Genomic DNA, 97291 nt, shown 5'->3' on the forward strand with positions numbered 1-97291 from the left:
TGGTCGCCCTGGTCACCGGCCCCGCGGAGTTCCGGGCTCAGGCCCCGCCGGTCCAGCCCCCGCGGTTGGAGTAGGACTCGTAGGAGTACCGGGTCTCGCGCTGCCACTCCTCGCCGGTGAAATCCTTGTAGGCGCGGTCCGGGACGTAGAGCAGCGGTTCGGCCCAGATCAGCTCCTCGGCGTAGGGGGCGAAGAGCACCGGGTCGGCCAGCACCTCCTCGTAGGCCGCGCGGCCGTCGGCGACGACCGCCGCGCGGGTGTACAGGAACACGTCGGAGGACAGGTCCTCCCCGTACTCGCGCCGGTCCAGCCGGTACAGGGCCTCGGAGAGCCGCTCGGCGAAGCCGGTGATCATGAACACCGGGCCGCGCGACAGCAGCCCGACGAGGTGGTCGGCCAGGTGGTCGGGGTCCGGGCCGGGGGCGGCGGCGCGGCCCTCGTCGACCAGCAGCCAGAAGGTGTCCTCGGTCATGGCCCCGATCCTGCCGGAGGGCTCCGACAGGGCGCGGGGACCGGTGGGTCGGCGGAGGGCGTCGGCGGGCCGGAGGGCGCCCGCGGGCTCACCCCTCCGCGCCGCCCTTGCGCGCGTACGCCTCGCCGTCGCCGTCGCGGTCCAGGGTGTACCCGATCCACTCGCCCACGCGGCGCCGCCAGTCCTCGCGGTCGGCGTCCTCGTGGCGGGCGTGGAACCACCGGGGCTCGGCCCGGCCCGCCGCGTACTCCGCCAGCATCCCGTCGGCCGCGAACGCCACCGCCACGCCCTCCTCGGCGGTGGACAGCAGCAGGTCCAGGTCTACGGTGCCGTCGGTGTAGCGCAGCGCCCGGTGGAAGCGCGCCCTCCCGGGGTCGCCGGGCAGGCCGCCCCGGGCCGCGTGCCCGCCGCGCCGCTCGAACCCGGCGCGCTCCATCCCCTCCAGCAGGCGCTCGTGCAGCGGCAGCGGGTGGACGTAAACCGGGTCCAGGTCGCCCTCGTCGAGGGCGTCGTCTATGACGACGTCGGTGCGCAGGCCCAGCTCGACCCCGGCCAGGTCGGTCCCGTCCAGGCGGGTCGGCGGCGCGGCCCAGGGGACCCGGTAGGCGAACGGCACGACCAGCCGCCGCTCCGCGTCCAGGGTCATCGCGCCCATGAGGGGCACCCGGGCGAACTCCGACTCCTCGCCGTCGCCGAAGCGGGCGACGAGGACGTGCGCCACCTCGGCGACCTCCCAGTCCAGCTCGCCCCCGGTCAGCTCCAGGCGCCCCTGGAGCAGCTCGCCGGGCCGCCGGTGCGGGTCGTCCAGCACGGTGTCCACCTTGGGACATCCGGTCCCGAGTACCGAGAGGAGGTACCTGAAGACCATGACGCGTCCTTCCCGGAGAGCGGCGGAGGCCGCCTCGCGGCCCGGGACCCGGCTCCCTCGCAAGGGTCAACGAGGCCGTACCCGCGGCGGGTTCCCGAACGGCCCGGACCGACCGCGGCCCGCGCGGACCGTGGGGTCGGGGCGGCCCGTGCGGCCGGTGCGGTCCGTAGGGTCGGGGCGGCCCGTGCGGCCGGTGCGGCTCGTGAGGCCGGTGCGGACCACGCGGTCGGTGCGGCCCGTGGGGCCGGTGCGGACCACGCGGCCCGTGCGGCCGGTGTGGACCGCGCGGCCCGTGGGGCCGGTCCGGGGCCGGTCACGCGGCGGCCGCGGACTCCCGGAGCCGGTCCCGCCGCGCCCCGAGGACGACGAGCAGGCCCGCCGCGGCGCCCAGGAAGTAGGGCGACGGCACGAGCAGGACGCCGCCGGCGACGCACCACGCCGCGGTCCCCCAGCCCACCCACGAGGGGACGGGCACCCCGCGTCCGACCAGGTGCCGGATCAAGGCCCCCAACAGGACCAGGGGGACGGAGAAGCTCCCCGGACCGGCCCAGAAGGTGAGCGAGTTCTGCAGCTGCGCCGCCGCCGGCTCCGCGCCGCCCCCGAGGTCGAGCGGGACGGCCGCCCACAGGCCCCGCTCCGCCCAGGCCGCGATGACGGCGCCGTCGACGAACGCCAGCAGGGCCAGGTGCCCGACGCCCAGCACGATCATGATGCCGCTCCCCCAGAGCAGCGGCCCCCTGCCGGTCCGCGCGTTCCGTTTCGCCTTCGGTGCCGTGTCCATGCCCTGCTCCGTTCGCTCCGCCGTGTCCTGTTCCGCCCGCCCGGTCATGCCGGCCCTCCGTTCCGCTCGGCCCAGGCCCGCTCCCAGCCGCGGGTCAGCGCCGGGTAGACGATGAGGTGCCGAAAGGGCGCGATGGCCGCCATGTAGAGCCGCCCGAACCGGCCGTTGGGTTTGACGAGGACGGCCATCAGCAGCTCGTGGTCGCCGTCGGTCCCGCGCGCCCAGCCCAGGTGCATCAGGGTGTGCACGGTCCGGTTCGCCAGCTCGCGGACGGCCTCGGTGTCGGTCTCGTAGACCGCCTTCAGGGGCATGTCGTCCCGGTCCTCCCCCCGAGGCGCGGCGAGCAGGTCGTCGGGGAGGCGGTCGCGCAGCGAGGGGACCCGCCCGCCCACGCCCGACCCCGGGTCGTCCCAGCCCAGGAGCCCGCCGAGCCGCCACCGGACGGCGAACAGGAACCGCACCGCCGGGGGCATCCGGCCGATCCCGCCGGACGAGCGGATCGCCTCCACCACGGCGCGGAAGTCGCCGGGGCCCGCTCCGGGGGTGCGGAACGCCCACACGTCCTCGACCTCGAAGTCCGGGGCCAGGTCGTGGATGCGCCAGGGGTGTGCGGTGTGGTCGGAGATCGTACGCCGGGCCATGGCGGCCCCCCGTTCTATACGCAGCCGTATATCTCTTTTGTACGGTAGCGTACACATCATGAGCACGACATCCCGGGGGTGGTGAGAAGGTGCCGCCCACCGCCCGCACCCCGCGCGGCCGCTGGATCGAAGCAGGACTCGACGCCCTCGCCCGGGGCGGCCCGGACGCGGTCCGGGTCGAGACCCTGGCCGCCGGGCTCGGCGTGACCAAGGGCGGGTTCTACGGGTACTTCGATGGCCGGCCCGCCCTGCTCGCCGAACTCCTCGACGAGTGGGAGCGCCGCTGCACCGACGACGTCCTGGCCCGCGTCGAGGCCGAGGGCGGGAGCCCCGCCGAGAAGATCCGCCGCGCCGGGCTGCTGACCTTCACCGACGAGCTGCACCGGATCGACCTCGCCGTCCGGGAGTGGGCCCGCCAGGACCCGGCGGTCGCCGAGCGGCTGCGCCGGGTCGACAACGTGCGGATGGACTTCCTGCGCACCATGTTCGCGGGGTTCATCGACGACCCGGACGAGGTCGAGGCGCGCTGCACCCTGGCGTTCGCGCTGGCGATCGGCCGCCACTTCATCGCCGTGGACCACCCGGGCCGCACCCACCGCGAGGCGATCGTGCTCGCGGGGGACCACCTCCTGCGCCCCTGAGCCGTTTCGTCGCCGCCCCGGAGTAGCCTCCCCCCATGGTGGAGACCCCTGTCCTGGACTGGCTGCTCGACTCCGACCCGAGCCTGCGCTGGCGCGTGGAGCGCGACCTCGCGCGCGCCCCGGAGGAGGTGTGGCGGGCCACCCGCGCCCGGGTCCCGCACGAGGGCTTCGGCGCGGCGCTGCTCGCCCGCCAGGATCCCGACGGCCTGTGGGCGGGCGGCGCCTACTTCCCCGCGGACGCCTCCCGGGACGAACCCGGCCAGCCCTGGACGGCCACCACCTGGTCGCTCAACGCCCTGCGCGAATGGGGCGTGGAGCCCGGCGCGCTGCGGCCGGACACCGCGGGCCTGCTGGCGCGCAACGCCCGCTGGGAGTACGAGGAGCTTCCGTACTGGAGCGGCGAGGTCGACGCCTGCATCAACGCCTACACCCTGGCCAACGGCGCCTGGCTGGGCGCCGACGTGTCGGCGATCGCCGACTGGTTCCCCCGGCACCGGCTCGCCGACGGCGGCTGGAACTGCATGTGGGTGGAGGGGGCGACCCGCTCCTCGTTCCACTCCACGCTGAACTCCGTGCGGGGCATCCTCGACCACGAGGTCCGCACGGGCGGTACCGCCGCCCTGCGCGAGGCCCGGCACGCGGCGCAGGAGTACCTGCTCGAACGCGCCCTGTTCCGGCGGCTGTCCACAGGCGAGCCGCACCCGTGGGCGACGCACCTCGCCTACCCGTTCCGCTGGCACTACAGCGTGCTCAGGGCCGCCGACCACTTCCGCGCGGCGTCCCTGCACGAGGGCACCGCGCCCGACCCGCGGCTGGCCGAGGCGGTCGGGCTGATCCGCGCCGCCCGCGACGCCGACGGCACCTGGCACCAGCGGCAGCGGCACGAGGGCCGGGTGTGGTTCGAGGTGGACGCCCCGCCGGGCGAGCCGTCCAGGGGACTCACCTTCCACGCCCTGCGCGTCCTCGACTGGTGGGACACCGCACGGGAGTAGAGGACCGGACCTGACCTCTTCGCCTGCGAGGGTGGTCCCAGGCCGTGGGGGACGCGGCGTCCCGGCGCGGGCCGGGAGGGACGCACGGAGGTACACGCCATGACCGTTCTGGACGACCGGGCGCTCAACCGCGCCTCGCTCGCCCGGCAGGGCCTGCTCGAACCCTCCGACCGGTCGGCCCTGGACATGGTGTCCCACCTGTGCGGGCTCCAGGCCCAGGAGCCGCAGGAGCCGTTCGTCGGCCTGTGGTCCCGGCTGCGGGGGTTCGAGGCGCCGGCGCTGTCGGACCTGCTGGCCGGACGCCGCGTGGTGCGGCTCCCCCTCATGCGCCGCACCATCCACCTGATGGTCGCGGAGGACGTGCTGGCCTGGCGCTCCCGGTTCGACACCATGCTGCGCCAGAAGGTCACCGGGGTCTACCGCCGGGAACTCGACGGCGTGGACCTGGACGAGCTGGAGGCCGCCGGCCGGGCGGTGCTGGCCGACGGCGAGCCCCGCACCACGGCCGAACTCGTCGACGCGGTCATCGACCGCTGGCCCGGCGGGCACCGGCGGGCGCTGGGCGAGATGCTGGTCTCCGCGCTGATCCCGGTCGTACAGACCCCGCCGCGCGGACTGTGGCGCACCAAGGGGGGAGTGCGGGTCGCGCTCCTGTCGGACTGGACCGGCCGCGAGCCCGCCCCCCACGACCCCGGCGGCACCGACCCGGTCGGCCGGGAGCTCGTGCGGCGCTACCTCGCCGCCTACGGGCCCGCCACCTCCAGCGACCTGCGCGCGTGGTGCGGTGTGGCCGGGCTGCCCGCCGCGGTGGCCGCGGTCCGCGACGAGCTGGTGTCCTTCCGCGACGCGAACGGCCGCGAGCTGCTGGACCTGCCCGGCGCCCCGCTGCCCGACCCCGGCACCCCCGCGCCGGTGCGGTTCCTCCCCGCGTTCGACAACGCCGTCCTGGGCTACCAGTACCGCGGCCGGATCATCGACGACGAGCACCGCGGCCTGTCGGTGGCCGGCGAGCGCGTGGTGCTGGTGGACGGCCGGGTCACCGCGACCTGGACGAGCAGGGACGACACCGTGTCCGTCGCCCCGCTGCGCCCGCTCACCGCGGCGGAACGGGACGCCGTCGCCGAACAGGCCGAGGAGCTGTCGGCGTTCCTGTCCGACGGCGGGTCCCGCCGCGTGCGTATCGACGGCTGAGCCCCGGGGCGGGGCGGGAGGGTCCCGGGTGGGATCGGGGCCTCAGGACCGGGGAGGGCTCGGTGCGGGGGTCACCGCGCCCCGTATTCGAGCGGGGCCTCGGGACGGGGTCCTCGGGTCCGGGTGGGACCGGAGCCTCAGGACCGGGGGAAGTACGCGTCCGTGAAGGCGTTGCGGAACTTCCCCTCCGGGTCGAACCGCTCCAGCAGCCCGGCGAAGTCCGCGGCCCGTTCGTAGGAGGCGGCGACGTCCGCCGGGGGCAGGGTGCTGAGCTTGCCCCAGTGCGGCCGCGCCCCCAGGGGCGCCAGGCGCTCCTCCACCGCCGCCAGCACCGGGGCCACCGCCTCCGGCATCCGCCGCCAGGTGAAGTGGAACGCCACCGAGTCGCGGCCGTACGCCGGGCTGAGCCACAGGTCGTCGGCGCGCACCGTGCGCACCTCGGAGACGTGCAGAACCGGGGCGATCAGCTCCCCCAGGCCGCGCAGGGCGGCGAAGCCCTCGGCGGCCGCCGCCCGCGGCAGGTAGAACTCGGACTGCAGCTCCTCCCCCGCGCTCGGCGCGAACCCGGACCGGAAGTGCGGCAGCCGCTCGGACCAGGGGCCGACCGCGCCCAGCTGCTCGGTGGCCGGCCCGGCGGGCATCCCCGGGACCGGGTGCTGCGGGGTGTCCGCGGGCCGCCCTCCCGCCCAGGCGCCCTCCGGCTCGCCCACGCGGTGCTTGAGCCAGACCCGGCCGGTGTCCCCGCTCCAGTCGGTGAACAGGCTGACGCTGTACGCGGCGCCGAACACCGCGTCGAAGTCGGCGGCGGCCTCCGCGAGCGGCACGTCGAGGCGGACCCTCTGGGACACCTCGAAGGCCGGTTCGACCTCCAGGGTGAGCCGGGTGACGACGCCCAGCGCCCCCAGGGCCACCACCGCGCCCGGGAACACCTCCGGGTCGGTCTCCCGGCCCAGCCGCACGGTCTCCCCGCCGGGCCCCAGGAGTTCGAGCCCGCGCACCGCGGCGGCCAGGCAGCGCAGCCGGTCCCCGGACCCGTGGGTGCCGGTGGCGCAGGACCCCGCCACCGAGATGTGCGGCAGCGAGGCCAGGTTGGCCAGGGCGAACCCCTGCCGGTGCAGCTCCGCGGCGAGTTCGGCGTAGCGGGTCCCGGCGGAGACGGTGACGGTGGCGGTCCCCGGGTCCACGTCGATCTCCCGGGGCAGGCCGTCCAGGCGCACCAGGTCGTGGTCGGAGTCGGCGACCCGGTTGAAGGAGTGGCCGCTGCCCAGCGCCCGGATCCGGGGGGTGTCGCGGACCAGGGCGCGCAGGGCTTCGGGGTCGGCGGGCCGGTGGATGCGGGGGCTGGCGTAGGTGAGGTTCCCGGCCCAGTTGCGGACCGGCGCGGGCGGGGTGGACATGGGTCCTCCTGGGGGTGCGGCGGGAGCCCACGCTACCGAACCGGACCCGGTTCCGGGGATCCCGCCGCCGTCCATCCGCTTTTTCGATCGCTGGAATGAAAAAAGGATATTGGACGCGCCCGGAGGTTCCCCGGGATGCTGGTCCCGGAAATTCAACAAAAGGAGAAAGGGAATCGGCGTGCAGGAGAAGAGGACCGTTCTGGTTACGGGCGCGACCGGCGGCCAGGGCGGCGCCGTCGCCCGCGCCCTGCTCGACCGCGGATGGGGCGTGCGCGCCCTGGTCCGCTCCCCGGAGGCCCCCGCGGCCCGGGCCCTGGCCGCGCTGGGTGCGGAACCGGTCGCCGGCGACCTGGACGATCCGGGGTCGCTGCGCGCGGCGGCCCGGGGCGTGCACGGGGTCTTCAGCGTCCAGCCCTGCGACCTGGCCGCCCCCGACCCGGCCACGGAGGTGCGGAGGGGCCGGAACGTCGCCGACGCGGCGGCCGCGGCGGGAGCCGCCCACCTGGTCTACACCTCGGCCGCGGCCGCCGGGCAGGGGTCGGGGGTGGCGCACTTCGAGAGCAAGGCGGAGATCGAGGCGTACGTGGAATCCGCGGGGGTCCCGGCCACGGTGCTGCGCCCGGTGTACTTCATGGAGAACTGGCGGTACGCGCTGCCGCGGCCGGACCACGGGGGCGGAGAGTCGGCGGGGGCCGGGGAGCGGGTCGTGCCGGTCGCCCTGGACGCGGACACCCCACTCCAGCTGATCGCGCTCGCCGACATCGGGCGGATCGCCGCGGCGGTGTTCGGGGCGCCCGCCGAGTTCACCGGCCGCCGGATCGACATCGCCGGGGACGAGCTCCCGGTGCGGCGGATCGCCGAGCTGTTCGCCGCGGCCGACGGCGTTCCGACGCGCTTCGAGCGGCTGTCCGACGCCGGGTTGCGGGAGCGGAGCCCGGAGGTCGCCAAGATGTACGCGTGGATCAACGGCAAGGGGTTCCGGGCCGACCTCGCCGCGCTGCGGGCCCGGCACCCGGGGCTGCTGACCCTGGAGGCGTGGCTGCGCACCCGCTGACACCGGTGCGGGCCGCGGACGCGGGCTGTGGATGCGGGCCGTGGGCCCGGGTGCGGGTGCGGGTGCGCTGACGGAACCGGAAGGTGGGACCGGCCGGAGGACCCGTCTGACGAGCCCGAGCGGCGCGACCGGACGGCAGGACCGGGCGGCGGACCCGCCTGACGGGTCCGGGCGGCGGGCCCGGACGGCGAAACCGGAAGGCGGGCCCGGACGGCGGATTCAGTCCGCGGCCGCGCCGGCGGTGTCGATGATGTCGAGGAAGGCGCGGGCCGCGGGCGTGGTCCCGGTCCGCGCCCAGACGACGTACTCCACGCGCCCCGTCGCGTCGGTGACCTCCAGGGTGGTCACCCCCGTCAGCTGCGGCACATAGGCGGCGGGCAGCAGCGCCACCCCCAGCCCCTCCCCGACCAGCCTGGCCATGTACTCGGCCGAGCTCACCTCGAACGCGACGTCGCGGTCCAGGCCCGCGGCCTCGAAGGCCTGGTCGGACTGGACGCGCCCGGCCGTCCCCGCGGGCATGTCGACGAACACCTCGTCGACCAGCCGTTCCAGGCTCACCTCCGTCCCCTCGGCCAGCGGGTGGTCGGGGGCGACCACGGCGACGTGCCGGTCCCGGCCCAGCTCGCGGACGTTGACGCCCTGGGGCCGGGCGGTGGTGGGCAGCCCCAGGAAGGCCACCTCGATCTCGCCCGCCTTGACCTGTTCGACGAGGTCGTCGCTGGCGCCCACCCGCAGGCCGATGCGCACCTGCGGGTACCTGCGGCGGAAGTCGCGCAGGGCGCGGGGGACGTCGACCGCGGCGACGGTGGGGATAAGGCCCACCTCCAGTGGTCCCCGCACCTCGCCGACGGCGGCGGCGACCTCCGCCGCCGCGCGTTCGGCGGCCTCCAGGCAGCGGCGGGCCTCGGGGAGGAAGGCCGCCCCGGCCGCGGTCAGCCGCACCCGGCGGCTGGTGCGCTCGAAGAGCCTGGCCCCCAGCTCCCGCTCCAGCCGCGCGACCTGGTGACTGAGCGCGGACTGGGCGACCAGGCAGCGTTCGGCGGCCCGGGTGAAGCTGTTGGTCTCGGCGATGGCGACCACGTAGCGCATCTGCTGGAGTTCCATGGCGGTAGCGTACGGCCGCCGCGGGGCCGGGCCACGCGGCGGCCGTGGGGCCCGGGACGGCGGGGGTTCAGCCCCGGCGCCGTGGGGCGAGGGCGACGAGCAGGCCCAGGGCGACCAGGCCGGCCCCCAGCAGGCAGGCCCCGGTCCAGTGGGCGTTCACCCAGACCACGGGGACGAGCGCCCCGCCGACGGCTCCCCCGGCGAAGAACAGGGTCATGAAGACGGCGTTGATCCGGCTGCGCGCCTGCGGCCGCAGCTCGTAGGCGGTGGTCTGGGAGGCGTTGAGCACCGCCGTCTGGCCCGCGTTGAGCAGGACCAGGCCCACGAGCAGCCAGGCGATGCCGCCGTTCTGGGCGGGGAGCATCACGGCCCACCCCGTGGCCGCCAGCACCAGCCCGGTGACCAGCACGGCGCGCGGGTGGCCGCGGTCGACCAGGCGTCCGGCCAGCGGCATGGCCAGGGGGCCGATCACGCCGATGAGGCCGACCAGCCCGATGGCCGCGGGCGTCCAGCCGTAGGGGGCGTCGACCAGGAGCAGGGTCACGACGGTCAGGTGGACGGTGAAGGAGGCCATGGCCAGCGCGGCGGTCGCGATGGGCCGGCGCAGCGCGGGCAGGTCGACCAGCAGGGCCGCGGTGGAACGCCACAGGCGCAGCGGGCGCGTGGCCTCGCCGCGGTCGCCCCCGCCGCCGGGCAGGACCCGCCACACGACGGCGGCGACGGCCAGGAGCAGGACGGCGGTGACCCAGTAGACCGTCCGCCACCCGGCGAGTTCGGCCACCAGGCCGGAGGCGGCCCGTCCGATCAGGCCGCCGGCGAGGACACCGGCCATGACGACGCCGATGTCGCGGGCCCGGCGGTGCGGCGGGGCCAGTTCGGCGGCGAAGGGGACGAGGACCTGGGCTCCGACGGAGGTGACGGCGGCCAGGGCGGTGGCGGCGAGGAGCAGCCACCCGGTGGGCGCCGCGCCCGCCAGGACCAGGAGGAGCCCGGTGGCCGCGAGCAGGGTCGCGGCCAGGCCGCGCCGCGCGTAGCGGTCGCCGAGGGGGACCAGCAGGCCCAGGCCGACCGCGTAGCCGACCTGGGCCGCGGCGACGGTGAGGCCCGCGGTGGTCGTCGACATGCCCAGCTCCGAGCCGAGCAGGCCCAGGAGGGGCTGGGCGAAGTAGTTGCCCGCCACGGACAGGCCCGCGGCCACGGCCATGACCGGGAGGGCGGAGGAGGTGGCGCGGCGGCGTTCGCGGCCGGCCGCATTCTGTCCGGAGACGGAAAGGGGATTCGTCATGTATTCATGGTCGGCACGCGAATCCCGGGCGTCCAATGCATTCTTTTCATGGGATCCATCGTGATCCGCGATGCTTGTCTCCGGCACGCTTTTCCGTTGGAATACATCGACCCGTGAAGGGCTTCGGAAAAAGCGTTCCCCCTCAGGGGCCGTCGAATTCGACCAGGGAGCCGTCCGGACCCGTGCGGTAGAAGCGCGGCCGTCCCAGGGGGTGCACGGCTCGGTGGACCTCGGCCTGCCGCTCCGCGGTGTCGGGGTCGGCGGGGAACCGCACCCGGTAACGGTGCAGGCGGATGGCGAAGGCGTCGGCGTCGTCCGGCTCGGGCATGCCCTCCTTGACGAACCCGCACAGGGCCCGCAGCGCGTCCTCCCCCAACTCCAGCGGGTGGAAGGGCAGCGGGTACGGCTCCTCCTCCCCCGGCCAGGGGACGACGTCGGCCGGGCGGTCGCCGGACCGGTAGGGGGCCTCGAACGGCAGCGGCTCGCCGATGTCCTCCATGACCCCGCCGTCCGGCGACACGCTGAAGGAGCGCAACAGTCGGCCGTCCTCCCAGACGGCGAAGGCCAGCCAGTCGACCACGCTGTGCATGGCGTGCAGGACGAGCCGCCGCCCGGCGCTCGCCGCTACCAGGTGCGCGGGCAGCTCCGAGGGCCGGTCGCACATGAACGCCCTGCCGCAGATGACGTCCAGCCCGGGCCAGACCCCCGCGTTCACCGTGCCCTCGGGCGGATAGGAGCCCTCGGCCAGGTTGTACCCGCCGTCCGCGGCGACCTCGGCACCCGGGTGCAGGCGCCGCACCAGGGCGTCCGTGCGTTCGCGGTCGGCGGCGTCCGGCCGCACCCGCCGCAGCAGTTCCGCGGTGTCGCCGTCCGCGTACACCAGCAGGCCCGTCTTGGCCCCCATCACACCCTCCTCCGGCCCGTTCTCCGTCCGCACCGCAGGCTAGGGCCCGGCACCGACATCGGGGCGGATGTGACAGGGTGCACTCAGTGCGTCGTTGCACTCAGTGCATTGCGGTGTTTAGCGTGGAACAGTGAACGATCGGCCCATTCCACCCGCTACCGACCGGCGCGAGGCACTGAAGTCCCGCCACCGCCGGGCCATCATCGACGCCGCGGCCGCGCTGGCGGCCGAGCGGGGGGACACCGGCTTCACCGTCGACCAGCTCGCCGAGCGCGCCGACGTCTCCCGGCGGACGGTGTTCAACCACTTCCGCTCGCTGGACGACATCCTGCTGGAGGTGTTCGGCCGGATGCTGGAGGAGATCGTCGACGGCATCGGCGCCAACCTCGACGCGGCACCCGACGGCGGTGACGCGAACATCTTCGACTCCCTGGCCGACGCCATCCGCGGCACCGACCTGCTCACCCCCATCACCCGCCTCAAGCACTTCGTCGAACAGGGCGACGGCACGCCCTCGGCCGGCCGGGCCGCCCTGTTCGAGCGGGCGATGACCGACGTGGGCACGCGGTTGTCGGCGATCGTGATGCGCCGCCACCCGCAGGCCGACCCGCTCACGGTCGACCTCATGTGCGGCGCGATCATCGGCGGCGGCTCCGTCGTCGTGGAGCACTGGCAGCGGATCACCGGAGGGGTCGTCGACGACGGCTCCCGCCGGGTCTGGTCCGAGCTGCTGGAGCGCATCCTCACCGTCACCCGCGACGGCTACGGCACGGCCTGAGCGCGTCCGCGCTCCCCATCGGCCCCTTTTCTGTGAAGGCACACTCAATGGCTGAACTCCTCTACAGACTCGGACGGGCGTGCGCACACCGCGCACGCACCGTCATCGCCGTCTGGCTGGCACTGCTCATGGCGTCCGGCGCCGCGTTCTTCCTCTTCTCCGGTGAGCTGGAGGGCGGCTTCTCCATCCCCGGGACGCCCACCGACGAGGTGAACCGGCTCCGCTCCGCGGAGTTCTCGGACCTGGCCGGCGGCTCGGGGGCCGTCATCTACCGGACCGAGGACGGATCGGAGTTCACCGAGGAGCAGCGCGAGGCGATCGCCGACCGCGCCGAACAGGCCGCGGAGGTCCCCGGGGTCGCGGACGCGGTCGACCCGTTCGCCACCGAGGCCGAGCGCGCCGAAGGGGTCCGGGAGCTCGAGGAGGGCCGCGAGGAGATCGAGGCCGGCCAGGCCGAGCTCGACGCGGGCCGCGAGGCGGCCGAGGCCGCCGGGATGCTGGAGCAGTCGGAGGAGTTCTTCGACGGCCAGCAGGCCGAGATCGACGCCGGCATGGAGAGGATCGAGGGCGGCGAGGCCCTCATGGAGATGTCCTCCGGCGTCGGCCTGGTCTCCGAGGACGGCGACACCGCCCAGGTCATGGTCTCGTTCACCGCGGAGCAGATGGACGTCTCCCAGGAGACCCGCGACGCCGTGATGGCGGTCTTCGAGGACCACCCGGTCCCCGGCACCACGGTGGACTTCAACAGCGACCTGGCCCAGAGCCTGCCCGCCCTGTTCGGCCCGGCCGAGGTGGTCGGCCTGGTCGTGGCCGCCGTGGTCCTGGTGGTCATGCTGGGCACCCTGGTGGGCGCGGGCCTGCCGCTGCTGACCGCCCTGGTCGGCGTCGGCATCGCCACCCTGATCGCGATGTCGCTGTCGGGGGTGCTGGAGATGGCGTCGGTGACCCCGATCCTGGGCCTGATGCTGGGCCTGGCCGTGGGCATCGACTACGCGCTGTTCATCATCAACCGCCACCGCCGCCAGCTCAAGCAGGGCGTGGAGGTCGGGGAGTCCATCGGCCTGGCCAACGGGACCGCGGGCAACGCCGTGGTCTTCGCCGGGACGACCGTGCTCATCGCCCTGCTGGGCCTGAACCTGACCGGCATCGGGTTCCTGGGGCTCATGGGCACCATGGGCGCCCTGGCCATCGCCGTCGCGGTGGTCGTCGCGGTCACCCTGGTCCCGGCGCTGCTGTCGCTGCGCGGCGAGCGCATCCTGTCCCGCCGTGAGCGCGCCCGCCTCGCCGAGCGGGCGTCCGGCGGGGCGACCGCGGCGGAGACGGTGCGGCCGATGTCGACCGGCCGGGCGCTGCTGCGGGCCGCCGTCGCCGTGGCCGCCCTCGTGGTGGTCGCCCTGCCCGCCCTCGACCTGCGGCTGGGCATGCCCGACGGCTCCTCCGAGTCCACCGACTCCACCCAGTACCGGGCCTACACGATCGTGGAGGAGGAGTTCGGCGAGGGCGCCAACGGCACCCTGCTGGTGATCGCCCGGCTGACCGGCGGCCCGGACCGGGAGACCGCCGAGCTGAACGCCGAACTGGACCAGGTCACGGTCGCCGAGAAGATCTACGCCTTCGACGACGTGGCGGCCCTGGCGCCCATCGCGTTCTCCGACGACTTCACGTACGCCGCCTTCCAGGTGGTCCCGGTCGAGGGCCCCACCAGCGAGTCCACCGAGCAGCTCGTCCACGACCTGCGCGAGCTGGAGCCGATCAAGGGCACCGGGACGCTCGGCGTCGCGGGCGTGGCCAGCGGCAACATCGACATCTCCGAGACCCTCAACGACGCGCTGCCGACCTACCTGGCGGTGGTCGTGGGCATGTCCCTGGTGATCCTGCTGCTGGTGTTCCGGTCGGTGTTCGTGCCGGTCGTGGCCACGCTCGGGTTCATCCTGTCGTTCTTCGCCTCGCTCGGCGGCGTGGTGGCCGTCTACCAGTGGGGGTGGCTGGGCGGCCTCATCGGGCTGGAGAACAGCGGGCCGGTGCTGAACTTCCTGCCGACGATCCTGGCCGGGATCCTGTTCGGCCTGGCGATGGACTACATGCTGTTCATCGGGACGGGCATGCGCGAGGCGTACGTGCACGGCGCGCCCTCCCGCACCGCCGTGGTGCAGGGCTTCCGGGCCGGGCGCTCGGTGGTGACGGCCGCGGCGATCATCATGATCTCGGTGTTCGGCGGGTTCGTGTTCTCGCACTCGGTGATGATCAGCTCGATCGGGTTCGCCCTGGCCTTCGGCGTGCTCATCGACGCGTTCGTGGTGCGGATGCTGCTGGTGCCCGCGCTCATGCACCTGGCCGGCGACGCCGCCTGGTGGCTGCCCAGGTGGCTCGACCGGCTGCTGCCCGACATCGACGTGGAGGGCGCCGCCCTGGAGACCCGCCACCTGCACGCCGGTGAGGGCGGTGAGGAGCCGGGCTCCGAGCGGGAGCCGGCGGACAGCGCCGCGGTCCGCGGCTGACCTGCGAAGCCGAACGGCCCGGACACGCCCCGCGGGGCGTGTCCGGGCCGTTCCTTGTAGGGCGGTCAGGCGGGGACGCGCCTGCGGCCCACGAGGAACCACAGCGCGGATCCGATGAAGGGGGCGACGACCACGAGGACCAGCCATACGACCTTCATGCCGCCGTCGGTCCGGGAGGCGATGATGCTGATCACCGCGGCGACGACGAACACGACCGCGGCCGCCGCCACCAGCAGTGCGGCGGTGAGTCCGAACGCGGCAAGAGCCGTCTCGCCGGGGAGCGCCTGTGCCAGGGTGAGCATGTCCATGTCCCTTCCCTTCCGCCCGGCACGACCGCGCCGGAACACCTCCGATGCTAGGTTTCCGGCCCGCGCCGGCACATCCGCCGGCGGAACGCTTCCGGATGTCGCCTTCGGCGGCGCCAAGGGCCCGGGCCGGTGATCTTCGTCGGGGGTCCGGCCGACTTTCGTCGGTGTCGGGGAAACGGCCACGCGGGGGTCGACGGGCATTCGCCCGCCGCCGGGCCGCCGTCATCCGGCGTTCACCGGGGTCGCCGACGCTGAGGTGTGCAACGAGACGCCGGGAACGGCCGGTCTCACGGAACGAGCATCCACGGCGGTGGCCCCATGCCCTCTCCCGTCCACACCATCATCCAGCTCAGCGACGTCCACATCGTCGGCGCGGGCGAGCCCCTGCACGGCACCCAGGACACGGTCGGCCACCTGGCGGCGGCGCTGCGGTCCGTCGAGGAGGCGGGGATCCCCCTCGCCGCCCTGCTGCTGTCCGGCGACCTCGCCGACGAGGGCGACCCGCGCTCCTACGGGATCCTGCGCGAGGCGGTCGAGCCCGTGGCGGAGCGCCTGGGCGTTCCGGCCCTGTACATGATGGGCAACCACGACGAGCGCGGTGCGCTGCGCGCGGGCCTGCTGGACGAACCCGGCTCCGACGCGCCCCTGTACTACGTCCACCGGATCGGCGGCCTGCGGATCATCGTCCTGGACAGCACGGTGCCCGGCCACCACCACGGTGAGCTCGGGGAGGAGCAGCTGGAGTGGCTGCGCGAGGAGCTGGCCTCCCCGGCGCCCGAGGGCACGATCCTGGGCCTGCACCACTCCCCGATCCCCTCGCCGCTGCCCCTGATGGACCCGCTGGGGCTGCGCTCCCCCGAGAAGCTCGCCGACGTCCTGCGCGGCGGCGACGTGCGCATGGTGCTGTCCGGGCACGCGCACCACCCGGCAGCCGGGGCCTTCGCCGGGATCCCGGCGTGGATCTCGGGGGCGCTCGCCTACACGGGCGACGCGCTCGGCCCGGAGAACGTCACCCGCGGGCTGGCCGGGTCGGCCTTCACCCGGGTCGACGTGTACCCGGACACGGTGGTGGCCTCCTCCGTCCCGCTGGTGCCCGCGGGCACCGAGCCCCTCTACGAGGTCGGCGCCGAACGGTCGGACGGCTGACCCCGACCGCCCAGGGACCTTCGGGAACGCTGTCCGGTGCAGCCGGGGGGTTCGTGAGGCGCCCGGCGGGGCTCCGGAGGTCCCGGAGGAGCGGCCCTCGAGGAAGGCCGGTGGCCGTAGGCCGTCCGTTGAGGACCTTCCGCCACTCGACGGGCGGGCCGAAGCGCGGCGGAGGTCCGAAGAGCACGGCCTAGTAGCGGGCCGCGGGGGAGCGGACCATCAGCCGGCCCTCCACCACGGACGTCTCCAGGACCTCCGGTGCGGCGGTGGCGGGCCCGTGGACGACGCTCCCGTCCTCCACCCGGAACTCACTCCCGTGCCACGGGCAGCGGATGCACCCGTCGACCAGGTCCCCCTCCGCCAGGGGCGCCCCCATGTGGGGGCAGGTGCCCAGCAGGGCGGACACCGACTCCCCCTCCCGTACCACCACGACGGGGACGCCGTCGGCGTCCGCCCGGCCCGGGCTCCCCTCCGGGAAGCCGTCCAGCGGCCCCAGGTCGCTCCAGCCGTCGGGCACCAGGTCGATCAGGGCGTCGGCGCTGTTGGCGCCGCTCGCCCGGTAGTAGGAGAGGTGTCCGCCGAGCAGGCCGCCCAGGCCCACCGCGCCCGCCCCGGCCAGGCCCAGGGCCACGCCCCAGCCCTCGCGTCCGCGCAGCCGGGACAGCAGGGACATCCCGAAGAGCAGGGTGGCTGCTCCGTTGGCGGCCGCGTGCACCGCGCCCACGCGCCGCTGCCGCTCGTGCAGCTGCGACCAGTCGGCCAGCCCCGCCACCGCGGCGGGCAGGGCGGCGAGGATGCCCGTCCCGATCAGCACGCGGGACGCGCGCCGGTTCCCGCCCGGCAGCACGTCGAGCAGGACCGCCGCGGTCCAGGTGCCGATCGGCAGGTGCACCGCGATGGGGTGGACGGGGTGCCCGAGCGGTACCCCGTGCAGGAGGTCGCGCGCCTTCCCGGCGGGGAGGCGTTCGGCGATCCCCGCCAGGCGGGAGACCGCCGGGTCCAGGCGGTCCTCGCGTTCGATCCTGCGGATGCGTTCACCGAGTCTCATGGGCGGGCGACTACCCGTTAGGCCGCGCCCCACGCGTCCGGCCGGTCCTTTGACCGGTCTTTTCCGACGGGGAGGGCACCGCAGAAGGGTGTGCTCACCGTCAGCGCACGGGGATGAGGGACGGGGTCACCGCGGCCTCGGCCCCGGGGGACCACAGCGCCGAGACCAGGGGGGTTCCGGGGAGGAGTCCGACCCCGGCCCTCGCCGTCAGGTCCCCCTCGTACGAGAGCGTTCGGGCGCGGTGGAGGGTCCAGGGCTCGTGGAAGACCCTCACCCAGTGGGTGAGGCCCGCGCGGCGCGTGTGCAGCCCCCAGCGCGCGGTGACGAAGCGCTCCAACGGTGTGGGGCGGACCGGCCGTTCTTCCACCCGCAGGCTCCACCGCGCCCACGCGCCCCGCTGGGGCGCACGGCGCCGCACCGCCCCCGCGCACCGGCCGGGGCCGTCCTGCCGCAGACCGATGTCGGACCACATGTAGGGGACCCCCGGCAGGGCCCTGGCCGCGACGACGCTGTGCAGGGAGTCGGCGTCCATGGACAGGAACACCACGCCCCGCCGCCCGTGCCCGTCGATGGAGTAGAGGCGTACGTTCACCTCGGAGAACGCCCCGACCGGCACCACTCCGAGGACCCTGGTGAACTCGGCGCGGAAGGCGACCAGGCCGACGTACGTGGCACCGTCGAGCACGTCCGGCCGGGTCCCCGGCGGGAACAGGTGCGCCACGCGCCCGGCCTCGACGGGCCAGTGCAGGAACACCGTCCCCCGCCATCCCTGTCTCAACAGCGCGGGCCCGGGCAGGGGCGGTGCCGTCGCCGGGGGCGGCGCTCCCGGGCGGCACAGGTCACCGGACGCCATTCCGCCCCTCCCCCGTGCTCCTCCCCGGGCCCGTCGGCCTCCTCGTCCCGGTGCCCGCCGGGAGGTTCACTCCAGGGCCTTCTTGATCTTGTCCGTCAGTCCCTCGCGCCCGGTCGCGCCGGACGCGCCCTTCTCGGAGCCCTCTCCCCCCGGCTCGGCGAAGGTCGCGTACAGCTTCGGATCGGGCGGGGGCGCGGAGGCCGGACCGCCGAGGGGATCGGGCCGGTCCAGGTAGCGCAGCTCGTGGTCGCCGTCGGGGGCGGGCCGTGAGGACCAGCGGCCCTCGGCCGCGGCCGTGCCGTCGGACAGTCCCCAGATGGTGTTGGCGTGCTCCTGGTCCTCCACGTCGAGGAGGGCGTCGGGCGCGATGTCGCCTTCGAGGCCGTCCTCCTTGAGCTCCTCGATGGCCGCCAGCCACATGTTCTGGTGGACGGTGTCCCGGGCCAGGTTGAACTGGAGCATCGCCTTGACCCCGGGGTCGTCGGTCATGTTGTACAGGCGGGCGGTCTGGAGCCTGCCCTGGGACTCGGCCGCGACGTTGGCGCGGAAGTCGGCGAGCAGGTTGCCGCTGGCGACGATGTACTTGCCGTTCCAGGGTGTACCGGCGGAGTCAGCGGGAACGGCGCCGCCGCCGGAGACGATGGCCTGCTGGGGGTTCATCCCGCCGACGATGGCGGCGACGGCCGGGTCCTGGACCGCCTTGGCGACGGTGTCGGCCGGGGCGCCCTCCAGCAGGCGGGCGACCATGGTGGCGAGCATCTCGACGTGGCCGATCTCCTCGGTCGCCACATCCATGATCAGGTCCTTGTACTTGCCCTCCACGCGGCAGTTCCACCCCTGGAACAGGTACTGCACGGCGACGGTCATCTCTCCGTAGGCGCCGCCGATCAGCTCCTGGAGCTTCATGGCGTACAGGGCGTCCGGGGCTTCGGGCTTGGCCTCGAACTGCAGGTCCTTGGTGTGACGGAACATGGTGGGCCCCGCTCTTCCTCTGAGAAGTCCTCGTGCATGTCCGTGGCCGCTACCCGCGAACGGCGATCGTATTCGGTCCCTTCCCGGGGCACCGACAGGGCCGCGACCGGCACGCCGTTTGCCGGATCCGCCGCGGGGTAGTCGCGGGGCTTGGAAGACGAAGCGGACCGACGAACGGGACGGGAGAGTTACGCGATGACGAGCCGCGAGCGGCTGATCGACTGGCTCAACGACGCCTACGCGATGGAGCGGTCTCTGGAGGAGACCCTGGAGCGGCACCTCAAGGACGCCGAGGGCGAGCCCGAGGTGCACGCGCGGATCCAGCGCCACCTGGAGGAGACCCGCCGCCAGGCGGAGACGGTCGAGTCCTGTGTGCAGTCCCTGGGCGGGAAGGTCTCCAAGGTCAAGTCCGTCTTCGCCGAGATGATGGGCGCCGTCCAGGGGATGGCGAACAAGCCGGCGAAGGACACCCTGGTCAAGAACTCGCTGGCCGACTACGCGGCCGAGCACTTCGAGATCGCCTGCTACAAGGCGCTCATCGTCGCCGCCCGGGAGCTCGGCGAGGTGGGGATCGCCGAGAGGCTGACCGGCATCCTCCGGGAGGAGGAGGCCATGGCGCGCTTCCTGGAGGAGAAGCTCCCGCACGCCGTCCGCGGCGCGCTCGCCGACGCCGACGCGTAGCCGGGGGGTGAGAGGGGCCGCCGTCCGCGGGACGGCGGCCCCTCACCCGTCCCCGTGCTCGCGCAGCATGCGCAGCACGGCCTCCTCCACTCCCCCCTGGGTGGCGAGCTCCCCGGTGCGGACCCCCTCCCCCAGTTCGGGCAGCGCGTCCGCGACCGTCACGCCGCGCTCGCCCAGGCGGAAGACCCTGGGGTCGATGTAGGAGTCGCGGGCCACCGCCTCGGTGTTGCCGAGGCGGTGGGCCACCTCGCGCACCACGTGGGCCCGCAGCCCGTCGGACACCCCTCCGTCGCCGGCGGGGCGCGCCACCGCGACGCCGACGGCGGCCAGGACCGTGGCGTGCCAGGTGCGGAACTCCTTGACGGTGTGGTCCTCCCCGGTGATCTCGCGCAGGTAGGCGTTGAGGTCGCCGTCGGCCACGTCGTGCCAGCCGCCCTCCACGTGGTAGGCGAAGAGGTCCTGGCCCGGGGAGCGGGCGCGCTGGAGCGAGGCGACCACGCGGACCACCCCGGGTTCGGAGCACTCGAACCTCCGGCACCGGCCCGCCTTGGCGGGGAACTCGAACACGGCCGTGCCGCGGGTGCGGTGCACGTGCTCGCGCAGCAGGGTGGCCACCCCGTAGGAGTCGTTGCGGGCGGCGTACTCGTCCCCTCCGGCCCGCAGGAGTCCGAGGTCGACCAGCCGGACCGCCGCGGCCAGGACGCGTTCGCGCACCAGGCCGCGCAGGTCCAGGTGGCGGTCCGCCGTCCGCCTGATCCGGGGCAGCGCTTCGGCGAGGCCCAGCATGTCGTCGTACTTGGCCTCCTCGCGCCTGCGCCGCCATTCCGGGTGGTAGATGTACTGGCGCCGCCCGGCGTCGTCGGTGCCGCACGCCTGGATATGGCCGTCCGGGGAGGGGCAGATCCACACGTCGTTCCAGCCGGGCGGCACGACGAGCCCCTTGATCCGCCGCACCAGCGCCTCGTCGGTCACCGGCTCGCCCCCGGGGCCGTAGTAGCGGAAGCCGCGCCCGCGCCGGACACGCGTGATGCCCGCGGTGCCCGGGTCGCTGCGCTCGATCCCCATGGCGCCCCCTTCGTGCTCCCGGGACCCGCCCCGTGCGGACGGGCCCCGTCGAACCCTGATACCCGCGCCGGGCGCCCCGGACCGCCCGGGAGGCGTGTCCGCCGCGGCGGTCAGTCCCCGCGGGGGGCGCGGAGCCCTGCCAGGAGGACCCCGACCATGCGCTCGGCGTCGTAGTCGGGGTCGGTCTCCGCGCCGGCGCAGAGGTTGCCGATGGCGCGCATCAGCTCGTAGGCGCCGATCCCGGCGGTGAGCTGCCCGGCGTCGGCCGCCGCGCGGAGGATCTCCTCGCAGACGGGCACGAGCCGGTCCAGGAAGGAGGCGTGCAGGGCCTGGAACCCGGCGCTGTCGCCCTGCATGGCGGCGGCGAGGCCGTGTTTGGTGACCAGGAACCCCACGAAGAGCCCCGCCCACTCCACCAGCGCGTCGTGGGGGGTGTCGGCGGTGGCCAGCAGCCGGGGGCCGGCCTCGGCGCAGGCCTCGATCTGGTGGCGGTAGACGGCGGTGACCAGGTCGGCGCGGGTCGGGAAGTGGCGGTAGACGGTGCCCATGCCGACGCCCGCGCGGGCGGCGATCGCGCGCACGGGGGCGTCGACGCCGGACTCGACGAAGACGGCGGCCGCGGCGTCCAGCAGGACCTGCTCGTTGCGCCGGGCGTCGGCCCGCCTGCGCGGCGCTCCGCCGCCGCCCTGTTCCCGGTCCGCCACTGTTCTCCACCCCTTCTCCGCACGGCCTTGTTAAACGGAGCACTGTTCCGTATATTCAACCGGAGCAACGTTCCGCTTGTTCATTGTGGCACGGACGGGGGCCTCTCCGCCGTGCCCGCCGAAGGGAATCACCATGAGCGGCCCCACCCCGGTCATCTCCGTCGGACCCGTCGTCCTCCCCGCCCCCGGGCGCGGCACGGACCTGCACGTCCGCGTCTCCGCCCCCGCCACGGGCGGCGGCCCCCTGCCGGTCGTCGTCTTCTCGCACGGGTTCGGGGAGTCCATGGACGGCTACGCGCCGCTGGCCGACCACTGGGCCGCGAACGGGTTCGTCGTGGTCCGGCCCACCCACCTCGACTCCCGGAGGCTGGGACTCGTCCCCGACGACCCCCGCACCCCCGAGATCTGGCGCATCCGCGTGGACGACCTCGTCCGGGTCCTGGACGGTCTCGACGCCCTGGAGGCCGCCGTCCCCGGCCTGGCCGGGCGGTCGGACCGCGGCCGCGTCGCCGTCGCGGGCCACTCCTGGGGAGCCCAGACGGCCGGGACCATGCTGGGCGCGCGGGTGCTGGACGCCGACGGCGTGCCCGGCGGGGACCTGGCCGACCCGCGGGTCGGGGCGGGCGTACTGCTCGCGGCGGCCGGGCGCGGCGGGGACGACCTCACACCGTTCGCCGCCGAGCACTTCCCGTTCATGAACCCGGACTTCGCCGGGATGGCGGCCCCCGCCCTGGTCGTGGCCGGGGACGACGACCACTCACAACTCTCCGTGCGGGGGCCGGACTGGTGGACCGACGCCTACCACCTGAGCCCGGGGCGCAAGAGCCTGCTGACACTGTCGGGCGCGCACCACTCCCTGGGCGGGGTGTCGGGGTACGGCGCGGCGGAGACGACCGACGAGTCCCCGGAGCGGGTGGCGCTGCTACAGCGCCTGACCACGGCCTACCTGCGCGACGCGCTCGGCGTCGAGCACGAGTCCTGGAAGCGGGAGTGCGCGGCCCTGGAGGGGTCCCCGCTGGGCCGCCTCGAATCCCGGGGGTGACCGGCGGCCTCACCCCGGCCCCGCGGACCCCACCGGCTCCGCCGGGGCCGCGGGCGTGCGCCCACGGGCGAGGGTCCGCAGCAGCCGCTCGGCGGGGCCGTGCCGCCCCGCCCGTTCCAGGGCGGCCGCCAGGGCCACCGACACCAGCCAGGTCGCGACCGCCAGCAGGGCGGCCTGCCACTGCGTGAGGACGCCGCCGAGCCCCAGCCCCCAGGCGCACAGCACGGGCGCGAAGACCGCGGACTGGAACAGGTAGCAGGACAGGGACCTGCGGCCCGTGGCCGTCAGCGCGGACACGAGCGGTCCGGGCTCGCGGGAGGCCGTGACCCGCGCCGCGACGAGGGCGATCAGCGCCGCGTAGCCGAGTCCGGCGAACAGCCCGGTGAACCCGTTGAGCATGACCGGCGCCCACTCGGGGAGGTCCCACACGCCGTGGTGGACCAGGGCGGACGGGACGGCCCCGGCCCACCCCACCGCGATGCCGATGACCGCCGTGCGCACCAGCAGCGGCCGGTGCGCCCCCGGCTCCTCCAGCACCCGGTGCCGGGCGCAGACGATCGCGACCAGGACCGCGATCGGCACCACGAGTCCGAGCAGCCCCTGCCCCACGGTCACGACGGCCCACATCCCCAGCCGCGGCAGGACCGACGCGGCGTACGGCGTGATCCCGGCGAGCTGCGGCACCGCCCCCGGCGACGGGTCCGGTCCGTGGGCCGTGACGGCGGCCGCCACCAAGGCTGCCGCCGCCGCGAGGCCCAGCAGGCAGGCGAGCCCCGCGGCCCACGCCACGAGGGTCCCGCTCGCGCGGCGCAGGAACAGCCCGGTCACGACCAGGCCGACGAGGCCGTAGGCGCCCAGGACGTCCCCGGACCAGAGCAGCGCGGCGTGGACCGCGCCGAAGGCGATCATCCAGAGGTGGCGCGACCGGAGCAGGCGGAGCGCCGGGGCGCCGTCCGGCGCCCTCCCCCGCCGCCGGGCGTAGAGCTGCCACAGGCCGTAGCCGAAGAGGAAGGCGAAGAGCGGATAGCTCCGCCCGTCGACCGCGACGATCGCGACGGTCTGCCACAGGGCGTCGGCCCCGGTGGCGACCGTGCGGTGGGCGCCGACGCCGGAGGTCGCCGCCCCGTAGAGGAACCACGGCACGTTGGCCAGGGCGATGGGCAGGAGCATGACCCCGCGGGCGAGGTCGGGGGCGGGAGCGCGTCCGCCGGAACGGGGCGCGGGTGCGTGGTCGGCCATGGTGTCGTCTCCGTGTGCGCCGGCGCCGGGCCTACGGGGCCCCGTGCCCGGCCGGGGAGCCGCCGTCGGCCGCGTGCGCCAGGGCGCTGGGGGTCAGCCGCCCCACGATGGCCGGGGCCTCGCCGACCAGCGTGTCGTCGGTGAGCGCCGCCACCATGAACAGGGCGAAGTCCACCCGCCGGGTCAGGTTGCTCGCGAGCACCGGGTCGCCCACGTGGCGGCTCCACACCGGCAGCCCCTGGCTCTCGCCCTCCTCCAGGTCGCTCCCCCGGACCAGGGTCCACCGCCGGTCGCTGGCGAAGATCCGGCGGGCGGCCTCCACCTGGTCGTCGACCTCGACGGCGCGCAGCAGGCGGGCCAGCACGGTGACCACGCGGACGGTCGCCCGGAACCGCCGCGTGTAGCGGTCCCGCCCGTCCCGGGCGACGTGCCAGCCGCAGGAGAAGACCAGCCGCGCGCCGGGTTCGGCGAAGTCGAGCACCGCCTGCGCCGTGCCCGACGAGTACTGCCGGACACCCCAGGGCACCAGCACGGTCAGCACCCCGTCGCATCCGGCGACCGCCCGCCGGACCACCTCCCGGTCGTTCGTGTCCCCGGGGACGACGGTGATCCGGTCGGCGAAGTCCGCGAGCTTGGGGACGCTGCGCTCGCGGCAGACGCCCACGACCTCGTACCCCCGGTCCAGGGCGTGCCCGACCATGTACCGCCCGAGCTTGCCCGAGGCCCCGATGACGCACACCTTCCGCATGGCCCTGCTCCCCTCGCACCACTGCACTGACTTACGGTGTAAGTAACGTTAGACTTACCCCGTAAGTTTTGGCAAGGCCCGAGGAGGCACATTGGCCGAACGCGGACGCCCCAGGCACCCCCGGCTGAGCCGGGAGCGCGTCATCGCCGCCGCGACCGCCCTGGCCGACGAGAAGGGCGGGGCCGGGGTCACCATGCGGGCCGTCGCCGGCCGGCTGGGCGTCGAGGCGATGTCGCTCTACAACCACGTGGCCAACCGCGAGGCCCTCCTCGACGGGATGGTCGACGCGGTGTTCGCCGAGATCGACCTCCCCGACCCGGCCTCGGACTGGCGGTCCGCCGTGCGCGACCGCGCCGCCTCCGCCCGCGCCGCGCTGCGCCGCCACCCCTGGGCGGTGGGCCTGCTGGACTCCCGCACCGACCCCGGCCCCGCGACGCTGCGCCACCACGACACCGTCCTGGGCGTCCTGCGCTCCCAGGGCTTCTCCGTGGGCCTGGCCGTGCGCGCGGTGTCCCTGATCGACAGCTACGTGTACGGGTTCGTCATGCAGGAGCTGAGCCTGCCCTTCACCGACCGCGAGAGCCTGGCCGAGGTCGCGGGCGGCATCCTGGACGGCCCCCTGGCCGAGTCCCACCCGCACCTGGCCGAGGTCATCGCGGCCCAGGCCCTGGCCGAGGACTACGACCCCGACGAGGACTTCGCGTTCGGGCTCTCGCTCATCCTCGGCGCCCTCCGCCCCGACGAGGCGCCGGCGGCGGATGGGCGCGGGGACGGCGACGACCGGAGGTAGCGCCGCCCCCGCGGTCAGGGGTCGCTGCGCGCGAACCGGACCGCGGCGGCGCAGCCGGCCAGCGCGATCCACCCCAGCAGCACGAGCGCGCCCGTGGCCCCGGTGAGCACGGTGTCGGCCGGGTCGAACAGCAGCGCCCCCGCGCGGTCCGGCAGCCAGCGGGCGTGCTCGGTGAGCCCGCCCAGCAGCGGGGAGGCGATCAGGACCAGGGACAGCATCCCGACCAGCGCCGGGACCAGGTGCCGCAGCAGCAGCGCGACGGTGTGGGAGAGCAGGCCCAGCAGTGCCAGGTGGGCCGCCGCGCCCAGGGCGGTGCGCGGGTCGGCGCTCTCCCAGACGGGCCCCGCGCCGAGCAGGCGGCCGGTCACCGCGGCCGCCGCCGTGCTCGCGCCGACGGTCGCCGCGGCGGTGAGCGTCACCGCGGCCAGCGCCGCCGCGGTCTTGCCCGCCAGCAGCAGCCCGCGGCCCGGGACCGCCACCAGGGACGTCCGGATCTGCGCCCCCGCGTACTCGTGGGCGGCGGCCCAGACCCCGACCAGGACCAGGCCCGCCTGCACGTACGGGACCGCCTGGACCACCGCGGCCACCGGGGAGCCCGCGCTCCCCTGGTCGGCGGCGTACGCCGCCAGGGCCGCGGTGATCACCGCCCCCACCAGGACCGTGGCGACGGCCGACGCCACGGCGGCGGGCAGGGTGGCCAGTTTGGCGAGCTCGGCGGCGGTGACCCCGTACAGGCGCGCCACCGGTGACGCCGGAGCGTGTACCCGCGGGTGCGCCGCCCCGCGCACGGCCGCGCTCACGCGTCCCGCCGGGAGAACACCGCGGCGGCCACCGCCAGCAGCCCCAGCGTCCAGGCCGCCATCACGAGCGCCCCGGGCACCGCGTCCAGCCCGCCCTCGACCGTGCCCAGCCCGCCGAAGAGGCGGCGCCCCGCCATGTCGGGCAGCCAGTGCGCGAGCGGTGTCAGGCGCGTGAGCAGCAGCGAGAACGAGACCAGGGAGCTGTTCACGATGAGGACGATGAGCGGGACGACCCCGCTGCGGGTCAGCACCGTGATCGCGAAGGCGATCAGCCCCGTGAGCACCCAGTAGAGCGTCGCCCCGAGGAAGCGGTGCAGCATCTCCTCCGGGGTGACGGTCTCGGCTGCGGCGCCGCCGATGACGAGGCGGGCGACGCCGACGCTCGCGGGGATGGTGACCGCGGCGGTCGCGGCGACCGCCAGGACCACGGTCAGGGCCTTGGCCAGGAGCAGGCGCAGCCGGGAGGGGACCGCGGCCAGCGTCGCGGTGATCTGGCGGCCGCCGCCCGCGTCGGGGCTGTTCGAGGTGTACTCGCTGCTGACGACGACCACACCGAGCACGACCGCGCCGACGGTGCCCAGCGGAACGGCCGCGTAGCCGACCTCGAACGGCGACGTCAGGCCCTCCGCGCCGGACCGGGCGGAGAGGGCGTTGAGCAGCGTGATCAGGGCCGAGCCCAGCAGCGCCACCAGCACGGCCACCCCTGTCGCGGGCAGGGAGGCGGCCTTGCGCAGCTCGGCGCCGAGGATGCCCGCGGACCTCATCTCCCGGCCTCCCCCGCACCCGTGGCCCCCGTGAGGGCGAAGAAGGCGTCCTCCAGGCTCGGGTGGCCGGCGGTGACCTCGTCCAGCGTCCCCCGCGCGGCGATCCGGCCCCCGGCGATGACCACGAGGTCGTCGGCGATCCCGGCGACCTCCCCCATCAGGTGGCTGGACAGCAGCACCGTGCCCCCGGCCCCGGCATGGCCGCGCAGCAGGCCGCGCATCCACCGGATGCCCTCCGGGTCCAGGCCGTTGACCGGCTCGTCCAGCACCAGCGCCTCCGGCTCGCCCAACAGCGCGGTGGCCAGGCCCAGGCGCTGGCCCATGCCCAGGGAGTACCGGCCCACCCGCACCCGTCCGGAGTCCGCCAGCCCGACCTGTTCCAGCACCTCGCCGACCCGGCGCCGGGGGATGCCGTTGCTGCGCGCGACCCACGCCAGGTGGGCCCGGGCCGTGCGGGAGCGGTGCGCGCCCGAGCCGTCGAGCATCGAGCCGACCGTGCGCAGCGGATCACGCAGGCTCCGGTAGGGGCGGCCCCCGACCAGGGCCGTGCCCCCGTCGGCGCGGTCCAGGCCGAGCAGGATGCGGAGGGTGGAGGACTTGCCCGCGCCGTTGGGCCCGAGGAACGCCGTCACCCGGCCGGGGCGGGCCTCGAACCCGACCCCGTCCAGGACGGGGCGTCGGCCCCGGCGCTTGGTGAGCTGTTCGATCGTGATCATGCCCGCCATTCCAGCGGCCGCGCCGGACCCCGCCATCGGACCGGGGGCGGGTCTTGTGCGCCCCGGCTCCTCCCCGGGTCGCTCCGACCGTGGTCGGATGTGCGGCGGCGGCCGCGGAACCTAGACTCGGCCGGATGGAACGGACACAGGAGGCGGTGGCGGACCGCCCCGTGCTGCGCTCCCGCGCCGGCGTCGTCGCGTCCGCCGCCCTGGCCCTGCTCGCCCTCGCGCTGGCCTCCACCGGCGCGGAGCCCCGCGTCCTGGCGCTGGCCGGGGTGTGCGCCATCGCCGCCTCCGCCGTGTCGGTCGTCGTCTGGGCCGTGCTGCACTCCCGTCGGCGGCGGCGCGCCCACGAGGACGCGCTGACCCTGTGGGCGGCCGAGCGCGCCGCCCAGGCCGAGCGCCTGCGCATCGCCCGCGACCTGCACGACCTGGCCTCCCACGGGCTCGGGCTGATCACCGTCCGCGCCGCGGCGGCGCGCACCGCGGCCGGCCCGGAGGGCGAGGCGGAGCGCGTACGGGCGCTGGCCGACATCGAGCGGGCGGGCCGGGAGGCCACGACCGAGCTGCGCCGCATGCTCACCGTGCTGCGGACCCCGGGCGAGGAGGCCGAGCCGGCCCGGCTGCGCCCGGCCGAGACCCTGCGCGACCTGCCCGCCATCGTCGAGTCGGCGCGCCGCGGCGGGGTCGCCGCCGTCCTGGACCTGGGCGGGACCGGGGAGGTGTCGGCGGGCGCGCAGCTCACCGTGTGCGCGGTGGTCCGCGAGGGGCTGGCCAACACCGCCCGCCACGCGGGGCCCGTGCCCGCCCGTGTCACCGTGCTCCGCCGGGGCGGCGCGGTCGTGGTCGCGGTCGAGGACGACGGCCCCGCCCCCGACTGGCGGCCCCACCCGGGGACCGGCCGGGGCATCACCGGCCTGCGCGAACGCGTCGCCCTGCTCGGCGGCACGGTGCGCGCCGAGCGCACCGGGGGCGGGTTCCGGCTCACCGCGACCGTTCCGGACGGGGAGGCCCGATGACCGGCGGACCACTGGCCGACGGCCCGGGGAACGGCGGCCCGGGGAACGGCGGCCCGGGGAACGGCGGCCCGGGGAACGGCGGGCGGGCGGACGGCGGCCCGGTCCGCGTGCTGGTCGCCGACGATCAGCCGCTCATCCGCCACAGCCTCCGGCTGATCATCGACGGTGCCCCCGGGCTCGGCGTCGTCGGCGAGGCCGACACGGGGGAGGGCGCGTTCGAGCGGGCGGTGGAGCTGCGCCCGGACATCGTGCTGATGGACATCCGCATGCCGGGCGGCGACGGCATCGAGGCGACCCGGCGCATCACCGGCCACCCGGACCTGGCCGCCACCCGTGTCCTCGTGCTCAGCATGTTCGAGCTGGACGAGTACGTCCGCGCCGCGCTGGGCGCGGGGGCCAGCGGGTTCCTGCTCAAGGACGCCGAACCGGCCCGGCTGGTCGAGGCGGTCGCGCGCACCCACGCGGGCGAGTCGCTGTTCGCCCCGGACATCCTCACCCGGCTCGTCGCCCACTACGTGGACCGGCCCGCACCCCCGGCCGGGCAGGGGCCGCGGGTGCTCACCGCGCGCGAGACGGAGGTGCTGACCCTGGTGGGGCGCGGCCTGTCCAACCAGGACATCGCCGCGGCCCTGACCATCTCCATCGGCACCGTCAAGACCCACATCGGGCACCTGCTCGCCAAGCTGCACGCACGCGACCGGGCCCAGCTCGTCATCGCGGCCTACGAGCACGGCCTCGTCCGGGCCGGCACCCCGGGACCGGACCCGGCGGCCCGGTCCTCCCGCCCCGGGCGGCGTTCCGATCCGCCCGCCCACCGGACACCGTGAAACGGACAGTGCCCGTGCTCACCACGCCCCGTGTCCGATAACCCTTCCGGAGCACACTATTCTTGCCTCTGACCAGGGATCCGGGTTCTCGCCCGCCGAACCCGGTCCGCCGCGGACGCGAACGGCCCCGATCCCCCGGAACCGCTCCCGCTTCCGTTCCTTCCCCGGGGACACGTCCCGGTGTGCCCGGGCCGCCCCCTGGTTTCCCACCCGGCGACGCCACCGCGACAACCCGGAGCAGACCCTGCCGTGTCCATTCTCGAAGCCATCGTCCTAGGCCTGGTCCAAGGCCTGACCGAGTTCCTCCCGATCTCCTCCAGCGGGCACCTGCGCGTGGTGTCCGCCTTCTTCGGCTGGCCCGACCCCGGAGCCGCCTTCACCGCCGTCAGCCAGATCGGGACCGAACTGGCCGTCGTCATCTACTTCCGCCAGCGGATCTGGGCGATCCTGTCCACCTGGACCAGGTCGCTGTTCGACCGCCGCCTGCGCGGCGACGTCAACGCCCGCATGGGCTGGTACGTCATCCTCGGCTCGATCCCGATCGTGGTGCTGGGGCTGCTGCTGGAGGACCAGATCGACAGCGTCTTCCGGGACCTGCGCCTGGTCGCGCTCAACCTCATCATCTTCGGCGTCTTCCTGGGCCTGGCGGACCACTACTCCCGCAAGCACCGCACGCTGGAGGACCTCAACATCCCGCGCGGCCTGGGCTTCGGCCTCTTCCAGGCCCTGGCCCTGATCCCCGGCGTCTCCCGCTCCGGCGGCACCATCACCGGTGGGATGCTGATGGGCTTCAACCGCAAGGACGCGGCCGAGTACGCCTTCCTGCTGGCCCTGCCCGCCGTGTTCGGCGCGGGCCTGTACAAGCTGACCGACATCGGCGACAGCGAGTACGCCGGATGGGGCGCCACGATCGTGGGCACGGTCATCGCGGGCGTGGTCGGGTTCGTGGTGATCGCCTGGCTGATGAAGTTCATCTCCACGCACAGCTACATGCCGTTCGTCTACTACCGCGTGGGCCTGGGCATCGTCATCCTGGCCCTGGTGAGCTGGGGTGTGCTCGACCCGCAGGGCGGCGCGGAGTCCCAGGCGGGGCGCAGCGAGGTCGTCGCCGAGGAGCAGGCCCCCCGGCAGGAGGAGCAGCAGGAGGAGACCGGGACCCCGCCGTCGGAGGAGTCCCCCGCTGCGCCCTCCCCGGAGCCCTCCGCCGACCCGTCCGAGGGCGTCGCCGGGCAGGAGGGGACCCCGCAGACCGACCCGGTGACCGGCTGGGAGATCGACCCCGCCTCCGGGCTGCCGCGCAACCCCGAGACCGGGCTGCTGCACGACCCGGACCTGGGCATGGACGTCGACTACGACCCGGCCACGGGGCTGGCCACCAACCCGATGACCGGCGAGCAGTACGACCCCACCCCCTGAGCAGGATCCGGCCCGGGGCCGCCGCGGTGACGGCGCCCCGGGCCCGTTCCGGGGTGCGCTGCGAGGAGACCCGCGCACGCCTGGTCGAAGACCGCCCGTAGGCCGGCCCCGGCCGGTTCCGGCGGCGACCCGCCCGCCTCGGGGGTCGGCCACCGCCCCCTGCCTACCCCTTCTCTATGACCGTCTCCTCCTGGACGTCCCGGGGCACCCGCCTCGCGGCCGCCTGCCAGGCGCGGGCATGGACGCGGTCGTCTCCTACGGACCGGTCTCCCCCCTGACCCGCCCATGGCCTGAGAAGACCTCACCCGCGGGGTAGGCCGCGAAGCCGGGCTCGCCCGTGTGAGCCACGGGGGAGACCTCCGTGCGGGACCGGGCGGAGCGGAACAGGGCGGACCGGCCCGTCGGCGCCGCCCACGCACGGGCCGACTCCCTGGAACGGGCACCCGCACCTCCCCCCGATCGTTGCCCCCGCAGGGGGTCGGCCGCCCCCGGACCGCGCGTCGAGCAGCCCTCCGCACCGGCCGCCTCGTTCCGGCCCGCACGTCACGTACGCACATCCCGGGAACCCCTACCTACTCTTACGTAAGAGTAGTATTCTGGTGCCCTGTCGCCCTTCCTCCTCCCCCGGGTGGGACACGCCCGTTCCGGCCGGAGGGGTCGGCCGCCACCGTCGCCGGAGCCCTCCCGACACGATGGGACGTGACCCCCCGTTGGTCCATCGCCACAGTGCCGACCTCGTACTGCTGCAGAGGACGTTCCTCGCCGTGGGCGACGAACTCGCCGGACGCTACGTCGCCCTGCACGACGGGGCCCGTGACGAGCACGAGAAACAGTGCTGGCTGGACCGGGTGATCGACGTGCGCGAGCAGAAGAGGGCGGTGGGGGCGACCGACCGCGAGGCGCTGAGCCGCTGCATCGGGGAATGGTCCGAGACCCTGGAGGCCCTGCGCTCGCTCACGCCGTGACCCCGCCGCTCCCGCGCCGCCGGCAGGCGGCCCCGCCCCGGCGGGCACCGGCGCACCACCGCCCCGAGGACACGGAACGGCGGGGGCCGCCGGAACCCCGACGACCCCCGCCCGGCCCGCGCGGCGTGTCAGTGCCCGCCGGTCAGGGTGCCCGACAGCTCCCGGTGCAGCCTGCTGCTGGACTCGTTGAGGCCGGTGACCTCGACCTCGACCCCGTGCCCGCGGAAGTGCTCGCGGACGCGGTCCAGGGCCGCGACGGCGGAGGAGTCCCACACGTGGGCGGCGGACATGTCCACCACCACCCTGTCCAGGCCCTGCTCGGTGTAGTCGAACCGGTTGACCAGCTCGCCGCTGGAGGCGAAGAACACCTCGCCGCTGACGGAGTACACCCGGGTGCCGCCGTCGGGGTCCAGGACGCTGGTGACGTCGGCCTGCATCGCGGCCTTGCCGGCGAAGAGCACCATCGACACCACGACCCCGGCGATCACACCCAGCGCGAGGTTGTGGGTGGCCACGACGACGGCCACCGTGATGACCATGACCAGGGTCTCGCTCCAGGGCATGCGCTTGAGCGTGGCCGGGGCGATGCTGTGCCAGTCGAAGGTCACCGCGGACACGAAGACCATCACCGCGACCAGTGCGGCCATGGGGATCAGTCCGACGATGTCGCCCAGCCCCACGCACAGGACCATCAGGAACACGCCCGCCAGGAAGGTGGAGACGCGGGTGCGCGCGCCGGAGGAGACGTTGATCATGGTCTGCCCGATCATCGCGCAGCCGGCCATGCCGCCGAACAGGCCGACGAGGATGTTGGCCATGCCCTGGCCGCGGGCCTCCCGGCCGTGGTCCGAGGAGGTCTCGGTGCGGTCGTCGACGACCTTGGCGGTCATCAGCGACTCCATCAGCCCGACCAGGGCCAGGGTGAGGGAGTAGGGCGCGATGAGGACCAGGGTGTCCAGGGAGAGGGGCACGTCCGGGATCAGCGGGACGGGGAAGGAGTCGGGCAGCTCGCCCTCGTCGCCCACGGTCCGGGTGGAGATCCCCATGGTGATCGTGGCGACGGTGAGCACGACGATCGCGACCAGCGGCGCGGGCACGGCCTTGGTCAGGTAGGGCAGGCCGAAGATGATGCCCAGGCCGACGGCGACCATCACGTAGACGGGGATGTCGAAGTCGGCCAGGTAGGGCATCTGGGACAGGAAGATGAGGATGGCCAGGGCGTTGATGAACCCGGTCATCACACTGGGCGGCACGAACCGCATCAGCTTGGCGACCCCGGCCAGGCCCAGGCCGATCTGGATCAGCCCGGCCAGCAGGGTGGCGGCGATCAGGTGGTCGACGCCGTACTCGATGGACAGGGGCGCGGCGACCAGGGCCATGGCGCCGGTGGCGGCGGAGATCATCGCCGGGCGGCCGCCCAGGAAGGCGATCGAGACCGCCATCACGAAGGACGCGTACAGGCCCACGCGGGGGTCGACCCCCGCGATGAGGGAGAACGCGATGGCCTCGGGGATCAGCGCCAGGGCGACGACGAGCCCGGCGAGCACGTCCGCGCGCAGCTGCGCGGCGGCCGGGATGCGGGACTTCAGCGACCGGGGTTTCTTCACGGGCGGATTCATGGAACCCATCAGGTTTCGGGCAGCCCACAGCGAGGACCGCGGTGTTCGGGTCAGGTGTTCGGCGACGGCGCGGGCCGGTGCGTCCGCGGCTCGCACGGCCGCGGAAGGCTCGGGTTCCCGGCCCGGTCCGGCGCTCGTGGCGCCCCGGGCAGGGCTCGTCGCCGCAGACCCGACCGTGCCCCTGAGGCAGGTCGGGAAGCGGTCGGCCGTCCCGCGTTCAGGCGCGGCGAACGGCCTGGACCAAACTTACCCTTACGTTAGGGTTCGAGTCACGTAGAGCGACTGAGGCGACCGTCACAGCGGGAACCCCCGCCGGGCACACCGGGCCGTCGGCACGGCGCGGGCGAGCGCCGCGCCCCCGGCACCCGTCCCGGACGGCAGCGGGCACCGTTGCCCCGCGGCCGCGTCCTCACCTGGCCGCGCCGCTCCGCTCCCGCTGCTCGCGCAGCCTCCCGGCGAACTCCTCGGCCATGGCCAACTGGCCGCGCAGCGCCTCGCAGCGGGCGGTGATGGCGGCCTCGAAGGCGTCGAGCCGCTCGCTCAGGGCCTCGCGCTCGCCCTGCTCCGTCTCGGCCGCGTTCAGCCGGTCCAGGGTCTCCAGCAGGTCGCGGGTCTCGTCGAGGCTGAACTCCAGCGGCTTCATCCGCTTGATGAGGTTCAGCCGGTCGACGTCCTCCTGGGTGTAGAGGCGGAAGCCGCCGCGGGAGCGGGCCGAGGGCTCGACCAGGCCGACCTCCCCGTAGTAGCGGATGGTCCGCAGGGACAGGCCCGTCCGCTCGGCGACCTCGCCGATCTGCATGTGACCCGCTTCGGGCATCGCTGTGCTCCTCGTCCTTATTTCTACTCTAACGTCAGAGTCGCCTTTTCGGCGTCGGCCCCGTAGCGGGCAACGCTAGCGCGCCCGCGGACGCGGAGGACGCCGTGCCGCGGCGGGCGGTGCGCCCCCTCCACCCCGGCGGAGGGCGGCGGCGCCGGGGGCGAGGCCCCCGGTCCGCCCCGGAACGCCGGCTCCTCCCCCGGCCTACCATCCCCCGGCCCGCCCCTGGATCTGTCTCGGGACAGGCCCTGGTCGGCGCCCGTCCCGCCGTGCCCCGCCCGGAGCGGACGGCCGCTCCCCCGGCCCGTCACGCGTGGAGGTCGACCGTGACCAGGTAGGCGTCACCCGGCAGGGCGTCCAAGAGCGTGTTCATGTGGCGCAGATGCTCACGCAGGGCCCGCCGCGCCTCGTCGTCGCCGGCGTCGGACAGGTGCTCCATGCCGTGCCAGGCCCCGCCCGTGTCGATGAGGGCCCACCCCGGTACCGCGCTCCAACGCGCCTCCTCCACGAACTCCTCCCGGGGAGCGGAGTAGTGGTCGACCGCACAGCCGAGGAAGTGCGTGAGCCCGGCCTCCCTGAGCTCCCGGACGGCGTCCTGGGCGTGGTAGGCCTTCAGGGCGGCCGACCGCTCGGCCTCGGCGATCCTCCACTCCGGTGTCCGGACGTGCGCGGCCGTCGACCCGGGGCACGCCCGTTCGGCCCGTTCCCTGCCCCGCAGGACGAACGCGGAGAGCGTCTCGGTCTCGGGGCGGCGCCGGAGGATGCCGTTGGCGCGGTCCCACCGGTCGGCCGCCTCCCGGGCCCGCACGTCCCGCTGCGCGTCGAGGTCGAGCAGGGACACGGGGGCCGCCGTCACCATGCGGGGATCGCCGTCCTCGGCGGGCAGGACCAGGGGGTGGTCGGGGTCGGTGCACAGGAACCCGTTCTCGAACCGGCCCCCGACCATCCACCAGTCCCACCAGCGGCCGGCCGGGTCCGCGTCTCCCCCGGCGTAGTCGGGTTCCCCCAGCAGGGGCGGCAGCTCCCGTAGGAGCGCGTCGCCCAGGGTGGTACCCGCCGAGATGTCGGGCGGCTCCGGCAGGGCCACGATGAGCCGGTAGTGGGACACGTTCTCCTCCAGGCGGTTCCGGTGGGCGGACCGGGATCACACGGACCCCCGACACCGCGGCGCCCCCGGAGTCCCCGGATCCCCATCGCACGATCGGACGGGTGCGGTACGCGCGGAGCAGGATACTCCGGCCCGGCCGCCGTTCCGGGAGTACAGGGTCTCCTGGTGCCCCCTCACGGAGTCCCTTCCCCGGCTAGGGTCCGGGCATGGACATACGCGTGACGGGCCTCCTGGTAGAGGATGGGAAGGTGCTCGTCCTGGACCAGGACACCGACGGCCCGCGCCGCTGGAGCCTGCCCGGAGGGCGGGTCGAGGAGGGCGAGCCGCTACGGGACGCCCTGGTCCGCGAGATGCGCGAGGAGACCGGTCTGGAGGTCGAGGTGGACCGGCTCCTGTACGTGTGCGACCACATCGTCCCCGACAGGGACCTGCACGTCGTCCACATGACCTTCGAGGTACAGCGCGTCGGGGGCACGCTCGGGGAGGTCGCCGAGGGTCTGGACACCCGGCCCATTCGGGGCGTGGCATTCGTGGGAACCGGCGACCTGGCCGGGCTGGGCTTCAGTGAGCGGTTCGCCCGGCTGGTCGAGGACGGGTTCCCCGGGGCGGGCTCCTACATGGGCCCCAAGTCGGCCATCGGCCTGTGACCGGGCCCTTCGGCCGCGGACCGGCTCCGCGGGTCTCCGGGTACGGCCGCCGACCGCCCTGTACCCGCCGGCGCGGCCGGTCCAGAATGCCGTCATGGCCGAAGACGACGAGACCGGCGCGGAACCGCGCTCATTCCTGACCTGCGCGGCGGAAGTGGCCCGGCTGCTGGGCGTCGAAGACGAGGACGTCCCCGGCGAGCCCGACCACCGGCACGCCCGCCGCCTCGCCCACAGGGTGCGCAAGCCCCTGCTCGAACGGGCGGGCCTGCCCGAGGAGCTGTTCGCCCCGCTGATGGCGGCGGCCGTGTACGACCCGGACCCCAGCTTCTGCCGCTGGTTCGTGGAACCGGCCGTCTACGCCTTCGGACGCCGCCGTGTGATGGCGGCGCTGGTCGACCACCTGCGGTTCGGCACGGACACCGAGCGGGCGGGCGCCGTGCGGGCCTGGTACAGCGCCCACGTTCCCCTGCGCGCGGACCGTTCCCCCGCGTACGGGCCCGACGGCGTACGAGATCCCGCCCTGGACGAGACGCGGGATATCAAGCACTCCTGGCTGGAGGTCTCGATGCGGCTGTTCGCCGAGACCGCCGACCTGCGGATGCGCCACCGCGTCCTGCTGGACCTGCCCGCCTCCCGCACGGCGTACCCGCCCCGCCTGCACGGACTCCTGGAGAGCACACGCGCGACCGCCCGGGCCCACCCCGACCCCCACATCCGCGACTGGGCCGCCGCGGCGGACCGCGACGAGGCCTGAGTCCCCCGGCGGCCGCCGGGGAGGGCCGGCCCGCGCCGGCGAGCGGGAGCCGCCACGACCGGCCCCCGCCGGAGGGCACGGCGCGGCCGCCCCGCCCGGTGAGGGTCAGGCCAGGGCCGCGTGGACGAGCTCCGCGCAGGCGGGGGCATCGGTCGCCAGACCCTGGTGGTCGCCGGGGAAGCCGAGCGGCTCGACGCCGAGCCGTTCGGCCAGCACCCGCGAGGAGAGGACGGGGACGCCCTCGCCCGAGGCCTTCCCGATGCCGACGGTGACGGGGACCGGGCCGGAGCGCAGCGCAGCGACGTCGGGGGTGAAGCGCAGCACCGGCAGCAGGACGTGGGACAGGAAGTGGTCGAGGTTCCCCTGGATGCGGCCCATCATCTCCAGCGCCTCGGGCGGCATCTGCGAGGGGTCGGGCATCGCGGGAGGTGCGCTGTCGGGGCCGTCCACGGTGGTGATGAACTCGCCCATCGCCGCACCCGCGCCGTGGGCGAGGTAGGTCTCGTGCACGTGCCGGAACACCGTCCGCCAGTGGTCGCGGTCGGGCAGCAGCTCGGGGAGCGGCGGCTCGTGCACCACCAGGGCGCGGACCTGTTCGGGGTGGCGGGCGGCCAACTCCAGGGCGGTGAGCGCGCCGCCGCTGTTGCCCAGCACGTAGGCCGGACCGTCGCCCAGATCGGTGATCAGGCGGTGGGCGTCCTCGCCGAAGACCGTGACGTCCGTGTCGGCGGGCGGTCCGGTGAGGGTGCTGCGCGACAGGCCGCGCTGGTCATAGGTGACGACGGTGTAGCGGTCGGCCAGGCAGGCCGCCAGCCCGGCCAGCGCTCCGGCGTCGGCGGGCGCGCCGGGGATCATCAGCAGCAGCGGCCCGGTCCCTTGGACCTCGTAGTGCAGGCTCGCGCCGGGGACCTGGAGGGTGCCGGTCCGGCCCTGGGTCTGGACGTCGTTCATCGGTGTCTTCCTTCTGGGTTCTCGGCTGGGGGGGCGGGTCAGGCGGGACGGTAGGTCAGGTCGAGCACGCCGTTGGGCAGGACGGCCGACCGGATGAGGTCCAAGGACACGGGGTCGGTGCCCTCGGGGAAGAGGCGCCGTCCGGTGCCGACCACCAGGGGGTGGACCAGCAGGCGCAGCTCGTCCAGGAGACCGGCCCCGAGCAGGGCGCGCACCAGGCTGATGCTCCCCGCCACCGTGACCGTGCCGCCGGGCCGCTCCGCGAGCTCCTTCACCGCGGCGAGCACGTCGCCCCCGATGAGTTCCGCGCCCGCCCAGTCGACCTCGGTGAGGGTGGTGGAGGCCACCAGCTTGCGGATGCCGTTGATCGCCTCGGCCATCTCCCCGCTCTGGTGCGGCCACACGGCGGCGAAGGCCTCGTAGGTGGCCCTCCCCAGCAGCAGGGTGTCGGCCTCGGCGTACATCCCGCCCACCGCCGCCTGCATCTCCGCGCTCAGGTAGGGGAAGTGCCACGTCTCGGGCGCCTCCACCACGCCGTCCAACGAGACGAACAGCCCTGCCGCGATCTTGCGCGCCGCCATGCGCCCAACTCCTCACAACTCCCTGTGGACCGACCGTCCGGTCGAGCACGAAAGCAAGCTTGTCTTTTGCAAGCACGCTTTGTCAAGCGAAGTTCGATGTAGAGTGTGAGGCATGGCGATTCGTAGCTACGGACAGTTCTGCGGCCTGGCCCGCGCGCTGGAGACGGTCGGCGAACGCTGGACGCTGCTGATCGTCCGCAACCTGCTGTCGGGGCCCCAGCGCTACACCGACCTGCGCAAAGGCCTGCCGTCCATCCCGACCAACATCCTGTCGGCGCGCCTCAAACAGCTCGAGGAGGCGGACGTGGTCACCCGCCGCGCACTGCCCCACCCCGAGCGCGCCGTCGTCTACGAGCTCACCGACTACGGGCGCGAGCTCGAACCGGCGCTGATCGCGCTCGGCCGCTGGGGCGCCTCCACGATGACCGGGCCCCGCGCCGGCGAGGTCGTCACCGCCGAGTCGGTGGCCATGGCCTTCCGCACCACCTACCGGCCGGAAGCCGCGGGGAAGGGCACCGTCGGCTACGAGGTCCGCATGGGCGACTTCACCATCCGCCTACAGATCACCGAAGGGGTCCTGACCGCCGCCATCGGGCCGCACCCGTCCCCGGACCTCGTCATCGAGAGGGTCTCCGAACAGGGGATCCACGCCATGATGACCGGCGCCAGGACCCCGGAGCAGGCACTGGCCGACGGCAGCGTGCGCGTGGAGGGCGACGCCGCCCTTCTCCCGGGCTTCGTGGAGACCTTCCGCTTCTGACCCCGGCCACGCCGCCGTCCCGGCCATCCCGGATCGGTCCCGCACTCCAGGACTCCCTACGGGCTCCCCCCTGGAAACGACGAAAGGCGCCCCTCACAGAAGAGGAACGCCCAGGTGGAAAGGGGTACGCCCCCAGGGACTCGACCCCTCACCCACGGATCAAAAGTCCGCCCCCGCCACACCGGTGCGCCCCACTATGCCCCGATATCTCCCCCGTCGCCCCGCAGCGCCGACACCCCACAAGACCACCCAGTACCACCGGGGATCACTCCGCCCTCAGCACCGGAGCAACCACCGAGCAACCGCCCCGCCTTCCAAGCCAGAGACCGAATCCGTTGGGTTTCCAGCCTGCGCCAGCGCCTCCATCGCACCTGACACGGAACAGTGTGCTCATGAAGTGAAACCGCCCAAGGGGCATGACCACCGGAAGCGGATCAGGCCGTAGCGGCGAGTTCGACGAGGTGCCGGGCCGTGCCGACAGGATCGCTGATCTGGTGGAGGTGCGTTCCGGGCAGGTGCGCCGAACGCCAACCGCGTTCGCGTGCCTCAGCGGCAAGACCGTCATACGGAGGGCTGAACAGGAGGTACGAACAAGGGTGGTCGTCCCAGCCCTCGGGAACAGGGATGTGCTGCTCGTAGTAGGACAGCGGAAGGGTGGGCTGCTCCTCGACGACCGTTCGCCGCACCTTCGGGTTCGGGAACAAGGAGGCGACCTCTGCCTCGTCCCACCAATCGGTCCAGCGCGGAAGCCTGCCGTTCACGACCATCGGGCGGAGGAACTCCAACAGCCGTGGTGGGGCGACGGGGGTCGGCCCGGATCGGGCCGGCAGCGCGGCATCAACGAAGACAGAACCGACCACCGGCCGGTCGAGGCCCGAACGTATCAGCGGGAGGAACAAGCCCGCGTTGCTGTGCGCGACCAACACGAGAGGGCTGTCGGCCGGAACCTGCCGGAGATCGTCGCGGACGGCGCTGACGATACGGGGCCAGAACGGGGGAGCGCCGGCGCCTATGTCCAGCAGGGACGGCAACCGCACCCGGTATCCCGTCGCCGTCAGGCATTCGGCCACGGGGCGCCAGGTCGAAGGACCTACGGACGGGCTGTGCACGAGAACGAAGGTCGGCTGCATACAACGATCTTGGCGCCCATGCCACGGTAGGCGCGAGGGTCTCGGCTGATGGCAGAACGCTGCCGGCCGAGCGCCTCACGTCGGCGGGTGGGCAAGACGTGCACATGACCCGTGGCAGATGAGGAACTTCGTAACGCCGGGTGTGATGGAGTACCGGTGTGCCGGGTTTCGGGCCACTCTCAACTCTCCCCGGTCAGGAGATGAGGAGCCCTTCAGCCAAACGTCGAACATGAGGTTTGAGGCGGCCGTGAAGAGGGTCTCGGTCGGCGGCTTGGATGATCTCGGCGCAGATCACCCACTGGGTGAGACGCCCGGTCGGGCTGTCGAGCACGTCGGCGAACACCTCGCGCACCCGTACCGCGGTCGCGGGCTCGGTGAGGGAGTAGGCATGCAAGACCGCGGCGTCGTACCCGGCCGGGGCGCTCCCCCAGCCTTCCCAGTCGATGATCTGGAGCGGATCGGCGGTGAGGTTGGCCCAGTGCAGGTCTCCGTGGGAGGTCTCCCACCGCTCCACCGTCAGGTCCCGGCCCTGGAGAGCGGGGATGAAGCGGGGAATGCGGTCGATGTAGTCCTGCGTCATCACCTGGCGCCCTGTCGGGACCGGTAGCCGGTGCAGGCGATCCAAGGCGGTACGCAGGTCGTTCCACCACTGGTCGGTGACCGAGATCGGGATGTCCAGGTCCGGGGTCTGGGAGAGGGCCTCTCCTTCGAGTCGCTCCCACAGGTGGGCCTGGAACACCAGGCCGTTCTCGTCGTTCCAAGTGAGGTCGCCGAGTAGGGCGGGCCGGGGGATCTCCTTCGGTAGGAGGGCATCAGCCAGGTTGGCTCCCTCCCAGATCTTGCCGCCCGCTCGGGGCGCGGCCATGACCCGCAACCACCCCTGGACGTCTTTGATGGTGACCGGGCCGCCGAGGGTTCTGCCGCCCATCCCCGCACGCAACCGCTCTCCGAGTTCGGGGATGGCGGCGAGTTCGCGGGCGGCCCGGTGCCAGGGCCCGGTCAGGTCAGGGAACGGGTTGGAGGAGGTCACAGAGGTCCTTGAGTCGAAGCGACGACAGACGTTGGCCGGTAACCGTCTCGGCGGCTTGACGCCCCATCCTGCATCGCGCGCCGCAATAATGGAGCCGGTTCCAGCGAGGGCCTGGCGGATCGGGTCGATCTCGACAACCCCCGGTTCATCCGGGTGCGGAAGGCACCGGACGGGGGTGTTGCTCCGGGTTGCTCAGTGAGGCGGGGGACACTGCGAAGACAGCGGAGCGTGTCCGGAGCGATCGGCGGGTGCCGGGGACGGGAAAACCCCGGATCGGGGACCGAAACCGGGGCTCTGAACTGGGGTTTTGTGGGTAGGCCCCCAGGGGCTCGAACCCTGAACCCACGGATTAAAAGTCTGCTCCGGCCACTCCGATATGCCCCGCTATGACCAGATAGCTTCCCCACCACCCCGCAGCGCCAACATCACACAAGACCACCCGCCACCACCGGAGACCGCTCCGCCCCCCAGCACCGGAGCAACCACCGAGCAACCGACCAACCCGCTGAGCCACAGGTTGAATCCGCGGGTACCCGGCTCGACGCACCCGCAGGTCCCACCACCCGCCCACCACCCTCTGCCGCGAAGCAGTAAAAACTAAGATGACACTTTTTTGTGTTATCACAGCCATGAGTGCTACTGTGTTGCCATGCCTACTGATGAGCAGCTGACGTTCGCCGACCACCTGGGCCGCCGCTACGTGCAGGAACAGAACATTCCGCCGGTGGCCGGCCGCCTGTTGGGATACCTGGGTGTGTGCGATCCCGCCGCGCAGACCATCAACGACCTTGCGGACGCGCTGCTGGCGAGCCGCAGCGCGATCACGCAGGCGGTCGTACTCCTGGAGGGCCGGGGCCTGGTCGAGCGCTCCCGTGCTCGCGGCGAACGCGTGGACCGGATCTCGATCCGCCTGGACCGCCTGATCTCCGAACAGGACTACGATCCGGCCAGCTACCTCGACATGGCGGCACTGCTCAGGCGGGGGGTCGCGCTGGTCGACGACGACTCCGGCCGACGCGAGACGCTGGAGGAACTCGCCGCACTGTACGACTTCCTCGCCGAGCGGATGCCGCAACTACAGAAGGAATGGCTGGCCCACCGGGCTTCCCTCCGCGGCACCGACCCGGAGGTCACACCGGGCACCTGACGGCGCCGACCGTCAGCCACCCCATCCTGATTCCCGCACGCTCCCACCCGACGTCAGCGCACAGCGCGAGACGCGGCGATCGGGCGTGCCCGGAACGCCCCCGACGGGGCGTCGCGTCTGGACCGGGCACCCATCCCCGGCGGTTCGCACCCTCGCACCGAGAGAGAAGGCCATGCCCAACACCCACCCCCCGGCGATCCGGATCAGCGGACTCCACAAGTCGTTCAAGGACAACCGCGTCCTGCGCGGCATTGATCTGGACATCCCCTCCGGCACCGTGTTCGCCCTGCTGGGGCCGAACGGCGCCGGGAAGACGACCGTCATCAACATCCTCACCACCCTGCTCGCCCCCGACGCCGGAACCGTCCGTGTCGCGGGCCACGATGTCGTGGCCGACCCGGATGCCGTCCGCGCCTCGATCGGTGTCACCGGCCAGTTCGCCGCCGTGGACGCACTGCTCACCGGCGAGGAGAACCTGCGCATGATGGCCAGGCTCGCCCACCTCGACAAGAAACGCGCCAAGACCCGGATCGCCGAGCTGCTCGACCGGTTCGATCTCGCCGACGCCCGGTATCCGTCAGGCGGCTACTCCGGGGGGATGAGACGTCGACTGGACCTGGCCATGTCGCTGATGCTCGATCCCGACATCGTCTTCCTGGACGAACCCACCACCGGCGTCGACCCGCGCGGCCGCGTCATCATGTGGGACATCGTGCGCGACCTCGCCGAACAGGGCACGACGATCTTCCTCACCACGCAGTACCTCGAAGAGGCCGATCAACTCGCCTCGCGCGTTGCAGTGCTCGCCGAGGGCCGCATCGTCGCCGACGGCACCCCGGCCGAGCTGAAGCGCCGTGTCGGCAGCGGCCACCTCGTGCTGGAGCTGCCCACTCCGGAAGCGCTCGACACCGCCGCCCGACTGCTGCCCGCCGCGATGACGAACGCCGGAACGCTGAGCCTGCGGGTGAACGAGGGCACCGACCCCAGCACGGTCCGGGACCTCCTCGTCCGGCTCGACGACGCGCGCGTGCCCGTCGCGAACCTGGAGATCGTCACCCCCGACCTCGACGACGTCTTCTTCTCCCTCACCGGCGCCCCCCGCAACCGGACCGACACGATCCCGGAGAACCGCGCATGAGCATCGCACACGCCCGGCCCGTCAGCGACACGATGACCATGCTGCGGCGCAACGTCCTGCGCAACCTGCGCTACCCCAGCGGCCCCATCACCGTCATCGGCGTCCCCGCGGTCTTTCTTCTGCTGTTCGTCTACGTCTTCGGTCAGACTCTCGGCGCGGGCATGTCCACAGGCGGCACCCGCGAAGAGTACCTCGCCTACATCACCCCCGCGATCCTGCTGATGGCCGCCGTATCGGCACCGCAGATGATCGCCGTGTGGATCTCGATGGACATGACCGAGGGCATCGTCGCCCGCTTCCGCACCATGGCCATCTTCCGCGGATCGGTACTCGCCGGACACGCCCTGAGCGGGACCATCCTCATCGTCGCGGCCATCACCGTCCTACTCGGCATCACGCTCCTCCTCGGCCACCGGCCCGCGGCCGATCCTCTGGACTGGCTCGCGTTCGCAGGGTTCGCCGTGCTGGTCGGCCTTGCCTTCTCCTGGCTGGCCGTTGCCCTCGGCCTCGCCGCGAAGAGACCGGACTCCGCGGGCAACCTGCCCTTGCTGCTGATGGTCCTGCCGATGCTCAGCGGCGGATTCGTGCCCGTCGAATCGCTCCCCGGCTGGATGCAGGGATTCGCCCGATACCAGCCCTTCACACCCATCATCGACACCTTCCGGGGGCTCCTCGCCGGCGCCCCCGACGGGAGCGTCGCGGTGTGGGCGCTGAGCTGGACGGTAGCGATCACCGTCATCGGCTACGCCTGGTCGTTGTGGCTCTACCGGCGCCACGCCGCACCGTCGACCGGGCGAGCGACGGGCACCTGACCCGCCCACTCACGGAGGCCGTCACCGCGATGCCGGTGACGGCCTCTGTCGTGCGGTTTGTGGTGGAGGCTGGAATAGCGTCCCTTAACGGGTTCCGTCGAGGCGGACACTCGGCCATCGGGGTGAGCGGCGGGCGAGGACGGCGTCGGTGTACTGCTCGGTGGTGAAAGCGTCCTCGCCGATACCCAGGTCCGCGAGGACGCCGCGTACGGCGCTCAGGCCTTCGGAAAGATTCGTCTCTTCGACGAGGGTCTCGACCTCGATGAAGGTCCCCTCCAGCTCGGGGACCGTCACCACGGTGGCCAGGCACTCCCGCCCGGTCGCGGTGGTCAGGGGGAAGTTGGTGCAGTGCTTGGTGAGTGCCACCAGGTGCTCATATCCGAGGCCGGTCAGAATGGCATCCAGGGCCTGCGCGGACTGGGCACGGGTCTCGTGCTCGGGTTTGGAGCCGGTCTCCTCGTCCACTGCCGGGGCCTTGTAGGTGAACACCACCCGCTCCGAACCGTCACGTTCGATCACCCGCACCCGCAACTCCCGCCCCTGAGCGGTCAGCGACCGGTCCGGGAGGTCGTAGTACATATCCCGGTACACGGCCTCCTCCCCCGGAGCCCGCTCACGTAGCGCGGCCAGCACCCGCTCCGGGTCGTCCACCCGTACCTTCACCTCGGCCTCGATCACCGGCGATATCCCTTCAATAGCATCGCAGGAGGCGTCGCGCTCCGCACTGGAGGCCTTCACCATGCATGGAGTTACGGACCTCGAAAGGTCATCTGGTCGGGGTCAGGTGGTGGCCGTCGTGGCTGCGAACATGGGGAGTGTCCGGGTCCAGGGCGTCCAAGAGGCGGATCGCGTAGACCTCGCCCATGCGCTCGGACACCTCCTCGGGGGTGAGCCAGGCGACCTCGGTGGACTCCGGGGAGGGGCGTTCGGTGCCGCCGGAGGGCTTGCAGCGGAAGACCAAGGCCACGACGCCGCGGGTGGTGTTCTTGTAGACGCCGGTGAGGCGGTCCACCTCGACGTGGATGCCGGTCTCCTCCCAGACCTCACGGCACACACCGTCCTCCGGAGTCTCGGCGAGCTCCAGGACCCCGCCGGGGAGTTCCCAGCGGCCGTTGTCGGCTCGGCGGATCACCAGGAACCGACCGTCCTCGTCAATGACGGCTCCGGCGACGGACACCGAGTGCAGCGGCGTTGACGGCCCGTCTCCGGTGCTGTTACTCATGTACAGGAGCATAGGAGGCGCGGAAGGACCATGGCGAGCACTGTAGGGGCGCGGTCCGGTAAGCCCCGGTATCTCCAGATCGCGGACGACATCGAAGAGCAGATCACGACGGGAAGGTTGGCCCCGGCAGCGGAGATCCCGAGTGAGACGGTGCTGGTGGAGCGCTACGGCGTCTCGGCGGGCACGGTCCGTAAAGCCATCGCCCAGTTGCGGACCGTCGGGTTGGTGGAGACCTTCCAAGGCAAGGGCTCGTTCGTGAAGTCGCGCCCGCCGGTGACCCGCAAGTCCTCCGACCGGTTCCGGCGCTCGCACCGCCGCGCGGGCAAGGCCGCTTACATCGCCGAGACCGAGCAGGCCGGGGTCAAGCCCACCGTGCAGGTGCTATCCATCGGTCCGGTGCCCGTTCCCTCCGAGGTCGCCGAGCGCCTGAGCGTGGATGAAGGCGACAAGGTCCTGGCCCGCCGGCGCCTGTACTTCAGCGACGGCACACCCACGGAGGAGGCCACGTCGTATCTGCCGTGGGACGTGGCCCGGGACATCCCCGAGCTGTTCGAGGAGAACCCCGGAGGAGGCGGGATCTACGCACGACTCGAAGAGCACGGCCATGAGTTCGCCGAGTACACCGAGACCGTGCGGGCGCGACTGGCCACCAAACAGGAGGCGAGCGCGCTGGGCCTGAGCCCGGGTTCCCCGGTCTTCCACCTGACGCGCAACGCCGTGACCACCACCGGGCGTGTGGTGGAGGTGTGCGACACGATCATGGCGGCGGATCAGTTCGTGCTCGACTACCGCATCCCCGCTGTGGACTGAGGGTTTTCCGGCTTCTTCGCCAGCGGGGTTGACTCATATACATGAGTGGGGCAATCTGATCTCACCACTCATATATATGAGTGTATGAGTCAGGCATATCTATATGTGATGGCTCTTCGCCCACCCCAGCCCTCTTGGAGCGTGCTCCGTGAACGCTGCCGCCGTCCCGATGCCGAAACCAATTGCCACGAACGAAGACGTCCCCCAACCGACACCGAGGGCAGACGGCAGGGGCGGGCCGGTCGTGTATGCCCCGCGCGGGTCAAGTGAGTTCGGTCCGTTGCTGCCGCCGCCCCAGGCCGATGACCCGGTGGGGCACGGGTACACGGCTTTCCAGGTGGTGCGGTTGGCGGTGTGGGCGGCCAGGGAGTGCCGGTGGGTGGACGCCATGGACCCGGTGCACCGCGCAGAGACCGCGTGGGAGGCCATCACCGAACACCTCCAGCTCGCCTCCGAGCGGCCGGAGGAGACGGAGCTGATCGCCATCGGGTGGAAGGCGATGAAAGCCCAGCACTACCAGGACCTCAAAGCCCGTGGCCTGGGTGGCAAGGACAAGGCCCTGCTGACGCGAGCGTTCGTGCGCTACTGGACCAGCGCCTCGGCACCCGCTCATTCCCATGAGGACCACATCGTCGACCGCCTCGCCCTGGCCCAGATCTGGACAGCGCTCAAACCCGCCCACCGCCAGGTGCTCACCGCCCTGGCCGAACACGAGGACCGACGCAGCGCCGAACGCTCCCTGAACATGGACCCCGCCGCCTTCACTCGCGCGTTGGGGCGGGCCCGGCGGGCGTTCCTGGCGCTGTGGCACGAGGGCGAGACCCCGTCCCTGCTGTGGGGCTACGACCGCACCGGGGCGCGGCACCAGAACGTGATGTACCTGGTCCGGCTGCGCAAACGCCGAGCATTGCAGCGCAAAGCCGAAGGACATGTGCGCCGCTACGGGCACCGCCCGCCCCGGGACCTGGGGGTGCCCGACGCCGAGCTGTTGGCACGGCACGAAGCGGGGGAGAGCTACGCGGCGCTGGCCGCGTGCTTCGGGGTTAGTCGCGCGTTGATCGCCTCCCGGGTGGCCAAGACCCGAACCCGGGGGGAGGAACAGACCGCTCATACGAAGCCGCTGACGGCATCCCGAAAGTAACGGAAGCGAAGAAAAAGAAGATGCCCCGACCGGTGCTGGAACACCGAGACGGGGCGTGACCCCCACCTGACACCAGCAGGAGGAAATCATGCGTCACCTTACTACCGGCCGCCACCGTCGACCCTGCAACAGCATGGCCGGGCGCGTGTGGGCCCTGACCGCAGCACTGTTGGCGACAGCTCTGGCCGCGCTTTTCATCCCCGGCCGAACTGTCCCGGAACCGCGCGCGTTGCACGCAGCGCCGACTTCTGATGGTGACCACGGGCGCCGCAGGCGAGGCGGTGACCTGCTCGCCAACTCACCCGGCTTCCCTGAGCAGAGCATCTGGGCAACCGGAGCATCCGCCACCTCAAGCCGCTGGGAGCAGGCCTACCAAGACCGCTCGGCGCCATTCGAACCGGAGGATGCGGTGGACGCCGAACCCGACCGGATCGCCGGAGCACTGGTGCGCCCCTACCTCGACCTCCCTGCGGTTCCCCGACCGCGCCCGGCCGAACCGGTGGAGAACGAGTTCGCCGAGCTGGCCGACCGCATTCGTACTTACCTGGCCATAAGGAACTGAAACGTCATTTATCGGGGGTGGGCCTGTGACTCCGCCGGAGACTCCGCCTGTGACTGGACCCTTCAGAGGGCCTGTGACTCCGCCCGATACTGGACCCATTAGAACGGCCCGCCCTTTTCGGCGCGGCAGTGCAGGTCAAAGCCGGTGCGGGTGGGCCCTTCGCAATCCAGAGACATACCCAAGTGGGCAGTTCCTCTTCACGTAGGGCGGGGCGGGCCCCGGCGGGAAAGCCCTCGCCCCGCCCTCGGAGACGTCAGCGACGGTGCTTCGGGGCGCGGCGATAAACGGCATTCAGCGGGCCTGCACGTCCACATCACTCACCAGGACCACCAACGGGTGTCCAGTGGCACAGCGGGGCGATGGTGGGCGCGGACGGCCCCCTTCCCGGGGCGGGCGGGGTGGCAGACGTCTCGGCGAGCGGAACGAGGATGCTCGGGAGGTGGGAGGCACGGGGGAGACAAAAGAGCGAGCTTCGAGCAAGCAGCGGGCACTTGGAACGAGGAAAACCCAGGACCGAGACCTTGGAAAGGGGCTCTGAACTGGGGTTTTGTGGGTAGGCCCCCAGGGGCTCGAACCCTGAACCCACGGATTAAAAGTCCGTTGCTCTGCCAATTGAGCTAGAGGCCCGTGGCATGACCCGCCTGACCAGGGGGTTCACCACCGAGGGCTGAGTCTACCGGATACCACCGGGGGCACACAGCCGAGTATTCCCCCGCGCGCCCGGCGGGAAGGGGGCTCCCGTCCCCCTTGACCCTGACACCGTGTCAGCCCCGAACGTGGAGGTGTCATGTTCACCATCGGAGAGTTCGCCTCGATCGGGCGGGTGAGCGTGCGGATGCTCCGGCACTACGACCGGATCGGTCTGCTCGCCCCGGCCCGGGTCGACCCCGTGACCGGGTACCGGTTCTACGAGGTCGGGCAGCTGACGCGGCTGAGCCGCATCGTGCAGCTGCGCGGCTTCGGCCTGGGGTTGGAGGACATCGCGCGGATCGTGTGCGGTGACCCCGATCCCCGGCTGGAGCGGGAGATCCTGGAGGCGGCCGGGGAGGGCATCCGGCGGGAGATCGCCGAACGCCGCGCCCGGCTGGCGAGGGTCGAGGCCTACCTCCGGCGCAGGGAAGAGGTCCCCGCCATGTCCACGTCCGACACCATCACCGCCGAGCTGCGCCGGGTGGAGCCGCAGCGGATCGCCACGCTGACCCGCACGGCCCCCGGCCACGGGCCGGAGAACGTCGGCCCCGTGGTCGGCCCGATGTTCCCCGAGGCCGCTGACGCCCTGGCGGCCGCCGGGGTCGGCGACCACGGCCCCGGGGTCGCGTTCTACGGCTACGACGAGTCCGCCGGGGACGGCATCACGGTCACCGCGGGCTTCGTGCTCCCCTCCCGGGTGGAGGGGGTGTCCGGGCTGGAGGTGTCCGAGCTGCCCGGCGGCGAGGCCGCCGTCACCACCCACCGGGGCGAGGTCGCCGGCATCGGGGAGACCTGGGCGGCGCTGGTCGACTGGGTGCGCGAGCAGGGCCTGGAGCTGGCCGGGGTCTGCCGGGAGGTGTACTGGACCCCCGGTGACCGCCCGCAGGAGGAGTGGGTGACCGACCTGGTGCAGCCGGTGCGCCGGGCACCGTAGGGCGTATCCGAAAGGCGTGGCCGGTGGCGGCCCAGCGCGCCCTACGGCCGTCCGGCGCGGCGGCGCCGCGCCGGGCCGCCAGGCCGCCGCCGGGAAAACCGATGGTCGGCGCAGGTCCGGTGTGCGAGGCTGCCGGGCATGAACGACGCCCGTACCGACCTGTTGCAGCGCCAGTTCGACCTCACCTGGGGTCTGCTGGAGTACCACCTGGACCGTCTGGTCCCCGAGGAAGTCCTGTGGGAGCCCGCGCCCCTCTGCTGGACGATGCACCGCTCCGGGGACGGCTGGGTCCCCGACTGGGCCGACTCCGAGCCCGACCCGATCCCCGTCCCCACCATCGGCTGGGTGACCTGGCACATCGGCTGGTGGTGGGGCGTCACTCTGGACCACCTGTCCGGACGGGTCCCCCGGGACCGGGAGGCGGTGGCCTGGCCCGGCCCCGACGGTGTGGTGGAGTGGCTGTCCGCGCTGCGCGGCGAGTGGGCCACCGTACTGCCGACCGTGTCCCTCGACGCACCCGCCCCCTTCCCGTGGCCCGAGGGCTCGGGAATGACGGTGGCGGACACGGCGGCGTGGGTCAACGCCGAGCTGATGAAGAACGCCGCAGAACTGGGCCAGCTGCGGCTGCTGCGGGCGGCCTCCTCCGAGAAGCCATCCGCGAAGCCGTAGGACCGGCCGGGGCCTCCTCAGCCCGTCCGCGGATTCGACCCCGGGGCCTCGGCCGCTTACGGCCCGCGGGAGAACACGCACGGCCGGCGGACCGGCACACCTTCCGCCCTGCCCCGCCCCCCGCCCGGTCGCCCCGGTCGTCGCTCCGCCGCCCCGCGCGCCGGCGACCGGGGCGGCCGGGCGCTCGCCGTGCACGGAACCCGCCCTGGGGCGGCACTCCCCGGGGCTCCCGTCGCCGTGCCCGGACGCCGGCCGAGGGCGCCGGGCTCCACCAGGGCGGACACCCGGATCGGACCGCAGTCCCGGCCCCCGCCCGGCGATGGCATTCGATTGCCTTATATGTCCATTTGCTACCCATATACACGAAAAGCCCAGATCCACCCCCGAAGACCCGAGCCCACCACGACAACCGGCCCCGCGATTATGGTTCACCTTTCAACTTCTTCATTCCCGAAAGGAATGAGGCACCCCCATCCCCCACGGCCCCGCACACCCCTCCCCCACCAACCCCTCCACCAGTACGGGGATCCGCGAGAACCCGCCCATTTCCCAAATATGTGAAACACATCACAATTTGCCCCCGAGAAAACCCCAGGTGGCCACACCGGACCCACCCCTGAACACAGCGGACAAAGGACTAATGGCGGAGACCGATGGGACCCTTGTGCACTAAAGTCTTCTTCCCATGAGGGAAACAGCGGTACGCGACCCCGCGGACACCCTCGCCCGGCGACCCGACAACACCGAACTGGCCCGGGCCCTGTCCGCCCAACTCGGCCTTGACCTGGCACCTCGCGAGTTCACGCTCGCCGACGGCGTCCGGGTCGGCGTCGACTGCGCCGACGGAGACCCGCCGAGCCTGCTGGTGCAGTGCTCGCCCTTCGCCGGCCAGGTGAAGTCGTCCCAGCGGAACAAGGTCATCGCCGACGCCTTCAAACTGTCCTGGATCCGGGACGCGCACTTCCCCAAGGCGCGGGTACTGCTGGTGCTGGGCGAACCCATGGCCCGGCTGTTCGGCCGGGGCGCCTGGCTGCCCAGCGCCTTCGCCACCCACCGGATCACCGTCGCCCTACTGGACGCGGACCTACGAGTACGCGTCCTCGATATCGGTACGTGACGGAGCCTTCATACAGAGTTAATGCCGGCTCCCTAACGTCAACGTCTCAACCCGTCACACGACCCCCGCGGGCCGTCGATCCCCGATCTTCCACCCGCTCTCCAACCGCCAGCCCCCGGTTCGCCGTACCCGGGGAGCGACAGGAGGGTGCCCCCGTGGACTTCTCGACCGTGACAGCCGGGCCGCCGTCCGGCCCCCCACTCCCCGACGCGGACTGAGCCGCCGTGCGCGTCTCCGACACGCCCCGGGCCCGGGCCGCCGCCCCGTGCCCGCACGTGCGCACCCAGGACGGGGAGCCGTCATGACACCTCTCTCGGACGGTCTCGGCATCCGCATCCGCGGCCTCACCAAGACCTACGACGGCGGCGACCCCGCCCACCCGGCCCTGCAGTCGGTGGACCTGGACATCGGGGTCCGCCGCTTCGTCAGCCTCATCGGCCCCAGCGGCTGCGGCAAGTCCACCCTGCTGCGGGTGATCGCCGGGCTGGAGGACCACGACTCCGGGGAGGTCTCGCTCTTCGGCTCCACCCCCAGCGCCCTGTGCGCCGCCAAGGGGGTGGGCCTGGTCCCGCAGACCCCGGCCCTGCTGCCCTGGCAGACCGTGCGCCGCAACATCGTCCTGCCCCGCCGGGTCAACCGCCGCGCCGGGGCCGACGGCGAGGACCCCGACGACCTGCTGCGGGCGGTGGGCCTGTCCGACGTGGCCCACCGGTACCCGCACGAGCTCTCCGGCGGCCAGCGCCAGCGGGTGGCCATCGCCCGCGCCTTCGGCCTGCGCCCCCGGCTGCTGCTCATGGACGAGCCCTTCTCGGCCCTGGACGAGTTCACCCGCGAGGCCCTGCGGTTGCAGCTCCTGGGCCTGTGGCAGCGCCGCGCGACGACGGTCGTCTTCGTCACCCACTCGGTGCGCGAGGCGGTCACCCTCTCCGACGAGGTCGTCGTCATGTCCGCCCGGCCCGGCCGCGTGCACGAGGTGCTGCCGATCGACCTGCCCCGCCCCCGGGACGCGGAGGTCGTGACCGGGCCGCGCATGCACGCCCTGGAGGACCGCGTCCGCGCCTCCCTTCAGTCCGCCTGGGAGAGCGGAGCCGCCCCCGACGACCTCGTCCGGCTATGAGCGAGAGCACCGAGATGACCGCGACCGCCCCCCTGCGCCACGCCCCCGACCGCCCCGGGCCGACGCCCGGCCCGGGTCCCGCTCCCACCCGGCGCCGGCCCCGGCCGCGCGGCCCCCTGCACCCGGCCACCTGGGCGCCCACGGCCTTCGTCGTGGTGCTGCTGGGCATAGGCTGGTCGGCGGTGGCCGCCGAGCACCCCTACATCCTGCCCCGGCTCGCCGATGTGGGGGCCACCCTGGCGGACCGGCCCGAGATCTTCCTCGCCAACGCCTGGAGCACCCTGTCCATCGCCCTGATCGGGGTGGCCTGCGGGGCGGGCACCGCGTTCGTCCTGGCCCTGCTCATGTCCGAGATCCCGGTGGTGCGGCGCGCCCTCATGCCGCTGGCCGTCGTCCTCAACGTGACCCCGGTGGTCGCGCTGGCGCCCGGGCTGGTGGTGGCGTTCGGGTTCGGCCTGGCCCCCAAGGTCATCGTCACCGCGATCATCACGTTCTTCCCCGTGCTGATCAACGTCGCCACCGGGCTGCGCGCGGTCCCCGAGCCCGTCCTGCACGTGTTCCGGACCCTGGACGCCTCCCGCCTGGAGGTGCTGTGGCGGCTGCGCATCCCCTACGGCCTGCCCTACACCCTGGCCGCGCTGCGCGTGGTCATGCCGCTGTCCATCGTGGGCGCCGTGGTCGCCGAGTTCGTGGCCGCGGGCAGCAGCGGCGGGCTCGGCACCCTGATCCGCACCTCCGCCTCCTCGGCGCAGCTCGACTCCGTCTACGCCGCGATCGCCTGCCTGGCCACCATGGGCGTGCTCATGCTGGCGCTGGTCTCGGCCGTCGAGCGCCGCGTGCTCTTCTGGCACGAGTCGCAGCGCACCCGCGCCTCCCGCCGCACCCGCGCCCCCCAGCGCACCGACACTTCCCGTCCCCGTAGATCCCACGTCGCACAACGAACGGAAGAGCCCCCCAGATGACCACCCCCACCACACCCCTGACCCGGTACCTCGGTGCCGCGGCCCTGGCGGCGTCCGTGCTGGCGACCGCCGCCTGCGGCGGCTCCGAGGCCGCGGCCGAGCCCCCCGCCGAGTCCGAGCTCGCCATCAACGAGGAGCGGTGCTCCACCAACCGGGACGCCGGCACCATCACCTACATCTCCGGCTACTTCTACCAGGCCTCGGTGAGCCAGCTGGAGGTGTTCGCCGCCGAGAGCCTGGGCTTCTTCGACGCCGTCTGCCTGGACGTGGAGATCCAGGGCGGCGTCGGCGACATCATGGCCAACTCGCAGCTGGTGTCGGCGGGCACCGCCCACTTCACGCCGATCGCCAACGAGGCCGAGGTCGTCCAGGCCAACCAGGAGGACCACGACGTCATCGGCATCGCCACCTACGGGCACGTGCCGATCGCCTCCCTCCTGACCGGCCCCGAGGTCGAGGACCTCAAGGAGCTGGAGGGCCAGACCATGGGCCGGCCCGGCATGCTGGCCGCCCCGCTGGAGGCGATGCTGAACGCCGCCGGGGTCGACGTGGAGTCCATCGAGCAGGTCGAGTCCGGGTACGACCCGAGCGTCCTGCCCCGGGACCAGGTGCAGGCGCTGACGGCCTTCCGCTCCAACGAGCCCCACCAGCTCGACGCCATGGGCGAGGAGTACCGGGAGTGGCTGCCCGAGGACTTCGGCGTGGTCGGCTCCTTCGGCGTGATGGCCACTAACCCGGAGTGGGCGGCACAGAACCGGACCGTCGTCGAGGACTTCCTGCGGGCGATCGGCAAGGCGTTCGAGTACTGCGGGCAGGAGGGGAACGAGCGGGAGTGCGTGGAGTACGCGGCCGCGCTGGACCCGACCGGCGAGTTCGACGTCGACCACAACCTCCAGGTCTGGGCCTCCGAGAGCGAGCTGGTGCGCGCCTCCACCCCCGACGAGACCGCCGTCGGCTACATCGACCTGAACCTGACCGAGGCCGAGACGCAGAACCTGGTCGACAACGGCGTGCTCGATGACATGCCCGACCTGGAGCCCCTCTTCGAGCCGCACTACCTGGAGGCCGTGTACGTCGCCGGGAACGTGAGCTGGCCCGCCGAGGAGGAGTAGGAGCAGCGCTCCCGAGCAGTACCCCCCACACCACGGGGAACGGCCACGGGCACCGGGGCGACGGCCCCGGTGCCCCCCCTATTTCATTCAGAGCGAGGGAACCGAGTTGTCAGAATCTGGCGGAACACCGGCCGCCGACACCGAGTACGGGATCTTCCTGCCCATCGGCAGCGGCGGGTGGATCGTCTCCGAGACCGCACCGCACCCGGAGGCGACCTACGCCTACAACCGCCGGGCCGCGGTCCTGGCCGAGCAGTACGGGCTGGACTTCATCATGTCCATGGGCAAGTGGCGCGGCTACGGCGGCGCCACCGACCACTGGGGCCGGACCCTGGAGTCCATCACGATGATGGCGGGCCTGGCCGAGGCCACCGAGCGGGTCAAGGTGTGGGCGACCGTCCACACCAACCTGTTCCACCCGGCGATCGCCGCGAAGATGTTCACCACCCTTCAGGAGATCGCGGGCGGCCGCGCCGGGATGAACATCGTCGTGGGCGCCTACGCCAAGGAGTTCGCCCAGATGGGCCTGTGGGACGAGTCCCTGGCCCACGGCGACCGCTACCGCTGGACCGAGGAGTGGACCTCGGTGCTGGAGCGGCTGTGGTCGGAGCAGGCGGTTGACCACGACGGCGAGTACTTCCGCCTGGACGACTGCCGGTCGCTGCCGCACCCCGCGACCCGGCCGACGCTGATCGCCGCGGGCCGCTCCGAGGCGGGCCTGGACTTCCAGTCCCGGCACTGCGACGGCTCGTTCCTCACCGCCCAGGACCTGCCGGGCCTGCGCGACGCCTGCCGGGACGTCAAGCTGCGCGCCGAGAAGCAGGGCCGGAGCATCCGCACCTACTCGATGCTGACGGTCGTCATGGCCGACACCGACGAGGAGGCCGAGGCCCGCAGGCTGGAGTACGGGCGCGGCGCGGATGTCGAGGCGCTGGTCAACATGAAGGTGTCCTGGGGGCTGCCGCAGGACAAGGCGCTGTCGCTGACCGCCGAGCGGCCCGAGGACGAGGCGTTCCAGACCCCGTTCGTCACCGGCTCCCCGCAGACCGTGGCGGAGCGCATCCGGGAGATCGTCGAGTTCGCCGGGCTGGACGGCCTGATGCTGATCTTCCCCGACTACCACGCGGACCTGGCGGACTTCGGAGAGCGGGTGATGCCGCTCCTGCGCCCGGCCGGCGCCCGGGGGGAGGGGTGACCGCCGCCTCCCTCGTCGACACCGCGGGACACCGCCGCCCGGCGCCCGGACCGGCCGGGGAGGCGGCCGTGCTCGTCGTGGACACGCAGCGGGACTTCGCCGCCCCGGAGCGGCCGCCCCGGTCGGACGCGGGCGCCCGGGAGCGGATCGACGCCGCCCTGGCCGGGACCCGGCTGCTGGTCGACCGGGCCCGCGCGGCGGGGGTTCCCGTGGTGTGGACCCGCCTCGTGCAGGACCCGGACGAGCCCTGGGACTCCTCGCGGTGGCTGCGCGGGCTGGCGGACCTCCCGCCGGAGCGGGCGGCCGCCGAGGAGCCGTGCCTGGCGGGCACCCCGGGCCCGGAGTGGTTCGGGGCGGCACCGCTCGACGGCGAGGAGGTGGTGGACAAGCGCCGCTACTCGGCGTTCCACGGCACCGACCTGGTCCGCATGCTCTACTCCGCCGGGGTCTCCTGGCTGGTGGTGTGCGGGCTCACCACGGACTGCTGCGTCGACGCCACCGCCCGGGACGCCTTCCAGCACGGGTTCCGGGTGGTGGTGGCGGCCGACGCCGTCGGCACCTACGAGCAGGCCCGGCAGGACGCGGCGCTGGAGGGGCTGGCCCGGCACGCCGCGGTGGTGGCCACGGTCGACGCCGTCACCGGGCTGTGGCGGGCCGGGGGTTGACGCTCCCGGGCCCCGGGTAGTCACCCCGTGCGCTGCGGGAGGGGCCCGCGGCGCACGGGGGAGGGACCATGGGGGTCGAACGCGGCCTGGCAGGCCTGCGCCGGATCCTGGAGGGCGTCGACTTTCCGGCGGACAAGGACCGCATCGTGGCCGCCGCGCTGGAGGCGGGCGGCGACGAGGAGGTCGTGAGCGCGCTGCGGGCGATGCCGCCTGCCGACTTCTACGAGGCGGAGGAGGTCCTGCGGGCGGTCCCGCTGCCCGAGACCGAGCCGGGCTCGCACACCGAGTCCGCCCGCGCCCAGGAGCGCCCGCAGCGCTGAACACCGCGGCCGGGCTCCGCCACCGGGTCCCGGCCGCTCCCCTGCGCGCCCGCCGTCCGGCGGTGTCAGTCGTAGACGCCGGAGCGGTGCCCCACATGGACGACCCATACGATGAGCCGGTCGTGCTCCACCGTGTAGATGACCCGGTAGTCGCCCACTCTGAGGCGTCGCACCTCGGGAGAGCCGACCAGGGCCGTGGTGCCGAAGCCCAGAGGGTCGGTCTCCAGTTCGGTCAGTTTGCGGAACACGTTCATGGCCACGGTGCGGGGCAGCTTGCGCAGCTCCTCCCGGGCCTCGGGGCGGAAGATCGTCCTGTAGGTCACTCCGGCCCTTCCAGGATCTCCGCCATGACCTGCTCCATCGGGATACCGGGAGAGGGGTCGGCCATGCGCTCCTTGACGAGGCGGAGGATCTCCTGCTCCTCCAGCCGCTGGTAGCGGCGGAGCATCTCGATGGGGACCACGGCCGCGACCTCACGGCCTCTGCGGGTGATCACCGTCGGGGAGTCGTCTCTGTCGGCTCTGTCGACGACGTCGGCGATGTGGTCGCGCACCTGGCGAATGGTCTCCACCTGAACCTCGTTCATGGAACCGAAGGTACCATGCGTACCTTTGGTACGCCGGGGATTCCGGCGGCTTCTCGGAGCCCTCCCCGGGGGTCCACTCCTGGGGGTGGCGGAGGATGGGGGGATGAACATCCCCGAGGCCGAGGTGGACATCACCCCCGGGCTGGTCCGGCGGCTGCTGGCGGACCAGCACCCGGACCTGGCCGGCCTCCCCCTCACACCGGTCGCCAACGGGTGGGACAACACGATCCTGCGGCTGGGCGACGCGCTGGCCGTGCGCCTGCCGCGCCGGGAGCGGGCCGCCGCGCTCGCCCGCAACGAGCAGCGGTGGCTCGGGGCGATCGCCGCGCGCCTGGGCACCCCGGTGCCCGCGCCCGTGCGCGTCGGCGCCCCCGGGCGGGACTACCCCTGGCACTGGTCGGTCGTCCCCTGGTTCGAGGGGCGCACGGCCGCCGAGGTCCCCGTCGCCGGGCGGGACGTGCTGGCCGCGCCGCTGGCGGATTTCGCCGTCCGGCTGCACGTGCCCGCGCCCGCGGAGGCACCCGCCAACCCGTTCCGGGGCGTGCCGCTGGCCGCCCGGTCCGCCGGGTTCCACCGGCGGCTGGAGGCCGCGGACCCGCCCCGCCGGGAGCTCCTGGCCGGGCTCTGGGACGGCTTGGCCGCCGCGCCCGCGTGGTCCGGCCCGCCGCTGTGGCTGCACGGCGACCTGCACCCCGCCAACCTCCTGGTGTCCCCGGACGAGGACGGACTGGCCGCGGTCCTCGACTTCGGCGACCTGACCGCCGGCGACCCGGCCACCGACCTGGCCGTCGCCTGGATGCTGTTCGGTCCCGCGGGCCGGGCCGCGTTCCGCGCCCGGGTGGACGCGGCGGGCACCGTCGACGCGCACGTGTGGGACCGGGCCCGCGCCTGGGCGCTGCTCTTCGGCGTCCTGCTGTCCGCCCACTCCGACGACGCCCCGACACTGGCGGCGATCGGCGCGCATACCCTGGACCAGGTCGTCCTGGAGGAGGACACCGCGGAGGTGGACCATGGCTGAACCCGGACGCACCCTCAAGTCCCTGCTGGACGCCCTCGACGAGTCCGTGCACGGCCTCATGGCGGCCCCGCGCGGTCTGGGCGCGGTGGTGCGCTCGGTCACGGTCGTCGACGACGACGGACCGCTGCCCGTCGGCACGCTGGCGGTCGTCCCCGGTGAGGAGGCCGACGCCCTGGCCGACCGGAACCCCGAGGGCGTCGCGGCCGTGGCCGTCACCGGCGTCCCGGACGGGGGCGCGGAGCGGCTGCGGGCCCTGGGGCTGCCCGTGCTGTCCGTCGACCCCCGGCTGACCGGCAAGGAGTTCGCCGACCTGGTCCGCGCGGTCCTGGAGACGCCCGGCGACGAGCCCCGGCACCGCGACCTGTTCTCCCTGGCCCAGACGGTGGCCACGCTCACCGGCGGCCTGGTCAGCATCGAGGACTCCGCCGGGGCGGTCCTGGCCTACTCCGCCGCGGACGAGGGGGCCGACGAGCTCCGGAGGCGGACCATCCTGGGGCGCGGCTGCCCGGAGTCGTTCCTGGCGCACCTGCGGGCGTGGGGGGTCAACGAGCGCCTGGCCGCCGGAGAGGTGGTGGAGGTGGCCGAGCGCCCCGACCTGGGGGCCGAACGCCGCCTGGTGGTGGGCGTCCTGGCCGGGGGGCGGATGCTGGGCGGCATCTGGGTGCAGATCGGCGACGCGCCCCGGCCCGCCGCGACCACCCGTGTCCTGCTCGGCGCCGCCCGGCTGGCGGCGACCCACCTGATGCGCACCCACGGCGCCCGCTCCGGCGGCGACCCCGCGGAGCTGGCGGTCGGGCTGCTCACCGGCGCGTTCGACACCGACGCCCTCGCCCGCCACCTGGGCGCCGACCCCGGGACCCCGGTGTCCGTGATCGCCCTGGCCCTGCGCGAGGAGGCCGGGCAGGGGGGCTGGCTGCTGGACCGGGCGACGGAGACCGCTTCGGTGTACGCCGCCTCCTACCGCAGCGACGCCCTGGTCATCCCGGCCTGCGGGCTGCTGTACCTGCTCATGCCCGCGCCGTCGGGGAACCCGGCCCCCGCCTCGTGGGTCCGCGACCTGGTCACGGCCCTGCGGCAGAACCTGGGCACCCCCGTGCAGGCCGCCCTGGCCGGGGTCGCCCCGCGGATGAGCGCCGTGCCCTCCCTGAAGAAGGTCGCCAGCCGCACCCTGGACGTGGTCCGGGACCGGCCGGAGCTGACCGTCACGTCCTTCGAGGAGGTCCGCTCCTCGGTCGTGCTGCGCGAGCTCATCGACGACCTCGCCGAGCGCCCGCACCTGCGCGACGTCCGCCTGGACGGCCTCGACGAGGAGCAGTGCCGCTCCCTGGCGGTGTACCTGGACACCTTCGGCGACGTCACCCGGGCCGCCGAGCTGCTGCACGTCCACCCCAACACGCTGCGCCACCGCATCCGCCGCATCCGTACCCTGACCGGGCTGGACCTGGACGACGCCGACCAGCGGCTGCTGGCGTCCCTGACGCTGCGCGCCCGCAGGTGAGGTGGAGATCCGGCCACCGCCGGATCTCCGACCGGTCACGGGGCGGGCGGCCGGACGCCCCGCGGGGCCCCGATTGTCGTTCCCGACACCGCCGGGGCCCTCATATCGTCCGTCCGCACAACGGTGATCCGTGCCACCGCGTTCTAGGCTCCGGCGTACTCGCGGTTCTCCCCGGGCCGCGGAACCCCATCTGACCAGGAGTGATCGGACATGAGCACGGAGACCGCGCGGCCCGGGCCGCCCAGGACGAAAGTCCTCGTCGCGAGTCTGACCGGAAGCACCATCGAGTGGTTCGACTTCTTCCTCTACGGGACCGCCTCGGCCCTCATCTTCAACAAGTTCTTCTTCCCGTCGGACGACCCGCTCGTCTCGCTGATGCTGTCGTACCTGACGTTCTCGCTGACGTTCTTCATCCGCCCGCTGGGCGGCGTGGTGTTCTCCCACATCGGGGACAAGATCGGCCGCAAGAAGACCCTGGTCATCACCCTGTCCCTGATGGGCGGGGCCACGATGCTCATCGGCCTGCTGCCGACCTACGAGACCATCGGCATCCTCGCGCCGATCCTGCTCATCCTCCTGCGCATCGTCCAGGGCCTGGGGATCGGCGGCGAGTGGGGCGGCGCGCTGCTGCTGGCCTACGAGTACGCGCCGGCGAACAAGCGCGGCCTGTTCGGCAGCGTCCCGCAGATGGGCATCACCCTGGGCATGCTGCTGGCCAGCCTGGCCCTGACCCTGATGTCCCTGCTGCCCGACGCCCAGTTCGAGGCCTGGGGCTGGCGGGTGCCGTTCGTGGCGAGCATCCTGCTGGTGCTGCTCGGCCTGTGGATCCGCGCCGGGATCGACGAGACCCCCTCCTTCCAGAAGGCCAAGGAGGAGGGCACCGTCGCCAAGCTGCCCGTCGTGGAGACCTTCCGCTACCACTGGCGCGCGGTGCTGGTGGCCGTGGGCGCCAAGGTCGTGGAGACCGCCCCCTTCTACATCTTCGGCACCTTCGTGGTGAGCTACGCCACGGGCACCCTGGACTTCGAGAACACCGAGGCCCTGAACGCGGTCACCATCGGCGCGATCGTCGCCAGCGTGCTGATCCCGGTCTCGGGCGCCCTGTCGGACCGCTGGGGGCGCCAGCGCGTCTACCTGGCCGGCGCCGTCCTGCTGGCCCTGTTCATCGCCCCGTACTTCCTCATGCTGGGGACGGGCAGCACCGCCCTGCTGGTCCTGGCCACCGTCCTGGGCCTGGGCGTGTTCTGGCCGCCGGTGACCGCCACCATCGGCACCCTGTGCTCGGAGATCTTCTCCACCCAGGTCCGCTACACCGGCGTCACCCTCGGGTACCAGATCGGCGCCGCCCTGGCCGGCGGCACCGCCCCGCTGATCGCCACCTGGCTGCTGTCGAGGTACGACGACTCGTGGGTGCCGATCGCCGGGTACCTGGTGTTCACCGCGGTCATCTCGATCGTCGCCGTGTCGCTGGCCCGCAAGGCCTCCCGCGCCGAGCGGCACGAGGCCGCGCCGGCCGGCGACTGACCCCCTCAGGGCCCTCCGGGGCCCTCCCCGCCGCCCCGGGCCGGACGGACCCGGGGCGGCGGCGCGCTCAGTCCAGGGAGCGCACGAGTCCGGCGATCTCCTCGGGGACCTCGTAGGGGGCCAGGTGCCCCGCCCCCTCCAGCACGGTGACCTCGGAGTCCAGCAGCCGCCGGGCGGGGCCGTGCAGTCGGGCGGGCGAGTAGAAGGCGTCCTCGGAACCGGTGGCCACGACCACCGGGGTGTCCTCCCAGGGGCGCAGGCACTCCATCGGCAGCGGCCCGGGGGCCAGGCTGGTCCGGCAGTGGCGTCCGACCAGGGTCATCCACGGCGCCAGCGGGTGCACCGCCGACCCCCGCGCCCTGGACGTGTACCCGGGCCCGCTCATGTAGTCGAGCAGGCGGGTGCTCTTGTCGTCGCGCGGCCCGATCATCCACGGCAGGGTGACCCGCATCAGGTCCGAGTTCACCGGCGCCGCCGTCAGGCCCGCCGGGCCGACCATCACGACGGCGCGGACCAGCTCGGAGGGTTTGGCGGAAAGCGCCACGGCGGCGCCCAGCGAGTGGGCGAGCACGGTCGCCGGGCGGCCGGTGAGCATCGGCAGGACCTCGTCGAACCAGGCGCCGTAGGCGGACGCCCGGCCCGAGCGGGGGCGCAGCCCCTCGCTGAGGCCGGGCTGCCCGGGCAGGTCGACCAGGGTGACCGCGCGGTCGCGGGCCAGGACCCTGGCCAGGTCCACCGAGGTGGCGGAGTTGAAGTTGGTCCCGCCGAGGAAGACGACCGGCGGGGCGTCCCCGCCCGGGGCGGTGAAGGCGCGGGTGGTGCCCAGGCCGGTACTGAGCGGGGGCAGCGCGGTGAGCGCGGGCCAAGCGGCGAGCCGCTCCTCGCACCAGGTCCGGATCTCGCGGGCGCCGGTCTCGGAGCGGTAGACGTGCGTACCGTGGAGGTGTGTGTCGGGCATCGGACACCTGCTCGTTTCCGGATAAGAGTTGTGCCACCGCCGACCAGTCTTCCCGGCACACCGGCCGACAAGCGTACATGACGCCCCGGACACCGTTCATGAAAAACGGGCGTATATGCTCTGCATCGGACTTTCCCATCGTCCCCGCAGAGCACGGGGCGTGGACCGTGGGTCCTAGGTGTGCCGGGAAGACTGGTCGGCGGTCCGACAGCCGACTCCAGAAAGCCGCCTATGAGCATCGACCCGCTGGCACACTCCACGTCCCGGACGCCCCTCGCACGACTCGCCGAAGCACTGCGCAGCGACACCGTCGGGGGCTTCCTCCTGATCGGTGCGGCGCTGGTCGCGATCATCTGGATCAACTCGCCCTTCGGCGGGGTCTACGAGAACCTGCGATCGGTGACCGTGGGACCCGAGTCCCTGCACCTGAACCTCTCGTTGGAGACCTGGGCGGCGGACGCCCTGCTCGCCGTCTTCTTCTTCGTCGTGGGCAACGAGCTCAAGCAGGAGTTCGTGAACGGCGAGCTGCGCAACCCGCGCCGCGCCATGCTGCCGATCATCGCCGCGGTCTGCGGCATGATCGTGCCCGCCGCGATCTACGCGGCGATCAACTTCTCCTCCCCGGACACCGTCCACGGGTGGGGCATCCCGATGGCCACCGACATCGCCTTCGCGGTGGCCATCCTCGCGGTCGTGGGGCGCAACCTGCCCCCCGCGCTGCGGACCTTCCTGCTGACCCTGGCGATCGTCGACGACCTGGGCGCCATCATCGTGATCGCGGTGTTCTACACCTCGGGCATCGACCTGCTCATGCTGGCCGCCGCCCTGGTCGGCCTGGTGGTCTTCGGGTACCTCCAGCGCGGCAAGGGCCTGGCCGCCGCGCTGAACGCCTCGCGGCTGCCCAACTGGGTGGTGTACGTGCCGCTGGCGGCGCTGATCTGGGTTCTGATGCACGAGAGCGGGGTCCACGCCACCATCGCCGGCGTGGCCATGGGCCTGCTGATGCGCACCAAGGCGCTGCCCGGTGAGGCGCACGACCCCAGCCACGGCGTGGAGCAGATCCTGCGGCCCTGGTCGGCGGGCCTGGCCCTGCCGATCTTCGCGTTCTTCTCCGCCGGCGTGGTGATCGACGGGATGGGCGCGATCGTCAGCGACCCGGCCTCCCTCGGCATCATCCTGGGCCTGGTCGTCGGCAAGGCCGTCGGTATCGCGGGCGGCTCGTGGATCACCACCAAGGTGACCCGGGCCGAGCTGAACCCGAGCCTGAAGTGGATCGACATCGTCGGCATGTCCCAGCTGGCCGGGATCGGGTTCACCGTGTCGCTGCTGATCAGCGAACTGTCCTTCGCGGACTCCCCCGAGCACCTGGCGCACGCCAAGACCGGTGTGCTGGCCGCCTCGCTGATCGCCACCGCGCTGGCCGCGGTCATCCTGGGGGCGAGGTCGCGGCACTACAAGGGCATGATGAACGCCCTGGCCGAGCAGGAGCGCGGCGACCGGGGCTGAGGCCCCGGGACGGAGATCCCACCGTGTCCGGGCTCCGGCGGTCCTCCGCCGGGGCCCAACACATTTCCGGCGGTTTCGATACCACATCCGCCGGTGCCATGTGACACACCGGAATCACCGGGACAAGCTGATTTCCGTGTGCTACGTTCTAAGAAGTTGCAGTCGTGACCCCCGATGGATCCATCTCTTCGGGAGATCACCGCGGTGACGGGAAAATCGTCACACGCGGTTTTCTTCATTTCTTCGAACGAGAGGCATCCATATGGCGACCGGTACGGTCAAGTGGTTCAACGCTGAAAAGGGCTTCGGCTTCATCGAGCAGGACGGCGGCGGCCCCGACGTCTTCGCCCACTACTCGAACATCCAGGCCACGGGCTTCCGTGAGCTGGCCGAGGGCCAGGCCGTGCAGTTCGACGCCGTCGCCGGGGCCAAGGGCCCCCAGGCCGAGAACATCACCCTGATCTAGTCTGATCCTCAGGAGCGCGAGCTCCTCCCGCGACGGGGTCCGCCCTTCGGGCGCCGGACCCCGTCGCTCTTCTTTTTCCCAGGTTTTCCCCGGCCGGCTCTCCGGGCATCGTGCCCCGACCGGCCCCGCGCCCCGGCACATCCGCCGGACGAGCGCCCACGATTTTCATTCGGCAGTCTCATTCATCCGGCGTACCCCGGTTTCCCCCTGCGAGGCCGCAAGGCCTCCCGCCCGGCGAACGCCGTCGGCGAAAGGCCACACATGAGTCATCCGTACCGCACCGGTACGAACACCCGCAGCCGCCCCGCCCGGGGGTACGGCCGGCAGCGCCCCCGCGCCGCCGCCCGCCCCCGCACCGGCGGCGGCGGGCCCTCCGGGGAGTTCGCCCTCCCCGTCACCGTCACCCCGGCGCTGCCGCCGGCGGAGTCCTTCGAGGCCCTGGACATGCCCGCGGCCCTGAAGCGGACCCTGGCCCGGCAGGGCCTGACCACCCCGTCCGAGATCCAGGCGGCGACCCTGCCCGACTCCCTGGCCGGACGCGATGTCCTGGGCCGGAGCCGGACCGGGTCCGGCAAGACCCTGGCCTTCGGCCTGGCCCTGCTCGCCGGCCTGGACGGGCGCACCGCCGAGCCCCGGCGCCCCCTGGCGGTCGTCCTGGCCCCGACCCGGGAGCTGGCCCAGCAGGTCGCCGACTCCCTGGACCCCTACGCGCGTTCGGTGGGGGTGCGCTCGGCCATCGTCGTGGGCGGCATGCCGATCCACCGCCAGGCCCGCGCCCTGCGCCAGGGCGTCCACCTGGTCGTCGCCACCCCGGGGCGGCTGCGCGACCTGATGGAGCGCGGCGACTGCGTGCTGGACAAGGTGGAGTCGGCGGTCCTGGACGAGGCCGACCAGATGACCGACATGGGCTTCATGCCGCAGGTCACCGCCATCCTCCAGGAGGTCCCGGCCGACGGGCGGCGCATGCTGTTCTCCGCCACCCTGGACCGCAACGTCGACACCCTGGTCCGCCGCTTCCTGAACGACCCGGTGGTCCACTCGGTCGACCTGTCCGAGGGCGCCGTCTCCACCATGGAGCACCACGTCGTGCACGTGTCGCCCACGGAGAAGAAGGACGTCGTGACCAGGATCGCCGCCCGCGAGGGCCGGGTGATCATGTTCCTGGACACCAAGCGCGCGGTGGACCGGATGGCCGACCACCTGCTGGCCAACGGGGTGCTGGCCGCGCCCCTGCACGGCGGGCGCAGCCAGCCGCAGCGGACGCGCACCCTCGACCAGTTCAAGCGGGGCGACGTCACCGCGCTGATCGCGACCAACGTCGCGGCGCGCGGCATCCACGTGGACGGCCTGGACCTGGTGGTCAACATCGACCCGCCCACCGACCACAAGGACTACCTGCACCGGGGCGGGCGCACCGCCCGGGCCGGAGAGCGCGGCAACGTGGTCACGCTCGTGCTGCCCGGCCAGCGCCGCGACATGACCCGGCTGATGGGCCGGGCGCGGATCGAGCCGCGCACCCTGGGCGGGGGCGCGAACGCCGCCGACCTGGCCGAGGTGACCGGGGCCCGCGAGCCCTCGGGTGTCCCGGTCACGGTGCGGTCCCCGGAGCCCCGCGAGCCGCGGCGCGACCGGGCCCCGCGCGGGCGGCGACGCCCGCGCCGCTGATCATGACCCGAACGGGCCCCGCGACCATGTCGCGGGGCCCTTTCCGTGTTCGGGGGCCGTTCCGTGCCCAAGGGTCGTCCCGTGTCCGGGCCCGTGCCGTGTGCGGAGGCCGTGCCGTGCCCAGGGGCCGCCCCGAGTCCGGCCCGGAGGGGCGGTGGGAACGGCTCCGCGGCCGCCCATCCCCTTTTCCCGGCGGCCGGAGCGGGGAGCACCTGGCCCGGCCCGCGGGGGCCGCGTGCGGCGCCGCCCCCGCCTCAGTCCCGGGACGCCTCCAGGTAGGCGCGCCAGCCGCCGTACCCGCTGATGTCCCGCGCCCCCTCGGCCGCGACCGCCTCGCAGCCGAACCCGACCGCGGTGCGCCCGTCGGCGAGGGTGACCGCGCCCAGGGCCATCGGCGCGGGCAGCGCCGCCAGGAAGGCCCCCAGCGCCGCCGGGGACAGCTTCCACACCTCGCAGGCCACCGCGGTCCCTCCGGAGGCGACCCGTTGCAGCCCCGGCTTGGGCGGGGCCGTGGGCAGGGCGACCATCCGGTACTCCGGCACGGTCGCGGTGGCCTCCACGAACCGGGCGCCCGCCCCGGTGAGCTGGTGGTGCAGCGGCTGTCCGCGCAGGTGGGCGCCGAACACCGCCAGTTCCACGCCCGCGCCCGGGTGCAGCTCCCCCGGGTCCTGCCCGGTAAGCGCTCCGGCCAGGTCCAGGGCCACCTGGTCCTCGAACGCCCGGGCGATGAGGCTCACGCCGAACGGGCGGCCCTCCGCCTCCCCGGCCGGGACCGCGACCGCCGCCAGGTCCAGCAGGTTGACGAAGTTGGTGTAGGTGCCCAGCCGGGAGTTCACCCCCACCGGGTCCGCGGCCACCTCCGCCAGGGTGGGGTGCCCGACCGTGGTCGGCAGCAGCAGGGCGTCGAACCCGTCGAGGATCCCCGCCGCCGTCGCCCGGTAGGCGGCCAGGCGCTGCTGGTCCGCGGCCAGCCGGTGCGCGGGGAGGTCCTCCGCGGCCAGGATGATGCCCGCCACGGTGGGGTCGGCCCCCTCCGGGTGCGCCTTGAGGAAGTCCCCGACGGCCGCGTACCGCTCGGCGACCAGCGCGCCGTCGTAGAGCAGCCGGGCCGCCTCCAGCAGCGGGGCGACGTCCACCTCGGCGACCTCCGCGCCGGTCTTCTCCAGCACGGCCGCGGCCGCCGCGAAGGCCGCCCGCTCCGCCTCCGACAGCGGTTCCAGGCCCTCCGGGGACGGCACCGCCACCCGGCCCGCCCCGCGCGGGGCCAGGCGCACGTCGGCGGGCACCGGCCGGGAGTAGGGGTCGTCCTCCGCCGGGGACGACATCACCGCCACCGCCGCCCGGGCGGTGCCCAGGTCGCGGGCGAACACGGTGACGCAGTCGTAGGGCCGGGCCGCCGGGACCACCCCCGAGGCCGGGACCAGGCCCAGGGTGGGCTTGATCCCGACGATGCCGTTGAGGGCGGCGGGCACCCGCCCCGAGCCGGCGGTGTCCGTGCCCAGGGCGAGGTCCGCGATCCCCAGGGCGACCGCCACCGCCGAACCCGAGCTGGAGCCGCCCGAGATCCGCTCCGGGTCGGCGGCCCCGCGCACCGCGCCGTAGGGGCTGCGGGTGCCCACCAGGCCGGTGGCGAACTGGTCGAGGTTGGTCTTGCCCAGGACCAGGGCCCCGGCCCCGGCCAGCCTCCGCACCGCGGGCGCGCTCTCCTCCGGTGTGTACGCGAAACCCGGGTGGGCCGCCGTGGTGGGCAGCCCGGCCGCGTCGATGTTGTCCTTGACCGCCAGCAGCAGCCCGGCCAGGGGGAGGTCCTCCCCCGCCGCCAGCCGCTCCTCCAGGAGCGCGGCGTCGGCCACCACCTCGGGTTCGGGGCGCAGGGAGATCCAGACCTCGGGGCGGTCGGCCTCGGCGATCCGCCGGTAGGCGGCGCGGACGCGGTCGGTGGGTCGGTGCATCAGGCGGTCTCTCCTTGCGTGATGACGGCCAGGGCGCTCCCCGGGTCGAGGTGCTGGCCCGGGGTGACGAGGATGTCGGAGATCGTTCCCGCTCTGGGCGCGCGCACCACGACCTCCAGCTTCATCGCCTCCAGGCGGACGACCGGCTGGCCCTCCTCGACGGTGTCGCCCGGCCGGACGTCCACCTTCCACACGGAGGCGGCCAGCGGCGCCTCCACCACGGCGGCGCCCGGCGGCGTCTCCAGCGCCAGGGGGGCGACCGGCTCGGGTTCGGGACGGTCGTCGAACTCCCCGGCCGCCTCCCAGGCCAGGCGCTCGGCCTCGAACGCGGCGGCCTGGCGGGCCCGGAAGGCGGCGATGGAGCCGGCGTTGTCGGCCAGGAAGCGCTCGTGGTCGGCGAGGACGAACTCCCCGTCCTCGATCTCGAGCCCGCGGCTCCCGGCGAGCAGGTCGGCCCGCAGGTCCAGCAGCTCCTCGTGGCCGACCGGGTACCACCGGATCCGGTCGAAGAACCGCAGCAGCCAGGGCACGCCCGGCTCGAACGGCCCGTACTGGCCCAGCCCCGACCAGATGGGGACGGTGCGGCCGATCAGCTGGTAGCCGCCGGGGCTCTCCATGCCGTACACGCACAGGTAGGCGCCGCCGATGCCGACCCCGGCCTCGGGGGTCCAGGTGCGGGCCGGGTTGTACTTGGTGGTGACCAGCCGGTGGCGGGGGTCCAGCGGGGTGGCCGCGGGCGCGCCCAGGTAGACGTCGCCCAGGCCGAGCACCAGGTAGGAGGCGTCGAAGACGATGTCGCGCACCCGGTCGACCGAGTCCAGGCCGTTGATGCGGCGGATGAACTCGATGTTGTCGGGGTTCCAGGGGGCGTCGTCGCGCACGGCGGTGCCGTAGCGGGCGATGGCCTCGTGGATGGACGGGTCGTCGAAGGACAGCGGCAGGTTCAGGGTGCGGCTGGGCACCCTCAGGTCGGCGGCGGACGGCAGGTCCCGCTCGACCTCCCGCAGCAGGCCCAGCAGGGTGCGCAGCGGCAGGCGCTCGGGGTCGGTGTGCAGGTGCAGGGAGCGTACGCCCGGGGTGATGTCGACGATGCCGTCGGTCCCCGCCTCCTCCAGGGCGGTCATCAGGGCGTGGACGCGCATGCGCAGCCCCAGGTCGAGGACCATCGGCCCGTACTCGACGAGGATGTTGTCGTGTCCGCCGCGCCGGTAGACGACCTCCGGGGAGTCCGCCCCGGCGGGGATGCGGCCCAGGACGCCGTCGTCGCCGTCGCCTCCGCCCCCGCGCAGCAGCGGCGCCGCGGCGGGCTCGGTGTGCAGGCGCTCGGCGGCGGCCTCGGTGACCGGGTGGAACCGGACGGTGTCGCCGGGGCGGAGCTGGCCGACCTTCCACCGGGAGCCGGAGACCACGGTGACCGGGCAGACGAACCCGCCCAGGCTGGGGCCGTCCGGTCCGAGCAGCACCGGGGTGTCGCCGGACAGGTTGACGGCGCCGACGGAGTAGGCGGTGTCGTGCACGTTGGAGGGGTGCAGGCCCGCCTCGCCGCCGTCCAGCCGGGCCCAGCCCTGTTTGGGGCCGGACAGGCGCACGCCGTTGCGCGCCGACTGGGGGTGGACCCGCCAGGCGGTGGCGTAGAACGCGTCCATGCCCTCCCGGGTGAGGAACTCGGGGGCGGCGTGCGGCCCCTCGGACACCTCGATGTCCCAGTGCGCCCCGCCCTCGGTGGGGACGGGCGGGACGGGCCGCTCCTCCGCGGGGACGGGGGCGGGCTCCGGGGCTCCCTCCGCGACCGGTGCGGGACGCAGCACGTCGCCCGGCAGGAGCGCGCGGCCGCTGTGGCCGCCGTAGCCGCCGGTCGTGAACGTGGAGGCGCTGCCCAGGTACTCGGGCACGTCCAGGCCGCCGCGCACCAGCACGTAGGTGCGCATGCCCGGGCCGCGGGCGGGGCCGATGTCGAGCAGGCCGCCCGCCGGAACCTCCACCGGCTCCCACTGGGCGGCCGGGACCCCGTCCACGGTGACCTCGGCGGGTGCGCCCGTGACGCAGACGGTGGCGGCGTGCGAGAACCGCAGGGCCGGGCCCTCGATGGTGCACTCCAGGCCGGGCGCGCCCTCGGGGTTGCCCAGGGCGCGGTTGCCCAGCCGCAGGGCGAGGTCGTCCATGGCGCCCGACGGGGGGACGCCCACCTGCCAGTAGCCGGTGCGGCCGGGGAAGTCCTGGACGGTGGTGAGGGTCCCGGCGCGCTCCACCTCGATCCGCGGCTCGGGGTCGCCCACCCCCGCGCAGGTCGCGGTGGTGTGGCCGACCGCGCGCACGTCCGGGTGGGCGGCCAGGGCGCGCAGCAGTCCCAGGTTGGTCTGGACCCCGTCCACTCGGGTGTCCGCCAGGGCGGCGGCCAGCCGGTCCCAGGCCTGCCGCCGGTCACCGCCGCGCACGATGACCTTGGCCAGCAGCGGGTCGTAGTCGCCGGTCACCCGGCGCCCGGTGGCGGCCCAGCCGTCCACGCGGACGCCCTCGGGGAACTCCACCCGCGTGAGCAGGCCCGGGCTGGGACGGAAGTCGTGGGCGGGGTCCTCCGCGTACACGCGCGCCTCGACGGCGTGCCCGGTGCGGGCCGGGCCCTCGTCGGGGACTCCGGCCAGCACGTCCTCGCCGCGGGCCTGGCGCAGCATCCACGCCACCAGGTCGACGCCGGTGATCTCCTCGGTGATCGGGTGCTCCACCTGGAGCCGGGTGTTGACCTCCAGGAAGGACGCCTCGCCGCGGTCGACGTCGTAGACGAACTCCACGGTCCCGGCGCTGCGGTAGGACACCCCCGCGCACAGCTCGCGGGCGGTGCGGTGCAGCTCGTCGCGGACGCGGTCGGTCAGGCCGGGGGCGGGCGCCTCCTCCACGACCTTCTGGTTGCGGCGCTGGAGGGTGCAGTCGCGGTCCCCCAGGGTGACCACGCGGCCGTGCCCGTCTCCGAACACCTGGACCTCGATGTGCCGGGCCCGGGAGACGAACCGCTCCAGGAACACCCCGCCCCCGCCGAAGTGGGTGCGGGCCGTCCGCTCCACCTGCTCGAAGGCGGCGCGCAGCCCGGCCTCGTCGTAGCACGGCCGCAGGCCGATGCCGCCGCCCCCGGAGGTGGCCTTGAGGATGACCGGGTAGCCGATCCGTTCGGCGGCGGCCACCGCGGCGTCGGCGTCGGGCAGGGTGTCGCTGCCCGCGACCATGGGCAGTCCGGCCGCGGCGGCGGCCTTGCGGGCGGTGTGCTTGTCGCCGAACCGCTCCAGGTGGTCCGGGGACGGGCCGACGAAGACCAGGCCCGCCTCCTCCACCGCGCGGGCGAAGGCGGCGTTCTCGGACAGGAACCCGTAGCCGGGGTGGATCGCCCCGGCCCCGGTGTCGGCGGCCGCCCTCAGGACGCGTTCGGCGTCGAGGTAGCTCTGGGAGGCCGGGGCGGGCCCCAGCCGGACCGCCTCGTCGGCCAGCCGGGTGTGCGCGGCGCCGGCGTCGGCGTCGGAGTACACGGCGACGGTGCGCAGCCCCAGGGCACGGGCGGATCGGATGATGCGGCAGGCGATCTCGCCGCGGTTGGCGACGAGCACGGAATCGAACACGCTGGCTCTCCTTGGTCCGGGTTCGGTGGGCCGGTCGGCGGCGCCGGGCGGGCGCCCTGTACGGGCGGGGTCAGAACGCGCCGGAGTGCAGGGCCATCTGCGTGAGGGCGCGCCGGGCGCGCTCCAGGACGACCTCCATGGAGCCCCCCACGTGCTCGTGGAGGGCGCGGTAGGCGGCGTCCGGTTCGCCGTCGAGGAGGTGGCCGACGATGGCGAGGTGCTCGGTGATGGTGGAGGCGATCCGGTCCTCGGTGAGGAAGTCGTACATGCGCACCCGGCGGATGCGCCGGTTGACCGAGACCAGGGAGTCGGTGAGGGCCCGGTTGCCGCAGGCCCGGGAGAGGTCGGTGTGGAAGTCCTCGTCCAGCAGCACGAAGGAGGCGTCCGGGGCGGGCGGGTCGGCCCCGATGGCCTCCCAGCGTGCGCGCTGGGCGCGGAGGATCGCGGGGTCGTGCCGCAGGGCGGGGTCCTCGATGGCGCGGGCGATGCCGCGCAGTTCGAGGGTGACCCGCAGCTCGTAGAGGTCGCGCAGTTCGGCGAGGTCGGGGACGGTGATGTGGAAGCCGTTCTCACGCCGCTCGACCAGGCCGTCGGAGTACAGCCGGGCCAGGGCCTCGCGGACCGGCGTGCGCGACACCCCGAAGCGCTCGGCCAGGCGCACCTCGCCCAGCCGGGTGTGCGGGGCGATGCGGCCGCTGAGGACCTCTTCCCGCAGCAGGGCGTAGACCCGGTCCCGGCGGGAGCCGGCCGGGTCGGCGGCGGGCCCGGCCGGGCGTGTATACAGCGGTGTGTCCATGGCCCCAGACGCTAGGAACGGCGTGTTTCGGCGGTCCTGTCCGTCGGTGAAGCCTGTGTTTCCCGGTGCCCGGCCGTGTTTCGCCGTGTTTCGGCGCCCGCCGGAGCGGACCGGGAGCGGCCCCGCCCCTGGAGCCCGGGCCGCCGGGGCGGGTCCCGTGCCGCGCCGCCTACCCTGCTGTCATGGGACCGGATCGCAGGAGTGTGCTGCTGGGGGTGCTCGGCGCGGCCGTGGGCGCCGTGCTCGCCGGGTGCGCGCGCGAGTCCGGTGTGCGCGTGCCCGAACTCGTCATCGCCACCGGCCCGCCCGGCGCCGTGTTCCGGGAGATCGGCGCCGAGATCGCCGTCCTGATGCGGGAGCGGCTGCCCGGCACCGAGGTGGTCACGGTGGACACCAACGCCTCGCACGACAACCTGTACCTGCTGGAGGACGGCAACGCGCACCTGGGGCTGTCGAGCCTGGACTCCACGCTCGACCACGAGTCGGAGATCTCCGAGGGCGGGAGGCTCAGCGCGGTCGGCCGCCTCTACGACAGCTTCGTCCACCTGGTGGTGCCCGAGGAGTCGGCGATCCGCGGCCTGGACGACCTGGCGGGGCTGCGGGTGTCGGTGGGCTCCAAGGACTCCGGCACGGAGTTCACCGCCCAGCGGATCCTGCGCGAGACCGGGCTGTCCGCCGAGACCGTGCTGATGGACCAGGCCGCCTCCGCCGAGGCCCTGGCCTCCGGGGGGATCGACGCCATGTTCTCCCTGACCGGGCTGCCCACCCCCGCCATCGCCGGCCTGGCCCGGGAGCGGGACGTCCGCTTCATCGATCTGAGCGGCACGGCGGGGGTCATGGCCGACGCCTACCCCGAGTCGTACTTCCAGGCGACCATCCCCGCGACCACCTACCACGGGGTGCCCGCCTGCCCCACGATGTCCACGCCCAACCTGCTGCTGTGCCGCTCCGACCTGCCGGACGACCTGGTGTTCGAGGTGACCGACACCGTGTACCGGGGAGCGGCCCGGCTGGCCGCCCAGCGGCCCGAGGCCGCCCAGATCAACGTGCGCACCGGCATCTCCACGGGCCTGGTCCCGCTGCACCCCGGCGCCGAGCGGTGGTACCGGGAGAACAAGCCCTCCTGAGCCGCCTCCTCCGGGCCTCCGGAAACCCGCCGGACGCCTCGCGAACCCTCCGGCGGCACCGGAGGGCGGGCCCTAGTCGGCGTCCCGGCGGTCGGGGGCGGGGTCGGCCGCGGGGAGCTCCAGGGTGACCCCGAAACCGCGCCGGCCGGTGCCGGACAGCCCCGTGCCCAGGACCAGACGCCCGCCCGCCTCCCCCATCAGGTCGGCGACGATGGCCAGGCCGAGCCCGGTGCCCTCGGTGTTCTGGTGGCGCGGGGAGCGCCAGAACCGGTCCAGGGCCAGGGCGTACTCCGCCTCCGGCAGCCCCTCCCCGTCGTCGAGGACCCGCAGGCGCACCGGGTCGCCCGGATCGGCCCGCACCACCACCCGGGTACCGCCCGACAGCCTCAGGGCGTTGCTGACCAGCTCGTCCAGGATGCTGCCCAGCCCGCCCGCCGGGGCCAGCACCCACAGGCCCGCCGGGACGTCCGTCTCGACGGCGATCCCCCGGCCCTCCCCCAGCGCCCGCCACCGCTCCTCGCGGCTGCGCAGCACCTCGGCGGCCTCCACCGGCTCCGTGCCGGTGAGGCTCTCCAGCCGGGTGGCGGCCAGCAGCGAGTTCAGCATCCGGTGCATCACCGTGGTCTCGTCGATCGCCACCGCGTGCGCCTCCCGCGCCTCCTCCGACTCCAGGTACGGCGCGAGGTTCTCCACCGCCAGCCGCAGGCTCGCCAACGGGTTGCGCAGCTGGTGCGAGGCCTCCGAGACGAACGCGCGCTGGCGGTCCAGCGCCCGGCTCACCACACCCACCATCGTGTTGAAGGAGTCGGTGAGCCTGCGCAGCTCCGGCGGCCCGCCCGCGGCGTCCACGTGCACCTCCAGGTCACCGGAGGAGACCGCGGTGGTGGCCGCGTCGAGCCGGTTGATGGGCCGCAGCACCCACCGGGACAGCGGCACCACCGCCGACACCAGCAGGGTCAGCGGCAGCACGCTGAACAGCGCGAGCAGCGCCCACGAACCGAGGATCTCCGCCCCCAGCCGGTCGGTGGGCGACACGACCACGACCGCGCCCGCCACCTCGCTGTCGCGGCCGATCGGCTCGGCCACCACCAGCGGATCCCCGCTCCACGGCCAGACCGTGGCCGGCGGCGCGGGCCGCTCCCCCGCCATCGCCGCGGTGACGATGGGCCGGGCCTCCGCGGCGTCCAGCAGCTCGCGCATCCGGGCGCGGTCGCCCGACCCGGTGACCACCGCCCCGTCGGGGGCGACCACGACGGCGGGGATCCCGTACAGCTCCTCGTAGCGCTCCATCTCCCGGGCCAGCGGGTCCACCCGCCCGGTGTCGAGCGCGGTGCGGGCCAGCGCGGTGAACCTCCCGGCGTCGCCGAGCCGGTCCACGTACATCTCCTGGGTGAGCTGCCCCGCCACGACCGTGCCCAACGGGACGAGGACCGCGGCGACCAGCACGAACGCGGTCGGCACCAGGATGAGGAGCAGGCGCCGCAGCACGTCAGGCCTCGTCGAGCAGGTAGCCGACCCCGCGGACGGTGCGTATCCGCACCGCGTGGCCCACCTTGGCGCGCAACGAGGCGATGTGGGTGTCGAGGGTGCGCGAGGACGTCTCCCAGGCGGTGCCCCACACCTGGTCGAGGATCTGGTCGCGGGCCACCACCGAGGGCGACCGGGAGGCCAGCAGCAGGAGCAGGTCGAACTCCTTGCGGGCGAGCCGCACCGGTTCGCCGCCGACGGCGGCCGTGCGCGAGGCGGCGTCCAGGGTGAGGGACCCGACGGTGACCGGCGGCTCCTCGGGCTCCACCTCGGAACGGGCGCTGCGGGTGCGCCGCAGCACCGCGTCGATGCGGGCCAGCAGCTCGGCCACCCCGAAGGGCTTGACGACGTAGTCGTCGGCCCCGGCCCGCAGCCCGCGCACCCGGTCGCGTTCCTCGGCCCGGGCCGTGACGGCGATGATCGCCGTCTGCGGACGCTCGCGCAGCCGCCGCAGCAGGTCGATCCCGTCGGCGTCGGGCAGCCCCAGGTCGAGCAGGACCACGTCGGCGGGCGGCGCCGCCAGCGCCCGCTCCGCGGTGGCGACCCGCTGGACCTCGAAGGAGGCCGACCGCAGTGCCGTCACCAGCCCGCGGGCGACCCGGTCGTCGTCCTCCACCACGAGAATGCGCATGTCCAGCATGTTAAGCAGCGGCCGGAGCGGCCGCGCCGCGGTGACGGCGGCGCGGCGGCAGCGGGAGGCGGCGCGGCGGTAGCGCTCTCGCCCCGCAGCGGGGTCAGTCCGGCACGGGACCGGTGGATTTCGGCTTCCACTCCATTTCCACCTGGAGATTTCCCTCCACCGAGGTCTTGGCGATCACGGCCCCGGCCTGGGCGTTGAGTTTGACGCCGAAGCTCACCTTGATCGTTTCCGGGTTCAGGGTTTCACCCAGTTCTCGAAGGGCGACCTCAACGGCTTTCCGCACCGATCCGAGCTTGGCGGAGAAATCGTCGGCGGCGTCTTCGATGATGTCGCTCGATCCCACCTGCGAACTGGCGTCACCATCATCGACTTCCACCACCACGGAGTCGGTTTCGTCCACCTGAAACCGTACGAGCCTGGCCATATAGATCCTTTCGTCCAAATTCCGCAACGGACTACATGATCACTACCCCAGCGGGCATGTACAGGGCTGACCCGAAAGCATCACAATATGGGCATACCGCACGCGGGCCACGCCGTCAGGGCCGCGAGGAGAACAGGAGCGACCTCTGATGAGATCGGGAAGAAAGTGGGCGATGATGCCCGGTGTGAAGCAGGTGAAAAGCTCTCTGCGAGGCGATCGGTGAAGGGTCTGGCACGGAACCCCGGCGCATGGGTGAAGTCCTCGCACTCGGAGGGTGGCAACAGCAATTGCGTCGAAGTCAGGTTCGCGCCGGGTCACCCTGTCCAGGTACGGGATTCCCAGCACCCTGAGAGTACGCGGGTCTCCCTCCCCCTGGAGGCATGGCCGCCGCTGGTCGTTGCAGCGCGAACGGAAACCCCCTGACCTTCCGGTGGCCTCCTGCTCGGGGAGGCCACCGGAAGCACGCCTCACAGCATGTTGATGAAGATGTCGGAGTCACCGCGGACGAGGTTGCCGATGCTCAGGGTCGCCGGGTGGTCCGGCCCCATGACCTCCCGGTAGGCCTGCTCCACCTCGTCGATCTCCGTACGGTCGGCGCCCCGACCGGCCTGCCGCCCCACCACCAGGTTGCGCCAGGCCAGGATGCTCAGCGGGTGCCGCTCACCCAGCACCTCCCGGCACGCGCTCAGGGTCTCCTCATCGCTCGCCAGCGCACCCTCGACATCTCCGGCCCGGAACCGGTCGTTGGCCAGGTTGATGGCACAGGACAGGGTGGTGGGGTGATGTACGCCGAGCTTGTCGCGGAACAGCAGCATCGACCGCTCGTCCAGCTCACGCGCCTCCACCAGGCGGTCCAGGCGGCGCAGGATGATGGCCCGGTTCACGTCGGCGGAGGCCACGTTGGTGTGCTCGGCGCCCAGGAGCTTGGCGTACCGCTCCCCCGCGCTCTCCGCCAGTTCCAGAGCCTCGGTGTAGCGTTCCGTCGAGTACAGGGACAGCGAGTGCACCAGCGCGGCGCTCAGGGTGTTGTTGTTCTCCTCGCCCAGCTGCGATCGGCAGAGCCGTAGCACCTGCTCGGAGATCTCGGCGGCCTCCTTGAGCCGCCCGACGCGCCGGACCATCACGGCCAGGGTCGCCCGCAGCGACAAAACCGCCTTGTGCCGTTCCCCCAACAGGACGGCGGACCGTTCGACCAGGTGCTGCTGGACCTCCCTGGCTTTGCGGTACTCACCTGTCTCCATGAGCACACCGGCATAGCCGTCGATGCTGGCTCGGGTCATCCCGTGCTCTGCGCCGAGCACCTGCTCCTTACGGGCCCAGACATCGGCGTACAGCTCCAGGGAGTCGGCGAGCCGACCGACCAGCTGAAGGTCGAAGGCCTGGAAGTGCGCCGCGTTCAGCGTGTCCGGATCGTCGTCCCCGAACAGCCGGATCCGCCGTTCCCAGCTCTCCTTGGTAAGCGCCAGGGACTGGCGGAAGTCGCCGGAGATACGGAGGTTACGGATGTGGTCGGCCTCGATCACCATGTACTCGGGGGACTCCTCCCCGAGCACCGACCCGATGCGCCGCATGGTGTCCGCGCACATGTCGCCGGCCCGGCCGAGATCTCCCTTGCCGCGCAGGGACCGGGCGATGTAGATCTCGATCCGCAGTGTGTCCCGGGCGTCCGGCCCCAGCCGCTCGGTCCACTCCGCGTGTGCCGTCTCCCCCCACCGCAGCGCCTCGTCGTACTCACCGCGCCGCTCGAAGTGGTCGGCCAGGCGCACGACCAGGTCGCGCACCCAGGCGTCCTCGCAGTCCCAGGCCCTCGAAGCCCAGGCGTGCGAGGCCAGGAAGGCGTACTGCCGCGCACTCTCCGGGGAGTCGCTGCGCGGGTCGTTGCCGGCGAGCAGCTGGTGCGCGCAGTGGCGCATCTTCTCCTGCTCCTCGGGCGACATGGTCGCCCGTACCGCGCCCTGCACCAACCGGTGCAGGGAGATCGTGTCCTGCTGGTAGTCGATCTGGGCCAGGCTGTACCGGCCGATGTCGCGGATCGCGATGCCGAGCTGCGCCGGGTCGCCCAGGGCCCGGAGCAGCTCCGGGGGCGCGTCGATGCTGCGCCCGAACTTGAACAGGTCCCGCGGGACGGGGACGGTGTCCAGGAAGGAGCAGAGCTGGAGCAGCTGGCCCGCGGCCCTGTTGCCGCGCATCAGCCGGTCCAGGGAGACGTTCCACGCGGCCGCCACCGGGATCGGGTAGTCCGGGTCGACGGGTTCGAGGAGCCGGAGCATGTCCTGCTTCTTCTCGGCCAGCCGGTCCAGGTACTCGTGGATGTCCATCCGGACCTCGTTGAGCCAGACCGCGGCCTGGTTCAACGCCAACGGGAGGTCTCCGAGCTCCTCCGCCAGCCGCTCCGCGTCGGTGTCGGTCAGCTCCCGCGGTCCGCGCCGCTTGAGCAGTTGCACGCTCTCGTCCCGGCTGAACACCGTCACCGGCAGGAAGCCCTCCGCGGCCCCCCGCGACCAGCTCTGGTTCCTGGACGTGATGATCACGTGCCCACTCCCGGCCACCGGGAGGTACTCGTTGAGAGATTCACGGGTCTCCGCGTTGTCGAACACCAAAAGCCAGCGCCTGAACGGCTGGCCCTGGCGCAGCGCCTCCAGCACTCCGCGGACCACGTGGCCGGTCGCGGCCCCCTCGTACCCCAGCCCCAGCTGTTCGGCCAGTTCGGAAAAGGTCTGGCGGATCTGGTTGTCGTGCGACGACGGGATCCAGCAGATCAGATCGTATTCGCCAGCATAGCGATGCAGGTACTCCTTGGCGAGTTCCGTTTTCCCGACACCCGACATTCCATTGAGCGCCGTGATGGCCTGCTGACTGTTGCTGAGGATTTTATCCCGAAGAATTCCTATAAGCCCGGTACGCCCCACGAACATCGGGTTGCGATGCGGCACCCGGACCCACGCCGCGCTTTCGGGGCGCCCCTGGCCCATCACCGACCTGAGGCCCCCGGCCTGCTGGTTCTCAGTTCTCTGATCGAACCGGGTCATCAATCCATCCTCAAGGGTCTCCGGCCGCCTCCGGTCGGGGGGCCGATGCTCAACGGCGCCGCCACCGGAAGGAGCGGAGCCGACAAAGAATTCTTCACCAACATTCCCACGAGCGGATCCGGGATTCCCCGAGCGAGGACCACTCCCGCGGTAGAAATCCACTAATTCCGGGAATCGGACAGTGAAGAGGGCGGAGGTCAGGGCGGGTTCCACCTGCCCCCACCACAGATCCGAGTCGCGACCGCGCTCCGGCCGGCGGCCCCGCCCCCGCAGGGCCCTGTCGAGGGTCGCGAAGAGCGGGTCCTCCGCCTTGAGTTCCCGGGCCGCCATCAGTACGAGGGAACGGATCTTGGAGACCCGCCCGAGAGCCAGCAGCTCCTGGCGGACCCCCTCACGGAAGTCCCACGCGGGCCGTTTCCCCCCGTGCTCCGGTCCGGGTGGCCCGGGTGGTCCCTGCCCGCTCCGGAACGCCCGCACCAGCCCGCCGAAGAAGATCTCCGCCAGCTCCGCACGCCCCGGACCGCCCAGGACCCGCCGGGCCACCCGGTCCACGACCCGGGGGTGCGCCGGTACGGCGGCCAACGCGACCGCCAGTCGGAGCGTGGTGTCCGATGCCTCCTGGGCGAACTGCTTCACCATCCCCGCGGCGTCCCGCGGCCGGACGCGGTCGGGAGCCGCCGGCGGGCGGGACGGCAGGACGGCCGGGTCGACGGGCAGGACCGGAACGGCCAGGCGTCCCGCACCGCGTCCCATCACGAACATCGCCCAGTCGTGGACGGCCTCGGCATGCAGCGACAGCACGGGGATCACCGATCCCAGGTCGCGGTCGTCCGTCGCGAGTTCGGGGGCGTCGGGGGCCGCGAAGGCGCGCGGGCCACGGCCGTCCGCGGTCGGCCCGGCGGTCAGGATCGCGGGGACGGTACGGGTCCCCGTGCGGTGCCACTGGTGGGGGTGCAGCATGTGGACGATGGCGAGTCGTGCCGGGGCCACGGTCTCGGCCAGCCAGGAGCGCAGGGCGCCGCCGTGCCAGCGGGCCCCGATACCGTCCGTGACGACCAGGCCGATGTGCGTCTCCCCTCGGCGGCGGAGCGGACCGGCGGGCGCCCCCGTGGGATCGCGGAGCACGGGAGGGGAGGCGTCCGTGCCTCCGGAGTCGAAGTAGTAGTCGCGCACCTCTCGGAACGCCCCGCTGGCGCGCAGCACGGAGAGCAGGGAGGCCGCCACGTCCTGGTGCAGGGACATCGAGGCGCCGGCGTCGATGGCGACCGTGGCCACGGTCGTACGCGCGGCGGGCGGGTGGAGAACGGGCGGAACAGCAGGTACGCGGCCGCCCCGGGAGGCCAGCACGGCCCGCGCGTAGCGCCGCGCGGTCTCCTCCGTGTCCATTTCGAGGCCCGGTCCGCACCGCCGGGTGCGGTGGAAGGGTCGCAGCGCGGTGGTCAAGGCCTGGCTCGCGAGGAAGGCGGAGGCGGGCAGGGACGTCTCGCCCGCGGGGAAGACCCCCACCGGCTCGGGGTCGGGGTCACCGAAGCCGTCGGGAGCCGCCTCGACCGTGACGGGGGAGGCCCCGGGGGACGGGTTCCGCGGTGCGGGCTCCTCCTCCGGTCCGTCCGGCGGCCGTGTGTCCTCGTCCCGGGGGCCGGAGCCGGAAGTCCTCGGCGCGGGCCCCGGATCCGACCCACGTTCGGGGTCCGCCGGTCGGGGATCGCCGTCGTCCACCCGCTCACGCGGTGGTGGATCGGCGTCCTGTTTGGCCTCGGCCGCGTCGGTGCCGGCGCCGTCCTCGGGCTCCGGTGGGCCCGTGCCGTGCCCGGCCCGGGCCCACAGGGCCGCGAGGTAGAGGGCGTCGGCCAGTTCGACGCCGGTCAATCCGTACGTCCGCACACCGGCGGCCGGCTCCGCGGAGGTTCCCTTGTCCGAAGCCGCACCATCGGGGGGCGGCCCGCTCATCCCGGGGATTCCGTGAGCCGGTGCCAGAGGATGTCGGTCAGGTGTCGCAGCTGGTCCGGTTCCAGGGACTCGCTGCCGGGGGCCGCTGTGGAGACCAGGCGGATGGCGTTGAGGAGCTGGTCGATCGCCAGGCCTCCGTCGGCGCCGCGGCGGGTGAACTCGTCGACGAGCTGGGTGACGACATGCGGGGGGCCGCCGTGGAAGCGGAAGTGGTGGGCCACCATCCTCATGAGCCGTTCCTGCGAGGGCAGCCCGATCCGCAGGGGGATGGTCCTGCGCAGGAAGGCGGGGGACAGCTCCTTCTCCGAGTTGCAGGTGATCACCACGACGGGGAAGGCCGAGCACAGCACCCGTCCCCGGACGACGGGGGCCCGTGCGCCGGGGTCGTCGGTGCCGACGGGGACGGCCTCCCCGGCCATGACCTCGGACAGGCGCTCCAGCTCGGGCACGGTGTAGCCACCGGTCTCGAACAGGTTGAGCAGGTCTCCGGACAGGTCGAAGTCACCGAGGTCGAAGTCGTCGATCAGCAGGACGCGGGGGCGCCGGTAGGGGAGGAAGGCGGTGCCCAGGGGGCCGAGCCTGAGGTAGCGGCCGATCCGGCGTGCGCTGTCCCGCAGGATCTCCTCCTCGGTGGCCTGGTGCCCCGTCCCCCCTCGGGCGCTGTTCTCCAGGTTGAGGTCGTGGATCTGGCTGATCGGGTCGTAGCTGTACAGCCCCGAGCGCACGGTGCTGGCACTGTTGATGTTCCAGGCCAGAACCCGCCCCAGCCCGAGTTCCCGGGCGATCTGGTAGGCCAGGGTGGTCTTGCCGACGCCCGGCGGTCCGGAGACGAGGAGGGGCCGGCGCAGCAGCAGTGCGGCGTTGACCTTGTCGAGGAGGTCCTCCCGCTCCGGGTCGGCACCGGCCCCCCACTCCGGGGCCGTGGGCACCGCGCCCAGGACGCGGTCCCCCTCGTCCCCCTCCGGGGGGTCGGGGAGCGGCGGTCCGCCACCGTACTCGCGCCAGGGAGGGGGGTCGGGGAAGCGGGCCTCGGGGTCCGGGAGACCGGTCCCGTGGAAGATCCACCAGCCCGGCGGGGGCTCCCGGACCTGCGCGCCTTCGTGCGGTCCGAGTGTGTTCATGATGCGATGCCACCGCTCTCATCGGGGCGCCAGGGGGAATCGGGGAAGAGCGGGATGAACGGTTCCAGGGGGTGGGGGAGGTCGTCGTGGTAGACGAGGCCGACGTTGTAGCAGTCGGGGATCGGCTTCTCCCCCGGCTCGGGAGGGCGTCCGCGCCGTTGCCGGTGCAGGCGGTGCGGCAGGGCGCCGATCACGTCGAGCGTCACCGTCGTTCCCTCTCCCCTCACGAGCACGCTGCGGAAATCGCCGACGTCCCGGTCCCCTCTCCGCCACGCGATGACGGGCACACCGGAAAGGACCGCACTGGACATGGTACGAAACCACCTCTCCCGTTCATAGTGTCCCGCTGAAAAGAACACGTGATCGTCGCCGGACAGGTACTCAGGAACATTTACCCCGTGGGGAAGATGGTCACTCTCCACGTCGAAAATCAATGATGCTCCTGTTCTGAGAAGTTCATGCCACTTCCTTCTCGCTTGAACCCTTGCGGATAAATAATCCTCACTGTCCCCGGCACAGAACTCCTCCACCCGGTAGACGACCTCGGCCCTCGCCCCCAACCGCACCGGTTCGCCCCCCGGCTCGACCCGGGACTCCCACTGCGGGGCGTCCAGCTCCGCGAGCATGCGCAACGGAACGACCAGTTCGATCCGGACCCGGTCGTGGTTCCCGCGTTCCGAGCGGTTGTCGAGGTGGACGAACAGTCCGTGCACCACGGCGCCGAACTCCTCGGCCCCGACCGGACGCGGATGGATGTGGCGCGGGCCGATCTCGGGTTCGGCGTCCACGCTGCGGCTGAGCACCGCCCACCACTCCAGCCGGTACCGGCCTCCGCGGTCGTGTGCGATCCGGACCAGCAACCGGGCGGGAACGGGCCCCGTGGTGCGGACCCTCACCGCGTCGGCGGCGAAGCCCTCCTCCGGTTCGGGGGACGCCAGCCCGCACAGGGCCAGCCAGCGCCGCAGCAGCTCAACGGCCCTTTCCCCGAGGTCGCCCGCGCCCTTCTCCACGAATTCCGCCAGCGGGATCCGGCCGCCCCGGACCGGGAGGTCCGACAGGTCCAGGAACAGCTCCCACAGGTCGACCACCGGAACCGGCGACCCGGTTCCCGTGGCGCCGCCGTACCCCCAGGGCCGCTCGACCGGGTGCTCGCCTGTCAGCGCCTCCCTCAGCCGGTCCACCAGGAGGGCCGCCTCCTCCTCGCGCGTCCGGTCGGCCATGGTCAGCAGGAACTCCCCCTCCTCCGCCCGGATCAGCGACTCGACACGGGCACGCGCCCGGGTCCAGGAGCGTCCGTAGCCTTCCAGGAACCCGAGCGCCCGGAACAGATGGGCGACCCTCTTCTCCCGCAGGGCCGCCGCGGCCAGGCGGCTCGCGGCGATGCGCGCGTCCCCGGTGAGGTCCTCGAAACACCATTCGTCGATGTAGTAGCGCAGGACGTCCCGCTTGGCCGGATCCGTGACCACCGACAGGCCGATCAGCACTTCGGCCAGGAGGGGAACGGAACCTCTCATGCCCGGCCCAGGAGCGGCGCCGCCGCGGACCACACCTCGCGCATCCCCGCGCTCCCCTGTTCCCGGGCCTCCAGATCCTCCAGCACGTCCTCCAGGACCCCGTACTCCCGGTGGGCCGCCTCGACCACCCGGTGCGAGAAGGAGAAGGCGTCCTGGTCCAGGCGCACCCAGGAGCGCAGGCGCTCGTCGAGCCCCAGGGCGAAGGAGGCCCGGCTGTCCGGCAGGAGGACCGTGTGCAGTCGGGACACCTTCAGGGCGAGCCCGCGCAGCAGCCGGCGTTCGTCCCTCGCGTCGAGCGGCACGGCGGGCGGGGCCGCCCCGGGCTCCGGCTCCCAGATGCGCGGGATCACGTCGAGGGGGATCATCCAGCCGACCCGTCCTTCCGCCGCCTGCTCGGTGACCACCCCGAGCAGGGTGTCCTCCTCCTCATCTCGGACACCGCTGCCGCTGTACCCCCGTACGACACCCAGTGCCGCACCCGTGTCCACATCGAGTTGCGCGAACTCGGCGTACCTCCCGCCGGAGCCGCGCAGGACACCGTGCAGCCACCGACCGGCGTCCGAGGCGGGCCCTCCCACGATCCGGATCCGCCGCCCCGGCCGCCAGGGGGCTCCACGGGGTGCGGGTTCCGCTGGAGCACGCGCGTCCAGCACCAGGACCGCGATGTCCCAGGGGCTGGCGTCACCGGACCACCAGCCGCCGTCGACCACGGTGGCCGCGGAGTGCCAGGCCGGATCGGCCCGGGGCGCGTCCAGTGTCACCCGGCTCCCCGGTCCGGCCGGCCCCGGTGCCACAGCGTTGCGCACGACGTGGGCGCAGGTGAGCACGTGGCGGGGCGAGACGAGGCAGGCGGCCCCCTGGGGAACGGTTCCGTTCGCCTTCTCCGCGAGAATGCGGAACTGCCAGTCGGGGGTGGGGGGCGTGGTCGTCACTGCGCTCCGTTCGGCCGGGGGTCGCGAAAAGCGAAAGGACGCGTCGTCAGGGCATCCGATGATCCGATCCATGATCCGGAATCGAGATGTTCCTATTCATTACCCGTGGAACAACCGAATCCCACACAGAACGGCAGAACGCGCCCGACCCGCGTCCCCGGAAATGAGAAAAGTGTTCCCTGCGGTGCGCGAGTGCACTGGGGAACACCGTGGTGCGCGATCCCGAGCCGTCCGTCTCCGGCCACGGACGGCCCGGTCACCGGGAGCGCGTCCCGGTCACCCTTCGGTCAGGCGGTGACCGCCTCGGCGGCACGGGATCGCCCGCGACGGCCCCAGGGGAGGAGGCTGTCGAGGGAGTAGCGTCCGCCCGCGAAGCCCAGGGCGAGCGAGGTCGCGCCCAGGACCAGCAGGAACTCGTAGCCGCCGACGAGGGGGTCGCCCAGGTGGGCGAAGTAGTAGGCGTTCGCCATCATGAACGCCAGGGCCAGCCCCGCCAGGGGCAGGGCGAGGCCGACGATGAGCGCCAGGCCGCCGCCGACCTCGATGACCGCCCCCAGCAGGGCGGAGAAGGCCGGGAAGGGGATGCCCAGGGAGGCGAAGCCCTGTGCGGTCCCCTCCAGGTCGGCGGCCTTGGGGAGGCCGTGGGCGACGAAGACGACGCCGACGGCGACCCGTGCGATGAGGGCGGCGGCGTCTCCGACGGCGGGCGGGAGGATGGATCTCCGATGCGGTGCTCGGGTCATGGGAACTCCGTGTTCTGTGAGCGGGTCACCCGGAGGTACCGCGTCGCACCGTTGAGACCGCGGTCTTTACCGGGTGGTCGGATGGTAACCCGCAGTCGGCCGGACACATAGAGTGCAACCTGCGAAAGAACGCGGACTTTCGGATACCCCCTGCTCAAAACCCCTGACAGAACGGGGTTCAGTTCCGGGTCCGGGTGCCCCCCGGGTCGGTGTACCGGGGTTCGGCCCCCTCGGGGTCCAGGACGCCGAGCATCGCCTCGGCGATGGCCCGCAGCTGCCCGACCTGTTCCGGTTCGAGCACGTCGAACAGGACCCGGCGCACCTCGGCCACGTGGCCCGGGGCGGCGGCCTCCAGAACCCGCTCGCCCTTTTCGGTGAGCTCCACGAACGTGGTGCGCCGGTCGCCGGGGCGGCGGAAGCGGCGGATGAGGCCGTCGTCCTCCAGCTTGGCGGCGGCGTGCGACAGGCGGCTGGGCGAGGAGCGCAGCAGCCTGGCCAGCTCGGTCATGGTCAGCGACCGCTCGGGGGCCTCCGACAGCATCGCCAGCGCCTGGTAGTAGGTGTGCGGGAGACCGGAGTCCCGCCGCAGCTGGCGGTCCAGGGAGGCGTCGAGGAGATGGACGGCGGCCAGGAAGGTCCGCCAGGTCCGCTGCTGCCCGTCGTCCAGCCACACGACTTCGGCCACCCTTGCACCCCCGGAATACTTGAACTCTCAACCTTGTTCTCGTCGTCGACCGGCCCGACCCCGGAAGGACGACATGGAGACGACAGCGGCGCGCATGCCGACCCTCTACCTCAGCCACGGAGCACCGCCGCTCGCCGACGACGCCGAATGGACCCGGCAGCTCGCCGACTGGTCCGGCCGCATCGCCCGCCCCACCGCGATCCTGGTGGTCTCCGCGCACTGGGAGGACGCCCCGCTCACCCTCGGCGCGACCGCCGACGGGGTCCCCCTCACCTATGACTTCTGGGGCTTCCCGCAACGCTACTACGACGTCACGTACACGGCTCCCGGAGCGCCCGCGCTGGCGGAGAAGGTGCGCGGCCTGGTCGGCGGCCCGGTCCGCCAGGACCCCGCCCGGGGCCTGGACCACGGCGCCTACGTCCCGCTGAAGGAGATGTACCCCGGGGCCGACATCCCGGTGCTCCAGGTCTCCATGCCGTCCCTGGACCCCGTCGAGCTGCTGGGGCTGGGCGAGCGCCTGGCCCCGCTGCGCGACGAGGGCGTGCTGATCGTCGGCAGCGGGTTCACCACCCACAACCTGCGCGAGATGTCCCGCAGCGCGCACGGCACCGCCCCGGCCTGGTCGGTGGAGTTCGACGACTGGGTGAGGCGCGCGGTGGCCGACCACGACGTCGACGCCCTGCTGGACTTCGAGCACAAGGCGCCGGCGGCCGCGATCGCCCACCCGCGCAGCGACCACTTCGCGCCGCTGTTCGTCGCGCTGGGCGCCGGGCTCGCGGACCACCGCGGGTCCGCGTCGACCGTGGACGGGTTCTGGCACGGGCTGGCCAAGCGCTCCTTCCAGTTCGACTAGGACCCGCCGGACCGCCGAAAACGCGTGGCGGAGTGTCCGCGGTGTCCGGGAGACTCGTCCCATGTCGGACACCCCTGAGAACGCGCGCTCCGTGGCGGACCTGGTCAGGGTCCAGGGCCGGATCAAGTACCTGCACTTCTGGGGCCACCACCCCCACCCCTCCGGCGAGGTCTCGGCGAGCTGCCTGTCGCAGTGGTGGCCCGCCGACTTCACCGTGGACGGGGTCCTCTACCGCACCGCCGAGCACTACATGATGGCGGGCAAGGCACGGCTCTTCGGCGACGACGAGGTCCTCGGGGAGATCCTCGCCTGCGAGCACCCGCGCGAGGCCAAGGTGCTGGGCCGCAAGGTCCGCGGGTTCGACCAGGAGGCCTGGGAGGCGGCCCGGTTCGGCATCGTGGTGGACGGCGGTGTCGCCAAGTTCGGGCAGAACGCCGACCTGCGGGACTTCCTGCTCGGCACCGGGCGGCGGGTGCTGGTGGAGGCCAGCCCCCGGGACCGGATCTGGGGCATCGGGATGTCCGCCTCGCACGAGAACGCCGAGAACCCGGCGCTCTGGCGCGGGCACAACCTGCTGGGCTTCGCCCTGATGGAGACCCGCGCCCGGCTGGCCGCCGCGGCCTGACCCGCCTGGCGGCGCCGGGCCGACCGGGTCGGATCCGGCACGGCCCGGGGCCCGGATACGGCCGGAACGACGCGTCCGATTCCCGCCGGACTCGCGGGCCCGCAGCGGCCAGGATCGTTCCCATGAACGAGAACACGCACCACACCGCCGAGGCCGCGCTCGTCACCGGCGGCGGCCGGGGGATCGGGGCCGCGGTCGCCGTCCGGCTGGCCGAGGCGGGCTTCGACGTCGCCCTCACCTACGAACGCGACGAACGGGCCGCCGCCGAGGTCGTCTCCCTGATCGAGAAGCACGGGCGGCGCGGGCTGGCCCTGCGGGCCGACGCCTCCGACGCCGACGCCGTCACCGGGGCGGTCGACCGGGCGGCCGCCGAGTTCGGGAGGCTGGACGTCCTGGTCAACAACGCCGCGGTCTTCCCCGTCGGTCCCCACGACGGTCACACCGTCGAGGAGATCGACCGGGTGCTGGCGGTCAACGTCCGGGCGCCCTTCCTGGCGTCCCGAGCGGCGGCCCGCCACATGGACGGCGACGGCCGGATCGTCACCGTGGGCAGCAACGTGGCGACCCGGGTGCCCTTCGGCGGCCTCACCCTGTACACCCTGAGCAAGTCGGCGCTGACCGGCATGACCCGCGGGCTGGCCCGCGACCTGGGCCCGCGCGGCATCACGGTCGCCCAGGTCGACCCGGGCCCCACCGACACCGACACCAATCCGGCGGACGGCCCGAACGCCGACGGCATCCGCTCCCTGGTGCCGCTGGGCCGGTTCGCCCGCCCCGCGGAGATCGCCGAGACGGTCGCCCATTTGGTCGGCCCGGGCGGCCGGTTCATCACCGGCGCGGTGCTCCCCGTCGACGGCGGCATCAACGCCTGACCCGGAGGCGGGCCTCCCTCCCCGTGGCGGCGCGGGAGGCCCGCGTCGGGCTCAACGGCCCATGACGGCGCCGCCGTTGACCTGGATCACCTGGCCGGTGACGTGCCCGGCCCCGGGCGAGGCCAGCCAGGCGATCGTCTCGGCCACGTCCTCGGGCAGCCCGGCCCGGCCCGTGACGGTCTGGGAGACCAGCCGGTCGTGCCGGGCCTGTGTCATCCCCCCGCCGAAGAACCCGGTCCGGGAGATGTAGCCGGGCACCACGATGTTCACCGTGCACCCGGTCGGCCCCAGCCGGGCGGCCAGGTCGAAGGTCCAGCCGTGCAGGGCGGCCTTGGTGGCGGAGTAGGAGCCCCCGCCGCCGCGCACCGCCGCGATGGAGCCGACGTTGACGACCCGGGCGCCGCCCTCGCGCAGGTACGGCAGGAGCGCCTCGGTCGACAGGACGGCGGTGAGGACGTTGGCCGCCCAGTCGTCCGACCAGCCCCGCGCGATCCCGGCCAGGGTGTCGTCGGGGGCCGGCCGCAGTCCCCCGGCGTTGTTGACGACGACGTCCACCCCGCCCAGGCGCTCGGCCAGGGCGGGCAGGTGCTCGCCGACGGCGGCCGGGTCGGCCAGGTCGAGGGCGGCGCGGTGCGCGGCGTCGTCGCCGTAGCGGGAGCGCAGCTCACCGACGGCCTCGTCCAAGGGGCCCTCACGACGGCCGGTCAGCCCGACGCGGTAGCCGCGGGCGGCCAGGGCGCGGGCGGTGGCCAGGCCGACACCGGTGCCCCCTCCGGAGACGACCGCGGTGCGGGCGGTGCCGGGTGTGCCGGGGGCGGGCATGTCGGAAGCGGGCATGTCGGGGTCGCTTTCTCCAGGGGGCGGTCCGCTCCGCACCCTGCCCCGGGCGCCGGTGCGGCGCAAGGGGATTTCCGGTCCCGGGCCGCCGTCAGGAGGACGATCCGATGAGGGCCACCCGTTCGAGGACGCCTTCCGCGACCTCCGGGGGGAGCGGGATGTTGCCGGTCCCCTCCGCGAGGTCCGCCCCCTCCTGGCCCAGGGAGTAGGTCCAGAAGTCGCGCATGACCTCCCCCGCCCCGTCGTCGTAGCCGCACTCGTAGGCGAACACGTGGTTGACCCGCATGATGGGGTAGCCGTCCCCCGTCACACGGCCGGTCAGGGAGAAGTCGCCGCCGGTCAGGTCGATCTGCTCGGCGGCGGCCCGGGCCGCCTCCCCCTCCGGGAAGAGGACCTGCTGCTCGGGCCCGTAGAGGGACGCGACGTACAGGCCCATCTCCTGGGCGCGGGCGACGTTCGCGAAACCGATGGCCCCCGGCGTCTGGGCCACCATCTCGGCCACGCCCTCGTCCCCGGACGCGACCCGCACGGACTCGCCCCAGCCGCCGGGGGTCCACTCCGCCTCCGTCTCCAGGTAGCGCTCGAACACCTGCGCCGTGGAGGCGCCGTCGTCGTGGCGGACGGCGGTGATGGGCCCCGAGTAGCCGTCCGGCCCGGTGAACTCGCTGTCGGCCAGGTCCCCGTAGTCTGTGACCCGACCGCTGAAGATGTCGGCCAGCGCCTGCGCCGACAACGTCACCTCCTCGCCATCCTCGATGTTGTGGATGATGGCGACGGAACCGGTCAGCACGGGGAACTGCACCACGGGACAGCCTCGGGCCTCCTCGGCGGCGGCCGCCTGGTCGGCGGTGAGAGGGGCTTCGGAGGAACCGAAGTCGGTGGCTCCGTCGACGAACTCCTGCGCTCCGGCCCCGGATCCGACCGGCTGGTAGGAGATTTCCGCCCCGGGCTGCCGCTCCCCGTACTGCGCGGCCCATGCCTCCAGGGTCGGCCCCAGGAAGGTGGAGCCGCTGCCCGTGACCACCCCGCTCAGCGTGGAGGGCTCCGCGCTCGGTGCCACCGCCGCGTCGAAGTCCCCGGTCCCGCCGTCGCCCTCCACTCCCCTCAGGCCGTCGAGCAGCAGGGCGGTCACGCCGACCCCGCCGACGAGGGTCACCGCCAGGGCCCCGGCGCCCAGGGCCAGCGGCCACACCCGCCTGCGGCGGGGAGGGGGCGCCGCCCCCGCGGGCCGCAGGCCCCCCGGCGGTACGGGCCCGTGGGGCGGCGGCCCGCCCGGGACCGTTGACGGGCCGTTCCCCGGCGGCGGGGTCGGGGCTCCCGGCGAAGCCCCCGTGGGCCGTCCGCCGGGCGCGGTGTCCCCCTGGTCCCAGTGGGCGCGGATGAGCCCGGTGACGATCGTCGTGTCGTCCTGCTCCCGGGGGGCTCCCGCCACGGCGTGCACCAGCTCCGAGGCCCGGGGCCGCAGCGCCGGGTCCTTGGCCAGGGCCCGGCGCACCGGCTCCGCCAGCTCCGCCGGCAGTCCGGCCAGGTCGGGCTCCTCGTGGAGGATGCGGTACATCAGGGTCTCCGCGCCGCCCTCCCCGAACGGGGAGCGCCCGGTGGCGGTGTAGGCGGCGACCGCGCCCCAGGCGAACACGTCGGCCTCGGGGCCGCTGTCGCCGCGGTAGCGCTCGGGGCTCATCCACGCGGGCGAGCCGATGAGGCCGCCGGTCCGGGTGTGCGAGGTGAGGTCCGCGGCGCGGGCGATCCCGAAGTCCAGCACCTTGGGGCCGTCCGGCGCCAGGATGACGTTGGCGGGCTTGAGGTCGCGGTGGACGACCCCGGCCGCGTGGATGGCGGCGACCGCCTCGGCGATGCCCGCGGCCACCACCCGGGCCTGCCCGGCGGGCAGGGGGCCGCCGACGCGCACCCGCCGGGCCAGCGTGGGCCCGGGCAGGTAGGCGGTCGCGTACCAGGGGTGCTCGGCGTGGGAGTCGTGGGCCAGGACCGGTGCGACGCACAGCGCCCGCACCCGCAGCATCAGCTCGACCTCGGCGGCGAAGCGGGCCCGGAACTCGGGCTCCCCGGAGAACTCGTCGCGGACGACCTTGATCGCCGCCCACCGGCCGTCGGGGCCGGTCGCCCCGTAGACCACCCCCATGCCTCCGGCGCCGAGTCTGCCGTGCACGGTGAACGGCGGGATCGTGCGGGGGTCGGACGCCCGCAGGGGCGTGAGGTCGGGTGCCGGCTGGTGCATGGGTGTCCTCGGTTCGGCGTGGCCCGCTCGGGTCGGGTCGGGTCCGTCCCGTTGGACGCCCGGAACCCCCGAGTCGTTCAACCCGATTGGAGACAATGCGCCCTTAAGTCCGATATCGAGAAAGGGATCACCCGAAGATCATGGGGATTTCACCGCCTCCTTGTCCGATTTCCGGCCACGGGCCGGATCATGGAGGAGTAGAGTCCGAAAAGCGGACAGTACGGTGCCCCCGGCACCCTGGTCCCGTTCCCCGGAGCGCTTCGGGTCCCGGCACGCACATGCCGACGCCCGCCCGTCGTGGCGCCCGCCGACTCCGGGAGACCGATCACCGATACGGCGGATGTCGCGCCGTTTCCGGGAAGCACCGTTCTTCCTTTTCGACGAGGACGAACCACAATCGGGGAATTCCGATGGCCTATTACCGTATTCAGCTGAGCGACGGCTCCTCCCACACGGTGCAGGCGGTGCGCCTGCGCACGGACGCCCGCAGCCTCTACCTGGAGGAGCGCACCGCGGGGAACTGGCGCGAGGTGTTCGCCAACCCGCTGACCGACGTGGCGCGGGTGCAGCGCCGCTTCACCGAGAACGACGGGACCTGGACCTGGCTCAACGAGCGGCTGCCCGCTCCGATCGGCGGCGTCCGGGCCTGGTGACCCGGCGGGGCCCGGCCGCCCGGGCCCCGCGGGACACCCCTACCAGGGCAGGACCCCGTGGGCGTCCGGATCGGACGCGCCGGCCAGGTGCCCCCACAGCACACCGTTGGGGCCGTCCTCGGGCAGGGTCGCCAGGTGCAGGACCACCCGTGCCCCCTGCTCGGCGGTGCGGGTCCCCGCGTACCCGTTGAGGTCGGTGGCGCAGTACCCGGGGTTGGCGGCGTTGACCTTCGCCCCGGCACCGGCCAGCTCCTTGGCGTACAGGGCGGTCGCCATGTTCAGGGCCGCCTTGGAGGCCGGGTAGGGGAGGCCGCCGCTGATCCCGAAGAACGGGCTCTCCGGATCGGTCAGCGTGCCGATCGAGCCGATCTCGCTGGACACGTTGACCACGCGGGGCGCGGGCGAGCGGCGCAGCAGGCCCAGGAAGGCGTCGGTCACCGCCACCGGGCCCAGCAGGTTCACCTCCAGCACCTCGCGGAAGGCGGCGAGGTCGGTCGCCCCGGCCGCGCCCCAGCCCAGGGCCACGCCCGCGTTGTTGACGAGCACGTCGAGCCGCCCGTGCTCGTGCGCCACCCGCTCCGCGGCCGCCGCGACGCCGGCCGCGTCGGTGACGTCGATCTCCAGCGGGTGCGCGGTCACCCCCTCCTTCTCCAGCGCGCGCACCGCCTCGGCACCGCGCCCGGCGTCCCTGGATCCCACCAGCACGGTCATGCCCTCCAGCCCCAGTAGTCGCGCGGTCTGGAATCCGATACCCCTGTTCGCCCCGGTGACCAGGGCGATCCTCGTGTTCGTCTCGCTCATGCCGCCATCGTGCGCCCGGCCGCGGCCCGGGCATAAGGGCACCGCGCAGCGTGGTACCGGCGGTACCACTGTCATCCGGTCCGGGATCGGGCAGGCTGGACGCGAGGGGGAGGAGACATCATGGACCGCACCGGACTGGCGGCCTTCCTGCGCGCCCGCCGCGCCGGGCTGACCCCCGCCGACGCGGGGCTGCCCGACACCGGGCGGCGCCGGGTGTCGGGGCTGCGCCGGCAGGAGGTCGCCCAGCTGGCCGGCATCTCGGTGGAGTACTACGTGCGGTTGGAGCAGGCCCGGGGCCCGCACCCGTCCCGGCAGGTGCTGTCGGCCCTGTCCCGCGCCCTGATGCTGGACACCGACGAGCGCGCCTACCTGTTCCGCCTGGCCGACGCGGAGGCCCCCGCCGCCCGGACCCCGAACCGCGAGGTGTCCACCGCCGTGCGGTACCTCATCGACGGGCTGCCGACCACGCCCGCCTACGTGCTGGACGCGGGGTACGAGGTGCTGGCCTGGAACGCGATGGCCGTCCACTTCATCGGCGACATGGGGGCGCTGCCGCGGGAGCGGCGCAACATCATCGAGTGGATGTTCGCCCGGCCCGAGCCGGACCCGCACTGGGAGGACGAGAACACCGACTGCTTCGCCCGCTACTCGGTGGCGGACCTGCGCACCGCCTACGCCCGGTACCCGGGGGACCCCGGCATCACCCGGCTGGTCACCTCGCTGCTGGGGGCCTCGCCCCGGTTCCGGGAGATGTGGGAGTCACAGGTGGTGCGCCAGCGGCGCGGGTTCACCAAGCGGATGGACCATCCGGCGGTGGGGCCGCTGGAGTTCGAGTGCCAGGTGCTCCACGTGCCGGACGGGGACCAGCGAGTGATGCTGTACTGCCCCGAGCCGGGATCGGACACCGAGCGGGCGCTGCTGCGGCTGGCCGGGCAGGCCCCGCCGAGCCCCGACGGGACGCCCGTCCTCCGGCCGGGCCGGGCCCCGTGCGGCCCGGGGGACGTGGTGGAGGTCCCGGCGCCGGAGGTGGTACGCCGTTCGGCCGGGACCGTGTGACCTCGGGCGCTGTCGTGATCACGGAGAGCATGTGTAATCTGCCTTCGGGTCACGAGTGAGGGGAACGCCATGGACGGTCGCACCGGGAACGGTCGTCTGCGGCCGTCGGCCGTGCTCGGCGACCTCGCGCGCGCCGCGGTGCCGCCGCTGCTGCCCGCCGGACTGTCCGCCGCCGCGGCCTGCGCCGCCCTGTCGGCGGAGGCGGCGACGGGGACCCCGGTGTCGCCGGTCCTGCCCGTCCTCGCGCTGGTCGCCCTGGTGGCGGGCGCCCCGGTCTCGGTCGCCGCCGTGCTGCTGGTGGGCGCGGCCGCCGTGCTGGGCCGCCGCGCGGACCCGGCCGGGGTCCGTCGCCGCGCGGTGCGCGCCGCCCCGGCCGTCCTGCTGTGGGCGGTGCTCCTCGCGGCACCGGCCGCGGCCCTCCTGTTCCTGGACCTGGCGCCGTGGCACCTGGTCGCGGCGGCCGCCGTGCTGCTCCCGCTGCTGCCCGCCCTGCTGCTGGCGGTCCCGGTCTCCGTGGTGACCGGCCGGCCGCTGCACCGGGTACTGCCCGCCACCCTGACCCCGCGCGGACTGCGCGCGCTGCTCGGCGGGCTGCGCTCCGCGATCCCGGACCCCGGGCGCACGGCTGACCGGCCGTCGATCGCCGCACCCGTCCCGGTGGCGCTGCTGCTGGGAACGGTCGTGGTGTCCGGTGCCGCGTGGGGCGCCGCGGGCCCGGGCGCGCAGGCCCCGGACGGCCCGGAGACCGTGCACATCGAGGCGTCCGACGGGGTCGAGCGCCGTTTCTCGGTGGACCTGGCGGTCCCCGACGAAGGCTCCCGGGCGGACGCCCGGATCGGCGACCACCAGGTGGACGCCTTCTGGCGGAGCGGTCCGGCCGAGGGAGCGCGCACCCTGTACCTGCGGGTGTGCCCGGTGACGGAGTCCTGCGAGGACGGCGCCCCGCGGGCACTGGACGTGACCGCCACCGGGCCCGAGTCGATGCGGCTGGTCCTGCTCACCTGCGCGGAGACCGGCTGCCCGGACACCGGCTCGGGCGGCGCGCCCGAGGGCGGGCCCGGCGACGCGGACCCCGATCCCCTTCCCCCCGCCGACGCCGTCACCGGCCGGAGCACCCCCGCCCCGGCCACCGGCGCGGCCGACCCCTCCTGCACTCCCCCGGGCTGCACACCCCGCGCCTGACCCCGTTCCCCCGGCGGGAACGCCCCGGAAGCGAAGCCGACCCTTCCCGCACTCCTCCGAGCCGCACACCCCACGCCTGCCCCAGCCGCCCCACCCGCTCCCACGGCAGAAACGCCCCGGGGGCGAACCGGGAGCGGCGGTCGGCACCGCCCCGTGTCCCATGTCGGGGCGCGCCGGGAACGACGCGCAACCGCGAACGGCACCGCACGGACGGCGCCCCGCCTCCCACCGGCGAGAACGAGCCGGTGCGAGCACCCCCGGGCCTCCCCGCGGGACAACCGGGGAACGACCGTCGGCGTCATCACCCTGTTCGCCCTCCCCATCCCCCGGAGCACCCCGTGTCCCTGCCGTCTCCCCCACCTCTCCAGCCTCTCCCGTCTCCCGCGCCCCCGGAGGACCGCTCCCCCGCGCCGCCGCGCACGTTCGCCCTGGTCCGCGAGGGCCTCCAGAGGGGCGGCGGGTCCCTGGTGGCGGCCGCGGCCCTGTTCTTCCTGCCCTGGTGGCTCCTGCTGAGCGCCGTGCTCATCGGCGAGGAGCTCCACCCCCCGGACCCCGGAGCGGTGGGTCCGCTGGACGGCCTCAACCTGGTCGCGGCGCTGTGCCAGACGGCCGGGTTCCCGGTGTTCCTGGCACTGTCCGCCCTGCTCGGCTTCGGCCACCGGGTGGACCGTCCGGTCGGGTTCGGCGGAGCCCTGCTCGGTGTGCTCCGCCGCCTCCCCGCCCTGTTCATGTGGGTGCTGCTGTGCGGCGCCGTACCGGCCGTGCTGCTCCTCGCGGCCGCCGCGCCCGCCCTGCTGACCGGCTTCTCGCTGCCGGGGAGCGCGGTCTCCGCGGTCCTGGTCCTGCTCTGCCTGCCCGTCCTGGCGGCCGTGTACCTGTCGCTGCCGACCGCCGTGCTGCACGGTCTCCCCCTGGGCGTGGGGATCCGGGACGCCTGGAGGATGGCGAAGGGGCGGCGGATCCGCTCCCTCCTGGTGCTGCTGCTCTCCCTGGCGGCGCTTCCGCTGAACGCCCTGCCGACCACGCTCGCGCCGGTCCTCGCCGACGACGCGGTCCTCGGGCTCCTGGTGGACACGGCCGCCGAGATCCCGCTGGTCCTGCTCCTGCAGCCAGCGGCGGCCCTGGTGGCGGCCTCGCTCGCGGTTCCCCGCACGGCGCGGGGATGACGCGGGCCCGGGGCCGCGCGCGGCGGACGGGCGACAACGCGGGGCCGAGCCTTACGCCCCTACGGACGGCGCCCCGTGCCCGGTGTGCGGGAGGGCCGCCCGCCCGGTATTCGGCGGGCGGAAGGGGCCCGGGGGTTGTCGCTAACGTTGACGGCACGCCCCGCCCCCCGGCCGCGGCCGCCCGGCACGGGTACGAGAAGTGGAGAACAGCCATGAGCGAGACACCCCCCGAACCCGACGAGAGCAGACCCGACGGCGGGCCACCGCCGCCGCGGCGGCGGGTCAACCGGCGCGAGCAGATCCTGCGCGCGGCCGCCGACGTGTTCGCCACCCAGGGGTTCCACAACACCTCGCTGGCCGACATCGCGACGATGCTGGACATCACCCCGGCCGGGGTCCTGCACCATTTCGGTTCCAAGACGGGCCTGCTCACGGCGGTGCTGGAGCTGCGCGACGACACCGAACCGGCACCCGGGGGCAGCCCGATGCTGGACCACCTGGTGACCACCGCCAAGCGCAACTCCGAGCGTCCCGGCACCACCCAGCTGTACGCGGTGCTGTCGGCCGAGAGCGCCACCGAGGACCATCCGGCCCAGGGCTGGTTCCGGGAGCGCTACACGGTGCTGCGCCGGGACATCGAGGGCGCGATCCTGGACCGGCTGGGCCCCGAGCAGCGCGGCCCCGCGGGCGCCCCGGGCCCCGGGGGGCACTCGCCGGCCGGGGCCGCGGCGGCCGCCGTCATCGCCGTCATGGACGGCCTCCAGGTGCAGTGGCTGCTGGACCCCGAGGCGGTCGACATGGCCCTGGTGACGGAGACGGTCATCGACGCCCTCGTGGCCCGGCTGGCCCGGGGCGAGTGATCCGGCCCGGGGTGGGAGTGACCCCGGGGCGGTGACGGAGAACGGCCCGTTCCGGATGTCCGGAACGGGCCGTTCCCGCACAACGACGGGGGCGCCGGGGGCCCGGCGGGCCCCCGCGCCCCCCGGCGGGGGGGCCCGGGGGCTCCCCGGGGGCAAAGGGGGGGC

95 protein-coding genes and 1 tRNA gene (1 of these 96 running past the window's edge) are annotated in these 97291 nt (G+C 73.6%); 49 read left to right on the forward strand and 47 right to left on the reverse strand.

The features are described 5' to 3' along the window. Positions 1-74: the 3' end of a 1-aminocyclopropane-1-carboxylate deaminase/D-cysteine desulfhydrase gene (locus ACFVNO_RS25140; protein ID WP_378896102.1), read on the forward strand. The gene continues 856 nt to the left of window position 1, outside the view; only the last 74 of its 930 coding nucleotides appear in the window; its start codon lies beyond the left edge, outside the window; it ends in the stop codon at positions 72-74. On the opposite strand, the gene ACFVNO_RS25145 is transcribed toward ACFVNO_RS25140, so the two are convergent. From ACFVNO_RS25145 to ACFVNO_RS25160, 4 genes are all read right to left on the reverse strand, one after another. Then, positions 38-472 carry a DUF4240 domain-containing protein gene (locus tag ACFVNO_RS25145; protein ID WP_378896104.1) on the reverse strand — a complete coding sequence of 145 codons (435 nt, stop codon included), beginning with the start codon at positions 470-472 and terminating at the stop codon, positions 38-40. The genes ACFVNO_RS25140 and ACFVNO_RS25145 overlap by 37 nt on opposite strands. Before the next feature lie 88 nt (positions 473-560). Next, positions 561-1340, reverse strand: coding sequence for a sporulation protein (locus ACFVNO_RS25150; RefSeq protein ID WP_355267281.1), 780 nt, complete (start codon positions 1338-1340; stop codon positions 561-563). Positions 1341-1653: 313 nt separating this feature from the next. Further along, positions 1654-2121: a hypothetical protein gene (locus tag ACFVNO_RS25155; RefSeq protein WP_378896106.1), complete on the reverse strand. Its 468-nt coding sequence runs from the start codon at positions 2119-2121 to the stop codon at positions 1654-1656. 44 nt (positions 2122-2165) lie between these two features. Then, on the reverse strand, positions 2166-2762 hold the full coding sequence (locus ACFVNO_RS25160; RefSeq protein WP_378896108.1) for a DUF2867 domain-containing protein: 597 nt from the start codon (positions 2760-2762) through the stop codon (positions 2166-2168). A gap of 89 nt (positions 2763-2851) precedes the next feature. On the opposite strand from ACFVNO_RS25160, the gene ACFVNO_RS25165 reads away from it, so the two are divergent. The 3 genes from ACFVNO_RS25165 to ACFVNO_RS25175 all read left to right on the forward strand — a co-directional run bounded on the left by ACFVNO_RS25165 (position 2852) and on the right by ACFVNO_RS25175 (position 5586). Continuing rightward, positions 2852-3403, forward strand: coding sequence for a TetR/AcrR family transcriptional regulator (locus ACFVNO_RS25165; protein WP_355267272.1), 552 nt, complete (start codon positions 2852-2854; stop codon positions 3401-3403). 35 nt (positions 3404-3438) lie between these two features. Continuing rightward, on the forward strand, positions 3439-4395 hold the full coding sequence (locus ACFVNO_RS25170; RefSeq protein WP_378896110.1) for a squalene cyclase: 957 nt from the start codon (positions 3439-3441) through the stop codon (positions 4393-4395). Between the two features lie 99 nt (positions 4396-4494). Continuing rightward, positions 4495-5586 (forward strand): winged helix DNA-binding domain-containing protein, encoded by a 1092-nt coding sequence (locus ACFVNO_RS25175; protein ID WP_355267266.1) that lies wholly within the window; start codon positions 4495-4497, stop codon positions 5584-5586. 137 nt (positions 5587-5723) lie between these two features. Here ACFVNO_RS25175 and ACFVNO_RS25180 read toward each other — a convergent pair whose 3' ends face one another. Then, positions 5724-6983 (reverse strand): FAD-binding protein, encoded by a 1260-nt coding sequence (locus ACFVNO_RS25180; RefSeq protein WP_378896112.1) that lies wholly within the window; start codon positions 6981-6983, stop codon positions 5724-5726. A 178-nt stretch (positions 6984-7161) separates the two neighbouring features. Here ACFVNO_RS25180 and ACFVNO_RS25185 point away from each other — a divergent pair, with 178 nt between their 5' ends. Beyond that, complete coding sequence (locus ACFVNO_RS25185) at positions 7162-8037, forward strand: NmrA family NAD(P)-binding protein (protein ID WP_378896114.1); 876 nt, start codon at positions 7162-7164, stop codon at positions 8035-8037. 219 nt (positions 8038-8256) lie between these two features. Here ACFVNO_RS25185 and ACFVNO_RS25190 read toward each other — a convergent pair whose 3' ends face one another. The 3 genes from ACFVNO_RS25190 to ACFVNO_RS25200 form a co-directional block, all read right to left on the reverse strand. Continuing rightward, positions 8257-9141 carry a LysR family transcriptional regulator gene (locus ACFVNO_RS25190; protein ID WP_355267254.1) on the reverse strand — a complete coding sequence of 295 codons (885 nt, stop codon included), beginning with the start codon at positions 9139-9141 and terminating at the stop codon, positions 8257-8259. A 67-nt stretch (positions 9142-9208) separates the two neighbouring features. Further along, on the reverse strand, positions 9209-10426 hold the full coding sequence (locus ACFVNO_RS25195; RefSeq protein WP_378896117.1) for an MFS transporter: 1218 nt from the start codon (positions 10424-10426) through the stop codon (positions 9209-9211). A 142-nt stretch (positions 10427-10568) separates the two neighbouring features. Beyond that, positions 10569-11330 (reverse strand): DUF6928 family protein, encoded by a 762-nt coding sequence (locus ACFVNO_RS25200; RefSeq protein WP_355267248.1) that lies wholly within the window; start codon positions 11328-11330, stop codon positions 10569-10571. Between the two features lie 130 nt (positions 11331-11460). Between ACFVNO_RS25200 and ACFVNO_RS25205 the strand changes: the two genes are divergently transcribed. Together ACFVNO_RS25205 and ACFVNO_RS25210 are read left to right on the forward strand one after the other, a co-directional pair. Next, positions 11461-12108, forward strand: coding sequence for a TetR/AcrR family transcriptional regulator (locus ACFVNO_RS25205; RefSeq protein WP_355267245.1), 648 nt, complete (start codon positions 11461-11463; stop codon positions 12106-12108). Between the two features lie 47 nt (positions 12109-12155). Next, complete coding sequence (locus tag ACFVNO_RS25210) at positions 12156-14606, forward strand: MMPL family transporter (RefSeq protein WP_355267243.1); 2451 nt, start codon at positions 12156-12158, stop codon at positions 14604-14606. 65 nt (positions 14607-14671) lie between these two features. On the opposite strand, the gene ACFVNO_RS25215 is transcribed toward ACFVNO_RS25210, so the two are convergent. After that, on the reverse strand, positions 14672-14914 hold the full coding sequence (locus ACFVNO_RS25215; protein WP_355267240.1) for a PLDc N-terminal domain-containing protein: 243 nt from the start codon (positions 14912-14914) through the stop codon (positions 14672-14674). A 318-nt stretch (positions 14915-15232) separates the two neighbouring features. On the opposite strand from ACFVNO_RS25215, the gene ACFVNO_RS25220 reads away from it, so the two are divergent. Further along, positions 15233-16060 carry a metallophosphoesterase gene (locus tag ACFVNO_RS25220; protein ID WP_355267237.1) on the forward strand — a complete coding sequence of 276 codons (828 nt, stop codon included), beginning with the start codon at positions 15233-15235 and terminating at the stop codon, positions 16058-16060. A 190-nt stretch (positions 16061-16250) separates the two neighbouring features. Here the strand turns inward: ACFVNO_RS25220 and ACFVNO_RS25225 are convergent, their stop codons facing one another. The 3 genes from ACFVNO_RS25225 to ACFVNO_RS25235 form a co-directional block, all read right to left on the reverse strand. Continuing rightward, complete coding sequence (locus ACFVNO_RS25225) at positions 16251-17108, reverse strand: Rieske 2Fe-2S domain-containing protein (RefSeq protein WP_355267234.1); 858 nt, start codon at positions 17106-17108, stop codon at positions 16251-16253. Between the two features lie 100 nt (positions 17109-17208). Then, positions 17209-17961 carry a DUF2071 domain-containing protein gene (locus ACFVNO_RS25230; protein WP_378896121.1) on the reverse strand — a complete coding sequence of 251 codons (753 nt, stop codon included), beginning with the start codon at positions 17959-17961 and terminating at the stop codon, positions 17209-17211. A gap of 66 nt (positions 17962-18027) precedes the next feature. After that, positions 18028-18933, reverse strand: a complete 906-nt coding sequence (locus ACFVNO_RS25235; protein ID WP_355267231.1) for a manganese catalase family protein — start codon at positions 18931-18933, stop codon at positions 18028-18030. A gap of 195 nt (positions 18934-19128) precedes the next feature. Between ACFVNO_RS25235 and ACFVNO_RS25240 the strand changes: the two genes are divergently transcribed. Next, complete coding sequence (locus ACFVNO_RS25240; RefSeq protein WP_355267228.1) at positions 19129-19614, forward strand: ferritin-like domain-containing protein; 486 nt, start codon at positions 19129-19131, stop codon at positions 19612-19614. A 42-nt stretch (positions 19615-19656) separates the two neighbouring features. On the opposite strand, the gene ACFVNO_RS25245 is transcribed toward ACFVNO_RS25240, so the two are convergent. Then, on the reverse strand, positions 19657-20679 hold the full coding sequence (locus ACFVNO_RS25245) for a DNA topoisomerase IB (RefSeq protein WP_378896124.1): 1023 nt from the start codon (positions 20677-20679) through the stop codon (positions 19657-19659). Between the two features lie 110 nt (positions 20680-20789). Further along, on the reverse strand, positions 20790-21383 hold the full coding sequence (locus ACFVNO_RS25250; protein WP_378896126.1) for a TetR/AcrR family transcriptional regulator: 594 nt from the start codon (positions 21381-21383) through the stop codon (positions 20790-20792). 133 nt (positions 21384-21516) lie between these two features. On the opposite strand from ACFVNO_RS25250, the gene ACFVNO_RS25255 reads away from it, so the two are divergent. Further along, a complete protein-coding gene (locus ACFVNO_RS25255) occupies positions 21517-22425 on the forward strand; it encodes an alpha/beta hydrolase family protein (protein WP_378896127.1) in 909 nt (302 codons plus the stop codon). A gap of 9 nt (positions 22426-22434) precedes the next feature. Here the strand turns inward: ACFVNO_RS25255 and ACFVNO_RS25260 are convergent, their stop codons facing one another. Both ACFVNO_RS25260 and ACFVNO_RS25265 read right to left on the reverse strand, forming a co-directional pair. Next, positions 22435-23664 carry a DUF418 domain-containing protein gene (locus ACFVNO_RS25260; RefSeq protein WP_378896129.1) on the reverse strand — a complete coding sequence of 410 codons (1230 nt, stop codon included), beginning with the start codon at positions 23662-23664 and terminating at the stop codon, positions 22435-22437. A gap of 31 nt (positions 23665-23695) precedes the next feature. Then, a complete protein-coding gene (locus tag ACFVNO_RS25265) occupies positions 23696-24412 on the reverse strand; it encodes an NAD(P)-dependent oxidoreductase (RefSeq protein ID WP_220563660.1) in 717 nt (238 codons plus the stop codon). A 91-nt stretch (positions 24413-24503) separates the two neighbouring features. Here ACFVNO_RS25265 and ACFVNO_RS25270 point away from each other — a divergent pair, with 91 nt between their 5' ends. After that, positions 24504-25202, forward strand: coding sequence for a TetR/AcrR family transcriptional regulator (locus ACFVNO_RS25270; protein ID WP_378896131.1), 699 nt, complete (start codon positions 24504-24506; stop codon positions 25200-25202). Positions 25203-25216: 14 nt separating this feature from the next. Here ACFVNO_RS25270 and ACFVNO_RS25275 read toward each other — a convergent pair whose 3' ends face one another. Genes ACFVNO_RS25275 through ACFVNO_RS25285 form a run of 3 tightly spaced genes read right to left on the reverse strand, consistent with a single transcriptional unit; the run spans position 25217 to position 27482 of the window. Continuing rightward, positions 25217-25945 carry an ABC transporter permease gene (locus ACFVNO_RS25275; RefSeq protein WP_378896133.1) on the reverse strand — a complete coding sequence of 243 codons (729 nt, stop codon included), beginning with the start codon at positions 25943-25945 and terminating at the stop codon, positions 25217-25219. 53 nt (positions 25946-25998) lie between these two features. Then, a complete protein-coding gene (locus tag ACFVNO_RS25280) occupies positions 25999-26766 on the reverse strand; it encodes an ABC transporter permease (protein WP_355267207.1) in 768 nt (255 codons plus the stop codon). Beyond that, positions 26763-27482 (reverse strand): ATP-binding cassette domain-containing protein, encoded by a 720-nt coding sequence (locus ACFVNO_RS25285; protein WP_355267204.1) that lies wholly within the window; start codon positions 27480-27482, stop codon positions 26763-26765. The genes ACFVNO_RS25280 and ACFVNO_RS25285 overlap by 4 nt, the downstream gene beginning before the upstream one ends. Positions 27483-27616: 134 nt before the next feature. Here ACFVNO_RS25285 and ACFVNO_RS25290 point away from each other — a divergent pair, with 134 nt between their 5' ends. The 4 genes from ACFVNO_RS25290 to ACFVNO_RS25305 all read left to right on the forward strand — a co-directional run bounded on the left by ACFVNO_RS25290 (position 27617) and on the right by ACFVNO_RS25305 (position 31709). Then, complete coding sequence (locus tag ACFVNO_RS25290) at positions 27617-28501, forward strand: histidine kinase (RefSeq protein WP_355267201.1); 885 nt, start codon at positions 27617-27619, stop codon at positions 28499-28501. Next, positions 28498-29328, forward strand: coding sequence for a response regulator (locus ACFVNO_RS25295; protein WP_378896136.1), 831 nt, complete (start codon positions 28498-28500; stop codon positions 29326-29328). Before ACFVNO_RS25290 ends, ACFVNO_RS25295 begins: the two co-directional genes overlap by 4 nt. A 249-nt stretch (positions 29329-29577) precedes the next feature. After that, complete coding sequence (locus ACFVNO_RS25300; protein WP_355267195.1) at positions 29578-30744, forward strand: undecaprenyl-diphosphate phosphatase; 1167 nt, start codon at positions 29578-29580, stop codon at positions 30742-30744. Positions 30745-31454: 710 nt separating this feature from the next. Continuing rightward, positions 31455-31709, forward strand: coding sequence for a hypothetical protein (locus ACFVNO_RS25305; RefSeq protein ID WP_355267186.1), 255 nt, complete (start codon positions 31455-31457; stop codon positions 31707-31709). Positions 31710-31837: 128 nt separating this feature from the next. Here the strand turns inward: ACFVNO_RS25305 and ACFVNO_RS25310 are convergent, their stop codons facing one another. The 3 genes from ACFVNO_RS25310 to ACFVNO_RS25320 form a co-directional block, all read right to left on the reverse strand. After that, positions 31838-33337 (reverse strand): SulP family inorganic anion transporter, encoded by a 1500-nt coding sequence (locus ACFVNO_RS25310; RefSeq protein ID WP_378896139.1) that lies wholly within the window; start codon positions 33335-33337, stop codon positions 31838-31840. Between the two features lie 400 nt (positions 33338-33737). Next, positions 33738-34145: a MerR family transcriptional regulator gene (locus tag ACFVNO_RS25315; RefSeq protein ID WP_355267180.1), complete on the reverse strand. Its 408-nt coding sequence runs from the start codon at positions 34143-34145 to the stop codon at positions 33738-33740. A gap of 307 nt (positions 34146-34452) precedes the next feature. Further along, positions 34453-35253 carry a hypothetical protein gene (locus ACFVNO_RS25320; protein ID WP_378896141.1) on the reverse strand — a complete coding sequence of 267 codons (801 nt, stop codon included), beginning with the start codon at positions 35251-35253 and terminating at the stop codon, positions 34453-34455. 206 nt (positions 35254-35459) lie between these two features. Here ACFVNO_RS25320 and ACFVNO_RS25325 point away from each other — a divergent pair, with 206 nt between their 5' ends. Both ACFVNO_RS25325 and ACFVNO_RS25330 read left to right on the forward strand, forming a co-directional pair. Beyond that, positions 35460-35900, forward strand: coding sequence for an NUDIX domain-containing protein (locus tag ACFVNO_RS25325; RefSeq protein ID WP_378896143.1), 441 nt, complete (start codon positions 35460-35462; stop codon positions 35898-35900). Between the two features lie 94 nt (positions 35901-35994). Then, the gene (locus tag ACFVNO_RS25330; protein ID WP_378896145.1) at positions 35995-36654 is read left to right on the forward strand and encodes a hypothetical protein; all 660 of its coding nucleotides are present in this window, start codon (positions 35995-35997) and stop codon (positions 36652-36654) included. A gap of 105 nt (positions 36655-36759) precedes the next feature. On the opposite strand, the gene ACFVNO_RS25335 is transcribed toward ACFVNO_RS25330, so the two are convergent. Together ACFVNO_RS25335 and ACFVNO_RS25340 are read right to left on the reverse strand one after the other, a co-directional pair. Beyond that, positions 36760-37605, reverse strand: a complete 846-nt coding sequence (locus ACFVNO_RS25335) for an alpha/beta hydrolase (RefSeq protein ID WP_355267168.1) — start codon at positions 37603-37605, stop codon at positions 36760-36762. 38 nt (positions 37606-37643) lie between these two features. Next, complete coding sequence (locus ACFVNO_RS25340) at positions 37644-38186, reverse strand: dihydrofolate reductase family protein (protein WP_378896153.1); 543 nt, start codon at positions 38184-38186, stop codon at positions 37644-37646. Between the two features lie 112 nt (positions 38187-38298). On the opposite strand from ACFVNO_RS25340, the gene ACFVNO_RS25345 reads away from it, so the two are divergent. After that, complete coding sequence (locus ACFVNO_RS25345) at positions 38299-38946, forward strand: helix-turn-helix domain-containing protein (protein ID WP_355267162.1); 648 nt, start codon at positions 38299-38301, stop codon at positions 38944-38946. 434 nt (positions 38947-39380) lie between these two features. Here the strand turns inward: ACFVNO_RS25345 and ACFVNO_RS25350 are convergent, their stop codons facing one another. After that, positions 39381-40076: an alpha/beta hydrolase gene (locus ACFVNO_RS25350; RefSeq protein WP_378896155.1), complete on the reverse strand. Its 696-nt coding sequence runs from the start codon at positions 40074-40076 to the stop codon at positions 39381-39383. Positions 40077-40269: 193 nt separating this feature from the next. Next, on the reverse strand, positions 40270-41106 hold the full coding sequence (locus ACFVNO_RS25355) for a phosphotransferase (RefSeq protein WP_378896157.1): 837 nt from the start codon (positions 41104-41106) through the stop codon (positions 40270-40272). 649 nt (positions 41107-41755) lie between these two features. Between ACFVNO_RS25355 and ACFVNO_RS25360 the strand changes: the two genes are divergently transcribed. From ACFVNO_RS25360 to ACFVNO_RS25370, 3 genes are all read left to right on the forward strand, one after another. After that, complete coding sequence (locus tag ACFVNO_RS25360) at positions 41756-42253, forward strand: GbsR/MarR family transcriptional regulator (RefSeq protein ID WP_378896159.1); 498 nt, start codon at positions 41756-41758, stop codon at positions 42251-42253. A gap of 172 nt (positions 42254-42425) precedes the next feature. Next, positions 42426-43391, forward strand: coding sequence for an ATP-binding cassette domain-containing protein (locus tag ACFVNO_RS25365; protein WP_378896161.1), 966 nt, complete (start codon positions 42426-42428; stop codon positions 43389-43391). Beyond that, complete coding sequence (locus ACFVNO_RS25370; RefSeq protein ID WP_378896163.1) at positions 43388-44203, forward strand: ABC transporter permease; 816 nt, start codon at positions 43388-43390, stop codon at positions 44201-44203. Before ACFVNO_RS25365 ends, ACFVNO_RS25370 begins: the two co-directional genes overlap by 4 nt. 84 nt (positions 44204-44287) lie before the next feature. On the opposite strand, the gene ACFVNO_RS25375 is transcribed toward ACFVNO_RS25370, so the two are convergent. Then, positions 44288-44944 (reverse strand): class IV adenylate cyclase, encoded by a 657-nt coding sequence (locus ACFVNO_RS25375; RefSeq protein ID WP_378896165.1) that lies wholly within the window; start codon positions 44942-44944, stop codon positions 44288-44290. A gap of 25 nt (positions 44945-44969) precedes the next feature. Beyond that, positions 44970-45425, reverse strand: coding sequence for an NUDIX hydrolase (locus ACFVNO_RS25380; RefSeq protein ID WP_378896167.1), 456 nt, complete (start codon positions 45423-45425; stop codon positions 44970-44972). 30 nt (positions 45426-45455) lie between these two features. On the opposite strand from ACFVNO_RS25380, the gene ACFVNO_RS25385 reads away from it, so the two are divergent. The 3 genes from ACFVNO_RS25385 (at position 45456) to ACFVNO_RS25395 (ending at position 47938) form a co-directional block, all read left to right on the forward strand. After that, positions 45456-46235 (forward strand): GntR family transcriptional regulator, encoded by a 780-nt coding sequence (locus ACFVNO_RS25385; RefSeq protein ID WP_378896169.1) that lies wholly within the window; start codon positions 45456-45458, stop codon positions 46233-46235. 280 nt (positions 46236-46515) lie between these two features. Beyond that, complete coding sequence (locus ACFVNO_RS25390) at positions 46516-47376, forward strand: hypothetical protein (RefSeq protein ID WP_378896171.1); 861 nt, start codon at positions 46516-46518, stop codon at positions 47374-47376. Between the two features lie 409 nt (positions 47377-47785). Continuing rightward, positions 47786-47938, forward strand: a complete 153-nt coding sequence (locus tag ACFVNO_RS25395; protein ID WP_378896173.1) for a hypothetical protein — start codon at positions 47786-47788, stop codon at positions 47936-47938. Between the two features lie 554 nt (positions 47939-48492). Here ACFVNO_RS25395 and ACFVNO_RS25400 read toward each other — a convergent pair. Further along, a tRNA-Lys gene (locus tag ACFVNO_RS25400) sits at positions 48493-48565 on the reverse strand. Between the two features lie 160 nt (positions 48566-48725). On the opposite strand from ACFVNO_RS25400, the gene ACFVNO_RS25405 reads away from it, so the two are divergent. The 9 genes from ACFVNO_RS25405 (at position 48726) to ACFVNO_RS25445 (ending at position 56719) form a co-directional block, all read left to right on the forward strand. Beyond that, positions 48726-49562 (forward strand): MerR family transcriptional regulator, encoded by an 837-nt coding sequence (locus tag ACFVNO_RS25405; RefSeq protein WP_378896175.1) that lies wholly within the window; start codon positions 48726-48728, stop codon positions 49560-49562. Between the two features lie 138 nt (positions 49563-49700). Continuing rightward, positions 49701-50231 carry a DinB family protein gene (locus ACFVNO_RS25410; RefSeq protein ID WP_378896176.1) on the forward strand — a complete coding sequence of 177 codons (531 nt, stop codon included), beginning with the start codon at positions 49701-49703 and terminating at the stop codon, positions 50229-50231. A gap of 685 nt (positions 50232-50916) precedes the next feature. Continuing rightward, positions 50917-51348, forward strand: coding sequence for a hypothetical protein (locus ACFVNO_RS25415; protein WP_378896178.1), 432 nt, complete (start codon positions 50917-50919; stop codon positions 51346-51348). A 301-nt stretch (positions 51349-51649) separates the two neighbouring features. Next, entirely contained in the window at positions 51650-52465 is an 816-nt protein-coding gene (locus ACFVNO_RS25420; RefSeq protein ID WP_220563736.1) for an ABC transporter ATP-binding protein, read from the forward strand. 14 nt (positions 52466-52479) lie between these two features. After that, the gene (locus tag ACFVNO_RS25425; protein WP_378896229.1) at positions 52480-53427 is read left to right on the forward strand and encodes an ABC transporter permease; all 948 of its coding nucleotides are present in this window, start codon (positions 52480-52482) and stop codon (positions 53425-53427) included. Further along, positions 53424-54539 carry an ABC transporter substrate-binding protein gene (locus ACFVNO_RS25430; RefSeq protein ID WP_355267124.1) on the forward strand — a complete coding sequence of 372 codons (1116 nt, stop codon included), beginning with the start codon at positions 53424-53426 and terminating at the stop codon, positions 54537-54539. Before ACFVNO_RS25425 ends, ACFVNO_RS25430 begins: the two co-directional genes overlap by 4 nt. 106 nt (positions 54540-54645) lie before the next feature. Continuing rightward, entirely contained in the window at positions 54646-55734 is a 1089-nt protein-coding gene (locus ACFVNO_RS25435; RefSeq protein WP_355267121.1) for an LLM class flavin-dependent oxidoreductase, read from the forward strand. Further along, positions 55731-56399, forward strand: a complete 669-nt coding sequence (locus ACFVNO_RS25440; RefSeq protein ID WP_220563739.1) for a cysteine hydrolase family protein — start codon at positions 55731-55733, stop codon at positions 56397-56399. Before ACFVNO_RS25435 ends, ACFVNO_RS25440 begins: the two co-directional genes overlap by 4 nt. 68 nt (positions 56400-56467) lie before the next feature. Then, on the forward strand, positions 56468-56719 hold the full coding sequence (locus ACFVNO_RS25445; RefSeq protein ID WP_355267118.1) for a DUF2795 domain-containing protein: 252 nt from the start codon (positions 56468-56470) through the stop codon (positions 56717-56719). Positions 56720-56784: 65 nt separating this feature from the next. On the opposite strand, the gene ACFVNO_RS25450 is transcribed toward ACFVNO_RS25445, so the two are convergent. Next, on the reverse strand, positions 56785-57042 hold the full coding sequence (locus ACFVNO_RS25450) for a type II toxin-antitoxin system RelE/ParE family toxin (protein WP_378896182.1): 258 nt from the start codon (positions 57040-57042) through the stop codon (positions 56785-56787). Beyond that, complete coding sequence (locus ACFVNO_RS25455; protein ID WP_378896184.1) at positions 57039-57305, reverse strand: type II toxin-antitoxin system prevent-host-death family antitoxin; 267 nt, start codon at positions 57303-57305, stop codon at positions 57039-57041. Before ACFVNO_RS25455 ends, ACFVNO_RS25450 begins: the two co-directional genes overlap by 4 nt. A gap of 103 nt (positions 57306-57408) precedes the next feature. Between ACFVNO_RS25455 and ACFVNO_RS25460 the strand changes: the two genes are divergently transcribed. From ACFVNO_RS25460 to ACFVNO_RS25470, 3 genes are all read left to right on the forward strand, one after another. Then, positions 57409-58323 (forward strand): aminoglycoside phosphotransferase family protein, encoded by a 915-nt coding sequence (locus ACFVNO_RS25460; protein ID WP_378896186.1) that lies wholly within the window; start codon positions 57409-57411, stop codon positions 58321-58323. Continuing rightward, a complete protein-coding gene (locus ACFVNO_RS25465) occupies positions 58316-59821 on the forward strand; it encodes a PucR family transcriptional regulator (protein WP_378896188.1) in 1506 nt (501 codons plus the stop codon). The genes ACFVNO_RS25460 and ACFVNO_RS25465 overlap by 8 nt, the downstream gene beginning before the upstream one ends. 210 nt (positions 59822-60031) lie before the next feature. After that, positions 60032-61345 (forward strand): MFS transporter, encoded by a 1314-nt coding sequence (locus tag ACFVNO_RS25470; protein ID WP_355267109.1) that lies wholly within the window; start codon positions 60032-60034, stop codon positions 61343-61345. 67 nt (positions 61346-61412) lie between these two features. Here ACFVNO_RS25470 and ACFVNO_RS25475 read toward each other — a convergent pair whose 3' ends face one another. Then, positions 61413-62303, reverse strand: a complete 891-nt coding sequence (locus ACFVNO_RS25475) for an alpha/beta fold hydrolase (protein ID WP_378896191.1) — start codon at positions 62301-62303, stop codon at positions 61413-61415. Between the two features lie 231 nt (positions 62304-62534). Between ACFVNO_RS25475 and nhaA the strand changes: the two genes are divergently transcribed. The 3 genes from nhaA to ACFVNO_RS25490 all read left to right on the forward strand — a co-directional run bounded on the left by nhaA (position 62535) and on the right by ACFVNO_RS25490 (position 65940). Continuing rightward, positions 62535-63809: a Na+/H+ antiporter NhaA gene (nhaA, locus tag ACFVNO_RS25480; RefSeq protein WP_378896193.1), complete on the forward strand. Its 1275-nt coding sequence runs from the start codon at positions 62535-62537 to the stop codon at positions 63807-63809. A 262-nt stretch (positions 63810-64071) separates the two neighbouring features. Further along, the gene (locus ACFVNO_RS25485) at positions 64072-64275 is read left to right on the forward strand and encodes a cold-shock protein (protein ID WP_355267100.1); all 204 of its coding nucleotides are present in this window, start codon (positions 64072-64074) and stop codon (positions 64273-64275) included. A gap of 261 nt (positions 64276-64536) precedes the next feature. Further along, positions 64537-65940 (forward strand): DEAD/DEAH box helicase, encoded by a 1404-nt coding sequence (locus ACFVNO_RS25490; RefSeq protein WP_355267097.1) that lies wholly within the window; start codon positions 64537-64539, stop codon positions 65938-65940. 254 nt (positions 65941-66194) lie between these two features. Here ACFVNO_RS25490 and atzF read toward each other — a convergent pair whose 3' ends face one another. The 3 genes from atzF to ACFVNO_RS25505 form a co-directional block, all read right to left on the reverse strand. Further along, the gene (gene atzF / locus ACFVNO_RS25495; RefSeq protein WP_378896196.1) at positions 66195-67892 is read right to left on the reverse strand and encodes an allophanate hydrolase; all 1698 of its coding nucleotides are present in this window, start codon (positions 67890-67892) and stop codon (positions 66195-66197) included. Then, a complete protein-coding gene (uca, locus tag ACFVNO_RS25500) occupies positions 67892-71497 on the reverse strand; it encodes an urea carboxylase (RefSeq protein ID WP_378896198.1) in 3606 nt (1201 codons plus the stop codon). Before uca ends, atzF begins: the two co-directional genes overlap by 1 nt. A 70-nt stretch (positions 71498-71567) precedes the next feature. After that, a complete protein-coding gene (locus ACFVNO_RS25505; RefSeq protein WP_378896200.1) occupies positions 71568-72293 on the reverse strand; it encodes a GntR family transcriptional regulator in 726 nt (241 codons plus the stop codon). Positions 72294-72475: 182 nt separating this feature from the next. Here ACFVNO_RS25505 and ACFVNO_RS25510 point away from each other — a divergent pair, with 182 nt between their 5' ends. Then, positions 72476-73420 (forward strand): TAXI family TRAP transporter solute-binding subunit, encoded by a 945-nt coding sequence (locus tag ACFVNO_RS25510; RefSeq protein ID WP_378896202.1) that lies wholly within the window; start codon positions 72476-72478, stop codon positions 73418-73420. Between the two features lie 72 nt (positions 73421-73492). Here ACFVNO_RS25510 and ACFVNO_RS25515 read toward each other — a convergent pair whose 3' ends face one another. The 3 genes from ACFVNO_RS25515 to ACFVNO_RS25525 form a co-directional block, all read right to left on the reverse strand. Next, positions 73493-74908 (reverse strand): ATP-binding protein, encoded by a 1416-nt coding sequence (locus tag ACFVNO_RS25515; RefSeq protein ID WP_378896204.1) that lies wholly within the window; start codon positions 74906-74908, stop codon positions 73493-73495. Between the two features lies 1 nt (position 74909). Further along, complete coding sequence (locus ACFVNO_RS25520) at positions 74910-75587, reverse strand: response regulator transcription factor (RefSeq protein ID WP_220563755.1); 678 nt, start codon at positions 75585-75587, stop codon at positions 74910-74912. 94 nt (positions 75588-75681) lie between these two features. Next, positions 75682-76011, reverse strand: coding sequence for a CU044_2847 family protein (locus tag ACFVNO_RS25525; protein WP_378896206.1), 330 nt, complete (start codon positions 76009-76011; stop codon positions 75682-75684). 87 nt (positions 76012-76098) lie between these two features. Here ACFVNO_RS25525 and ACFVNO_RS25530 point away from each other — a divergent pair, with 87 nt between their 5' ends. After that, positions 76099-76434: a DUF397 domain-containing protein gene (locus ACFVNO_RS25530; RefSeq protein WP_355267076.1), complete on the forward strand. Its 336-nt coding sequence runs from the start codon at positions 76099-76101 to the stop codon at positions 76432-76434. A 44-nt stretch (positions 76435-76478) separates the two neighbouring features. Here the strand turns inward: ACFVNO_RS25530 and fxsT are convergent, their stop codons facing one another. The 6 genes from fxsT to ACFVNO_RS25560 form a co-directional block, all read right to left on the reverse strand. After that, the gene (gene fxsT, locus ACFVNO_RS25535) at positions 76479-80909 is read right to left on the reverse strand and encodes an FxSxx-COOH system tetratricopeptide repeat protein (RefSeq protein ID WP_378896208.1); all 4431 of its coding nucleotides are present in this window, start codon (positions 80907-80909) and stop codon (positions 76479-76481) included. 77 nt (positions 80910-80986) lie between these two features. After that, on the reverse strand, positions 80987-82111 hold the full coding sequence (locus tag ACFVNO_RS25540) for an AAA family ATPase (protein ID WP_355267070.1): 1125 nt from the start codon (positions 82109-82111) through the stop codon (positions 80987-80989). Next, entirely contained in the window at positions 82108-83625 is a 1518-nt protein-coding gene (locus ACFVNO_RS25545) for a hypothetical protein (protein WP_378896211.1), read from the reverse strand. The genes ACFVNO_RS25540 and ACFVNO_RS25545 overlap by 4 nt, the downstream gene beginning before the upstream one ends. Next, positions 83622-84557 carry a trypsin-like serine peptidase gene (locus ACFVNO_RS25550; protein WP_378896213.1) on the reverse strand — a complete coding sequence of 312 codons (936 nt, stop codon included), beginning with the start codon at positions 84555-84557 and terminating at the stop codon, positions 83622-83624. Before ACFVNO_RS25550 ends, ACFVNO_RS25545 begins: the two co-directional genes overlap by 4 nt. Positions 84558-84844: 287 nt before the next feature. After that, positions 84845-85300, reverse strand: a complete 456-nt coding sequence (locus ACFVNO_RS25555; RefSeq protein ID WP_355267061.1) for a DoxX family protein — start codon at positions 85298-85300, stop codon at positions 84845-84847. Between the two features lie 178 nt (positions 85301-85478). Then, positions 85479-85985 carry a MarR family winged helix-turn-helix transcriptional regulator gene (locus ACFVNO_RS25560; RefSeq protein WP_220563757.1) on the reverse strand — a complete coding sequence of 169 codons (507 nt, stop codon included), beginning with the start codon at positions 85983-85985 and terminating at the stop codon, positions 85479-85481. Positions 85986-86058: 73 nt separating this feature from the next. Here ACFVNO_RS25560 and ACFVNO_RS25565 point away from each other — a divergent pair, with 73 nt between their 5' ends. The 3 genes from ACFVNO_RS25565 (at position 86059) to ACFVNO_RS25575 (ending at position 88335) form a co-directional block, all read left to right on the forward strand. After that, positions 86059-86838 (forward strand): class III extradiol ring-cleavage dioxygenase, encoded by a 780-nt coding sequence (locus ACFVNO_RS25565; RefSeq protein WP_355267055.1) that lies wholly within the window; start codon positions 86059-86061, stop codon positions 86836-86838. Between the two features lie 61 nt (positions 86839-86899). Continuing rightward, positions 86900-87463 (forward strand): NADAR family protein, encoded by a 564-nt coding sequence (locus ACFVNO_RS25570; RefSeq protein ID WP_355267053.1) that lies wholly within the window; start codon positions 86900-86902, stop codon positions 87461-87463. Between the two features lie 122 nt (positions 87464-87585). Continuing rightward, on the forward strand, positions 87586-88335 hold the full coding sequence (locus ACFVNO_RS25575; protein WP_378896216.1) for an SDR family NAD(P)-dependent oxidoreductase: 750 nt from the start codon (positions 87586-87588) through the stop codon (positions 88333-88335). A gap of 51 nt (positions 88336-88386) precedes the next feature. Here the strand turns inward: ACFVNO_RS25575 and ACFVNO_RS25580 are convergent, their stop codons facing one another. Further along, positions 88387-89172 carry an SDR family oxidoreductase gene (locus ACFVNO_RS25580; protein ID WP_355267047.1) on the reverse strand — a complete coding sequence of 262 codons (786 nt, stop codon included), beginning with the start codon at positions 89170-89172 and terminating at the stop codon, positions 88387-88389. A gap of 91 nt (positions 89173-89263) precedes the next feature. Continuing rightward, the gene (locus ACFVNO_RS25585) at positions 89264-91408 is read right to left on the reverse strand and encodes a substrate-binding domain-containing protein (protein ID WP_378896218.1); all 2145 of its coding nucleotides are present in this window, start codon (positions 91406-91408) and stop codon (positions 89264-89266) included. Positions 91409-91818: 410 nt separating this feature from the next. Here ACFVNO_RS25585 and ACFVNO_RS25590 point away from each other — a divergent pair, with 410 nt between their 5' ends. Next, positions 91819-92061 (forward strand): hypothetical protein, encoded by a 243-nt coding sequence (locus tag ACFVNO_RS25590; RefSeq protein WP_220563761.1) that lies wholly within the window; start codon positions 91819-91821, stop codon positions 92059-92061. Between the two features lie 39 nt (positions 92062-92100). Here ACFVNO_RS25590 and ACFVNO_RS25595 read toward each other — a convergent pair whose 3' ends face one another. Next, positions 92101-92862, reverse strand: coding sequence for an SDR family NAD(P)-dependent oxidoreductase (locus tag ACFVNO_RS25595; protein ID WP_355267041.1), 762 nt, complete (start codon positions 92860-92862; stop codon positions 92101-92103). A gap of 120 nt (positions 92863-92982) precedes the next feature. Between ACFVNO_RS25595 and ACFVNO_RS25600 the strand changes: the two genes are divergently transcribed. The 4 genes from ACFVNO_RS25600 (at position 92983) to ACFVNO_RS25615 (ending at position 97126) form a co-directional block, all read left to right on the forward strand. Next, entirely contained in the window at positions 92983-93918 is a 936-nt protein-coding gene (locus ACFVNO_RS25600; RefSeq protein ID WP_355267038.1) for a helix-turn-helix transcriptional regulator, read from the forward strand. Positions 93919-93987: 69 nt separating this feature from the next. Continuing rightward, positions 93988-95100 (forward strand): hypothetical protein, encoded by a 1113-nt coding sequence (locus ACFVNO_RS25605; RefSeq protein WP_378896221.1) that lies wholly within the window; start codon positions 93988-93990, stop codon positions 95098-95100. 338 nt (positions 95101-95438) lie between these two features. Next, positions 95439-96266: a hypothetical protein gene (locus ACFVNO_RS25610; protein WP_378896223.1), complete on the forward strand. Its 828-nt coding sequence runs from the start codon at positions 95439-95441 to the stop codon at positions 96264-96266. Positions 96267-96478: 212 nt separating this feature from the next. Further along, a complete protein-coding gene (locus ACFVNO_RS25615) occupies positions 96479-97126 on the forward strand; it encodes a helix-turn-helix domain-containing protein (RefSeq protein ID WP_355267029.1) in 648 nt (215 codons plus the stop codon). The last annotated feature ends 165 nt before the right edge of the window (positions 97127-97291 follow it).

Origin of the sequence: Nocardiopsis sp. NPDC057823, from assembly GCF_042797335.1 — a bacterium.
GTDB classification, from domain to species: Bacteria; Actinomycetota; Actinomycetes; order Streptosporangiales; family Streptosporangiaceae; genus Nocardiopsis; species Nocardiopsis changdeensis.

Bases quoted from the DNA above. Each gene is read 5' to 3' on its own strand.
- ACFVNO_RS25145 (WP_378896104.1), bottom strand. From the start codon at position 472: ATGACCGAGGACACCTTCTGGCTGCTGGTCGACGAGGGCCGCGCCGCC.
- ACFVNO_RS25150 (WP_355267281.1), bottom strand. From the start codon at position 1,340: ATGGTCTTCAGGTACCTCCTCTCGGTACTCGGGACCGGATGTCCCAAG.
- ACFVNO_RS25155 (WP_378896106.1), bottom strand. From the start codon at position 2,121: ATGGACACGGCACCGAAGGCGAAACGGAACGCGCGGACCGGCAGGGGG.
- ACFVNO_RS25160 (WP_378896108.1), bottom strand. From the start codon at position 2,762: ATGGCCCGGCGTACGATCTCCGACCACACCGCACACCCCTGGCGCATC.
- ACFVNO_RS25170 (WP_378896110.1), top strand. From the start codon at position 3,439: ATGGTGGAGACCCCTGTCCTGGACTGGCTGCTCGACTCCGACCCGAGC.
- ACFVNO_RS25175 (WP_355267266.1), top strand. From the start codon at position 4,495: ATGACCGTTCTGGACGACCGGGCGCTCAACCGCGCCTCGCTCGCCCGG.
- ACFVNO_RS25180 (WP_378896112.1), bottom strand. From the start codon at position 6,983: ATGTCCACCCCGCCCGCGCCGGTCCGCAACTGGGCCGGGAACCTCACC.
- ACFVNO_RS25190 (WP_355267254.1), bottom strand. From the start codon at position 9,141: ATGGAACTCCAGCAGATGCGCTACGTGGTCGCCATCGCCGAGACCAAC.
- ACFVNO_RS25195 (WP_378896117.1), bottom strand. From the start codon at position 10,426: ATGACGAATCCCCTTTCCGTCTCCGGACAGAATGCGGCCGGCCGCGAA.
- ACFVNO_RS25200 (WP_355267248.1), bottom strand. From the start codon at position 11,330: ATGGGGGCCAAGACGGGCCTGCTGGTGTACGCGGACGGCGACACCGCG.
- ACFVNO_RS25210 (WP_355267243.1), top strand. From the start codon at position 12,156: ATGGCTGAACTCCTCTACAGACTCGGACGGGCGTGCGCACACCGCGCA.
- ACFVNO_RS25215 (WP_355267240.1), bottom strand. From the start codon at position 14,914: ATGGACATGCTCACCCTGGCACAGGCGCTCCCCGGCGAGACGGCTCTT.
- ACFVNO_RS25220 (WP_355267237.1), top strand. From the start codon at position 15,233: ATGCCCTCTCCCGTCCACACCATCATCCAGCTCAGCGACGTCCACATC.
- ACFVNO_RS25225 (WP_355267234.1), bottom strand. From the start codon at position 17,108: ATGAGACTCGGTGAACGCATCCGCAGGATCGAACGCGAGGACCGCCTG.
- ACFVNO_RS25230 (WP_378896121.1), bottom strand. From the start codon at position 17,961: ATGGCGTCCGGTGACCTGTGCCGCCCGGGAGCGCCGCCCCCGGCGACG.
- ACFVNO_RS25235 (WP_355267231.1), bottom strand. From the start codon at position 18,933: ATGTTCCGTCACACCAAGGACCTGCAGTTCGAGGCCAAGCCCGAAGCC.
- ACFVNO_RS25240 (WP_355267228.1), top strand. From the start codon at position 19,129: ATGACGAGCCGCGAGCGGCTGATCGACTGGCTCAACGACGCCTACGCG.
- ACFVNO_RS25245 (WP_378896124.1), bottom strand. From the start codon at position 20,679: ATGGGGATCGAGCGCAGCGACCCGGGCACCGCGGGCATCACGCGTGTC.
- ACFVNO_RS25255 (WP_378896127.1), top strand. From the start codon at position 21,517: ATGAGCGGCCCCACCCCGGTCATCTCCGTCGGACCCGTCGTCCTCCCC.
- ACFVNO_RS25260 (WP_378896129.1), bottom strand. From the start codon at position 23,664: ATGGCCGACCACGCACCCGCGCCCCGTTCCGGCGGACGCGCTCCCGCC.
- ACFVNO_RS25265 (WP_220563660.1), bottom strand. From the start codon at position 24,412: ATGCGGAAGGTGTGCGTCATCGGGGCCTCGGGCAAGCTCGGGCGGTAC.
- ACFVNO_RS25280 (WP_355267207.1), bottom strand. From the start codon at position 26,766: ATGAGGTCCGCGGGCATCCTCGGCGCCGAGCTGCGCAAGGCCGCCTCC.
- ACFVNO_RS25285 (WP_355267204.1), bottom strand. From the start codon at position 27,482: ATGATCACGATCGAACAGCTCACCAAGCGCCGGGGCCGACGCCCCGTC.
- ACFVNO_RS25290 (WP_355267201.1), top strand. From the start codon at position 27,617: ATGGAACGGACACAGGAGGCGGTGGCGGACCGCCCCGTGCTGCGCTCC.
- ACFVNO_RS25295 (WP_378896136.1), top strand. From the start codon at position 28,498: ATGACCGGCGGACCACTGGCCGACGGCCCGGGGAACGGCGGCCCGGGG.
- ACFVNO_RS25310 (WP_378896139.1), bottom strand. From the start codon at position 33,337: ATGGGTTCCATGAATCCGCCCGTGAAGAAACCCCGGTCGCTGAAGTCC.
- ACFVNO_RS25315 (WP_355267180.1), bottom strand. From the start codon at position 34,145: ATGCCCGAAGCGGGTCACATGCAGATCGGCGAGGTCGCCGAGCGGACG.
- ACFVNO_RS25325 (WP_378896143.1), top strand. From the start codon at position 35,460: ATGGACATACGCGTGACGGGCCTCCTGGTAGAGGATGGGAAGGTGCTC.
- ACFVNO_RS25330 (WP_378896145.1), top strand. From the start codon at position 35,995: ATGGCCGAAGACGACGAGACCGGCGCGGAACCGCGCTCATTCCTGACC.
- ACFVNO_RS25335 (WP_355267168.1), bottom strand. From the start codon at position 37,605: ATGAACGACGTCCAGACCCAGGGCCGGACCGGCACCCTCCAGGTCCCC.
- ACFVNO_RS25340 (WP_378896153.1), bottom strand. From the start codon at position 38,186: ATGGCGGCGCGCAAGATCGCGGCAGGGCTGTTCGTCTCGTTGGACGGC.
- ACFVNO_RS25345 (WP_355267162.1), top strand. From the start codon at position 38,299: ATGGCGATTCGTAGCTACGGACAGTTCTGCGGCCTGGCCCGCGCGCTG.
- ACFVNO_RS25350 (WP_378896155.1), bottom strand. From the start codon at position 40,076: ATGCAGCCGACCTTCGTTCTCGTGCACAGCCCGTCCGTAGGTCCTTCG.
- ACFVNO_RS25360 (WP_378896159.1), top strand. From the start codon at position 41,756: ATGCCTACTGATGAGCAGCTGACGTTCGCCGACCACCTGGGCCGCCGC.
- ACFVNO_RS25365 (WP_378896161.1), top strand. From the start codon at position 42,426: ATGCCCAACACCCACCCCCCGGCGATCCGGATCAGCGGACTCCACAAG.
- ACFVNO_RS25370 (WP_378896163.1), top strand. From the start codon at position 43,388: ATGAGCATCGCACACGCCCGGCCCGTCAGCGACACGATGACCATGCTG.
- ACFVNO_RS25375 (WP_378896165.1), bottom strand. From the start codon at position 44,944: ATGGTGAAGGCCTCCAGTGCGGAGCGCGACGCCTCCTGCGATGCTATT.
- ACFVNO_RS25380 (WP_378896167.1), bottom strand. From the start codon at position 45,425: ATGAGTAACAGCACCGGAGACGGGCCGTCAACGCCGCTGCACTCGGTG.
- ACFVNO_RS25385 (WP_378896169.1), top strand. From the start codon at position 45,456: ATGGCGAGCACTGTAGGGGCGCGGTCCGGTAAGCCCCGGTATCTCCAG.
- ACFVNO_RS25405 (WP_378896175.1), top strand. From the start codon at position 48,726: ATGTTCACCATCGGAGAGTTCGCCTCGATCGGGCGGGTGAGCGTGCGG.
- ACFVNO_RS25410 (WP_378896176.1), top strand. From the start codon at position 49,701: ATGAACGACGCCCGTACCGACCTGTTGCAGCGCCAGTTCGACCTCACC.
- ACFVNO_RS25415 (WP_378896178.1), top strand. From the start codon at position 50,917: ATGAGGGAAACAGCGGTACGCGACCCCGCGGACACCCTCGCCCGGCGA.
- ACFVNO_RS25420 (WP_220563736.1), top strand. From the start codon at position 51,650: ATGACACCTCTCTCGGACGGTCTCGGCATCCGCATCCGCGGCCTCACC.
- ACFVNO_RS25425 (WP_378896229.1), top strand. From the start codon at position 52,480: ATGACCGCGACCGCCCCCCTGCGCCACGCCCCCGACCGCCCCGGGCCG.
- ACFVNO_RS25430 (WP_355267124.1), top strand. From the start codon at position 53,424: ATGACCACCCCCACCACACCCCTGACCCGGTACCTCGGTGCCGCGGCC.
- ACFVNO_RS25445 (WP_355267118.1), top strand. From the start codon at position 56,468: ATGGGGGTCGAACGCGGCCTGGCAGGCCTGCGCCGGATCCTGGAGGGC.
- ACFVNO_RS25455 (WP_378896184.1), bottom strand. From the start codon at position 57,305: ATGAACGAGGTTCAGGTGGAGACCATTCGCCAGGTGCGCGACCACATC.
- ACFVNO_RS25460 (WP_378896186.1), top strand. From the start codon at position 57,409: ATGAACATCCCCGAGGCCGAGGTGGACATCACCCCCGGGCTGGTCCGG.
- ACFVNO_RS25465 (WP_378896188.1), top strand. From the start codon at position 58,316: ATGGCTGAACCCGGACGCACCCTCAAGTCCCTGCTGGACGCCCTCGAC.
- ACFVNO_RS25470 (WP_355267109.1), top strand. From the start codon at position 60,032: ATGAGCACGGAGACCGCGCGGCCCGGGCCGCCCAGGACGAAAGTCCTC.
- ACFVNO_RS25475 (WP_378896191.1), bottom strand. From the start codon at position 62,303: ATGCCCGACACACACCTCCACGGTACGCACGTCTACCGCTCCGAGACC.
- nhaA (WP_378896193.1), top strand. From the start codon at position 62,535: ATGAGCATCGACCCGCTGGCACACTCCACGTCCCGGACGCCCCTCGCA.
- ACFVNO_RS25485 (WP_355267100.1), top strand. From the start codon at position 64,072: ATGGCGACCGGTACGGTCAAGTGGTTCAACGCTGAAAAGGGCTTCGGC.
- ACFVNO_RS25490 (WP_355267097.1), top strand. From the start codon at position 64,537: ATGAGTCATCCGTACCGCACCGGTACGAACACCCGCAGCCGCCCCGCC.
- atzF (WP_378896196.1), bottom strand. From the start codon at position 67,892: ATGCACCGACCCACCGACCGCGTCCGCGCCGCCTACCGGCGGATCGCC.
- ACFVNO_RS25505 (WP_378896200.1), bottom strand. From the start codon at position 72,293: ATGGACACACCGCTGTATACACGCCCGGCCGGGCCCGCCGCCGACCCG.
- ACFVNO_RS25510 (WP_378896202.1), top strand. From the start codon at position 72,476: ATGGGACCGGATCGCAGGAGTGTGCTGCTGGGGGTGCTCGGCGCGGCC.
- ACFVNO_RS25520 (WP_220563755.1), bottom strand. From the start codon at position 75,587: ATGCTGGACATGCGCATTCTCGTGGTGGAGGACGACGACCGGGTCGCC.
- ACFVNO_RS25525 (WP_378896206.1), bottom strand. From the start codon at position 76,011: ATGGCCAGGCTCGTACGGTTTCAGGTGGACGAAACCGACTCCGTGGTG.
- ACFVNO_RS25530 (WP_355267076.1), top strand. From the start codon at position 76,099: ATGGGCATACCGCACGCGGGCCACGCCGTCAGGGCCGCGAGGAGAACA.
- ACFVNO_RS25540 (WP_355267070.1), bottom strand. From the start codon at position 82,111: ATGAACACACTCGGACCGCACGAAGGCGCGCAGGTCCGGGAGCCCCCG.
- ACFVNO_RS25545 (WP_378896211.1), bottom strand. From the start codon at position 83,625: ATGAGAGGTTCCGTTCCCCTCCTGGCCGAAGTGCTGATCGGCCTGTCG.
- ACFVNO_RS25555 (WP_355267061.1), bottom strand. From the start codon at position 85,300: ATGACCCGAGCACCGCATCGGAGATCCATCCTCCCGCCCGCCGTCGGA.
- ACFVNO_RS25565 (WP_355267055.1), top strand. From the start codon at position 86,059: ATGGAGACGACAGCGGCGCGCATGCCGACCCTCTACCTCAGCCACGGA.
- ACFVNO_RS25570 (WP_355267053.1), top strand. From the start codon at position 86,900: ATGTCGGACACCCCTGAGAACGCGCGCTCCGTGGCGGACCTGGTCAGG.
- ACFVNO_RS25575 (WP_378896216.1), top strand. From the start codon at position 87,586: ATGAACGAGAACACGCACCACACCGCCGAGGCCGCGCTCGTCACCGGC.
- ACFVNO_RS25580 (WP_355267047.1), bottom strand. From the start codon at position 89,172: ATGCCCGCTTCCGACATGCCCGCCCCCGGCACACCCGGCACCGCCCGC.
- ACFVNO_RS25585 (WP_378896218.1), bottom strand. From the start codon at position 91,408: ATGCACCAGCCGGCACCCGACCTCACGCCCCTGCGGGCGTCCGACCCC.
- ACFVNO_RS25590 (WP_220563761.1), top strand. From the start codon at position 91,819: ATGGCCTATTACCGTATTCAGCTGAGCGACGGCTCCTCCCACACGGTG.
- ACFVNO_RS25595 (WP_355267041.1), bottom strand. From the start codon at position 92,862: ATGAGCGAGACGAACACGAGGATCGCCCTGGTCACCGGGGCGAACAGG.
- ACFVNO_RS25600 (WP_355267038.1), top strand. From the start codon at position 92,983: ATGGACCGCACCGGACTGGCGGCCTTCCTGCGCGCCCGCCGCGCCGGG.
- ACFVNO_RS25605 (WP_378896221.1), top strand. From the start codon at position 93,988: ATGGACGGTCGCACCGGGAACGGTCGTCTGCGGCCGTCGGCCGTGCTC.
- ACFVNO_RS25615 (WP_355267029.1), top strand. From the start codon at position 96,479: ATGAGCGAGACACCCCCCGAACCCGACGAGAGCAGACCCGACGGCGGG.